The 95686-nt window shown below is 64.7% G+C and carries 87 protein-coding genes; 42 read left to right on the top strand and 45 right to left on the bottom strand.

What is annotated here, in order from left to right:
• The first annotated feature begins 96 nt into the window (after nucleotides 1-96).
• Both FXB38_RS07175 and FXB38_RS07170 read left to right on the top strand, forming a co-directional pair.
• Nucleotides 97-378 carry a hypothetical protein gene (locus tag FXB38_RS07175; protein ID WP_148750131.1) on the top strand — a complete coding sequence of 94 codons (282 nt, stop codon included), beginning with the start codon at nucleotides 97-99 and terminating at the stop codon, nucleotides 376-378.
• A gap of 123 nt (nucleotides 379-501) precedes the next feature.
• Nucleotides 502-948, top strand: coding sequence for a methyltransferase family protein (locus FXB38_RS07170; RefSeq protein WP_148750129.1), 447 nt, complete (start codon nucleotides 502-504; stop codon nucleotides 946-948).
• Between the two features lie 183 nt (nucleotides 949-1131).
• Here FXB38_RS07170 and FXB38_RS07165 read toward each other — a convergent pair whose 3' ends face one another.
• Genes FXB38_RS07165 through FXB38_RS07155 form a run of 3 tightly spaced genes read right to left on the bottom strand, consistent with a single transcriptional unit; the run spans nucleotide 1132 to nucleotide 2039 of the window.
• Nucleotides 1132-1356: a GDCCVxC domain-containing (seleno)protein gene (locus FXB38_RS07165; RefSeq protein WP_148750127.1), complete on the bottom strand. Its 225-nt coding sequence runs from the start codon at nucleotides 1354-1356 to the stop codon at nucleotides 1132-1134.
• Between the two features lie 4 nt (nucleotides 1357-1360).
• Entirely contained in the window at nucleotides 1361-1645 is a 285-nt protein-coding gene (gene merP, locus FXB38_RS07160; RefSeq protein WP_148750125.1) for a mercury resistance system periplasmic binding protein MerP, read from the bottom strand.
• 13 nt (nucleotides 1646-1658) lie between these two features.
• Nucleotides 1659-2039, bottom strand: coding sequence for a mercuric transporter MerT family protein (locus tag FXB38_RS07155; protein ID WP_148750123.1), 381 nt, complete (start codon nucleotides 2037-2039; stop codon nucleotides 1659-1661).
• Nucleotides 2040-2090: 51 nt separating this feature from the next.
• Here FXB38_RS07155 and FXB38_RS07150 point away from each other — a divergent pair, with 51 nt between their 5' ends.
• The gene (locus FXB38_RS07150; RefSeq protein WP_148750121.1) at nucleotides 2091-2525 is read left to right on the top strand and encodes a MerR family transcriptional regulator; all 435 of its coding nucleotides are present in this window, start codon (nucleotides 2091-2093) and stop codon (nucleotides 2523-2525) included.
• 194 nt (nucleotides 2526-2719) lie between these two features.
• Here the strand turns inward: FXB38_RS07150 and FXB38_RS07145 are convergent, their stop codons facing one another.
• Nucleotides 2720-4510: an adenylate/guanylate cyclase domain-containing protein gene (locus FXB38_RS07145; protein ID WP_148750119.1), complete on the bottom strand. Its 1791-nt coding sequence runs from the start codon at nucleotides 4508-4510 to the stop codon at nucleotides 2720-2722.
• 299 nt (nucleotides 4511-4809) lie between these two features.
• Here FXB38_RS07145 and FXB38_RS07140 point away from each other — a divergent pair, with 299 nt between their 5' ends.
• Both FXB38_RS07140 and FXB38_RS07135 read left to right on the top strand, forming a co-directional pair.
• The gene (locus FXB38_RS07140; protein ID WP_148750116.1) at nucleotides 4810-5340 is read left to right on the top strand and encodes a DUF2380 domain-containing protein; all 531 of its coding nucleotides are present in this window, start codon (nucleotides 4810-4812) and stop codon (nucleotides 5338-5340) included.
• A gap of 235 nt (nucleotides 5341-5575) precedes the next feature.
• A complete protein-coding gene (locus FXB38_RS07135) occupies nucleotides 5576-6553 on the top strand; it encodes an ABC transporter substrate-binding protein (protein ID WP_148750114.1) in 978 nt (325 codons plus the stop codon).
• Between the two features lie 131 nt (nucleotides 6554-6684).
• On the opposite strand, the gene FXB38_RS07130 is transcribed toward FXB38_RS07135, so the two are convergent.
• The 6 genes from FXB38_RS07130 to FXB38_RS07105 form a co-directional block, all read right to left on the bottom strand.
• Entirely contained in the window at nucleotides 6685-6906 is a 222-nt protein-coding gene (locus FXB38_RS07130; RefSeq protein ID WP_148750112.1) for a YodC family protein, read from the bottom strand.
• Between the two features lie 313 nt (nucleotides 6907-7219).
• Entirely contained in the window at nucleotides 7220-7966 is a 747-nt protein-coding gene (locus tag FXB38_RS07125) for an HAD family hydrolase (protein WP_430640160.1), read from the bottom strand.
• Entirely contained in the window at nucleotides 7963-8862 is a 900-nt protein-coding gene (gene hemF / locus FXB38_RS07120) for an oxygen-dependent coproporphyrinogen oxidase (RefSeq protein WP_187434716.1), read from the bottom strand. Before hemF ends, FXB38_RS07125 begins: the two co-directional genes overlap by 4 nt.
• 4 nt (nucleotides 8863-8866) lie before the next feature.
• Entirely contained in the window at nucleotides 8867-9232 is a 366-nt protein-coding gene (locus tag FXB38_RS07115; RefSeq protein WP_148750108.1) for a 6-pyruvoyl trahydropterin synthase family protein, read from the bottom strand.
• Nucleotides 9233-9249: 17 nt separating this feature from the next.
• Nucleotides 9250-9882 carry a 7-carboxy-7-deazaguanine synthase gene (queE, locus tag FXB38_RS07110; protein ID WP_148750106.1) on the bottom strand — a complete coding sequence of 211 codons (633 nt, stop codon included), beginning with the start codon at nucleotides 9880-9882 and terminating at the stop codon, nucleotides 9250-9252.
• Between the two features lie 18 nt (nucleotides 9883-9900).
• Nucleotides 9901-10359 (bottom strand): tRNA (cytidine(34)-2'-O)-methyltransferase, encoded by a 459-nt coding sequence (locus FXB38_RS07105; RefSeq protein ID WP_148750104.1) that lies wholly within the window; start codon nucleotides 10357-10359, stop codon nucleotides 9901-9903.
• A gap of 278 nt (nucleotides 10360-10637) precedes the next feature.
• Here FXB38_RS07105 and petA point away from each other — a divergent pair, with 278 nt between their 5' ends.
• From petA to FXB38_RS07080, 5 genes are all read left to right on the top strand, one after another.
• Nucleotides 10638-11168 (top strand): ubiquinol-cytochrome c reductase iron-sulfur subunit, encoded by a 531-nt coding sequence (gene petA / locus FXB38_RS07100; RefSeq protein ID WP_148750101.1) that lies wholly within the window; start codon nucleotides 10638-10640, stop codon nucleotides 11166-11168.
• Between the two features lie 62 nt (nucleotides 11169-11230).
• The gene (fbcH, locus tag FXB38_RS07095; RefSeq protein ID WP_148750099.1) at nucleotides 11231-13294 is read left to right on the top strand and encodes a cytochrome b/c1; all 2064 of its coding nucleotides are present in this window, start codon (nucleotides 11231-11233) and stop codon (nucleotides 13292-13294) included.
• Between the two features lie 146 nt (nucleotides 13295-13440).
• A complete protein-coding gene (locus FXB38_RS07090) occupies nucleotides 13441-14115 on the top strand; it encodes a dienelactone hydrolase family protein (RefSeq protein WP_007607077.1) in 675 nt (224 codons plus the stop codon).
• Between the two features lie 469 nt (nucleotides 14116-14584).
• Nucleotides 14585-16750 carry an anthranilate synthase component I gene (locus tag FXB38_RS07085; protein ID WP_148750097.1) on the top strand — a complete coding sequence of 722 codons (2166 nt, stop codon included), beginning with the start codon at nucleotides 14585-14587 and terminating at the stop codon, nucleotides 16748-16750.
• 9 nt (nucleotides 16751-16759) lie between these two features.
• Nucleotides 16760-17299, top strand: a complete 540-nt coding sequence (locus tag FXB38_RS07080; RefSeq protein ID WP_027529190.1) for an adenine phosphoribosyltransferase — start codon at nucleotides 16760-16762, stop codon at nucleotides 17297-17299.
• Nucleotides 17300-17315: 16 nt separating this feature from the next.
• Here the strand turns inward: FXB38_RS07080 and FXB38_RS07075 are convergent, their stop codons facing one another.
• The 9 genes from FXB38_RS07075 to FXB38_RS07035 all read right to left on the bottom strand — a co-directional run bounded on the left by FXB38_RS07075 (nucleotide 17316) and on the right by FXB38_RS07035 (nucleotide 27392).
• Complete coding sequence (locus FXB38_RS07075; RefSeq protein WP_148750095.1) at nucleotides 17316-17648, bottom strand: GIY-YIG nuclease family protein; 333 nt, start codon at nucleotides 17646-17648, stop codon at nucleotides 17316-17318.
• A gap of 90 nt (nucleotides 17649-17738) precedes the next feature.
• Complete coding sequence (locus tag FXB38_RS07070) at nucleotides 17739-18407, bottom strand: P-loop NTPase family protein (protein ID WP_187434715.1); 669 nt, start codon at nucleotides 18405-18407, stop codon at nucleotides 17739-17741.
• Nucleotides 18408-18469: 62 nt separating this feature from the next.
• The gene (locus tag FXB38_RS07065) at nucleotides 18470-19222 is read right to left on the bottom strand and encodes a P-loop NTPase family protein (protein WP_148750091.1); all 753 of its coding nucleotides are present in this window, start codon (nucleotides 19220-19222) and stop codon (nucleotides 18470-18472) included.
• A gap of 207 nt (nucleotides 19223-19429) precedes the next feature.
• Nucleotides 19430-20647, bottom strand: coding sequence for a M48 family metallopeptidase (locus tag FXB38_RS07060; RefSeq protein WP_148750089.1), 1218 nt, complete (start codon nucleotides 20645-20647; stop codon nucleotides 19430-19432).
• A 32-nt stretch (nucleotides 20648-20679) separates the two neighbouring features.
• The gene (locus FXB38_RS07055) at nucleotides 20680-21240 is read right to left on the bottom strand and encodes a LemA family protein (RefSeq protein ID WP_148750088.1); all 561 of its coding nucleotides are present in this window, start codon (nucleotides 21238-21240) and stop codon (nucleotides 20680-20682) included.
• Between the two features lie 135 nt (nucleotides 21241-21375).
• Entirely contained in the window at nucleotides 21376-22353 is a 978-nt protein-coding gene (locus tag FXB38_RS07050) for a small ribosomal subunit Rsm22 family protein (protein ID WP_148750086.1), read from the bottom strand.
• A gap of 58 nt (nucleotides 22354-22411) precedes the next feature.
• Complete coding sequence (gene smc, locus FXB38_RS07045; RefSeq protein WP_148750084.1) at nucleotides 22412-25876, bottom strand: chromosome segregation protein SMC; 3465 nt, start codon at nucleotides 25874-25876, stop codon at nucleotides 22412-22414.
• Nucleotides 25877-26092: 216 nt separating this feature from the next.
• A complete protein-coding gene (locus FXB38_RS07040) occupies nucleotides 26093-26764 on the bottom strand; it encodes a DsbA family protein (RefSeq protein WP_148750082.1) in 672 nt (223 codons plus the stop codon).
• Nucleotides 26765-26900: 136 nt separating this feature from the next.
• The gene (locus FXB38_RS07035) at nucleotides 26901-27392 is read right to left on the bottom strand and encodes a DUF721 domain-containing protein (protein WP_148750081.1); all 492 of its coding nucleotides are present in this window, start codon (nucleotides 27390-27392) and stop codon (nucleotides 26901-26903) included.
• A 122-nt stretch (nucleotides 27393-27514) separates the two neighbouring features.
• Between FXB38_RS07035 and mutY the strand changes: the two genes are divergently transcribed.
• Together mutY and FXB38_RS07025 are read left to right on the top strand one after the other, a co-directional pair.
• Complete coding sequence (mutY, locus tag FXB38_RS07030; RefSeq protein ID WP_187434714.1) at nucleotides 27515-28612, top strand: A/G-specific adenine glycosylase; 1098 nt, start codon at nucleotides 27515-27517, stop codon at nucleotides 28610-28612.
• 75 nt (nucleotides 28613-28687) lie between these two features.
• Complete coding sequence (locus FXB38_RS07025; RefSeq protein ID WP_148750077.1) at nucleotides 28688-29116, top strand: PaaI family thioesterase; 429 nt, start codon at nucleotides 28688-28690, stop codon at nucleotides 29114-29116.
• A 203-nt stretch (nucleotides 29117-29319) separates the two neighbouring features.
• Here the strand turns inward: FXB38_RS07025 and FXB38_RS07020 are convergent, their stop codons facing one another.
• Nucleotides 29320-30600 carry a flavin-dependent oxidoreductase gene (locus tag FXB38_RS07020; RefSeq protein ID WP_148750075.1) on the bottom strand — a complete coding sequence of 427 codons (1281 nt, stop codon included), beginning with the start codon at nucleotides 30598-30600 and terminating at the stop codon, nucleotides 29320-29322.
• Between the two features lie 127 nt (nucleotides 30601-30727).
• On the opposite strand from FXB38_RS07020, the gene FXB38_RS07015 reads away from it, so the two are divergent.
• Nucleotides 30728-31348 (top strand): glutathione S-transferase family protein, encoded by a 621-nt coding sequence (locus FXB38_RS07015; RefSeq protein ID WP_148750073.1) that lies wholly within the window; start codon nucleotides 30728-30730, stop codon nucleotides 31346-31348.
• 55 nt (nucleotides 31349-31403) lie between these two features.
• Here FXB38_RS07015 and FXB38_RS07010 read toward each other — a convergent pair whose 3' ends face one another.
• Together FXB38_RS07010 and FXB38_RS07005 are read right to left on the bottom strand one after the other, a co-directional pair.
• Nucleotides 31404-32030, bottom strand: a complete 627-nt coding sequence (locus tag FXB38_RS07010) for an FkbM family methyltransferase (protein WP_283812723.1) — start codon at nucleotides 32028-32030, stop codon at nucleotides 31404-31406.
• Nucleotides 32031-32193: 163 nt separating this feature from the next.
• On the bottom strand, nucleotides 32194-33108 hold the full coding sequence (locus FXB38_RS07005) for a LysR family transcriptional regulator (protein ID WP_148750069.1): 915 nt from the start codon (nucleotides 33106-33108) through the stop codon (nucleotides 32194-32196).
• Nucleotides 33109-33199: 91 nt separating this feature from the next.
• Here FXB38_RS07005 and FXB38_RS07000 point away from each other — a divergent pair, with 91 nt between their 5' ends.
• Both FXB38_RS07000 and FXB38_RS06995 read left to right on the top strand, forming a co-directional pair.
• Nucleotides 33200-33643: a nuclear transport factor 2 family protein gene (locus FXB38_RS07000; protein ID WP_187434712.1), complete on the top strand. Its 444-nt coding sequence runs from the start codon at nucleotides 33200-33202 to the stop codon at nucleotides 33641-33643.
• 296 nt (nucleotides 33644-33939) lie between these two features.
• A complete protein-coding gene (locus FXB38_RS06995) occupies nucleotides 33940-35949 on the top strand; it encodes a methyl-accepting chemotaxis protein (RefSeq protein ID WP_187434711.1) in 2010 nt (669 codons plus the stop codon).
• Between the two features lie 51 nt (nucleotides 35950-36000).
• Here FXB38_RS06995 and FXB38_RS06990 read toward each other — a convergent pair whose 3' ends face one another.
• Both FXB38_RS06990 and FXB38_RS06985 read right to left on the bottom strand, forming a co-directional pair.
• On the bottom strand, nucleotides 36001-36681 hold the full coding sequence (locus tag FXB38_RS06990) for a glutathione S-transferase family protein (RefSeq protein WP_148750065.1): 681 nt from the start codon (nucleotides 36679-36681) through the stop codon (nucleotides 36001-36003).
• Between the two features lie 323 nt (nucleotides 36682-37004).
• Entirely contained in the window at nucleotides 37005-38135 is a 1131-nt protein-coding gene (locus FXB38_RS06985; RefSeq protein ID WP_148750064.1) for a site-specific DNA-methyltransferase, read from the bottom strand.
• Nucleotides 38136-38550: 415 nt separating this feature from the next.
• Here FXB38_RS06985 and ypfJ point away from each other — a divergent pair, with 415 nt between their 5' ends.
• Nucleotides 38551-39498 (top strand): KPN_02809 family neutral zinc metallopeptidase, encoded by a 948-nt coding sequence (ypfJ, locus tag FXB38_RS06980; protein WP_148750062.1) that lies wholly within the window; start codon nucleotides 38551-38553, stop codon nucleotides 39496-39498.
• A 161-nt stretch (nucleotides 39499-39659) separates the two neighbouring features.
• Complete coding sequence (moaB, locus tag FXB38_RS06975; protein WP_148750060.1) at nucleotides 39660-40223, top strand: molybdenum cofactor biosynthesis protein B; 564 nt, start codon at nucleotides 39660-39662, stop codon at nucleotides 40221-40223.
• A gap of 208 nt (nucleotides 40224-40431) precedes the next feature.
• On the opposite strand, the gene FXB38_RS06970 is transcribed toward moaB, so the two are convergent.
• On the bottom strand, nucleotides 40432-41361 hold the full coding sequence (locus tag FXB38_RS06970) for a bifunctional helix-turn-helix transcriptional regulator/GNAT family N-acetyltransferase (RefSeq protein ID WP_148750058.1): 930 nt from the start codon (nucleotides 41359-41361) through the stop codon (nucleotides 40432-40434).
• Between the two features lie 61 nt (nucleotides 41362-41422).
• Entirely contained in the window at nucleotides 41423-41998 is a 576-nt protein-coding gene (locus FXB38_RS06965) for a glycosyltransferase family protein (RefSeq protein WP_148750056.1), read from the bottom strand.
• A 304-nt stretch (nucleotides 41999-42302) separates the two neighbouring features.
• On the opposite strand from FXB38_RS06965, the gene FXB38_RS06960 reads away from it, so the two are divergent.
• On the top strand, nucleotides 42303-43142 hold the full coding sequence (locus tag FXB38_RS06960) for an RMD1 family protein (RefSeq protein ID WP_148750054.1): 840 nt from the start codon (nucleotides 42303-42305) through the stop codon (nucleotides 43140-43142).
• A 23-nt stretch (nucleotides 43143-43165) separates the two neighbouring features.
• Here FXB38_RS06960 and FXB38_RS06955 read toward each other — a convergent pair whose 3' ends face one another.
• From FXB38_RS06955 to FXB38_RS06945, 3 genes are all read right to left on the bottom strand, one after another.
• Nucleotides 43166-43498: a GIY-YIG nuclease family protein gene (locus FXB38_RS06955; protein ID WP_148750052.1), complete on the bottom strand. Its 333-nt coding sequence runs from the start codon at nucleotides 43496-43498 to the stop codon at nucleotides 43166-43168.
• 213 nt (nucleotides 43499-43711) lie between these two features.
• Nucleotides 43712-44908: an acetate/propionate family kinase gene (locus FXB38_RS06950; RefSeq protein WP_148750050.1), complete on the bottom strand. Its 1197-nt coding sequence runs from the start codon at nucleotides 44906-44908 to the stop codon at nucleotides 43712-43714.
• A 4-nt stretch (nucleotides 44909-44912) separates the two neighbouring features.
• Nucleotides 44913-47300, bottom strand: coding sequence for a phosphoketolase family protein (locus FXB38_RS06945; RefSeq protein ID WP_187434709.1), 2388 nt, complete (start codon nucleotides 47298-47300; stop codon nucleotides 44913-44915).
• 210 nt (nucleotides 47301-47510) lie between these two features.
• Between FXB38_RS06945 and FXB38_RS06940 the strand changes: the two genes are divergently transcribed.
• The 3 genes from FXB38_RS06940 (at nucleotide 47511) to FXB38_RS06930 (ending at nucleotide 51154) form a co-directional block, all read left to right on the top strand.
• Nucleotides 47511-48674 carry a PA0069 family radical SAM protein gene (locus FXB38_RS06940; protein ID WP_148750046.1) on the top strand — a complete coding sequence of 388 codons (1164 nt, stop codon included), beginning with the start codon at nucleotides 47511-47513 and terminating at the stop codon, nucleotides 48672-48674.
• Nucleotides 48675-48760: 86 nt separating this feature from the next.
• Nucleotides 48761-49546: a ribonuclease HII gene (gene rnhB, locus FXB38_RS06935; protein WP_148750044.1), complete on the top strand. Its 786-nt coding sequence runs from the start codon at nucleotides 48761-48763 to the stop codon at nucleotides 49544-49546.
• Nucleotides 49547-49645: 99 nt separating this feature from the next.
• Nucleotides 49646-51154: a glycosyltransferase family 39 protein gene (locus tag FXB38_RS06930; RefSeq protein WP_148750042.1), complete on the top strand. Its 1509-nt coding sequence runs from the start codon at nucleotides 49646-49648 to the stop codon at nucleotides 51152-51154.
• A 36-nt stretch (nucleotides 51155-51190) separates the two neighbouring features.
• On the opposite strand, the gene FXB38_RS06925 is transcribed toward FXB38_RS06930, so the two are convergent.
• Nucleotides 51191-51997, bottom strand: coding sequence for a uracil-DNA glycosylase (locus FXB38_RS06925; RefSeq protein WP_148750040.1), 807 nt, complete (start codon nucleotides 51995-51997; stop codon nucleotides 51191-51193).
• Nucleotides 51998-52156: 159 nt separating this feature from the next.
• Between FXB38_RS06925 and FXB38_RS06920 the strand changes: the two genes are divergently transcribed.
• The 3 genes from FXB38_RS06920 (at nucleotide 52157) to FXB38_RS06910 (ending at nucleotide 56892) form a co-directional block, all read left to right on the top strand.
• A complete protein-coding gene (locus FXB38_RS06920) occupies nucleotides 52157-53818 on the top strand; it encodes an electron transfer flavoprotein-ubiquinone oxidoreductase (protein ID WP_148750038.1) in 1662 nt (553 codons plus the stop codon).
• A gap of 306 nt (nucleotides 53819-54124) precedes the next feature.
• A complete protein-coding gene (locus FXB38_RS06915) occupies nucleotides 54125-55921 on the top strand; it encodes a tetratricopeptide repeat protein (RefSeq protein WP_148750036.1) in 1797 nt (598 codons plus the stop codon).
• Between the two features lie 86 nt (nucleotides 55922-56007).
• Nucleotides 56008-56892: a 4-(cytidine 5'-diphospho)-2-C-methyl-D-erythritol kinase gene (locus tag FXB38_RS06910; RefSeq protein ID WP_148750034.1), complete on the top strand. Its 885-nt coding sequence runs from the start codon at nucleotides 56008-56010 to the stop codon at nucleotides 56890-56892.
• Between the two features lie 92 nt (nucleotides 56893-56984).
• On the opposite strand, the gene FXB38_RS06905 is transcribed toward FXB38_RS06910, so the two are convergent.
• From FXB38_RS06905 to FXB38_RS06885, 5 genes are all read right to left on the bottom strand, one after another.
• The gene (locus FXB38_RS06905; protein ID WP_148750032.1) at nucleotides 56985-57854 is read right to left on the bottom strand and encodes an alpha/beta fold hydrolase; all 870 of its coding nucleotides are present in this window, start codon (nucleotides 57852-57854) and stop codon (nucleotides 56985-56987) included.
• 6 nt (nucleotides 57855-57860) lie between these two features.
• Entirely contained in the window at nucleotides 57861-58493 is a 633-nt protein-coding gene (locus FXB38_RS06900; RefSeq protein WP_148750031.1) for a LysE family translocator, read from the bottom strand.
• A gap of 43 nt (nucleotides 58494-58536) precedes the next feature.
• Nucleotides 58537-59799, bottom strand: coding sequence for a beta-ketoacyl-ACP synthase II (gene fabF / locus FXB38_RS06895; RefSeq protein WP_148750029.1), 1263 nt, complete (start codon nucleotides 59797-59799; stop codon nucleotides 58537-58539).
• Between the two features lies 1 nt (nucleotide 59800).
• Nucleotides 59801-60316: a winged helix-turn-helix transcriptional regulator gene (locus FXB38_RS06890; RefSeq protein WP_148750028.1), complete on the bottom strand. Its 516-nt coding sequence runs from the start codon at nucleotides 60314-60316 to the stop codon at nucleotides 59801-59803.
• A gap of 263 nt (nucleotides 60317-60579) precedes the next feature.
• Nucleotides 60580-61587: a polyprenyl synthetase family protein gene (locus tag FXB38_RS06885; protein ID WP_148750027.1), complete on the bottom strand. Its 1008-nt coding sequence runs from the start codon at nucleotides 61585-61587 to the stop codon at nucleotides 60580-60582.
• Between the two features lie 119 nt (nucleotides 61588-61706).
• On the opposite strand from FXB38_RS06885, the gene FXB38_RS06880 reads away from it, so the two are divergent.
• The 6 genes from FXB38_RS06880 to glyS all read left to right on the top strand — a co-directional run bounded on the left by FXB38_RS06880 (nucleotide 61707) and on the right by glyS (nucleotide 67386).
• Nucleotides 61707-61934: a putative signal transducing protein gene (locus FXB38_RS06880; protein WP_027529147.1), complete on the top strand. Its 228-nt coding sequence runs from the start codon at nucleotides 61707-61709 to the stop codon at nucleotides 61932-61934.
• Nucleotides 61927-62694 (top strand): tRNA1(Val) (adenine(37)-N6)-methyltransferase, encoded by a 768-nt coding sequence (locus FXB38_RS06875; RefSeq protein ID WP_148750025.1) that lies wholly within the window; start codon nucleotides 61927-61929, stop codon nucleotides 62692-62694. The genes FXB38_RS06880 and FXB38_RS06875 overlap by 8 nt, the downstream gene beginning before the upstream one ends.
• A gap of 216 nt (nucleotides 62695-62910) precedes the next feature.
• A complete protein-coding gene (locus FXB38_RS06870) occupies nucleotides 62911-63819 on the top strand; it encodes a S49 family peptidase (protein ID WP_148750023.1) in 909 nt (302 codons plus the stop codon).
• Between the two features lie 106 nt (nucleotides 63820-63925).
• A complete protein-coding gene (locus FXB38_RS06865; protein WP_008131462.1) occupies nucleotides 63926-64117 on the top strand; it encodes a hypothetical protein in 192 nt (63 codons plus the stop codon).
• A 222-nt stretch (nucleotides 64118-64339) separates the two neighbouring features.
• Complete coding sequence (locus FXB38_RS06860) at nucleotides 64340-65287, top strand: glycine--tRNA ligase subunit alpha (protein ID WP_148750021.1); 948 nt, start codon at nucleotides 64340-64342, stop codon at nucleotides 65285-65287.
• Nucleotides 65287-67386, top strand: a complete 2100-nt coding sequence (gene glyS / locus FXB38_RS06855) for a glycine--tRNA ligase subunit beta (protein ID WP_148750020.1) — start codon at nucleotides 65287-65289, stop codon at nucleotides 67384-67386. The genes FXB38_RS06860 and glyS overlap by 1 nt, the downstream gene beginning before the upstream one ends.
• 232 nt (nucleotides 67387-67618) lie before the next feature.
• Here the strand turns inward: glyS and FXB38_RS06850 are convergent, their stop codons facing one another.
• On the bottom strand, nucleotides 67619-67972 hold the full coding sequence (locus FXB38_RS06850) for a DUF1236 domain-containing protein (RefSeq protein ID WP_148750018.1): 354 nt from the start codon (nucleotides 67970-67972) through the stop codon (nucleotides 67619-67621).
• A gap of 221 nt (nucleotides 67973-68193) precedes the next feature.
• Here FXB38_RS06850 and FXB38_RS06845 point away from each other — a divergent pair, with 221 nt between their 5' ends.
• From FXB38_RS06845 to FXB38_RS06835, 3 genes are all read left to right on the top strand, one after another.
• A complete protein-coding gene (locus tag FXB38_RS06845) occupies nucleotides 68194-68349 on the top strand; it encodes a DUF3096 domain-containing protein (protein WP_084291949.1) in 156 nt (51 codons plus the stop codon).
• A 96-nt stretch (nucleotides 68350-68445) separates the two neighbouring features.
• Nucleotides 68446-71355 carry a pyruvate, phosphate dikinase gene (ppdK, locus tag FXB38_RS06840; RefSeq protein WP_187434708.1) on the top strand — a complete coding sequence of 970 codons (2910 nt, stop codon included), beginning with the start codon at nucleotides 68446-68448 and terminating at the stop codon, nucleotides 71353-71355.
• A 515-nt stretch (nucleotides 71356-71870) separates the two neighbouring features.
• On the top strand, nucleotides 71871-73331 hold the full coding sequence (locus FXB38_RS06835) for a cell wall hydrolase (protein ID WP_187434707.1): 1461 nt from the start codon (nucleotides 71871-71873) through the stop codon (nucleotides 73329-73331).
• Between the two features lie 4 nt (nucleotides 73332-73335).
• Here FXB38_RS06835 and nadC read toward each other — a convergent pair whose 3' ends face one another.
• Genes nadC through nadA form a run of 3 tightly spaced genes read right to left on the bottom strand, consistent with a single transcriptional unit; the run spans nucleotide 73336 to nucleotide 76946 of the window.
• The gene (gene nadC / locus FXB38_RS06830) at nucleotides 73336-74214 is read right to left on the bottom strand and encodes a carboxylating nicotinate-nucleotide diphosphorylase (protein ID WP_148750012.1); all 879 of its coding nucleotides are present in this window, start codon (nucleotides 74212-74214) and stop codon (nucleotides 73336-73338) included.
• Between the two features lie 11 nt (nucleotides 74215-74225).
• Nucleotides 74226-75833 (bottom strand): L-aspartate oxidase, encoded by a 1608-nt coding sequence (locus FXB38_RS06825; protein WP_148750011.1) that lies wholly within the window; start codon nucleotides 75831-75833, stop codon nucleotides 74226-74228.
• Nucleotides 75834-75842: 9 nt separating this feature from the next.
• Complete coding sequence (gene nadA / locus FXB38_RS06820; protein WP_148750010.1) at nucleotides 75843-76946, bottom strand: quinolinate synthase NadA; 1104 nt, start codon at nucleotides 76944-76946, stop codon at nucleotides 75843-75845.
• A 339-nt stretch (nucleotides 76947-77285) separates the two neighbouring features.
• Here nadA and FXB38_RS06815 point away from each other — a divergent pair, with 339 nt between their 5' ends.
• The 7 genes from FXB38_RS06815 to FXB38_RS06785 all read left to right on the top strand — a co-directional run bounded on the left by FXB38_RS06815 (nucleotide 77286) and on the right by FXB38_RS06785 (nucleotide 86800).
• Entirely contained in the window at nucleotides 77286-78539 is a 1254-nt protein-coding gene (locus FXB38_RS06815) for an MFS transporter (protein ID WP_148750009.1), read from the top strand.
• 40 nt (nucleotides 78540-78579) lie between these two features.
• Complete coding sequence (gene acuI, locus FXB38_RS06810) at nucleotides 78580-79566, top strand: acrylyl-CoA reductase (NADPH) (protein ID WP_148750008.1); 987 nt, start codon at nucleotides 78580-78582, stop codon at nucleotides 79564-79566.
• A 113-nt stretch (nucleotides 79567-79679) separates the two neighbouring features.
• Nucleotides 79680-80282 (top strand): hypothetical protein, encoded by a 603-nt coding sequence (locus FXB38_RS06805; RefSeq protein ID WP_148750007.1) that lies wholly within the window; start codon nucleotides 79680-79682, stop codon nucleotides 80280-80282.
• A gap of 167 nt (nucleotides 80283-80449) precedes the next feature.
• Complete coding sequence (locus FXB38_RS06800; RefSeq protein ID WP_148750006.1) at nucleotides 80450-80716, top strand: DUF6894 family protein; 267 nt, start codon at nucleotides 80450-80452, stop codon at nucleotides 80714-80716.
• 200 nt (nucleotides 80717-80916) lie between these two features.
• Entirely contained in the window at nucleotides 80917-82659 is a 1743-nt protein-coding gene (locus FXB38_RS06795) for a methyl-accepting chemotaxis protein (protein WP_148750005.1), read from the top strand.
• A gap of 200 nt (nucleotides 82660-82859) precedes the next feature.
• Nucleotides 82860-84830, top strand: a complete 1971-nt coding sequence (locus tag FXB38_RS06790) for a methyl-accepting chemotaxis protein (RefSeq protein WP_148750004.1) — start codon at nucleotides 82860-82862, stop codon at nucleotides 84828-84830.
• Nucleotides 84831-85111: 281 nt separating this feature from the next.
• Nucleotides 85112-86800, top strand: a complete 1689-nt coding sequence (locus FXB38_RS06785) for a methyl-accepting chemotaxis protein (RefSeq protein ID WP_187434706.1) — start codon at nucleotides 85112-85114, stop codon at nucleotides 86798-86800.
• Nucleotides 86801-86803: 3 nt separating this feature from the next.
• Here FXB38_RS06785 and FXB38_RS06780 read toward each other — a convergent pair whose 3' ends face one another.
• From FXB38_RS06780 to ygfZ, 6 genes are all read right to left on the bottom strand, one after another.
• Nucleotides 86804-89491, bottom strand: coding sequence for a DUF2339 domain-containing protein (locus tag FXB38_RS06780; RefSeq protein WP_148750002.1), 2688 nt, complete (start codon nucleotides 89489-89491; stop codon nucleotides 86804-86806).
• 49 nt (nucleotides 89492-89540) lie between these two features.
• Complete coding sequence (locus tag FXB38_RS06775; protein ID WP_148750001.1) at nucleotides 89541-90503, bottom strand: NUDIX hydrolase; 963 nt, start codon at nucleotides 90501-90503, stop codon at nucleotides 89541-89543.
• A gap of 19 nt (nucleotides 90504-90522) precedes the next feature.
• Nucleotides 90523-91029, bottom strand: a complete 507-nt coding sequence (locus FXB38_RS06770; RefSeq protein WP_148750000.1) for a tyrosine phosphatase family protein — start codon at nucleotides 91027-91029, stop codon at nucleotides 90523-90525.
• A 234-nt stretch (nucleotides 91030-91263) separates the two neighbouring features.
• Complete coding sequence (locus FXB38_RS06765; protein ID WP_148749999.1) at nucleotides 91264-91878, bottom strand: YfbR-like 5'-deoxynucleotidase; 615 nt, start codon at nucleotides 91876-91878, stop codon at nucleotides 91264-91266.
• Complete coding sequence (locus FXB38_RS06760) at nucleotides 91875-92501, bottom strand: DNA-3-methyladenine glycosylase I (protein WP_148749998.1); 627 nt, start codon at nucleotides 92499-92501, stop codon at nucleotides 91875-91877. The genes FXB38_RS06765 and FXB38_RS06760 overlap by 4 nt, the downstream gene beginning before the upstream one ends.
• Nucleotides 92498-93379 carry a CAF17-like 4Fe-4S cluster assembly/insertion protein YgfZ gene (gene ygfZ / locus FXB38_RS06755; RefSeq protein WP_148749997.1) on the bottom strand — a complete coding sequence of 294 codons (882 nt, stop codon included), beginning with the start codon at nucleotides 93377-93379 and terminating at the stop codon, nucleotides 92498-92500. Before ygfZ ends, FXB38_RS06760 begins: the two co-directional genes overlap by 4 nt.
• Nucleotides 93380-93480: 101 nt before the next feature.
• Here ygfZ and FXB38_RS06750 point away from each other — a divergent pair, with 101 nt between their 5' ends.
• Complete coding sequence (locus FXB38_RS06750; RefSeq protein WP_148749996.1) at nucleotides 93481-94815, top strand: dihydroorotase; 1335 nt, start codon at nucleotides 93481-93483, stop codon at nucleotides 94813-94815.
• A 163-nt stretch (nucleotides 94816-94978) separates the two neighbouring features.
• A partial coding sequence (locus FXB38_RS06745; protein ID WP_148749995.1) for a sulfurtransferase occupies nucleotides 94979-95686 on the top strand: 708 nt, incomplete at its 3' end.

Here is a 95686-nt window from a genome sequence, read left to right as displayed (position 1 = left end):
CTAATGGGTGTCACCGTAATAGCGGCCAAGCCGGCGCGAATGACCCGAAGCGGAAACCGCGGCCCCTGCGAGGCTAAGTGAGCGACTGAAGCAATTTTGAACGTTCTTGGTAGTGAGAAGAACGGCAAATCTGGTATTGTCGTGGCCCATCAGCGAGGCAATACGCTCATGTTCAAGGTGCTGGACTGGTTTAGATCGCACCCCGTACTGATCGGCCCCGCTCTGCTGCTGACGTCAATCGCGGCGGTTCTGTATTTGTTTATTGACCCCATGACCGCCCTGTTTGTCGCGGTCGTTTCTCTTGCCGCTGGTTTCGCCGCGCTGGTTGACCCAAAGACATACTCCCGTAAGCCGCCAACCGGAACGCACCAGCGTTGAGTGATCTCGGAAGTCGGCTTCTGGCAGCGCCGCGACCTTGGAGTGATTGGAATTACGGTGCACCGTGATAGCCCTTGTGGTGAATGAGATATTGTCGGACCGTCCGGTTCAGGTGGCTCAATCATGCTCAAGCTCGCTCCGCCAGTTTGGACGTTGATCTTCATCCTGCTCTGCGTCGCGCTGAGCTGGTTACTGCACTGGCCAGTAGTTCCCGGCCTGCCGTTGCCAGCGCTGGGACTGGCGTTGGTGGGACTTGCGTTCATCCCGCCCGTCCTGGCTTTCCTCCTGTTCCGGAGCGAGGATACCGAAATCAATCCGGTGTCGCCGACCAACCGCAAACTCGTCACGCGTGGTCCCTACCGGTTCACCCGCAACCCGATGTATTTGGGCCTCGTCACTCTCGCTCTCGGCATTGCAATATGGATCGGCGCCTGGCCGATGTTCATGGCGCCCGTTGCCGTCTTCGCGACCGTCAATTGGGTCCACATCCCGTTCGAGGAGGCCAAGATGCGCCGCCAGTTCGGCACGGCCTATGATGACTATGTCGGGCGGGTGCGGCGCTGGCTGTGAGACGCCGGCATGGCCGTGCGTGCGCGGTGAGCGGATAACCTCAGGCCGGAATTGCGGTGCAGTCCAGCACTGACACCGTAATCGTGTCACCGTAATCCTAGGCATCCACCACGCGAGCAAGCTGGTGTGCACGCTGCCGAGCCAGTCGCGAGTGGTTTGGGTCGGCGCGTTGGTCATCGCCTGTTATGCACAGCAGGAGGCCGCATCCGGTCCACCGGAGCGTACCGCCTGGATCGGCGGACACGGCACCGAGCCGTAGGAGCAGAACACGCAGCAATCGCCCGACTTCGGCTTTAGCTTTGTGCCGCAGCCGGTGCATTCATAGAAGAACTGGCAGGCATCGGTCGGCATGGTCTCCGATTTCGCGGCGGCGCATTGCGGACAGGTGATGGTCGATTGAAGCAGCATCGGATCAGCTCCGGGGCGCGGACGGATAACCCGCCTTCGTGGTCGCCGATGTCAGTTGGTCCACATCGGCTTTGGCGTCGTCATAGATGACTGTTGCCGTCCTGTCCTTGAACGACACCGCAACCTTGGCAACGCCGGGCACGGCTTCCAGGCTACCTTTGACGATGGAGGGGCAGGCCGCGCAATCCATATTGTTCACGGCCAAGGTGATCGTCTTGTCGGCGGCCATCGCTGCTGGCGAGGCGATGATGGTGGCGGCACAGGCCGCGAGGGCGAGGATCTTGTTCATTGGGAATCTCCGGTTACGAATTGAGAAAGAGCGGTGCGATGAAGTCGAGGGCCAGCGCGGCGACGACGAGAATGGTTGCGAGGATGAGGCCCGCTTTGACGAGACGATTTGGCAGCGGGCGCGCGCAGGCCTCGCCATCGGCGCAGGCGCGCGTTGAGGATCGGTAGACCAGCCAATAGCCGTACCCGAGGAACGCGAGTGTCGCGGTGAGGAAGTACGGCTGGTACGGGGCAAGCCGAGTGAAGTTCCCGATCCATGCTCCGCTCACCCCAAGACCGAACAGGGCGAGGGGCAAGATGCAACACGACGAAGCCGCGAGGGCCCCAACAAGGCCGCCGGCCGCCATGAGGGTTTGCCGCCGATTATCGGCGATGTGATCAGCTTGCTTGATCATGATGGGCTAAACCATGCATCCTGTAGCGACTACAGGATCAAGGACTATTTCATGCGCACCATCACGCCTTCGGGAGCCGAAAGCATCTCAATTGGTGAGCTGTCCAGGGATAGCGGCGTGAACATTGAGACCATCCGCTATTACGAGCGGATCAAAATGTTGCCGGCGCCGCCCCGAACCGCAAGCGGTCGACGGGCATACGGACCAGCCGAAAAACGCACATTGGCTTTCATCCGGCGTTCCCGCGACCTCGGATTCACTCTCGAGGAGATTCGCGCCTTGCTGGTCTTAGGAGGGCCGGAGCGCGCTTCGTGTGCCGATGTGCACAAGATTGCCAGTACGCATCTGGCGAACGTTCGCAATAAACTCTCGGATCTTGTCAAGCTTGAAGCCATCTTGGCGGAAACGGTCGCGCAATGCTCCGACGGTGCTACGCCCGACTGCCCGGTGCTCGACATTCTGGATGCCGGCAGGCACAGCGACTAGACTTGGCCGATGTTGAGGCGCGTCGGCCCGCGCAAGTCCGATGGCCCATCAGCGAAGTAGCGGCGCACCTTGTTGAGGTCCGCTTGTTGAGGCATGGCGGACTAGATTTGCTCACGTTGAGTTCTTCGCATTTTGACCCAAAGCGGGCGTAGGGCAGGAACGCGCTGAAGTCGGCTTCTGACCGGAAGCGCCCATCACCCTTCCGGCACGCCAGCGAGGCGAAAGCCTTCACACGTGCGCTTGAGCCCGGCAAGAAAAGCCGGGTTGTCACTTTGTTGAGCAGCGACAAAACGACGGATGGTGAAACCTGAGTTGAGCGCAAGTCCCGTTCTCGCAGCAGTTCGCGCCTCATCGAGCGCGTCGGTCAGGCCCAACGCTGCGGCGAGCGACAAATGAGCGAGAGGAAAGTTGCGGTTCGCCTCAGTGCTTTGTCGTAGCCAATTGACGGCTTCGACGTCCAAAACAAGCTGTAGCTTCGCCACGCCCACAAAACACGTCCACTGGTAGGCTTCAACGTCGCGAGGGGAGAGACGTAAAGCCTCGCGTATATGGCCTTCGGTCTCGGCAGCGCGACCCAAATAGAATTTGGCAAAACCAAGGGCGGCATGAGAGTTGGCCCTATTCGAGTCCAGCGCCAACGCATGCTCGAATTCACGGATGCCTTGGGCGGCCCGGTTCGTAAAGATCTGGACCCAACCCCGCGCCGAGTGGGCTGAAGTATAGTTCGGCCTGATCGACAATGCCTTATTCACCATCGCCTCAGCCGCTGCAAACCGCGCAGGCCCATCATCCGTGGTAAAGCTGGACCCAATTGCCGTATCAACAGTCGCCAGGCCAATCATTGCTTCGACGTTGCCGGGGTCGAACTCCAGAGCGCGTTCGAAGAAACTCCGCGCCTGCGTTACGTCTTCAGGGCTAAACCCCTTCATCAACCAGGCCCGGCCCTGGAAGTACAAGTCCATCGCATCGGGATGCAGCGTACGCTCGGCTCGTCGCGCCTCAGCCACGATGAGCTGCGCACCTAATGTATTGGCGAGCCTCGATACGATTTCGTCCTGCATGTCGAACAGGTTGACGACAGGTTTCTCGAAGCGCTCGGCCCAAAGATGCTGGCCGCTCCTGGCATCGATCAACTGCACGTTCATCCGAAGCCGCTTGCCACTGCGTTGCACTGAACCTTCGAATACGTAGCGAACGTTTAATTCGCGGCCGACTTGCCGTACATCGACTGGTCTACCCTTGTATGAGACGGCACTGTCCCCTGCGATTACAAATGAACCACTGATGCGCGACAAGTCCGTGGTCAAACTCTCGGTTACACCATCGACAAAGTAATCCTGCTCGGGGTCACCACTGAGGTTGACGAAAGGCAGCACGACGATTGAAAGACGCGGCGTTGAAAGCGGGCCCTGGCTTGCGCGTTCAACCTGTGTCGCGGAGCTTGGCCCATCCCGGACCACTGCATAAGTCCGGACCGGAAGGGCGATGTTTTTGAGGTTCTGCTCGCCCAAATCAGCGAACTCAACGCCGATTTTACCTCTGACGTGATCATGCACGGAAGACGAGATGCAGATACCACCTGGCTCTGCGATGCTTTCAAGCCGCGCCGCAATGTTCACACCGTCCCCAAAAATGTCATGCGGCTCAACTATTACGTCGCCTATATTGATCCCCGCCCGAAAGGCAATGCGATCGTCTTTGGCCTCGTCGATCGTAAGTTCGTGAGTCCGGGTCTGGAACTGCATCGCAGCTCTAACCGCCTCTACCGCGCTGGCGAACTCCGCCAAAAACCCATCGCCTGTGTTCTTCACGACGCGGCCACCGTGCTCGGCGATTGCTGGGTATACAGCCTCCATTAGGAGCGTCATTAGTTTGGCATGCGTACCCTCCTCGTCATGGTGCATGAGCCGCGAATAGCCCGCCACGTCGGCGGCCAAAATCGCCGACAATCTGCGCTCGACCCGCGACGGCCGCTCTTGCGCCATGAATACAGACCTTTCGACCTGCACGTTCTACGACAAATCCGGCTGCCGCGCCACGACCACTCAATCGAGTTCCCGAAGAAGGCAATAGTAGCGGCTTGATCAATCGGAATGGCCTCCAATCGGTTGCCCGTTCAGCCCAAAATCCGGGCGCGCGCCTAAGAAAAGCTTTGCCCATTGCTCGCCGTCGCAGACCGCCGCGCTGCCATGGACGGCCGCGTAGCGTTACCAAGGATTAATTTCTTCGACAGGAGACGGAAAGAAACGATCTGCTAAGATGGATTCGGCGGAGGAGCATCGCTATGCGCCGCAGCTCAATCCTGCACGCTGTTTCCGCAGCCGCTCTGTTCCTGGGATCCAGCCTCATCTCGGAAGCATCCGCCGAGACCCCCGGCCACGCCCTGGCTGTCTCCGTCGACGATTTCAAATATAAAGACACGTCGAACGAGCCAACCGATCAGACGGCCGTGCATGAAAAGCGATTGCGGGCCTTCATGACCGCGCTGCGGGACGATGTCACGGCGGACCACCGTTTTGAGCTTGTGCCGTCCTCCTGCGCTTCAAATTGTCCGACCGATGGACCGACGTTGCGCGATCGGCTGCGCGCGGCGTCACAGGACGGCGCACAGATCCTGATCATCGGCGGCTTTCATAAGATGAGCACGCTGGTGCAGTTTGCGCAGACCGTTGCTATCGATACAAAATCCCAGCGCATCCTGTTTAGGAAATACTTCCAGTTCCGCGGCGACAACGACGAGGCATGGCAGCGGGTGGAGCGCTTTGTATCGGAGGAGGTTCGCGACCGGCTGCTTGAAAGCACATCGCAGCAATAGACTGTGCATGGCACCGTTAGTCCGCTTCTGGCCCATCAGCGAAGTAGCGGCGCACCTCGTCGAGGTCCGCTGAGTGAGGCATGGCGGACTAGATTTGCGCAGGTCGAGTATTTCGCATTTTTGACCCATTCGGACATCGGACCCTGTCAGCGCCTGAGCTGAGAGCCATGGATGGTTGCCCCAGCACCTGGGCTGCGATAGGCGTTTCGCGAGGCCTTTATTCCGCGGGGTTAACATGAGACGACGCGATTTCGTAGCCGGCCTTGGCGCCGCAGCGTTGCCTTTGCCGGCGCGCGCTCAATCGAAGAACGATCATATCGCCCGCGTCGCATACTTAGGTGTTGGGAGCCCGGGCGCCTTCGATCCTCGGCAGATCGCAGGGTTCAAACAAGGTCTGCTCGAGAATGGCCTTGTAGAGGGCAGAACGATTGAGGTTGATTACCTGTGGGGCGAAGGCGATCCAAACCGCGTCAAAGAGCTGGCAGCAGCTCTCGGACAGCGCGATCTCGACGTCATCATCACTGCCGGCTCAGAGGCGACACTTGCGCTCATGGCCACTGGAACCAAGACGCCCATCGTATTTGCAATCATCAGTGATCCGATTGGGACGGGAGTCGTTCAGAGCCTCAGCCGACCGGGCGGCAATGTCACCGGTTTGGCGATGTCTGGCACAGATTTGGAAGCCAAACGGGTGGAAGTGCTGAAGGAGGCTGTACCAGCAGCTACAAGGATCATGGTGCTGCACGACCCGAAGGTAGGGCAGGCCGGAGTGGCTGAAGTACAGGCGACTGCGCGTGCACTCAAGCTTGAACCACTGATTGTACAGGCCGCTGATCCCCGCGAATTTGACGGTGCATTCGCGCACGCGAAGGAACAAGGCGCGGACGCGCTTGTAACTATGGCATCTCCGTTCCTGAACTATAATCGCAAGCGACTGATCGAGTTGGCAGGACGCTATCGATTGGCATCGATTTGGTATGGCGCTGCCTTCGTCAGAGAGGGAGGGCTGCTATCGTACGGTCCGAGCTTTCCGGATATGTACCGCCGGTCGGCCGGCTACGTGGCAAAAATTATCGGGGGCGCAAAGCCCGCCGACATCCCGGTTGAACAACCTGTAAAGTTTGAGATGGTCATAAATCTCAAGACCTCAAAGGCGCTCGGGCTCGAAATTCCAGCGGTGCTGATCGCTCGCGCCGACGAGGTGATCGAATAGCAGGCCATATCAGCAGATGCCCTTCCGCGATATCCAGCGATGTCCGCTACCGCGCCGTTGTTGGCGGAGAAGCGGACATCGGGGCGGGAGCGAAGCGCTCCGATCTAACGAGGATGCGGTCCTAGGCGCGGCTACTCGTCGTCCTCGTCGTCCTCGTCGTCTTCTTCCTCGTCTTCGTCGTCCTCGTCGTCGATTTCCAGGCGCTCGAGCGTGGCCAGCGGCAGCGTCTCGCGGAACAGATCGCCCTCCGAGCCCATCCAGAGGCAGACGATGTCGTCGCCCTTCACCTCTGCGACGGTCAGCGGCTGGCCGCCGGATTTCAGCATTACGACGTCGCCGGTTTTCAGTTCCATGAATGGTCCTTTCGGGTTGATCGACGGGAGCGGAGCCTAGCAAGCCGTGATGACACGCCGATCACGGGCTATGGACCCGTGAAGTGCGCCGGCTTGCGTGGACTGCGAAACGTCGATGGCAGAGTTCGCGTGGGAGATCGCTCGATATTCGCTTCAGGATTATTCCGTCCCAGGCGCGGCGATGGTGGCATCATGCGCCTGTTTTGCCCGACGCGTCAACTGATTTCGTAAAATCAGCAGTCATGTTCTGTTTGGCGGCAAGCTGTTGAATTCGCGGTCACGTCCTACTGTGCATGGGGTTGTTTTCGAGATTTCAGCCCGGCACCAGCTCGCTCAGCGAGCGGATGATGCGGTCGGGCCTGACGGTCGAGCCTGCGGGCAGACCGTCGCCGTGCACGTCGATCCAGATCGCATAGATGCCGAGCCGCTGCGGCGTCACGACCTCCCATTCCAGATTGTCGCCGATCATCCAGGTGTCCTCGGCGGCGACGCCGAGCGCCTCCATCGCGTGCAGATAGGCGCGCTCCTCCGGCTTGCCGAAGCCGTGCTCGCCCTCGATCTGGATGTGATCGAAGCGATGGGTCAGCTCGAAGCGCTCGACCTTGGCGCGCTGCATGTCGGCGGCGCCGTTGGTGACCAGCGCGAGCTTGACGCCGTGCGCCTTCAACGCGTCGATCGCATCATGCGCGCCCGGGAAAACGAAGATCGCTTCCTCGCGATAGGTGGTGAAGCGGTCGGCGAGGCGCGCGGCGAGATCGTCGGAGAGGGCGCGATGGCCGTTAGCGGCGAGCGCGGCGAAGCCGCCGCGCACCGTGAGCCGCCGCGCCTCGCCGAGCTTCATCCGCCACGCAGCTTCCGCGCTCGACCAGAACTGCCGCGCATAGGCCAGCACGGCCGTCGCGACCTCTCGGGGCGGCAGCGGCGCGAGCTCGTCGGCGAATTCTTCCGCGATCGTGTTCCAGGCGATCTCGGGCCGGCCATAGGCCGACAGGATGGTGTCGTCCATGTCGATCAGCATGGCGCGGGGCAGCGGCTTGAGTGCGGGCTTGATCGTCGTCATGGCCATTTCACCTCCGGCGGCAGCGACGACAGGATCGAATCCACATTGCCGCCGGTCTTGAGGCCGAAGATGGTGCCGCGGTCGTAGAGCAGGTTGAACTCGACATAGCGTCCGCGGCGGATCAGCTGCTCCTCGCGATCCTCGGTGGTCCAGGTGCTAGCGAAATTGCGCCTGACGATGTCGGGATAGATCTTCAGGAATGCGCGGCCGACGTCTTGCGTGAAGGCGAGGTCGGCGTCCCAGTCGCCGCTGTCGTGCCAGTCGTAGAAGATGCCGCCGACGCCGCGCGCCTCTTTCCGGTGCGGCAGATAAAAATACTCGTCGCACCACTTCTTGTACTTGTCGTAATCGGCAACGCCGCTGGGCTGGTCGCAGGCCTGCTTCATCGCGGCGTGGAAGGCGATTGTGTCCGCGTCCTCCTGCGTGCGTCGGCGATCGAGCACCGGCGTGAGATCGGCGCCGCCGCCGAACCACGCCTTGGTGGTGACGACGAAGCGCGTGTTCATGTGCACCGCCGGTACGTGCGGATTGCGCATGTGCGCGATCAGCGAGATGCCGGAGGCCCAGAAGCGCGGGTCTTCAGCCGCGCCCGGAATCTGCGCGCGAAACTCGGGCGCGAACTCGCCATGCACGGTCGAGCAATGCACGCCGACCTTCTCGAACAGGCGGCCCGACATCACCGACATCACGCCGCCGCCGCCGGCCGCCCCGCTGTGATCGGTGCGCTGCCAGGGCGTGCGCGCAAAGCGGCCGGCCTCGCCGGGATAGAGGTTTTGCGGCGCGTCGTCCTCGAGCCGCTCGAAGTTTTCGCAGATGTCGTCGCGCAGGCGCTCGAACCAGATGCGGGCGCGGGCCTTGCGGTGTTCGATCAAGCTCGGGTCCAATGTGGATGTCATGCCGTCAGCCCTGCGGACCGTAATAGGTGCAGCTCTCGTTGCAACTGTCGCGATGGATGCTGACGCGGCTGAGCTTGCCGACATGAGCGAGCCGCTCCCAGACGAAGCGCGAGAGATTTTCCAGCGTCGGGGTGCCGAGCGCCTCGATCTTGTTGAGGAACTTGTGGTCGAGCGTTAGCCGCACCTCCTCGATGGCGCGCTGGAGCAGGCCGAGATCGACCACCATGCCGGTCGCAGGGTCGGGCGTGCCGCGCACCGTCACCTCGGCGCGGAAGGAGTGGCCGTGGATCTCTTCGCTCGCAGCACCAAAGGTCGTTCCCGGCAGCGAATGCGCCGCCTCGAAGCGGAACGATTTCGTCAATTCCCACATCTGTCCGTCAACCCATCCTATCTGATGCCAAGCGATTTATGCGTCTGCACGCTCAGCCGCCATTGCGGATGGCGCAGGCAATAGTCGATCGCGCGCGCGGTGTTCTCTGCGATTTCGGGCCCGTCCATCGGCTGCAGCGAGAAGCGCTCGAAGGCGAGGCTCTCGAAACTCTCGGGTGCGGCGAGGGCCTGCGGATAGACCAGCTTCAGCTCGTGCCCCTGGCGCAGCAGTAGCTCGCTGCCGCCCTTGGGGCTGACGCAGATCCAGTCGAGTCCCTCCGGCGGCGCGACCGTGCCGTTGGTCTCGACGCCGATCTCGAAGCCGCGGGCATGGAGCGCCGCGACTAGCGCGTCATCGACCTGCAGCAGGGGCTCACCGCCGGTCAGCACCACGTAGCGGTTGGAGGCCGCTCCGGTCCATTGCGCCGCGATGGTGTCGGCGAGTTCCATGGCCGAGCCGTAACGGCCGCCGAGCGTGCCGTCGGTGCCGACGAAATCCGTGTCGCAGAACTGACATGTGGCCTCGCCGCGGTCGGCCTCGCGGCCGCTCCAGAGGTTGCAGCCGGCAAAACGGCAGAACACGGACGCGCGCCCGGCATGGGCGCCTTCGCCTTGCAGGGTCAGGAAGATTTCCTTGACCGCGTAACTCACTGGTCTCTCCTTGTCATATCAATCGAACGGGTTCCGGACCTGCCGCAGCGCTTCGCCGGCGGCCATCGCCGCGCTCATGGCGACATTGAGCGACCGCAGCCCGGGCGTGATCGGGATCACCAGCCGCGCGTCCGCGGCCTCGACCACCGCATCGGTGACACCGGCGCTCTCGCGCCCGAATAGCAGGATGTCAGACATCTGGTAACGGAAATCGCGGTAGTCGGTGGCACCTTTGGTGGTGAACAGCAGCAGGCGGTTGCCTTGGCCCACGCGCCACTCCTCGAATTTCGACCAGGAATCGTGCCTGACGATGCTGACATGGTCGAGGTAGTCCATTCCCGCCCGGCGGAAATGCCGGTCGGAAACCGGGAAGCCGGCCGGCTCGATGATGTGGGCGGCGATGCCCAGACAGGCGCACAGGCGCAGAATCGTGCCGGTGTTCTGGGGGATGTCGGGTTGGAAAAGTGCGATCTGCATGAGCAGCGGTCGGTCGGTTGTGGGTCGGAAATGTTTCAATAAAACATCGCCAGCCGCGGAATTCGTGCATTGCACGCTCCTGCGCGGTTAGCGGGCTTGCGCTCGTCCTGCAAGGGTGCCAATAGAACGATTCTGGACTGCTGTTTTCGCCTTGTTTTGGTGGGGACTAGCCAAGTTCTGCCGCCGCGGGGGGCCGCGGGCGCCGGCAGGCTGTTCCGGGGACCTTGGGGGCTCCCGGAGCGGTTCCGTCGGCAGCATAAGAAGAAAGGGTTGGAATCGTGACGACAGCGTCTTCGGCGGACCATCCGACACGCCGTGATTTCTTATTCGTTGCAACGGGGGCAGCTGCAGCAGTAGGGGGCGCGGCCGCGCTCTGGCCCTTTATCTCCCAAATGAATCCGGACGCCTCGACCATCGCCGCCGGTGCGCCGATCGAGGTCGATCTGAGCCCGGTCGCCGAGGGGCAGGACATCAAGGTGTTCTGGCGCGGCAAGCCGATCTACATCAGCCACCGCACCAAGAAGCAGATCGACGAGGCGCGCGCCGTTCCGGTGGCGAGCCTGCCCGACCCGCAGTCCGACGAGGCCCGGGTCAAGTCCGGCCATGACCAGTGGCTGGTCGTGATCGGCATCTGCACCCATCTCGGCTGCATTCCGATCGCTCATGAAGGCAATTACGACGGGTTCTTCTGCCCCTGCCATGGTTCGCAGTACGATTCGTCCGGCCGCATCCGCCAGGGGCCCGCGCCTGCGAACCTGCCGGTGCCGCCGTACCAGTTCGTTTCCGACACCAAAATCCAGATCGGCTGAGCTTCGGACCCGCGTCCGAAGCCTCGAACCGTCTTGTCGTATTATTTCCTCAGGATCGCATCATGAGCGGACCATCCGACTACCAGCCGAGCAATCCGGCCCTGCAATGGATCGAGCGGCGCCTGCCGATCCTGGGTCTCGTCCATTCCTCCTTCGTCGTCTATCCCACCCCGCGCAACCTGAACTACTGGTGGACCTTCGGCGCCATCCTCTCCTTCATGCTCGGGATTCAGATCCTGACCGGCGTGATCCTGGCGATGCACTACACGCCGCACGCCGATTTCGCCTTCAAGTCGGTCGAGCTGATCGTCCGTGACGTCAATTACGGCTGGCTGCTCCGCAACATGCACGCGGTCGGCGCATCGATGTTCTTTGTCGCGGTCTACGTCCATATGTTCCGTGGCATCTATTACGGCTCCTACAAGGAGCCGCGTGAGGTGCTCTGGATCCTCGGCGTCATCATCTACCTCCTGATGATGGCGACAGGCTTCATGGGCTACGTGCTGCCGTGGGGTCAGATGAGCTTCTGGGGCGCCACCGTCATCACCAATTTGTTCTCCGCCATTCCCTATGTCGGCGAGAGCATCGTGACGCTGCTGTGGGGCGGCTATTCGGTCGGCAACCCGACGCTGAACCGCTTCTTCTCGCTGCACTACCTGCTGCCGTTCCTGATCGCGGGCGTTGTCGTGCTCCACGTCTGGGCGCTGCACGTGGCCGGCCAGAACAATCCTGACGGCGTCGAGCCGAAGACGGAAAAGGACACTGTGCCGTTCACGCCGCATGCGACCATCAAGGACGGCTTCGGCGTTGCCTGCTTCCTGCTGCTCTACGCCTGGTTCATCTTCTACATGCCGAATTATCTCGGCGACGCCGACAATTACATTCCGGCGAACCCGGGCGTGACGCCGCCGCACATCGTGCCGGAATGGTATTATCTGCCGTTCTACGCGATCCTGCGCTCGATCCCGAACAAGCTCGCGGGCGTGATCGCGATGTTCTCGGCGATCATCATCCTGTGCTTCCTGCCCTGGCTCGATGCCGCCAAGACCCGGTCGTCGAAGTACCGTCCGCTGGCCAAGCAGTTCTTCTGGATCTTCGTTGTGGTCTGCATCCTGCTCGGCTATCTCGGCGCGCAGCCGCCGGAAGGCATCTACGTGATCGCCGGCCGGGTCCTGACGGTCTGCTACTTTGCCTACTTCCTGATCGTGCTGCCGCTGCTCGCGCGCATCGAGACGCCGCGGCCGGTGCCGAACTCAATCTCGGAGGCGATCCTCGCCAAGAGCGGCAAGGCCGTGGCCTCTATCATGGTCGCGCTCGTCGCTGCCGGCGCGCTGTTCGTCGGCACCTTGCAGGATGTCCGCGCAGAGGAAGGCGGCACCAAGCCGCCGGGCAACAAGTGGTCGTTCGCAGGCCCTTTTGGCACCTATGACCGCGGTGCGCTCCAGCGCGGCCTGAAGGTTTACAAGGAGGTCTGCTCCAACTGTCACGGCCTGTCCTACATCGCCTTCCGCAACCTCGCGGAAGCCGGTGGCCCTGGCTATTCGGTGGCGCAGGCGGCAGCGTTTGCCTCCGACTACAAGATCAAGGACGGTCCGAACGACCAGGGCGAAATGTTCGAGCGTCCGGGCCGGCCGGCCGACTACTTTCCCTCGCCGTTCCCGAACGAGCAGGCAGCCCGCGCGGCGAACGGCGGCGCAGCGCCGCCTGATTTGTCGCTGATCACCAAGGCGCGCTCCTATGGCCGCGGCTTCCCGATGTTCATCATCGACTTCTTCAGCCAGTACCAGGAGCAGGGTCCGGACTATGTCGCGGCGGTGCTCCAGGGCTTCGAGGACAAGGCGCCGGAAGGCGTGACCATCCCGGAAGGCTCCTACTACAACAAGTACTTCTCGGGCCACGCCATCAAGATGCCGAAGCCGCTGAGCGACGGCCAGGTGACCTATGACGACGGCTCGCCGGCAACGGTTGCGCAGTATGCCAAGGACGTCACCACGTTCCTGATGTGGACCGCCGAGCCGCACATGGAAGCGCGCAAGCGCCTCGGCCTCCAGGTGTTCGTGTTCCTGATCATCTTCGCGTTCCTGATGTACTTCACCAAGAAGAAGGTCTGGGCCGACTCGCACTGAGCCGCGCACGCGAGACGAGAATGAAAAGGCCCCCGAAAAGGGGGCCTTTTTGTTGGACACGAGCGTGTGTTGTTGGCGCGATTGCCTATCGCGCTTCCAGCGGCCAAAATACCCCAACATTCCCCAGAAACTCGTCGGAGGACACCATGGGAACCGCGATCACCTTCAAGCGCCCGGACGGCAAGGACGCATCGGGCTATCTCGCCAATGCCGCACGCGGCAATGCGCCGGGCGTGGTGGTGATCCAGGAATGGTGGGGACTGTCGGACCAGATCAAGGGCCTGTGCGACCGCTTTGCGCTCGCGGGCTTCGATGCGCTGGCGCCCGATCTCTACAAGGGCAAGGTCGTGCCGTATCACGACACTGACGCGGCCGGCAAAGAGATGAACTCGCTCGACTTCATGGACGCCACCACGCAGACGGTGCGCGGCGCCACGCAATATCTGTCGCGCAATGGCGCCAAGGTCGGGCTAACAGGCTTCTGCCTCGGCGGCGCCGTCACCATCATCGGCTCGGTGCACGTGCCGGAGCTCGCCGCCGGCGTCGTGTTCTACGGCATCCCGCCGGAGCAGGCGGCCAAGCCCGCCGACGTCAAGATCCCGCTGCAGGCCCATTTCGCCAACAAGGACGATTGGTGCACGCCGGAGCTGGTCAACGGCTTCGAGAAGGCCATGAAGGCCGCCGGCAAGTCGCTGGAGCTGTTCCGCTATGACGCCGAGCACGCCTTCGTCAACGAGCAGCGCCAGGCCGTGCACGACCGCGAAGCCGCCGAGCTCGCCTGGGGCAGGGCGACGGAGTTTTTCCGGAAGCATCTGGGGTAAGGGCGGTGCCAGACCGATCCGAAGAGGAAAGGGGCCACGAGCGAGAGGTCTTCAAGGTCCCGGCTGAGCATCGGGCCGCGATTGTTGAAGGCCTTGAGCAAGCCGAACGCGGCGAGTTCGCCAGCGAGGCTGAAATGGCAGCCCTTTGGAAGCGGTGCGGCCTCTGAGTTGTAGCCCGGACGGAGCGCAGCGTAATCCGGGGCGCTCTCATCGCGGTGCGAATCCCGGATTGCGTTGCACTCCATCCGGGCTGCCGCTCCGGCCCCACCCTTGACGCCGTCCCCGCGCCATGGTGAGTATCGGCGCATGAGCACCGCAGCCCGCCCATCCCGTCGTTGGTGGCGCACCTCCTAAGAGGTGGCCGGTGCGATTTCTTTTCCCAAAATCGTCGAAGGTCGCCAGCACAGCGCGGCGGCCTGATCGTTTGTCCTGTGTGGCGTTCCCTCGGCAAGTTTCGTAAGAGGACCCCATGAACAGGACCGTCTTTGCCCTCCCGGCCAGAAGCGACTATGTGACCCGTGCAGGTCTCGCGATCACGCGCGTGGCGGAGCAGTTTACCGGCGGCGCCAACCGGCTCGACGATCTCGTCAGCCTGCTCGACCGCCGCCGCGGCGTGGTGCTGTCGTCGGGCACGACCGTGCCCGGCCGCTACGAGAGCTTCGACCTCGGCTTTTCCGATCCGCCGCTCAAGCTCGAAACCACTGGCGTCAATTTCAAGCTCGAAGCGCTCAACGCACGTGGCGAGGTGCTGATCGCCTTCCTCGCTGACGTCCTGCGCGAGCCCTGCGTCGTGGTCTCCGAGAAGACCGCTTCGCGCCTTGCCGGCCACATCATCCGCGGCGATGCGCCGATCGAGGAGGACCAGCGCACGCGGCGCGCCAGCGTCATGTCGCTGATACGCGATCTCGTCGCAGGCTTCTCCGCCAATGACGACGGGCTGCTCGGCCTGTTCGGCGCCTTCGCCTACGATCTCGTCTTCCAGATCGAGGACCTCGTCCAGAAGCGCGCGCGCGAAAAAGACCAGCGCGACATCGTGCTCTACGTCCCGGATCGTCTGCTTGCCTATGACCGCGCCACTGGCCGCGGCGTCGTGATCAGTTACGATTTTGCGTGGAAGGGCAAATCCACCGAGGGCCTGCCGCACGAGACTGCCGAGAGCCCGTATCAGAAGACGCCGCGCCAGGGTTTTGCCGATCACGCGCCCGGCGAATATCAGGCCACGGTGGAAACGGCCCGCGCTGCCTTTGCGCGCGGCGATCTGTTCGAGGCGGTGCCGGGCCAGCTCTTCGCCGAGCCCTGCGACCGCTCGCCGGCGGAAGTGTTCCAGCGCCTCTGCGTCATCAACCCGTCGCCCTACGGCGCGCTGATGAATCTCGGCGACGGAGAATTTCTGGTGTCGGCCTCGCCGGAAATGTTCGTGCGCTCCGACGGCCGCCGCGTCGAGACCTGCCCGATTTCCGGCACCATCGCGCGCGGCACCGATGCGATCGGCGATGCCGAGCAGATCCGCCAGCTCCTGAACTCGGAGAAGGACGAGTTCGAGCTCAACATGTGCACCGATGTCGATCGCAACGACAAGGCGCGCGTCTGCGTCCCCGGCACGATCAAGGTCTTGGCGCGCCGGCAGATCGAGACGTACTCAAAGCTGTTCCACACCGTCGATCATGTCGAGGGCATGCTGCGTCCCGGATTCGATGCGCTCGACGCCTTCCTCACCCATGCCTGGGCTGTCACCGTGACCGGTGCGCCAAAGCTATGGGCGATGCAGTTCGTCGAGGATCACGAGCGTTCGCCGCGGCGTTGGTATGCCGGCGCGATCGGCGCGGTGAATTTTGATGGCAGCATCAACACCGGTCTCACCATCCGCACCATCCGCATGAAGGATGGTCTCGCCGAGGTGCGCGTCGGCGCCACCTGTCTGTTCGACTCTGATCCCGCCGCGGAAGACCGTGAATGCCAGGTCAAGGCCGCAGCTCTGTTCCAGGCGCTGCGCGGCGATCCGCCGAAGCCGCTGTCGGCGTTTGCGCCCGATGCCACCGGTTCGGGCAAGCGGGTGCTGCTAATTGATCACGACGACAGCTTCGTGCACATGCTCGCCGACTATTTCCGCCAGGTCGGCGCCAGCGTCACCGTGGTCCGCTATGTGCATGCGCTCGACATGCTCAAGCAGAAGAGGTGGGATTTGCTGGTGCTGTCGCCCGGCCCGGGCCGACCCGAGGATTTCGGGATCAAGAAGACGATCGCAGCGGCGCTGGAAGACAAGCTGCCGGTGTTCGGCGTCTGCCTTGGCGTCCAGGCGATCGGCGAATATTTCGGCGGCGAGCTCGGCCAGCTCACCCATCCCGCGCATGGCCGGCCCTCGCGTGTGCAGGTGCGCGGCGGGCGCTTGATGCGCAATCTGCCGAATGAGATCGTGATCGGCCGCTATCATTCGCTCTTCGTCGAGCGCGACAGCATGCCGGAAGTTCTGAGCATCACCGCCAGCACCGAGGACGGCGTCGCCATGGCGCTGGAGCACAAGACCCTGCCGGTCGCCGGCGTGCAATTTCACCCGGAATCGCTGATGTCGCTCGGCAACGAGGTGGGATTACGTATTGTCGAGAATGCGTTCCGGCTGGATGCGCCGGTCAATTGAGAGGCACCAATGACCTTTGACCACGATCTGAAGGCGAGCGTCCGCACCATTCCCGACTATCCCAAGCCGGGGATCATGTTCCGCGACATCACGACCTTGCTCGCGGATGCGCGGGCCTTCCGCCGTGCGGTCGACGAGCTCGTCAACCCCTGGGCGGGCAACAAGATCGACAAGGTCGCCGGCATGGAGGCGCGCGGCTTCATCATCGGCGGCGCGGTTGCGCATCAGCTCTCGGCCGGCTTCGTGCCGATCCGCAAGAAGGGCAAGCTGCCGCACACCACCGTGCGGATCGCGTACTCGCTGGAATACGGCATCGACGAGATGGAGATGCATGTCGACGCCATCTCGCCCGGCGAGCGCGTCATCCTCGTCGACGACCTCATCGCCACCGGCGGCACCGCGGAAGGCGCGGTGAAGCTGCTGCGCCAGATCGGCGCCAACGTCGTCGCCGCCTGCTTCATCATCGACCTGCCCGAGCTCGGCGGCGCCGCCAAGCTCCGCGCCATGGACGTTCCGGTGCGCACGCTGATGACGTTCGAGGGGCACTGAGCGATCGCTGCGATCGTCAGATCGCCTCCGCCTTCAGCTCGGCCCGCCAGTGCGTCCCGCGCTCCTTCAGCAGTGCGTCCCTGACATAGGCGGTCTCTTCGTCCTCCAGACGCTCGCATTCGTCGAACGTCAGGCCGGCCTCACCGTGCGCGTTCCAGGCGGCCTGGAGGCTCCGGCAGGGGTGGCCGCCCTGGCGCAGTGAGAACCAGATGTGGTTCCGGATCGTCTCCAGGTTTGGGGCCTGGCCGACCCAGGCCTCGCCCGAAGCCGCACAGCGGATCACGTAGATGCCCGCAATGGTCTTCCGCTCCTTGTAGGCGGCGATGGCTGCTTTCCGGTCGATGCTCACGGCTGCGCTCTGGATGAAGGGGACGTTGATAATCGCCTCACTAAGCCCAACGCGGCCGGCAGTCAATATTATCCGGGTATAATTTGTAACCTAAGATCGCTGCAGGATCAGGCTGAGCTCGAGCTCGCGGAAGGCGAGGTAATTGCGCCGGGTCCACTGGTGCAGCTCGGTCGAGGAGTCCTTCTCCTGGCGCAAATAGCCGGTGAAGGAGAAGTTCAGCCGGTCGATATAGGTCTTGAGGAAGCCGGGCAGCGCCGGCAGCCGGAATAGCCGGCCGCCAGCCATCGCGGGCGGCAGCTCGCCGCGGAGGATGAACTCGTTGTCGACGGTGATCAGGTTCATCCGCGGGATCTGCAGGCGCAGCATCTCATGGGCGCGGGCGGAGACGCGGTCGGTGTCGGCGACGAACAGGATCTGTGGTGCGACATGCCGGCGCGCCGCTTCCTTGAGCAGGCCGATCTCGTCGGCCATCTTGAAGAATTCGTCGAAGGCGTGGAAGCCGAGGTCGATGACCTTGGCGAGCCCGTCATCGACGATGACGCGGTCCATCAGCTGCATCTTGCCGTAAGTGTCGATCACGTCGGCGGTCTCGGTCACCTTCGGCAGGTAATCGAGCAGCGACGGCTCCTTCAGATTGACGTCGAAGGCCGCGACATTGCCGTTCTTGAGCAGCAAGAATTCGGCGAGCAGCCGCGCCAGCAAGGTCTTGCCGACCTGCGGGCGGGGCGAGCAGATGATGTAAAGGGGCGTCGCGGGCATCACGAGCTATTATCTGAGCGAACTCACCGCCCAATCCAGCCGTATCCACCCATACTCTGCAACTATTTTTCGCTGCTGCGGCCGCCCGGCTTGGAGCCGACGATGTCGGTCAGGCGGATCCGGTCGAACTCGCTCCAGACGTTCGCCAGCCAGTGCCGGACATAACCGCGCAGCACGAACGAATAGTTCGCGGCATCGTCGTTGATGCCCTTGTTGGCGACAAATTTCAGGAACGGGACAGAGGAGACCTCGACCTGCTCATAGGCCATTTCGTTGAGCTTGGGGATGGTCAGCTCGGTCGCATCCTTGATGCGGTGGAAGTAGGAATTGTAGGTCGACTGGTCCCACTGGAAGAACTGGGTGTCGTTGATGAAGTTCTTCACTAGGAAATACTTGGCGCCGGTCATGAAACCGGCCGTTTCGGCGATCTCGTCCAGCGAGGCGATCGAGGGTCCCAGGATGTGGAACACCGCGAAGGTGATCTGGCCGGCCTTGGCGGCGTCGAGGAAACCGATATCGCGCAGCGAGGCCAGAGCCGGCGAGAGCAGGCCGGCGCGAACGTCGATCACGGTGACCGATGGGCTGGTCGCATTGAGCGTATCGAAGATCTTCATCTGATCGGCCGTCGTCGTCATGTCGACGATTTCGGTGATGTCAGGATGGAAGCGCTTCAGCGTGCCGCGCGGGGATTCCGTGTCGAAGGCGCGGGTCGGCACGTTGTTGGCGGAAAAATAATCGAGCAAGGTGCGCGACACCGTGGTCTTGCCAACCCCGCCCTTGTCCGCGCCCACCACAACCACTGCCGGCTTTGCCATTGCTGTCCCCTAACGCGCGCCCCCGATCGCGAGGTCGCAATCGGCCGGGCCCCAAATCGATGTCCCAAGGATGTCCCAAGTCTGCTGTTGGGCGCGAACATGGCAGAAACAAGGGAGAATTCAAATCCGCAGGCCGCCGTTGCGGCAATTCCCGAGGTTTTTCCCAATCGCTGTGAAACCCGCCGCAAGTTGCGGCAAATCATGTGTTCAATGACGGCCCCAAGGACCCATGGGATTCCCGATCGGATTGCCGGCTGCGGTTCCGGAGGGGCCGGGCGCAGGCACGGGCGGCGGACTGGTCCGGCTGCCTGCATCGTTCCAGGGGCCTTGCGGCAGCGGCGGCGGGGCGTCTTGCCGGTCGGCTTGCGCCTCCGGCTCTTCCGTCTCGTCGGCGGGCGGCGGCAGCGGACCGGGATCGTGGCCGCCGGCAAACTTCACCAGCGCATCGACCCGGGACTGCACCGACGGGTGGGTCGCGAACAAATCGGCAAAGCCCTCGCGCGGATTGTCGAGGCACAGCTCCATCACCGCCGAGGTCGCACCCGGCAACTCGCCGCGGTTCTCGATCTTGCGCAGCGCCGAGATCATGGCGTCAGGGTTTTTCGTCAGCTCGACCGAGCCGGCGTCGGCCAGATATTCGCGCGAGCGCGACAGTGCGAGCTTGACCACCTGCGACACCAGCCAGGCCACCACGATCAGCACGACCGCGATGATGATGACCACGATTGCGCCGCCGCCGGAGCTCTTGCTGTCGCTCGACGACGAGGACGATCGCGACGAGGAGGAGGAACCCGACGACCACGAGCCGCCGGAGCTCCAGCTCAGATTCGTGAACAGCCGGAAGAACAATTCGCCGAAGAAGCCGACCACGCCGGCAATGATCACGGCGACGACCATCAGCTGCACATCGCCGTTCTTGATGTGGGTGAGCTCGTGGCCCAGCACCGCCTCGATCTCCCGGTCGTTCAGCGCCTTCAGCAGACCGGTGGTGACGGTAACAGCATATTGCCGCGGGTTGAGGCCGGTCGCGAACGCGTTGAGCGCCGGGCTCTCCATGATTTTCAGCTTCGGCATGGTGATGCCACGCGAGATGCAGAGATTTTCCAGCAGATTGTAGAGTCGCGGCTCCTCCTGCCGGGTGACGTCATGGCCGCCGGTGACGGCATCGATCATCGATTGATGAAAGAAATAGGCGATAATGATCCAGGCAATTGCCGCGACGGTCGCGAAGGGCGCGGCCTTGAGCAGGTCGGCGAAGGCCCGGTTCAGATAATAGGCGACGGTCTCATTGCCGTTGATGACGACTTCGGCGACCAGCGCGCCGGCATAGACCAGCACATAGACCAGCGCGAACAGGCCGGCGAGCAGCAGCATCGAACGAAACTTGTTCGAGGCGATGTGCGTGTAGAGACCATACGCGGCCATGACGCGTTGCCCTGCCGGCCTGTCGGCTCAGATCAGAACTTCACCTGAGGCGCCGCCTCGACCTCGGTGCGGCTGGCGCCGAGATCGAAGAAGTCCTTCTTGGTGAAGCCGAACATGCCGGCGAACAGAGCGGCGGGCATCTGCTGGATGCCGGTGTTGTATTCCTGGACCGCGTTGTTGAAGAAGCGGCGGCTCGCCGCGATCTTGTTCTCGAGGTCGGAGAGCTCGCTGGCGAACTGCTGGAAGTTGGTATTGGCCTTGAGGTCCGGATAGGCCTCCGACAACGCGATCAGCCGGCCGAGCGCGCCGGAGAGCTGGTTCTCGGCGGCGGACACCTGCGCCGGCCCCTGCGCCGACATCGCCGAATTGCGCGCCTTGATGACGTCGTCGAGTGTGCCGCGCTCATGCGAGGCATAGCCCTTCACGGTCTCGACCAGGTTCGGGACCAGATCGTGGCGCTGCTTGAGCTGCACGTCGATATCGGCAAAGGCCTGGCTGACGCGCTGTCCGAGCGCCACCAGCCGGTTGTAGGCGCTGAAGGCGAACAGCACGAGGACGACGATGACGCCGAGAACGATCCAGCCGGTCGACATGGAAAACTCCTGAAGGGAATTGAGGCGGGCAGCGTAAACCAAAATGGCGCCGGGGGGAGAGCCCCGCGCGGAGGGAAGGTAAGACTTGGTCGGACCGGGAACCATCCGAGTTCAAGGCAAAAGCGCCGAACGGGGTTAACTTTCGGACAGAACGGCATCACCCCAGCGCCAGCGGCGGGCGCCCGCATAAGCAGCCTTGTCCCGCCGCGGCACCTTGGCGAGTGCGACGCCGTCCTCAGTGCAGAGCTTGGCCGTGATCTCGGCCTTGCCGACATCCGGCGGCGCCAGCACGCGCGGGCCGCGGGCCGCGGGCGGCGCGCGGGTCAGGGCGACGTAGATGAAGCGCTCGTCCTCGAACGGCACCTCCGCGCCCTTGATCTGGCGGTGCGCTTGCGAGCGCGGCAGGCGCTGGTTGAAATGGCACCAGTCGGGCGCGATGAGCGGGCAGGGCTTTTCGTGCGGGCAGGGCGCGGCGACAAAGGCGCCGGCCGCAGTCAGTTGCTGGCGCAGCGCGAGGATGCGGGCATAGCCGGCGGGGGTGCCGGGCTCGATCACGACTAGCGCGTGGCGCGCTTTGGCCCACATTGTCTCGGCAAGCTTGCGCTGATCGCTCTCGCCGAGCTCGCCGATGACATAGCTCGCGACGACAAGATCGGCTTGCGAGACTTCGGCGAGGTTGGCGGCGGCATCGCCCGGCAGATAGCGGCAACCCGAGAGGCGCGAGCTGTCGCGCGCCAGCTCGAGCGCGAGCCGGCTCAGCGTGGCGTTGGCGTCGAGCAGCGTAAAATCCTGCAACGACGAAAAGGCCTCGGCGGCCGCCCAACTCGCGGTGCCCGGGCCTGCGCCGACGTCGAGTAATGTCTCGGGAGCGAGGTCCGGCGCGATCTCGATGAGCGCGCTCAGGCTTGCCGCGACGGCAGCGTAGGTCGCCGGCATGCGCGCGAGCGCATAGGCGAGCGCATCGGCCTCGGACTTGATCGTGCCGGAGCCGCCGCCGGCGCGATAGGTGGTCGAGATCTTCTGCGACCGCTGTGCAGCGTCGGTGCGGGAGAAGCCCTGCAGCCTGGCGTCGAGGGCGGCTTTGAGTTCAGCGGGGAAGGTGGGTGAGATCATGGTTGCCTACCGTCATTCCGGGTTCTCGCTCCGCGAGCCCGGAAGGACGGCAGAGATATCACGCCACGTTCTGGTCGAGAATGTCCACGGCCTCTTGCAGGTTCACCGAGACGAGCTGGGAGACGCCGCGCTCGGCCATGGTGACGCCGAACAGGCGGTTCATCCGTGCCATCGTGATCGGATTGTGCGTGATGATGACGAAGCGCGTGTCGGTCGAGGCGGTCATCTCGTGCAGCAGGTTGCAGTACCGTTCGACGTTGTGGTCGTCGAGCGGCGCGTCGACTTCGTCCAGCACGCAGATCGGCGAGGGGTTGGTCAGGAACACCGCGAAGATCAGCGCCATCGCGGTCAGCGCCTGCTCGCCGCCCGAGAGCAGCGACAGCGTCTGCGGCTTCTTGCCCGGCGGCTTGGCGATGATTTCGAGACCAGCTTCCAGCGGGTCGTCGCTCTCGATCAGGTGCAGCGCGGCTTCGCCGCCGCCGAACAGCTCGACGAACAGGCGCTTGAAGTGGTTGTTGACGACCTCGAACGAGGTCAGGAGGCGCTCGCGTGCTTCCTTGTTGAGGCTCTGGATGCCCTGGCGCAGCCGCTTGATGGCTTCGACGAGGTCGTCGCGCTCGGTGACGAGACCCGTGTGCTGGGTCTCGACCTCGCGCAGCTCTTCCTCGGCGCGCAGGTTGACCGCGCCCAGGCGCTCGCGGTCGCGGCGCATCTTTTCGAGATCTTCCTCGATGTCGTGCAGCGGCGGCAGCTCGGCGCCGGGCTCGAGCTCGGCGAGGCCGGCGACAGCCTGCGGCTCCACTTCGAGCATGTCGCGGATCTCGCGCTCGATGTCCTCGAGCCGGCGCCTCGAACCTTCCATGCGCTCCTCGGCGCGGGCGGTGGCCTCGCGCGAGCTGGAGAGCGCCTCGAGCGTCAGCTTGGCGACGCGATCGGTCTCGGCCATCGCGGTCTCCGCGGCGGCGAGCGCATCGGCGGCCAGGCGGCGGTCGTTCTCGGCATATTCGATCTCGGTGATCAGCGCGCTGCGCTTCTCGGCGAACACGGCGGGCGCGTTTTCGAGATCGCTGCGCTCGATCGTGAGTTCGGCAATACGAGCCTGAATGGTGTCGATATGGGAGGCCGCGCTCTCTTTGCGGTTCTGCCATTCGGTGCGCTCGGCGAGGATCGCCTGGACGCGGCGGTCGGCCAGCTCGGCCTCGCGCGCCAGTGCCTGCGCCTCGGCGCGGACCTGCGCGGCCATGCGGCGATGGCCTTCGATGTCGCTGCGGACGGCGGCGAGACGGGTCTCGGTGTCCTCGCTCGACGGCAACTCGCTGATGCCTGCCTCGGCGTATTCGTACGCGGCTTCGGCCTCGGCGCGGTCGGCGGCGAGACGGCTGTGCGCTTCCGACAGCGTCGCCTTGCGCGCGGCGTGGCGGCTGATCTCGCGCTCGGCTGCGCCGTGGCGCTCGCGCGCGACGTTCAGCTCGCGCTGCGCGGCACGCCAGGCCTCGCGGCTGGCACCTTCGGTACTGGCCGCCATCTGCAGCTCGGACTCGGCGTTCTCCAGCGCCTGACGCTTGATCTGCGCGTCGATGCGGGCCTGCTCCAGCTCGTTCTCGATATCGACGAGGCGGGCGCGCTCGGCAAGGCGCCGCGCAGCGCCGGTCGGGGCGTGAGCGGCGGCGACAAAGCCGTCCCAGCGCCAGACGTCGCCTTCGGGCGAGACCAGCCGTTGGCCGGTCTTGAGCTGCGACACCAGCTCGGCACCGCGCTCGCGCGGCACCACGCCGATCTGCGCCAGGCGGCGCGTCAGCTCGGCCGGCGCCTGAACGTGGTTGGCAAGCGGGGTGACGCCTTCGGGCAGCTCCGGATCGCCGTCGGTGACGCCGGCATTGGTCCAGCGCATCGGCGCCGAGGGATCGACCGGCGCATCGAGATCGTCGCCGAGCGCGGCGCCGATCGCCTTTTCAAAGCCCTTATCGACAGTGATGCCGTCGATGATCGGCGGCCACAGATTCTTGGTTTCGCCGTTGACGATTTTCGAGATCGTGCGCGCCTCGGTATCGAGCCGCTGCACGCGCTTGTCGGCCTCATTGAGCGGCGAGCGCGAGGATTCCAGCGTCTGGCGCGCGGCGACATGTGCGGCCTCGCTCGCTTGCGCGGCGGCTTCCGAAGCGGCCAGCGTCTGCTCGGCGGTTTCGACCGTTGCGGTCAGCTCGTCGAGATCGCCGAAGCCGCCGGTTTCGGCGGCAAGCTTCTGCTCTTCGGCGGCGACATTCGCGATCTCCTGGTCGAGACGGGCGAGCTTGTCGCGGTGGGTGCGGACGTTGGCCTCTAACTGGTTGCGCTTGGCGGTGAGGTCGGCGAGCGCGGTGGTGAGCTCGGCGAACTGCTGCTCGGTTTCGGTCAGCACCGCCTCGGCTTCGCCGACGCGCTCGTCGACGCCGGAGCGCTTCTCGACGCGCGACTTGATCTCTTCCTTCAGCTCGGCATCTTCGGTGTCGAGCCGCTGCAGCGCGATCTCGGCATCCATGGTCTGCTGCTGGGCGCGGGAGATGTCGCCCTCGAACTGGGCGAGGCGGCGCTCGAGCTCGGCGACGCGCTCCTTGGCACGCTCCTCCTCGCGGTCGAGCAGCTCGCGGGCATTGGTCAGGCGCTGAAGGCCGGCCGCGGCGCGGGCTTCGGCATCGCGCAGCGCCGGCATTTCGGCGGCACGGATCGCCTGGATGCGGGCGGCTTCGGCCTGGTGCTGGGTGCGCTCGGCCATCTCGCGCACGGCGAGATCGTGGGTGTGGCCGGATTCGTTGACGTCGGCGTGGGCGCCGATCCAGCGCAGATGGAACAGGGTGGCTTCGGCCTTGCGGACCTTGGCTGCGACTTCGCGATAGCGCACGGCCTGGCGGGCCTGCTTCTTCAGGCCTTCCATTTGCCCTGCGAGCTGGCCGATCACGTCCTCGACGCGGGTGAGGTTGGTTTCGGCCGCCTTCAGCCGCAGCTCGGCCTCGTGGCGGCGGGCGTGCAGGCCGGCGACACCGGCGGCGTCTTCCAGCACGCGGCGGCGCTGCTCGGGCTTGGCCTGAATGATTTCGCCGATCTTGCCCTGGTGGACGAGGGCCGGCGAACGCGCGCCGGTGGCGGCATCCGCAAACAGGATCTGCACGTCGCGGGCGCGGACGTCGCGGCCGTTGATCCGATAGACCGAGCCGGCCTCGCGCTCGATGCGGCGGGAGATTTCGAGCAGCTGGCTGTCGTTCATCGCCGCCGGCGCGGTGCGATCGGCATTGTCGATCGTCATCGTCACTTCGGCGTGGTTGCGCGCGGGACGGTTGCCGGAGCCGGCGAAGATCACCGCGTCCATGTCGGCAGCGCGCAGCGACTTGTACGAGGTCTCGCCCATCGCCCAGCGCAGCGCCTCGACGAGATTCGACTTGCCGCAGCCATTCGGTCCGACCACGCCGGTCAGGCCGGGCTCGATGACGAAGTCCGTGGGCTCAACGAAGGACTTGAATCCGTGTAGGCGCAGGCGGGTGATCTTCATAAGCACGCATCTCTGTTGGCAGGCGCGAATCCCCCTGCCCGGACAATAGCATGGAAGGCAATGTCGCTGTCTGGGCGAGTCGCGCGGGGCGCCTCATGCGGCGGACAATGGCCGCGGTGTGCCGCGAGGGCAACCTGCGAAAGCCGCTTTTCCCAAGGGATTTATGCCGGGAAAGATACGGCTTTTGAGATGCGGATCAGGATCTTGACGAGCGAATCAGCTCTTCAGCAGCGGATTGATCTTCTTGGCGAATTCCTCGAACGAGGTCTCGCCCTTGATCTTCTCGCCGTTGATGAAGAAGGTCGGCGTCGAATCGACCTTCAGAACGTCGCTGGCATATTTCTGGTCGGCGGCGATCTTGTCGAGCAGCGCCTGGTCCTTCAGGCAGGCTTCCACCTGCTGCTGGGTGAGGCCGGCTTGCTTGCCGATCCGCGTCAGCGTCTCCGTGGTGTTCTTCGTCACCCAGTCGTTCTGCTGGCGGAACAGCATGTCGGTGACCGCGAAGTATTTCGGCGCGTCGCCATTAGCGATGCAGCGCGACAGCATCGAGCCGGCGGCGGCTTTGATGTCGAGCGGGAACTCGCGGAAGATGTAACGGATCTTGCCGGTGTCGATGTATTCCGACTTGATCTTGGGGAACACCTGCTCGTTGAAGGCCGCGCAATGCGGGCAGGTCATCGAGGCGTATTCGGTGATGGTGACGGGGGCGTCCTTCGGGCCGAGCGCCATGTCGGGCAGCGACACCGGCTTGGCGACATCGCCGGCGGCCTGAGCCATGGCTTCAGGGATCATGGCTTCAGAGATCAACCGCAGCGGCGAGAGCCCGGCGAGCGCGGCAAGCCCGGTCAGCGACAGCATCGTGGTGAAGGCGCGGCGGGTGATGATCACGGTCGGGCTCCCGAATTGGCATGGTCTCGCCCGAGGCTCATACGAAGGTTCCCGGGCGGCCTGTCGCTAGCTTGAAACGTGGCTTGAGGCAATGGCGAGCAGCAGGGACGGGTCCAGATTGGCCGCGAAATGGGGCTCAATTTCGCTTGATGGCGGCCCCGAGCCGCGCCAGCGCAGTCTTCAATTCTTCGTCTTCGATATCTCCCAGGCTCTCCGCCACCTTGGCAACGTCCTTGGGGTCCGGCGGGGCGGGCCGCACCGGGCGCCGTGGGCGCGACAGGGGGGCCTGGCGGAAGGCGAGCTTGCCGACGGCGCTCCAGCCGAAGAAGCGGTTCACCCGCTCCAGGATCACGTCGGCCGAGTGCTGGATCTCCAGCGCCATCGGGCCCTCAACCCGCAGCACCAGCGTCGCCGGTTCCTGCGGCTGGCCCTCGACCGGCCGCGGCCATTGCATCTTGAGCGGCTCGGCATGGGCGGCGATCTCAGGCCCGGCAATCTGCGCCCACCGCGTCACCAGCTCGCGCGCCGCAAAGCCCTGCTTGGCATAAGCCTCGGCAAAGACGTCGTTGAGCAGGATCCCGAGCGGCTTGGCGCTGATGGGGCCGGGTCTGGGAGGGAATTTGGACATGGGGCCTTATAGCACTTCGGCGCGCGAGCCGCAGACTCCTCGCAGCGAAGAAAGACGTGGATGCCTGCGACGAGCGCGGGCATGACGTGGAGAGGCCGGTGCATTGTCGTTACAGTAAGGACATGAGCCCCAAATCCGCCCTGAAGGCGAAATCGGAACCCAGACAGCCGGAGACCGTGTCGCGCCCGGTCGCGCTGCTCGCCTGGTACGACCGCCACCGCCGCAGGCTGCCCTGGCGCGCCGCGCCCGGCGAGACCTCGGATCCCTACCGCGTCTGGCTGTCGGAGATCATGCTTCAGCAGACCACGGTGAAGGCGGTCGGACCCTATTTCGAGAAGTTCGTCGCGCGCTGGCCTGATGTCACGGCGTTGGGAAACGCTTCGCAGGATGACGTGCTGCGGATGTGGGCCGGGCTTGGCTATTATTCGCGCGCACGCAATCTCTATGCCTGTGCGGTGGCGGTCGCGCGCGAGCATGGCGGCGCCTTTCCGGACACCGAGGAGGGGTTGCGAACTCTTCCGGGCATTGGCCCCTACACGGCGGCTGCGATTGCGGCGATCGCATTCGATCGCCACACCATGCCGGTCGACGGCAATATCGAGCGGGTGGTGTCGCGCCTGTTTGCGGTCGAGGAGGAGCTGCCGCAGGCGAAGCCGCTGATCCAGCAACTGGCAGCGACGCTGCTGGCCAACTCCCGCGCCGGCGATAGTGCCCAGGCGCTGATGGATCTCGGCGCCTCGATCTGCACGCCGAAAAAGCCGGCCTGCTCGCTGTGCCCGTTGAATGAGGCTTGCACGGCGCGTGCGCTTGGAACGCAGGAGACGTTTCCGCGCAAGGCGCCGAAGAAGAGCGGAACGCTGCGGCGTGGTGCCGCCTTCGTCGTCACGCGCGGTGATGATCTGCTCGTCCGCAGCCGACCTGAAAAGGGCCTGCTCGGCGGCATGACCGAGGTGCCGGGCTCCGACTGGCGCGCCGGACAGGAGGACGCGACGGCAAAACAGCAGGCGCCGGAATTAAAAGGGCTGTCGCGCTGGCAGCGCAAGGTCGGCGTGGTCACCCACGTCTTCACGCATTTTCCGCTGGAGCTCGTGGTCTACACCGCGAAGGCAGAGGCTCGCACGCGCGCGCCCGAAGGCATGCGCTGGGTTCCGATCGCGACGCTGGCCGACGAGGCGCTGCCCAACGTCATGCGCAAGGTGATTGCGCACGCGCTGGACTGAGGCTGAGGCGGCGCGCCTGCTGCCATGAGGGTGTCAGCAGGTCTACGCTAGGTCTTGACGCTCACGGAGGTTCGCATGGTCAAGACCGCGCTCGACAACTTCAAGAGGCCGCCCTGCGCCGAGCTGTTGGGATGGCGCCTGCTCGATGCTCGTCCCGCGGACGGCTGGATCAAGCTCGGCTTCGAGGGCAAGCCTGAGTTCTGCAATCCTGCCGGCTTCATCCAGGGCGGCCTGCTCTCCGCCATGCTCGACGACACCATGGGCCCGGCGGTCCTCGTGATGAGCGAAGGTCGGCTCTACACCACCACGATCAGCATGACCGTGAATTTTCTGAGTCCCGCAAAGCCCGGGCCGATCATTGCCGAGGCAACGGTGACGCAGCTCGGCAAGACGATAGCGTTCGTCGAGGCCAAGCTGATGGCGGAGGATGGCACGGTGCTGGCGACGGCGAGCGCAAGCGAGCGGTTGCTGGAGGCGGCGAGGGTCGTCGGAAAAATAGTCTGACGGCATGCGATACCCCTTCTCCCCTTGTGGGAGAAGGTGGCGCAAAGCGCCGGATGAGGGGTATCTATCCGCGAATTCTATTGTGTGAAGTGAACGCGTGGAGAGATACCCCTCACCCAAGTGAGTCCGCGTCTACCGGCGTCGCGGCCCTCTCCCACAAGGGGTGAGGGCGCATCAATGCGCATCTCGCTTAGTGCGAAAATTCATATCGTCGCCCGAGCGTCTCCGCTCACGATCGGCGGCGTCGCGTTCAGCGCCTCGACCTGAAAGCCCGCAACGCGCTTGTAGTTCGCGGCGATGTCTTCCAGCTCCTTTTGCGACAGCACGTCCGTGACAACCTTGTAGCCATCCGGCGCGCGTTCCTCGACGAGCTGCATCACCTGCTCGGGGCCATTCTTGCGGTTGAGCAGCACGAGGTCGGTGGTCGCAGGCCGCCGCTCGGCTTCATAGGCGAGCAGCGCGGCTTGCGTCGGGCCATGGGCCAAAATCTCGCGGGTGATGGTGCGGGCATCGAGGATCGCCTGCGAGGCGCCGTTCGAGCCGATCGGGTACATCGGGTGTGCGGCATCGCCCATCAGCGTGACCTTGCCGAAAGTCCATTGCGACACGGGATCGCGATCCACCAGCGGATATTCGTAGGCGTGCGGGCAGTTTTTAATCAAGCCGGGCACGTCGAGCCAGTCGAACTGCCAGCTTTCGAACCATGGCAAGAACTCTTCCAGCCGCGCGGTGCGGTTATAGTCTTCGCGCCGCCACTGATAGGTCGGCGGCATATGGCGCTCGGCGACCCAGTTGATCAGATGATTGCCCGCCGCATCCGGTTCTTTCGAGATCGGATAGCAGACGAATTTCAGGATCTCGTGGCCGGCCATGATCATGGTGCGGCCGGTCAAGAAGGCCTTTGATGCCGTCACGCCGCGCCAGAGAATGCGGCCGTTCCAGATCGGCGCGCCTTCATGCGGATAGAGCTTTTCTCGCGCGGCGGAATGGATCCCGTCGGCGGCGATCATGATGGCGCCTTCGTAAGTCCCGGCCGGTTTGCCGGTAGCTCTGTCGATGAACTCGGCGCGGACGCCGTTGGCGGCCGTCTCGGTCCAGCCCGCCAGATGATGGCTGGTCAAAATGTTGTCGCGGCCGAGCCGCGCGATTGCGGTGTCGAGCAGGAGTTGCTGGAGGGGACCGCGATGGATCGAGAACTGCGGCCATTTGTAGCCGGCTTCCAGCCCGCGCGGTTCGCTCCAGATCGGCTTGCCGTGCTTGGAGAAATAAGCGAGCTCGCGAGTGCGCACGCCGCTGGCATCGAGCTTGTCCATCAGCCCGAGCTCGATCAGCTCGCGCACCGCATGCGGCAGCACGTTGATGCCGACGCCGAGCGGCTTCAGTTCCGCGACGCTCTCGAACACTTTCACGGGAACGCCGATTCCGTGCAGGCTGAGCGCAAGCGTCAGCCCGCCGATGCCGCCACCGGCGATGAGTACCGTCATGACAAACCCCTCCAGGTGCGGGCGTCTTGGCACAGGCGGGCGGATGTGGGCAACTGCGAAGAGAATGTCGTGCTATAGACCTGAGGGACGACAGCCGCTAGTTTCCAAATCTCCCATGAGGTCCGACATGCTCAAGCTCTACTACGCCACCGGCACCTGCGCGCTCGCCACCTACATGAGCCTGGAGGAGGCCGGCGCCGACTACACGGCTGAACGGCTGAGCTTCAAGGATAATCAGCAGAACAGCCCGGATTATCTCGCGATCAACCCGAAGGGCCGCGTGCCGGCGCTGGTGACCGATCGCGGCGTCCTCACCGAGACGCCTGCGATGCTGGCCTACATCGCGCAGACCTTCCCCAAGGCGAAGCTCGCACCGCTCGACGATCCCTTCGACTTCGCCCAGGTACAGTCGTTCAACTCCTATCTCTGCTCGACCGCGCACATCAACCATGCCCACAAGATGCGCGGTGCGCGCTGGGCGACGCAGGAAAGCTCGTTCGCCGACATGAAGGCGATGGTCCCGAAGACCATGGGAGCCTGCTTCGCCCTGATCGAGCAGAAGATGTTCAAAGGCCCCTGGGTGATGGGCGACCAGTTCACGATCTGCGATCCCTACCTCCACACGCTCTCGCACTGGCTGGAGGGTGACAGCGTCGACATCGATGCCACGCCAAAGATCGCCGATCACTTCAAGCGCATGTCGGACCGCCCCGCCGTGCGCAAGGTGATGGACGCGCAGAAGGCCTGAGGTCTCGAGGGTCACAGGCTTGGGGATCGCAGGGCGGCTGACCGGCCTTACGAGGCTAGGTCGGAGTGGCCCATAGTTCACGCTCTCCGGCCGGCTCGATCCGATAACCATGCTGTTTCAAAATGGACGGCGCCTGTTCGAAGGCGCCGTCGTGCAGGGCGAGGAAGATCGTGCTCTTGTGCTCGGACAAGAGCCGCGCCGCACCCGTGAGAGCCAGCGTCTCGGCGCCCTCGATGTCCATCTTGATCAGGTCCGGGGTCGGAAAGTCGTCGAGGCGGACCGTCCTGACCGGCGTTCCGGCTTCTGAAATCTTCCCCATGTAGCCGTATTTGCCGACATCATCGTTGCTATGGAAAAACGTCTCGCCGTCTCGGTCAGTTACGGCCGCCTCGATCACCTCGACATTCCCGACGTCGTTGAGATGCAGATGTTTGCGGAGCTTTGCCGCGTTGGCGGCGTTCGCTTCGAACGCAAGAACACGGCCTTGCGGTCCAACGCGCCTGGATAGCATCAAGGTGTAATATCCGGCGTGTGCGCCGACATCGAAAACCGTCATGCCTGGTTTCACGCGGGCGGCGATCGCCTTGGCATGATCGCTTTCATATGTTCCGAGCCAGCAACTCTGGTTACCGGCCCCGACGACCCATTTCAGGCCTCGGTTCGGCCCGGTGAGCACCCGCATGACGGAAGACGGCGAAACCAGCTTGAACGGAAGACGGATCAACCATCCAAGTGGTTGGTGCGGGCCCAGCATGCTGTCGATCCCCTTCGGTTCCTATGGCTGGCTCATTAAAGGCCCTGAGGGTTTGTTTCAAGTCGAGCGCCTTGCGACGCCGCCGTGGTGCTCAGCGTTTGTGTCGCTCCAACTCCCGTCCGGTCTCCAGCATCAGCCGCCGCAGCCAGATCGAGCCCGGATCCATCTGCGCCCGCGTCGGATAGAACATGAACTGCTCGTCGATTCCGGGATCGAGCGGCGGCGTCACCGTGACGAGAGCGAGCTGTTTTGACAGCGCCGCGATCAGCCGGCGCGGCACGAACGCGACGAGGTCGGTGCGCGCGGCCACGTGCAGCGCTTCGAGATAGCCCGACACCACCAGCGAGATGTGCCGCTCGATGCCCTTGGTGCGGAGCCAGGTGTCGATCAGATCCTCGCTGTTGCCGCGGATGATCACGCCGACGTGGCGTGCGGCGAGGAACGTCTCGCGCCGCTTCAGCTTTGCGGCCATGGGATGGCCGCGGCGCACCGCCAGCGCGTCGCTGTCGGTGTAGAGCAATTGGCGGTGAAAACCCTTGAAGGCGTTGCCGATCGAGATCACGAGATCGATGGTGCGGGCGAACTCGGCGTGGAAGATCGCCGGACCCCGCCACGGCACGACGTCGATGCGGACGTTGGGCGCAAGGCGCGTCACCTTCTCCATCAGGGGCGGCATCAGCAGCTCGACCGCGAGGTCCGGCATCATCAGGCGGAATGGCCGCTCGCTGCGCGCCGCGTCGAATTCATCCGGCACGAACAGCCCGCGCACCTGGTCCAGCGCCTGCACAAGCGGCGCGCGCAGCGCTTGTGCTCGCGGCGTCAGCTCCATCCGCGCGCCGGTGCGCACCAGCAGCGGGTCGCCAAAGATATCGCGCAGGCGTTGCAGCGCGTGGCTGGTGGCCGGCTGCGACAGGCCGATGCGCATGGCTGCCCGGCTGACATTGGCCTCGCGCAGCAGCGCGTCGAGCGCGGTCAATAGATTGAGGTCGAGCGAATTCAAATTCATGAGGTGAATAGATATCATATTCACTATCGATTTGAAGAATTGCCGTCGGGCAGCGATGCTCTCCCTGTTGTCACCAAACGGAGATGCCGCCATGAGCGCGAGCGCCAACAAGAAACTGATGCAGGATATTTTCGCCGCCGCCGCCAACCCCGATCCGGCGGTGCGCGACCGCGCGCTATTCGCCGCAAGCCTTGCCGACGACGCCAAATGGATCGTCACCGGCCAGTATTCCTGGTCGCGCACTTTCTCTGGCAAGGATGCGATCATGAATGATTTGCATGGCTATGTGCGGACCCGCCTGCGTGACCGGACGCGCACGGTCGCCGAGCGCTTCATCGCCGATGGCGACATCGTCGCGGTGGAGGCCAAGGGCGACAATGTCACGCCCGAGGGCGTGCGCTACGACAATGATTATTGCCTGGTGTTTCGGCTCGAGGGCGGCAAGATCAAGGAGATCCGGGAGTACTGTGACTCGGTCCTGACCGAGAAGGCGTTGGGCCCGTTTCCGCAAACGGGTGCGAGGGCCGCGAGCTGATTGCAGCAGGCGACGGCCTGACAAACGTCCGTCGCCGCGCCCTTTGCAGCGATCTGCATACGCTTGCGGGCCGTGCGCCAAAACCTTGCGCAGATGCCGCTAATATCAGCAGGTTTTGTGCGGGGCTTTGGCGAGATGCGCGAAAAATTAGAAGGTTCAATTAAGAAGTGTCCCGCATTGTGTCGCGGTGCAGCGCGAGTCGCCGATGAGGTGACGCGCGGCTGCTGGGGTGGCCGTGACGATCGCCGGAGTTGTGCGTCCGCCTGAATTCACATGCTTCCGGGTGGACACTGGGAATGCCGAGCTTTCGTTTGCGGATCAGGGGCCGTCTCTATGCCGGCTTCATGGCGCTGGTCGTGGTTGGTCTCGTGATGGCGGTGGTGGCCATCTGGAATTTGCGGTCGGTGCAGGACCAGGTCGCAAAGGCCTCGGCATTTTCGGACAGCACGGCGCGGGTCCTGGAGATATCGACCCATCTCCAGGCGATCCAGCGCGCCAATCTGCGCTACATCTACGACGCCAATGAGACCGCGATGCGGGAGGCGTCCGAGCGGGAGACCGCGGCGACCGAGTTGCTTCAGGTCGGCGCCAAGGGCACGGCCTCCGGGGAGCGGCGCAAGCTCTACAACGATCTGATCGCCGATATCGCGAAGATGAAAAGCCTGCGCGACAATCTCGGCGACGCCGTCAACGAGGCGCGGACCGGCAAGGCGACGCTGCTGCCGAGTGGCGACGAGCTGACCGTCAAGATGAACAAGCTGGTCGACGTGGCGCGCGCGGCCGTCGATGAGGACACCGCCTCGCTCGTCGCAGACCTCGAGTCCCGGCTGCTGCTGGTTCAGATCGCAAACTGGCGCTTCCTGGCGCTGCGTGACACCAAAGGGCCCGCCAATTTCAGAACCAATGTGGACAGGGCGTCGCAACGGCTCGCCGCGCTCGAAAAGAGCCCGCAGGCGAGCGAATTGCGCGCCACGCTCGCGCCGGTGAAGTCCTCGCTCGGAATCTACAAATCCGCATTCGAGACCACGTCGGCCGCGATGCTCCAGGCCGACGAGATCTACCACAAGAGCCTCGCGCCCCTCATCGTCGACAGCATCGCCAAGCTCAAGGTCGCCGAGACTGCCCTCAAGAAGGACTACAAGGACTCGCGCAGCCAAGCCGAAGCCGTGATCGACGGCACGACATCCGTGCAGGCGATCGCGGGCGGTATTGCCACTCTCCTTGGCTTGATCGTCGCCGTCCTGATCGCCCGCAGCATCGTCGGGCCGCTGACCGCGATGACGCGGGCGATGGGCGCGTTGGCGGGCGGCGATCTCGCGGTCGAGATCCCCTCGCGCGGCAAGGCCGACGAGATCGGCGACATGGCCAAGGCGATCCAGGTGTTCAAGGACAACATGATCGACACCGAGCGCATGCGCCACGAGCAGACCGAGACCGAGGCGCGGCAGGCCGAGGATCGCAAGAAGGACATGGTCCGGCTCGCCGACCGGTTCGAGCAGGCCGTCGGCGAGATCGTCGATACCGTGTCGTCGGCCTCGAGCGAGCTCGAGGCCTCCGCCGGCACGCTGACGGCGACCGCGACCCGCGCCCAGGATCTGTCGACGGAAGTCGCCTCCGCCTCGCAGGAAGCCAGCGCCAACGTCCAGGCCGTCGCGTCCGCCACCGAAGAGCTGTCCTCCTCGGTTTCCGAGATCGCGCGCCAGGTCCAGGAATCCGCCCGCATCGCCAGCGAGGCCGTGGGGCAGGCGACCAGGACCAACGCCCGCGTCAGCGAGCTCTCCAGGGCGGCGGCCCGCATTGGCGACGTGGTCGAGCTGATCAGCACCATTGCCGGCCAGACCAATCTGCTGGCGTTGAACGCCACCATCGAGGCGGCGCGCGCGGGCGAAGCCGGCCGCGGCTTTGCCGTGGTCGCTTCCGAGGTCAAGGCGCTGGCCGAGCAGACCGCAAAAGCCACCGGCGAGATCGCCCAGCAGGTCTCAGGCATCCAGGCCGCGACCGAAGAATCGGCTGGCTCCATCCGGGAGATCAGCGGCACCATCGAGCGGCTGTCGGAAATCTCTTCGACGGTTGCCGCCGCCGTGGAACAGCAGGGCGCGGCGACGCAAGAGATCTCCCGCAACGTCCAGCAGGCCGCGCACGGCACCCAGCGCGTCTCGACCAATATCGGCGATGTCCAGCGCGGCGCCTCCGACACCGGCTCGGCGTCCTCGCAGGTGCTCTCGGCGGCGCGCTCGCTGTCGGCCGACAGCAACCGGCTGAAGCAGGAAGTCGCCAGGTTCCTGGGCTCGGTCCACGCCGCCTGAAAGCAAAGGGCCACGCGCATGCGCGTGGCCCTTGATCGTGGCAAGATCTGATCAGGCCACTTTCGTCGTCATGTGCCCGAACATGTTGCGGCGGGCCTCGTCGTCCATCTCGGCCTTGAAGGTGAACTTGTCCTTCAGCGCGATCGCGCGCGCCGCCGCCGGGCGCGCCGCGATCTCGTCGATCAGTCGCTTCACGTTCGGGTAGCGCGCGAAGGCGTCGTCGCCGAGCTTGAACGGCACCATCCGCGCCCAGCCCCACAGCGCCATGTCGACGATCGAATAATCGTCGCCGACCATATAGCGGCGGCCTTTGAGGTGGCCGTCGAGAATCCTGTAGTGGCGATCGGTCTCGTACTGGTAGCGGTTGTGGGCGTAGTCGTGGTTCTGGTCCTTCGGCGCAAAATGCTTGAAGTGCACGGCCTGACCCGAATACGGCCCGACGCCGGTGGCCACGAACATCAGCCAGGACAGCAATTCGGCGCGGTTCGCGGGCAGGAATTGTCCGGTCTTCTCGGCGAGATAGAGCAGGATGGCGTTCGAGTCGAACACGATCGTGCCGTTGTCGTCGATCGCCGGCACCTTGGCGTTCGGATTGATCTTCAGATAGTCCTGCGTGAACTGCTCGCCCGTGCGGGTATCGATCTTCACGGGCTCGTAGGCCAGGCCAGTCTCTTCGAGGAACAGCGCGACCTTGGTCGGGTTCGGCGATCCGTTGAAATAGAATTTGAGCATCGGGCGTCTCCCAAGGGGTGGTGCAAGTGTTGGCGGCCGAGAGTGGACGCAGCATCATTGCCGCGCGGCGGCTTTCTCTTGCCTGAAGTGAAGCTGGTCGCACAAGGGATGAGATTGACAGGTGGTGCCTGCGCTCCGCGCAGACCGGCCAGCGTAACAAAGGCTGTTCGCGGCCGTAAGGGCTGCGGCCGCCCCGACAACCGCGGCCGTCATTCCGGGGCGCGCCTCTTGGCGCGAGCCCGGAATCCATCACGCGGCTTGTGACGTGGTTCGATGGATTCCGGGTTCTCGCTTCGCGAGCCCCGGAATGACCAAGAGCGCGGCTATTCCGCCGCCATGCCGGCGCGGATCTCGGCGCGGAGCTCGTCGATCAGCTTGAGACCCTTCTTGGTCTCGACGTGCCAGAAGGTCCAGCCGTTGCAGGCCTGCGCGCCCTGTGCCACCGCGCCCATGCGGTGGATCGAGCCGACCTTGTCGCCGAACATGATGGCGCCGTCGGCACGGACCAGCGCGCCAAGCCTCTTCTTGGCGTCGAACAGTTTTGTGCCGGGCATGATCATGCCGCGCTCGATCAGCTCGGAGAACGCCACGCGCGGCGCTTCGCGCGCGGTCATGAACGGGGCGAGGCTCTCTCCCGGCAGCGGCTCGACCGCGGCGATCCGCGCGGCAGCAGCCTTCGCGTAGGTCTTGTCGCGCTCGAAGCCGATATAGGAGCGGCCGAGGCGCTTGGCGACGGCGCCGGTGGTGCCGGTGCCGTTGAAGGGATCGATCACGAGATCGCCGGGCTTCGACGACGACAGCAGCACGCGCGCGAGCAGGCCTTCCGGCTTCTGCGTCGGATGCACTTTCTTGCCGTCGGCGCCCTTGAGGCGCTCCTCGCCGGTGCAGAGCGGGATCAGCCAGTCGGAACGTGCCTGGACGTCCTCGTTGGCGGCCTTCAGTGTTTCGTAGTTGAAGGTATAGCCCTTGGCCTTCTCATCGCGCGCGGCCCAGATCATGGTCTCGTGCGCATTGGTGAAGCGGCGGCCGCGGAAATTCGGCATCGGGTTGGTCTTGCGCCAGACGATGTCGTTCAGGAGCCAGAAGCCGAGGTCCTGCATGATCGCGCCGACGCGGAAGATGTTGTGATAGGAGCCGATCACCCAGATCGTCGCCGACGGCTTCATCGCGCGGCGCGCGGCCAGCAGCCAGGCGCGGGTGAAATCGTCATAGGCGGAGAATGAATCGAACTTGTCCCAGTCGTCATTGACGGCATCGACATGGGATTCGTCGGGGCGCTTGAGATCGCCCTTGAGCTGCAGATTGTAGGGCGGATCGGCGAACACGAGGTCGACCGAACCAGCCTGAAGCTTCGACATCTCGGCGACGCAATCGCCGAGGACGATGCTGTGCGAGGCGGACTCAAAATTTGTGCGGGGCGCCCTTGCAGACGCCCCGCGACGCGACACTACCATGACTCAAGAACTCTGACTCAGGCGACGCTGTCGGCGACGCGGGACCAAACAACCGACTGACCGTTACAATGAAGCGGCAAAGTAAAAATCGACTTAACCCGCCGCTTTCGTGAGCAGACCCCGCATCGCGCGTCGCGCGCGAGTCGTTGCGTATATTTGCCATGTTTTGCAGTGTGTTTCGCGTTTCTTCGCGTTGCGGGAGTGGCTGAAGCTGCAAAAGACTCCAAATTTCTCTCGGAAAAAAATGCTTGGCCCTCGGAAAAAATTGCTGGCGTCACACGCTGTCGCACTAGGCAATAATTGCCGAGCGGGATATTGATTAACGCAATGGAAATTCTACGTCTGTGGCGCGGTGAGGGTTTCGCGTTTCCCGCGTGCCCACGCCCTGCAATCGCCGACCTGAGGGAAGCCCGCCATGCGCTACGATGATTTCCGCCGCAGCGACGACGTCGAGGATCGTCGCGACGATGGTGGTGGAGGATTTGGCGGCGGTGGAGGAGGCGGCGGATTCGGCCTGCCGATGGGCGGTGGCGGCCTCGGCATCGGCACCATCATCGTGCTTGGCCTGGTCGGCTATGCCTTCGGCATCGATCCGCGCATCCTGATCGGCGGCGCCGAGATCCTCACCGGTGGCGGCCAGGCGCCGAGCTACCAGAGCGACCGTCCCTCGAGTCAGGCCAAGCGCGGCGCGCCGACCGACGAGATGGGCAGCATGATCTCCGGCATCCTCGGCGAGATCGACGATCGCTGGAGCGAGATCTTCCAGGCCAGCGGCCAGTCCTACACCGGCCCGAAGGTCGTGCTGTTCCGCAACGCCACCAATGGCGGCCGCTGCGGCCGGGCGGAGTCGGCGATGGGCCCGTTCTACTGCCCGCCGGACCGCACCATCTTCCTCGACACCGGCTTCTTCCGCGAGGTCGAGACGCGCTTCCGCGGCTGCTCCGGCAAATCCGCGTGCAATTTCACTACCGCCTATATCATCGCGCACGAAGCCGGCCATCACATCCAGAACCTGCTCGGCATCATTCCGAAGGTGACGCGACTGCAGCAACAGGCCGGCAGCAAGGCCGAGGCCAATGCGCTCCAGGTGAAGGTCGAATTGCAGGCCGACTGTCTGTCCGGCGTCTGGGTCAATCGCGAGGCGAAGAAGCGCCCGAACTTCCTCGAATCCGGCGACATCGACGCCGCGCTGACCACGGCGAGCGCGATCGGCGACGATACGCTGCAGCGTCAGGCCACCGGGCGCGTCGTGCCTGATTCCTTCACCCACGGCTCGGCCGCGCAGCGCAAGCAGTGGTTCATGACCGGCTATCAGCAGGGCTCACTGCAGGCCTGCAACACGTTCGGCGGCGGCGGGCCGTAGCCACGCGTACCCCGTGCCCCGGACGCAGCGCAGCGCTTCTTCAGCGGTGCGCTGCAGAGCCGGGGCCCAAATTGCCGGTTACTCAAGTCTCAAAATGGGTCCCGGCTCTGCGCAGCAGCGTTTCACGCCGCAGCGCGTCCGGGACACGAGAGGAATGAGCAATGGCCTCCATCGACGAAACCAAACAGTTCATCCCGCTCAACATCGCGGTGCTCACCGTCTCCGACACGCGGGCGCTCGCCGATGACAAGTCCGGCCAGACGCTTGTCGACCGTCTCACCGCAGCCGGCCATCATCTCGCCGCGCGCGAGATCGTGACCGATGACGTCGAGGCCATCCGCGCCGTGATCCGGCGCTGGGTCGCAGACGCCGGCGTCGACGTCGTCATCACCACCGGCGGCACAGGTTTTACCGGGCGCGACGTCACGCCGGAGGCGATCGAGCCGCTGCTCGAGAAGCGCATGGATGGTTTCTCGATCGCCTTTCACATGCTGAGCCACGCCAAGATCGGCGCGTCGACGATCCAGAGCCGCGCCACCGCGGGCGTAACAGGTGCGACCTACATCTTCTGCCTGCCAGGCTCGCCCGGCGCCTGCCGCGACGGCTGGGACGGCATCCTCGCTGCTCAACTCGACTATCGCACGCGCCCCTGCAATTTCGTCGAGATCATGCCGCGGCTGGACGAGCACCTGCGCAGGCCAAAGGCGCAGGGCGCGACTGCGTAGGCGGGGACAGTATCGTAGGGTGGGCAAAGCGAAGCGTGCCCACCACTTCTATCGCGATGCTGGATCGGTGGGCACGGCGCTAACGCGCCTTTGCCCACCCTACGATTCCAGACTCGCGGAGAGATACCCCCAAGTGGGCCTGTGTCCGCCGGCGTCGCTGCCCTCTCCCACAACAAGGGGCGAGGGCGCATTCATGCGCATCGCGCAGCTACAGATCCCGTTCCCAGGTCTCGCCGACCAGATCGGCACCGAAGCTATGGTGCTTCTCTTCCTTCACGAGCTTGAAGCCGGTGCTCTGATAGATGCTGCGTGCGGCGACCAGAATGCTTTGCGTCCACAGCGTCATCCGGCTGTAGCCCCGCTCGCGCGCGCCCTGGATGCATTGCTCCACAAGCGCATGGCCGACGCCGAGCCCACGGGCTTTCTTCTCCACCTGCAACAGGCGGAGCTTGGCGATCTCGTCCGTGGCCTTGACCAGAAAGATCGAGCCGACCGGCTCGCCATCGACTTCCGCGATCCAGCAATGCTCGCGCGCGGCGTCGTAATTCTTGATGAACTGAGCGCAGATCTCGGCGACCAGCGCCTCGTAGCTGATGTCCCAGTTGTAGTCCGCGGCATAAGCGGCGGCTTGCTTGGAGATGACCCAGCCCATGTCACCGACGCGGTGGCTGCGCAGCACGACGGAAGCGGGCTGGCTTTGACGTTGCTCCAGCACGGCCTGAATGGTCGCCATCGCCTGCGTTAGCCGCGTTGCATCGCCGGCCGAAAGCTGCGCCAGCATTGCGGCAACCTCGTTTTGCGAGCTCAGGTTCAGCTTGGCGAAGCTCTGGCGGCCCTTGGCGGTGAGGCAGAGCTGGTATTGTCGGCGATCTGCCGGCAGGGGCTTCCGCGTGATCAGCCCCTTTTCGTCAAAGCTCTGGACGATGCGGCTGAGGTAGCCGGCGTCAAGGCCGAGCTCGTTTCCGATCTCTTTTGCCGCGAGGTCGTCGCGATGCGCGAGCTCATAGAGCACGCGAGCCTCGCTGAGCGAGAACGGGCTATTTCCCAGGTGCTGGTCGAGCACGCCGAGCTTGCGGGTATAGAAGCGGTTGAAGGCGCGAACCGCTGCGATCTGGTCGTCGGTACCGTTAATTGGCATGGGACACCTCAATAATTGCCATTGTCAAATAATTAATTGACTTTGGCAAGTATCGGGTGCCTCAAGCGACCATGACGATCCGGCTGCGCAACATTGTCCGGGAGGAGCGGCCGAGCCGCCGCAGTAGCCGCGCCTCGGACCGGCGGGCCTGGGGCGGATAGCCGCCGATCCGGTCGTAATGATCTCGCGCGATCAAAAGCCCCTGATCGCCGAGGGGGCCGACCACCTTGCGAGCGACGGACCACAGGACGTCGCGGAAGCCGGTATCGGCGTAAGGCGAACGGGCGTAGCGGAACACGGCCGCACGATCCCGGCCACTGGCCGCGACGGCCTGGATGAATTGGGTGGTCTCCTCGATCCAGCCGGTGTCCAGCACCGCGCCGGCAGGGAGGAACATCAGCCAGGGCGAACGGGCCTGGAGCGCGCCGGCGGCCAGTGCTGCGCCTTGCGAAGATCCCTCGCAGCCGACGAAGCGGCAGCCGGCGACGTCGGCAACGCGCTCGATGACGCCGTTGCTTGTGCCGTCGACCAGCAGGACTTCCTTGATGATGCCTGCCGCGGCACCGGGGACCAGCGCGGCCAGTGTTGCGACCGCGGTCTGCTCGACGCCTTCGGTCGGAATGATGACGCTCAGCATGATTGAGACTTCGATGTCCGCAATTCGGGAGAAGCGCAACGCGTTATGATGTTGTCATAAACATGCTGCGCTGCCGAGTGCAACTTTTCGCAAGCCGTTCGGCGTGCGATGGTAAACCGGCGTGCGCCCGTCCCGGCCGAATATGTCGTGCACGGGTGGTCAAATTGCCGAATGTTTCGGCGATTTTCGGTCTCGTGACCTTCAAACGAGGCTTTTCTCCGCCGATATCGTCGGGGAAACGGCGCTGTTCCCGTGCCGACGGGAAAAACGAGCAATCGCCATTGCGCAAAGCGAGATGTGTCCAATGAACGCCGATCAACTTCCCATTGGCGCGACGCCGCCATTGCCGAAGCCGGAGGCCGCGCCGACCTTGCGGATCCGCGCCGTGATGCTGGGCGAACGCATCAATCCGTCGGGCCTCGAGATCGGCACGCTGGTATCCTCGACGCCGGCTGCCTTCCGGGTCCATGGCGGCCTGGCCGTGATCTTCCGCTACGGCGTTGTGGTGCTGATCGGGCTGTTGCCATCGGAGGAGAAGGTCCTCATCGACAGTCTCAAGTCGCGCGTGACCGGCGAGCTCAGCCCCTATGAGGAGGAGACCGCGCAGGCTCAGCTCTGTCACGACGAAAACGCCGAGGCGATCCAGCCCGGCGGGCCGATCTGCCTCTCGAAATTTTCCGACGAGCGGCTGCTGCTGATCGCGGACGCACTCGCCAAGAGCACGTCGCTGGCGCGCGACGAGCGTCGCGTCGCTGCGGTTTTCGACGTCATCGAGCCTTTTGCACGCGAGCTCGCCGAGAAAGGCCGTACGTCGCGACGGCGCAAGGGCATCCTGCAGCTCATCGGCAACGCGCTGCTGGTCCAGCAGCGCGTCGCCGGCCGCGTCGCGGTTGCCGAAAAACCCGACGCGCTCTGGGAAAAGCCGCAGCTCGACCGGCTCTATGCGCGTCTCGAAGACGAGTACGAGCTGAAGGAGCGTCTCGACACGCTCGAGCGCAAGCTCACGGTCGTCGCGGAGACGGCCGATGCGCTGACCGACATCATCGACACCCAGCGCTCGCTGCGCCTCGAGATCGCGGTGGTGGTGCTGATCGTGATCGAGGTCGCGATCGGGTGTTTCCAGATCTATACCGGGGTTCATTGAGCTGAAAGCCGCAAGTTCAGCCCTCATCCTGGGGAGCCCGCAATAGGCGGGCGTCTCGAAGGATGATGAGGTCCGCGCTTCGCCAATTCATGGAGCTCAGCAAAGTCGCCGCGCATGAAAGCTTCCTTCTTGGCGCGACTCCATTTCTTGAGTTTGCGTTCGCATTCGATCGCGTCGGTCACCCTGTCGAACCATTGCGAGAAGACGAGGGTCACGGGTCTGCGCGACCTTGTGTAGCCGGCGAACGTGCCGGCGTTGTGCTGCGCAATCCGGAGCTCAAGCTCGGTTCGCGTCGTCCCGATGTAGTAGCTGCCATCGGCACATTTGAGAATGTAGAGGTATGCGCCTTCTGTCATCGTGCCCGCCCCATCCTTCGAGACGCGCGCAAGGGCGCGCTCCTCAGGATGAGGCTAACCGGCATGCGTGTTTTGGTGCAAGTGCCGAAAAGACTCTTGGCTATCGGACGACTGTCCATCGATTAAAACCTGTTGGTGCCACATACTCGACCTCATCCTGAGGAGCCCGCCAAGCGGGCGTCTCGAAGGATGGCCACAACCTCCCATGCTTTCTCAAGGGAGGCAGCCCCGCTGCAGCACCGCGGCGCAGTGCCGTGCGATCGTCAGTTCCTCGTTGGTCGGGATGACGAGCACATCCACGGCGCTGTCGTCGGCATTGATGCGCTCGCGCGCGGCATCATTCGCCGCGGCATCGATGCGCACGCCGAGCCAGGCGAGCCGCTCGCCAATGGCGCTGCGGATTTGCTTGGCGTGCTCGCCGATGCCGCCGGTGAAAACGAGGCACTCCAGTCCTTCAAGCGTGTTCGCCATCACCGTCACCTCCTGTGCCGCACGGAAGGCGAAGAGATCGACCGCCTCGCGCGCCGAAGCCTCGCCGCTCGTCAGCAGCGTCCGCATATCCGCGGAGATGCCGGAAACGCCGAGCAGGCCGGACTCGTGATAGAGCAGGTGCTGCAAATCCTCGACCGTCATCGTTTCCTGCTGCAACATGTAGAGCAGCACGCCGGGATCGATGGTGCCGCAGCGCGTGCCCATGACCAGGCCGTCGAGCGGCGTCAGCCCCATCGTGGTGTCGACGCTGCGGCCGTCGCGCAAGGCGCAGAGGCTCGCGCCATTGCCGAGATGAGCGATGACGGTGCGTCTGGCTGCAAGCTCGGGCGCGATCACGGCGAGCCGCCCCGCGATATATTCGAATGAGAGACCGTGAAAGCCGTAGCGCCGGAGACCCTGTGCCTCGTAGCGTCTCGGAATGGCGAAGCGGCTCGCTGGCGGCGTCAGGCCGTGATGGAAGGCGGTGTCGAAGCAGGCGATCTGCGTCAGTGCGGGACGGAGCGCCCCGATGGCGCGGACCGGTGCCAGGCAACGGGGCTGATGCAGCGGCGCTAGTGGTGTGAGTGCTTCCAGCTTCGCATAGACGTCGTCCGTCAGCGCGATCGGGCCGGAATAATCCGGACCGCCATGGACGATCCGGTGACCCACGGCGTGCAGGCGGCCCTGGCCAAAACGGTCCTCGATGAAGCCGAGCACATCGGCGAACAGATGGCCGCCATCCGCGTCCGACGTCTCCCTCTGCGTCTCGAACAGCGTCTCGCCCGATGGGCTCTTTGCCACAAGCCTGGGCTTGGCCTCGTGCTCGTCGAGCAGGCCCTTGCAGAGCAGGGCTGGTTCGCTGCCCGAGATCTCGAACAGGCCGAACTTGATGCTCGACGAGCCTGCGTTGAGGACGAGGACCGCGTTGGAGGCCGCCATGATGTCAGCCCGACTTGCCCGGCCAGACCCAATCGCGGATCTCCGGCATGTCCTCGCCGTGCTCGCGCACGTAACGCGAATGCTCGATCAACTTGTCGCGGAACTGTTGCTTCACCTGCGCAGCCTTGGTCGCAAGTCCCGGCACACGCTCGATCGCCTCGATCGCGAGGTGGTAGCGGTCGAGCCCGTTGAGCACGACCATGTCGAACGGCGTCGTCGTGGTGCCTTCCTCGGCAAAGCCGCGCACATGTAAGCCGTCATGGTTGGTGCGGTTATAGGTCAGCCGGTGGATCAGATAAGGATAGCCGTGATAGGCGAAGATGACAGGCTTGTCGTGCGTGAACAGGCTGTCGAAGTCGCGATCGGACAGGCCATGCGGATGCTGCTCTTTCGGTTGCAGCGTCATCAGGTCGACGACGTTGACGACACGGATCTTGATGTCCGGCAGCGCCTTGCGCAGGAGATCGACGGCCGCGAGCGTCTCCAAGGTCGGCACGTCACCGGCGCAGGCCATCACCACATCGGGCTCGCCAACCGCGTCCTCGTTGCCGGCCCACGTCCAGATGCCAATGCCGGCGTCGCAATGGTTAGCGGCATCCTGCATCGAGAGCCATTGCGGCGCCGGCTGCTTGCCGGCGACAATCACGTTGATGCGATTGTAAGTGCGCAGGCAGTGGTCGGCGATCCACAGCAGGGTGTTGGCGTCCGGCGGGAAATAGATGCGGACGATGTCGGCCTTCTTGTTGGCGACGAGGTCGACGAAGCCGGGATCCTGATGGCTGAAGCCGTTATGGTCCTGCCGCCAGACATGCGAGGTCAGAAGATAATTGAGCGAGGCGATCGGACGCCGCCACGGCAGATGTCGCGTCACCTTCAGCCATTTGGCGTGCTGGTTGAACATGGAATCCACGATGTGGATGAAGGCCTCGTAGCAGGAGAAGAAGCCGTGGCGTCCGGTGAGCAGGTAGCCCTCGAGCCAGCCTTGGCAGAGATGCTCGCTCAGCACCTCCATCACGCGGCCGTCCTGCGCGAGATGCACGTCGTAGGATTCGACCGGCTCCATCCAGACCCGTTCGGTGGCGTCGAATACGGCATCGAGACGGTTTGATGCGGTCTCGTCCGGACCCATGAGGCGGAAGTTGCGCTCTTGCGCGTTGTGGCGGATGACGTCGCGCAAAAACTTGCCAAGCTCACGCGTCGCTTCGCCCGTGACGCCGCCGGGCTGCGGCACGTCGACGCCAAAACTGCGGAAGTCCGGCAGCTTCAGCTCCTTCTTCACCAGCCCGCCATTGGCGTGCGGATTGGCTCCCATGCGCCTGTTACCTTCGGGCGCCAGCGACTGAAGCTCGGGAATGAGCGCGCCGCTGGCGTCGAACAGCTTTTCCGGCTGGTAGCTGCGCATCCAGTCATCGAGAATCTTCAAATGCGCAGGGTTCTCGCGACAGCTAGCAACGGGCACCTGATGCGCACGCCAAAATCCTTCGACCTTCTTGCCGTCGACCTCCTTCGGGCCTGTCCAGCCCTTCGGGCTGCGCAGCACGATCATCGGCCAGCGCGGCCGTTCGACGCTTGTGCGCCCATCGCGCGCGTGCTGCTGGATAGAACGGATGCTGGCGAGCGCGACGTCGAGCGCGTCCGCCATGGCCCGGTGCATCAATTTGGGATCGTTGCCCTCGACGAACAGCGGCTCGTGGCCGAATCCGCGGAAAAGATCGCGGATCTCGCTGTCAGGCATGCGGCCGAGCACGGTCGGATTGGCGATCTTGTAGCCGTTGAGATGCAGGATCGGCAGCACCGCGCCGTCGTGGGCGGGATTCAGGAACTTGTTGGAGTGCCAGGACGTGGCAAGCGGGCCGGTCTCGGCTTCGCCGTCGCCGACGACGCAGGCGACGATGAGGTCGGGATTGTCGAATGCCGCGCCATAGGCGTGCACCAGCGCATAACCGAGCTCGCCACCTTCGTGGATCGAGCCCGGCGTTTCCGGCGCGGCGTGGCTCGGAATGCCGCCGGGGAAGGAGAACTGCCTGAAAAGTTTTCGCAATCCGTCCGCATCGCGCGGGATGTCTGGATAGATCTCGCTGTAGCTGCCTTCCAGATAGGTGTTGGCGACCATGCCCGGGCCGCCATGACCGGGACCGCAGACATAGATCATATCGAGGTCCTGCGCGCGGATGACGCGGTTGAGGTGGGCGTAGATGAAGTTCAGCCCCGGCGTCGTGCCCCAATGGCCGAGCAGGCGCGGCTTGATGTGCTCGGGCCGCAACGGCTCGCGAAGGAGCGGATTGTCGAGGAGATAAATCTGCCCGACCGAGAGGTAGTTCGCGGCGCGCCAGTAGCGATCGAGGAGATCGAGGTCGCTGCTCGCCGCGGCCGATTGTCGTTGATTTGTCATGTTCCTGCCGACTTTCACCCGGGACCGTCACCAACCGAGTTCCGGCAAGATCGATCCTTCAGCCGCATCAAGCGGGATCGAGGTCACGCGTTGTTGCGTGAGGCCAACAGTCAGCGCGCGAGGTTTGGGCAGCTCTACTGTGCATGGGGTTGTTTTCGCGTTTTTCATTTGTGTTCTTGATTTGTTCCTGTGGCGTGCTATCTTGGCTTCATGAGTCCAGCTTCTTCTTCTGCTCTCAAGCACCCGCCGGTCACGGCGCCCTCCGAGCCGGCGGGTGCGCCTTCTGATTTCCCCGAGCTTGGCGTCGCCATCGACCGTGCGCGCAAGCGAGGGCGGGGCGCGCAATCCAACGCCAGCGGCCGCTACGAGGCCGAGGCACGCGTCGCCTTCGACGACGGCTGGCAGAGCCTGGAAGAGCTGCCGCCGTTCAAGACCACGGTCGGTGTCGACACCTCGCGCAAGGTGATTACCCGCAACGATTCCCCCGACATCGGCTTCGATCGGTCGATCAATCCCTACCGCGGCTGCGAGCATGGCTGCGTCTATTGCTTCGCGCGGCCGACGCATGCCTATCTCGGCCTGTCGCCGGGCCTCGACTTCGAGTCAAAGCTGTTCGTGAAGCCCGAGGCGCCGGCGCTGCTCGAGAAGGAGCTCGCGGCCGCCGGCTACGAGCCGCGGATGATCGCGATCGGCACCAACACCGATCCCTATCAGCCGATCGAGCGCGAGCGCAAAATCATGCGCGGCATTCTGGAGGTGCTGGAGCGCGCCGGCCATCCCGTCGGCATCGTCACCAAGTCGGCGCTGGTGGTGCGCGACATCGACATTCTCGCCCGCATGGCCAAGCGCAACCTCGCCAAGGTCGCGATATCGGTGACCTCGCTCGACCCAAAACTCGCGCGCACCATGGAGCCGCGCGCCTCGACGCCGCCGAAGCGGCTTGAGGCGCTGAAGCAGCTCTCGGACGCCGGCATTCCGACCACGGTGATGGTCGCGCCCGTGATCCCCGCGCTCAACGATTCCGAGATCGAGCGCATTCTCGATGCCGCGGCGCACGCCGGCGTCAAGGAAGCCTCCTACGTGCTGCTGCGGCTGCCGCTCGAGGTCCGCGATCTCTTCCGCGAATGGCTGATGGCGAACTATCCGGACCGCTATCGCCACGTCTTCACGCTGATCCGCGACATGCGCGGCGGCCGCGACTACGACGCCAAATGGGGCGAGCGGATGAAGGGCACCGGCCCGATGGCCTGGACCATCGGCCGTCGCTTCGAGATCGCCTGCGACCGGCTCGGGCTGAACAAGCGCCGCGCGAAACTGACCACGGATCATTTTGCCCGGCCAAAGCAGAACGGCGAGCAGCTCAGCCTGTTCTGAGGCGCGGAGCAACAACCTGTCTGAATAACGGGAATTGTTGGGGTTCCCTGTTGCGCAGGCCGGATCGCTTGCGCACGATCCCGGCCATGATTCGGGACAAGTCCACCAAGACACCAGCCAAAGAGGCGTCAAAGAACGACGCTGCCAGGAATGCCGCGCCAGCGAAAGCGAGCTTCCGTCGTGAGCGCGCGCTGATCAAGCGCGGCATCTGGCCGGTGGCTGGCTGCGACGAGGCCGGTCGCGGGCCGCTCGCCGGCCCCGTGGTGGCGGCTGCGGTGATTCTCGACCCCGACCGCATTCCGCGCGGCATCGACGATTCCAAGCGGCTGACGGCGGAGGAGCGCGAGAAGCTTTTCGACAAGATCTGTGCCACCGCCCAGGTCTCGGTCGCGGTCGCCTCGCGCTTCCGCATCGACCGCGACAACATCCTGCGCGCCTCGCTCTGGGCGTTGAAGCGCGCGGTGATCGCGCTGCCGGAGACGCCGAAGCACGTCTTCGTCGACGGCCGCGACCGGCTCGATACTGCATGCGACTGCGAGGCCGTGATCGGCGGCGACGGCATCGTGCTGTCGATTGCGGCCGCCTCGATCGTCGCCAAGGTGACGCGCGACCGGCTGATGTGCGCGCTGGCGCAGGACTGCCCGGGCTACGGTTTCGAGCAGCACAAGGGCTACGCCGTCCCCGAGCATCTCGACGCGCTCGACCGTCTCGGCCCCACCGCGCACCACCGCAGCTTCTTCGCCCCGGTCGCCGCCGCCCGCGCCAAGCACATGCCCTGGACCGTCGAGCCGGTGCGGGATCTGTTTGCGGTCACCGAGGTCGAGGTGCAGGTTGAGACCACAGTTGAAATCGATGCTTCGGCAGGCCTCTAGCGTAGACTGTCGTTGCCACGACGCGCAGCGCCCTTTATCAAAACAGGCGTGAGCGAATAGGGCCGGCTGGACGGGTTGGCTGCATCTTGCGGGCGTTGCATGCGGTTTACCTCCCTGGTCATCGAGCTCATTCGCGCCCGGCCGCGGCTGATCGTCTGGATCGCCGTGCTGTTGCAGGCCGCGATGTGGCTGCTGGTGGCGCTCTTGTTCTATCGCACTCCGCCCGGCAGCCTCGCGACCCTGCTGGCCTTCGGTCGCGAGTACCAGGTCGGCACTGATCTCGGCCCGCCGCTGTCGGTCTGGCTCGCCGATATCGCCTATCGCGCCGTCGGCGGACATATGTTCGGCGTTTACGTCCTGGCCGAGCTCTGCGAGATCGCGACCTTCATCACGCTCTATCATCTGGCGCGCGCCGTGGTCGGCACGCAGCAGGCGGTGCTCGCTGTGCTCCTGACCATGACGGTGCTGGCTTTCTCCTCGTCCGCGCTCGACTTCGGTCCCCTGGTTCTCGCGCGGCCGATCTGGGCGCTGTTGCTGCTGCATTCCTGGCAGATCATCGGCCAGCGCCGCGGCAATGCCTGGTTCGCCTGGTCGATCGAGGCCGGCCTGCTGCTCCTGACCACGCCGGCCGCGATCTTCCTGCTCGCATTGCTCGTCGTCTTCGCGCTGTCGACCGCCGCAGGCCGCCGGACATTGCGCGCGCTCGATCCGCTGTTCGCGCTCGTCGTCGTCGCCGTGCTGGCGCTGCCCTATGCGGTCTGGCTGATGCGCGCCGAGACCCTTGTGCTGCCGGCCCTGCCGCAAATTGCCGACCTCGGCGCCCGCGCGATCCACGCCGTCTGGCTGCTCGGCGGGCTCGTGCTCGGCGCAGCGGCGATCCCTGTGCTGACCTTCCTCAACTCACCCCTGTTCGCCGGCAAGACCGAGGAGGTGCCGATCATCTACCGGCCGCCCGTCGAGCCGCTCGCGCGCAACTTCGTCCATTTCTTCACGCTGGCGCCCGCGCTCGGTGCGGTCCTGATCTCCGGCCTGTTCGGGCTCGATGCTGTCGTCGGCGGTGCCGGCGTGGTGCTGGTTGTGTCGGGCCTCGCCATGGTCGTCGTGGCCGGCGATCTCATTGCGATGCGCCGCGCCCGGATGCTGCGCACGGTGTGGATAGCGGCCATCGTGGCGCCCGCGGCCGGCGTCGTGCTGGCCGTGCTGTTCCTGCCCTGGAGCGGCACCGGTGAGATCGCGACATCGATGCCGGCGCGCGCGATCTCGGACTTCTTCGACGACAGCTTTGCCCGCCGCACCAACCATCGCCTGCGCGCGGTCGCAGGTGAAACCGAGCTTGCGAGCTTGATTGCGATGCACTCCGGCCGGCCGCATCTGTTCATCGAAGGCGCGCCCGTGCGTACGCCCTGGATGTCACAGGCAAAATTCAGCGAGACCGGCGGCGTCGTGGTCTGGCGCGCCTCAGATACTGCCGGCACTCCGCCGCCCGAAATCCTCGCGCGCTTTCCCGGCATCGTGCCGGAAGTGCCACGCGCCTTCGAATGGCTGGTGACCGGCCGCCAGCAGTTGCTGCGGATCGGCTGGGCCATCGTGCGGCCGAAGGGGACGTAAGGCTCTCGCAATGACGGGGAGGGAGTGTCCCGTCCCTCACGCGCCCGCCAGCAACTTCGCGATCGCGCGCAGATCCTGCCAGGCAAGCCGCTTGTAGGACGGCGAGCGCAAGAGGTAGGCCGGGTGAAAGGTCGGCAGCGCGCGGATGGTGCGGCTACCCGTGTCGTAGTCGAACCAGCGGCCGCGCGTCCGCATGATGCCCTCGCGGGTCGAGAGCAGCGTCTGCGTCGAGGGATTGCCGAGCGTCACCAGCACATCTGGGTTCACCAGCTCGATATGACGCTGGATGAAGGGCAGGCAGATCTGCGTCTCCTGCGGCGTCGGCGTACGGTTGCCGGGTGGCCGCCAGGGAATGACGTTGGTGATGTAGGCCGTGGTGCGGTTGAGCCCGATCGCGCCGATCATGAGGTCGAGCAGCTTGCCGCTGCGTCCCACAAACGGAAGTCCCTCGATATCCTCGTCGCGGCCCGGCGCCTCGCCGACGAACATGATGCGCGCCTGCGGATTGCCGTCGGCGAACACCAGCCGCGTCGCAGTGTGCTTGAGCGCGCAGCCCTCGAAGTTTTGCATGAGCTCTCGCAGCGCCTCGAGTGTTGGCGCAGTGCGCGCGGCCTCGCGGGCCGAGGCGATAGCGACGTCGGGCGCCAGTGCGGCCTCGCCGCGCATCACCGCAGGCGCGGCGACAGGCCGCGGTGCTTCGACCGGCACCGCGCGCGGGGCCGGCGGCGGGGCGTCCAATTCCGCCAGGCGGTCGACCGGTTCCTCGGCGAGCGCACAATCGACACCGGCCTCCAGATAGAAGGCGAGAAGCTCTCGGACGGTAGGTGCGGGCTCGGGGATCATTTGGAAAGTCAGACTATTAGTTCATCTAAAGTCAGACTATTAGTTCATCTTAAGGCGCCTTGCATCCCAACGGAACGCATTTCCGTGGTTGTCCTACCCGGAAAAATCGGAAACAAGGGAGCGCAAATGACGAGGAACCGTCTCAAGGGCTGAGATCAGATGAGCACCGAAGAACTTCCCCCGCGGGAATCCATGGAATTCGACGTCGTCATCGTCGGCGCCGGCCCCTCGGGCCTGGCTGCGGCGATCCGGCTGAAGCAGATCAATGCCGATCTCAACGTCGTCGTGGTGGAGAAGGGCTCCGAGGTCGGTGCGCACATTCTCTCCGGCGCCGTGATCGATCCGGCCGGGCTCGACAAGCTGACCCCGGACTGGCGCGAGGATTCCGACTGCCCGCTGAAGACCCAGGTGAAGGACGACCGCTTCTACTGGATGACGGCCGGAGGCGCGATCAAGCTGCCGAACTTCATGATGCCGCCGCTGATGGACAACCATCACTGCTATATCGGCTCGCTCGGCAATGTCTGCCGCTGGCTGGCGCGCAAGGCCGAGGCGCTCGGCGTCGAGATCTACCCGGGCTTTGCCGCCGCCGAAGTGCTCTATGACGAGCAGGGCGCGGTGAGGGGCATCGCCACTGGCGACATGGGCATCGGCCGCGACGGCAAGCCGAAAGACTCCTTCACCCGCGGCATGGAGTTGCTCGGCAAGTACACGCTGTTCGCCGAAGGCGCGCGCGGCAGCCTGACCAAGCAGCTGATCGCAAAATTCGCGCTCGATTCCAACAGCGAGCCGGCGAAGTTCGGCATCGGCCTCAAGGAGGTCTGGCAGATCGATCCCGCCAAGCACCAGAAGGGCATGATCCAGCATTCGTTCGGCTGGCCACTCGACCTCAAGACCGGCGGTGGGTCGTTCCTCTATCACTACGACGATAATCTCGTCGCGGTCGGCTTCGTCGTGCATCTGAACTACGACGATCCGTATCTATCGCCGTTCGACGAGTTCCAGCGCTTCAAGACTCATCCGTCGATCCGCGGCACCTTCGAAGGTGCCAAGCGCCTTGCCTATGGTGCGCGTGCCATCACCGAAGGCGGCTACCAGTCGGTGCCAAAGCTGACTTTCCCCGGCGGCGCGCTGGTCGGCTGTGCGGCCGGCTTCGTCAACGTGCCGCGCATCAAGGGCGTGCACAATGCGATGGGCACCGGCATGCTTGCCGCTGAGCATGTTGCAGCCGCGCTCGCGGCCGATCGCGCCAACGACGAGATCGTCGACTACGAGAACGCGTGGCGGTCCTCGTCGGTCGGAAAGGATCTGTTCCTGGTCCGCAACGTCAAGCCACTGTGGTCGAAGTTCGGCACCGTGCTTGGCGTCGCGCTCGGCGGCTTCGACATGTGGTTCAACACGCTGTTCGGCACCTCGCTGTTCGGCACGCAGTCCCATGCCAAGCCCGATCGCGCGACGCTCGATCCGGCCAAGCAACACGCGCCGAAGAACTATCCGAAGCCGGACGGCAAGATCTCCTTCGACAAGCTGTCCTCGGTGTTCCTGTCCAACACCAATCACGAGGAGGATCAGCCGGTCCACCTCCTGGTGGCCGACATGAACCTGCAGAAGACTTCCGAGCACGACGTGTTCGCCGGTCCGTCGAATCGCTATTGCCCGGCCGGCGTCTATGAGTGGATCGAGGAAGGTTCGGGCCCGCGCTTCCAGATCAACGCCCAGAACTGCGTCCACTGCAAAACCTGCGACGTGAAGGACCCCAACGGCAACATCACCTGGGTTCCTCCGGAGGGAGGCGGCGGTCCGAACTACGAGGCGATGTAACGGTGCGCCAGGCGACCAAATAGGTCCGAAGGGTGATGTAACGCACGTTCGCGTGAGAACGGGAGCACCACGGGTGCCCCCGGCCACGATAAGGCCATAGTGACAGCGTCTTGGGGCGCTCTTGACCGTCACTTGGCCGATTTGGGGCGTGCGGAAGGGATCGCCCGGCCCGAATCCTTGCGGTGAAGCGCCAAAAGCGGCATTGTCCGGCCCAGACGGTTCCGGGTCCCGTGTCGCCGGCGGCGTTCGCGTGCGAGACGGCCATTTGCTTCAAACCCAGGCACTACAAACTCAAGGCGAGCCCTGATGTTTTCAAATCGTTTCAACCGCTGGACTGCTGCTGCCATCGCCCTTGCCGGCTCTGCGATCGTGGCGGTCCCTGGCGGGGTGCTGGCGCAGACGCCGGATCATCCGGCCGACACGGCGGCGCAGTTTCCGACCCGAAACGATCTGAAGTCGCTCACCACCGCCGGCAGCTATCTCGCCGCCCGTCACGCCAGCGTCGAGCGCGACGCGACCTCGGCCGCCGCCTTTTACCGCTCCGCGCTGCGGACCGACCCCAAGAACAACGAGCTGCTCGACCGCGCTTTCATTTCCTCGCTCGGCGATGGCGACATCGAGGAAGCGGTGAAGCTCGCCGAGCGCATCCTGGCCATCGACAAGACCAATCGCGTCGCGCGCCTCGTGGTCGGCGTGCATGATTTGAAGCTGAAGAAGTATCCGAGCGCGCAGAGCAACATCAACCAGTCGGTTCGCGGGCCGATCACCGATCTCGTCGCAACGCTGTTGTCCGGCTGGGCCGCCTATGGTGCGGGCGATGCCAAGGGCGCGGTCGCGACCATCGATAAGCTGGCGGGCCCGGAATGGTATCCGCTGTTCAAGGACCTGCACGCCGGCATGATTCTCGAGAACGCCGGCAAGGAGAAGGACGCAGGCGCCCGCTTCGAGCGCGCCTACAAACTCGACGATTCCATGCTGCGCGTCAGCGAGGCCTATGCGCGCTGGCTGTCGCGCAACAAGGACGCGGCCTCGGCGACCGCGATCTATGAAGCCTTCGACAAGAAGCTCGCCCGCCATCCGCTGATCGTGGAAGGCCTGCGCGAGACCAAGGCCGGCAAGAAGATGCCGTCGCTGGTCGATTCCGCGCAGGCTGGTGCTGCCGAGGCGCTCTACGGCATCGGCGCCACGTTGACTCGTCGCGGCGGCGAAGATCTCGCGCTGGTCTATCTCCAGCTCGCACTCTATCTCCAGCCCAGTCATCCGCTGGCCCTGCTCTCGCTCGCCGACCTCTATGAATCGGTGAAGCGGCCGCAGATGGCGATCAAGATCTATGAGCGGGTCCCGTCGAGCTCGCCCTTGAAGCGTAACGCGCAGATCCAGCTCGCCATCGATCTGGATTCGGCCGACCGCACCGACGAGGCGATCAAGATCCTCAAGGGTGTGACCGCCGAGGACTCCAAGGATATTGAGGCCGTTATGGCGCTCGGCAATATCGAGCGCGGCCGCAAGAAGTTCGGCGACTGCGGCGCGACCTATTCGCGCGGCATCGACGCGCTGCCGGCCGGCAACGACAAGGCCAACAGCGTCTGGTACTACTATCGCGGCATTTGCGAGGAACGCACCAAGGAGTGGGGCAAGGCCGAAGCCGACATGAAGAAGGCGCTCGAGCTGCAGCCCGATCAGCCGCATGTCCTCAACTATCTCGGCTATTCCTGGATCGACCAGGGCGTGAACCTCGACGAAGGCATGAAGATGATCAAGCGTGCCGTCGAGCAGCGGCCCGACGACGGCTACATCGTCGATTCCCTCGGCTGGGCCTATTACCGCATCGGCAACTACGAAGAGGCGGTGAAGAACCTCGAGCGCGCGATCGACCTCAAGCCCGAGGATCCCACGATCAACGACCATCTCGGCGACGCCTATTGGCGCGTCGGCCGCACGCTGGAGGCAAAATTCCAGTGGGCGCATGCTCGCGATCTCAAGCCCGAGCCGGACGATCTGCCGAAGATCGAGGCCAAGATCGCCAATGGCATGACGGATGAGAATTCGAACTCTTCGGCCGCGCAGGCGGACAAGAAGAAAGACGACGGCAAGGGCGGTTGAGGCTGCGCATGATCCGGAAAAGTGTGCAGCGGTTTTCCGACCAGATCATGCGCAAAGCAAAATAAGCAACTGGGGGCGTACCGCCGATGCCGGCGTTGGTTGAAGAAGGGCGCGCGAAGGTCAATCTGAGCCTTCGTGTGGTGGGCCGTCGTGCTGACGGCTATCATGACCTCGAGAGCGTGGTTGCGTTTGCCGATTGTGCCGACCGGCTCACGCTGGAGCCGGGTGGCGGGCTCAGGCTTGCGACCACGGGGCCGCTTGCCGCGGCCTGCGGCGAGACATCAGACAATCTCGTGTTCAAGGCCGCAAAACTGTTGGCCGACGCGGTGCCGAACTTGAAGCTCGGCGCCTTCGCGCTCGACAAGGTCTTGCCGGTTGCAGCCGGGATCGGCGGCGGTTCGGCCGATGCGGCGGCGGCGCTGCGCCTGCTCGCGCGCCTCAACAATTTGCCGCTCGATGATGCCCGCCTGCAAGAGGTCGCACTTGCGACCGGCGCCGACGTGCCGGTGTGCCTGTTCTCGCGCGCCTGCGACATGACCGGCGTCGGTGAGCAGTTGCTGCCGCTGGCGTTGCCGAGCATGCCCTGCGTGATGGTCAATCCGCGCGTGCCGGTTGCGACAAAGGACGTGTTCCAGGAGTTGGGCCTGCGCAACGGCGAACTGCTGGTCGGCGCGACCTCCGTCCTCGACGCCACGGCTTGGCCCGACGAGGGCGCCTCCATCGCGGACTGGGTCGATGTTCTCGAGACCGTCCCCAACGATCTCGAAGCGCCTGCGCTGCGCATCGAGCCGGTGATCGGCGACGTGCTGGAGGCGCTGCGCGACTCCGCGGGCGTCAAGCTTGCGCGAATGTCCGGTTCGGGCGCGACCTGCTTTGCGATCTATGGCGCGCCGGCTGAGGCGCATGCCGCCGCCGAGAAGATCCGCAGGGATCACCCCGGCTGGTGGGTGCATGCGGGGACGTTGAGCTAAGGCGAAAGTGTCGTAGGGGGCAAAGCGCAGCGTGCCCACCACTTCTATCGTACGATCTGGATGCATGGTGGGCACGCTTCGCTTTGCCCACCCTACGATAGCTCGCCGAGCCCAAGAAATTGCCGGATCTCAGCCAGCACTTCCGCCGGCTTGTCATGCTGCAGCCAGTGCCCGGCGCCGGCGATGATCTCGATGCGCGCCTGCTGGAAATAGCGCTCAAGGCCTGCGGCCCTGGCGCCGGCGAGAAAGCTTTCGCCGGCATTCAGCAACAGCGTGGGGCAGGCGATGCGCGACCACAGCGCGACGTGGTCGTCCGGCCAGAGCCGGTGCGGCGCGGAGGCGCGCTGGTATGGGTCGAACTTCCAGCTATAAGTGCCATCCTCGTTCTGCCGTGCGCCATGTGTTGCCAGATGAAGCGCGAGGTCGCGGGACAGCCGCTTGTTGTGAAGCACCATCTGCGCGGCCGCGTCCTCAAGGGTCGCATAGCGGCGCGGGGTGCGGCCGTGCAGCCTGTCGAGCTGTCCGACCCATTTTCCGATGCGCTCATGGGTCGGCGGCTTGGGTGAATCCGGCAGCATCGTCACGCCGTCGAGAACGACGAGCTTGGTGACCTGCTCGGGGAATGAGCCTGAAAAGATCAGGCTCACCATGCCGCCCATCGAATGGCCGATGAGGGTCACTTGAGGCGCTGCGGTGTGACGGACAAGCTGGGCAAGATCGTAGACATACTCCGTCAGCGCGTAGCTGCCGCCCTTGGTCCAGTCGGAATCGCCGTGGCCGCGCAGGTCGGGCGCGATCACATGAAAATGCGGTTGCAGCGAGCGTGCGATGGCGTCCCAGCTGCGGCAATGATCGCGGCCGCCATGGACCAGGATGAGTGGCGGTGCGTCCTCGTTGCCCCAGTCCGCATAATGCAGCCGCAGGCCGTGGGACTCGTAGGTGCGACTTTGCGGGGCGAGCATCGCGGGCTACCCGTTCACCGGACGCCGCGCCAGCGCGAGCGACAGGCCGAGGCCGGCAATGAAGACGCCGGAGCCTTGGGTGAGGCGGCGCATCAGACGCGGCCGTCCGATCAGCTGTGTACGCGTCGCGGACGCCATCAGCACCACGACGACATCGGCGAGCGTGTTCAGTGTCACCGAGATGGCGCCGAGCGCGACGAATTGCAGTGGGGGGCTCGCTCCTGCGGGATCGAGGAATTGGGGAATGAAGGCGAGGAAGAACACCGCGGTCTTCGGATTCAACGCCTCGACCAGCACGCCGTCGCGGAACGCGCGCTTGTCGCCGACAGGCTCGCTCGCGAGCGACAGAGCCCGGCCGGCGCTGCGAAACGTCTTGATGCCGAGCCAGACCAGATACAGCGCGCCGATGAATTTCACGATGGCAAAAAGCTCGGCGCTGGCCAGTATGATCGCGGAGATGCCGAGGCCGCCGGCGACCACGTGAACCAGGCCGCCCAGCGCCGTGCCGGCGGTCGAGGCAAAGCCGCTGGCGCGCCCTTCCGACAAGGTTCGCGCTGCGACGTAGAAGATGCCGGGGCCGGGAATGGCGGCAATGACGAGGGCGGCGGCGAGGAACAGCCAGAAATTCGTTTCAATCATTCCATTTTCGTAGCGCAGCGTGCCGCGATTGCAAGGCCTGTCGTTAGACCATGCGGCGGAAGATCGCGCTGGCATTCACGCCGCCGAAGCCAAAGCCGTTGGAGATGGCGTTGAGCATCGGCATCGGCCGCGCGCGGCCCGCAACAATGTCGATACCATCGGCGTTTGCGTCGGGGGTTTCAAAATTGAGTGTCGGCGGCGCGATCTGGTCACGCAAGGCGAGCACGGTGAAAATCGCCTCCAGGCCGCCGGCGGCACCGAGCAGATGGCCGGTGGCCGATTTGGTCGCGCTCACCGCGATGGCGTTGTTGCGGCCGAACAGCGCAGCGATCGCGCCGAGCTCGCCTTCGTCGCCGGCCGGCGTCGAGGTCGCATGTGCGTTGAGATGCTGCAGATCGGCGGGCGCAAGGTTCGCCTGCCGCAGTGCGATCTCCATGGCACGGCGGGCGCCATCGCCGTCGGGTGGGCCCGACGTCATGTGATAGGCATCCGCGGTGGTGCCATATCCGAGAATTTCGGCGACCGGCGTGGCGCCGCGCGCGAGCGCATGTTCCAGTTCCTCGATCACCAGAATGCCGGCGCCTTCGCCCATGACAAAACCGTCGCGGTCGCGATCGAACGGGCGCGAGGCGCGCGCGGGCTCGTCGTTGAAGGAGCTCGACAGCGCGCGTGCTGCTGCAAAGCCGCCGAGGCTGACGATATCGATGCAGGCCTCGGCGCCGCCGCAGATCGCGACATCGGCCTCGCCTGCGCGGATCATCCGCGCGGCATCGCCGATCGCCTGTACGCCGGCGGCACACGCCGTGACCGGCGTGCCCAGCGCGCCCTTGTAGCCGTATCTGATCGAGACGTGACCGGCGGCGAGATTGGCGAGAAACGAGGGGATCGTGAATGGTGACAGACGGCGCGGGCCGCGCTGCTCGGTGATGCGCACCGCCTCCGCCATCGCAGGGAAGCCGCCGACGCCGGAAGCGATGATGGTCGCGGTCCGCTCCAGTGACGCTGCATCCTGCGGCGCCCATTTGGCCTGTGCGACCGCCTCTGCAGTGGCGAGCAGCGCAAACAGGATGAAGCGGTCCATCTTGCGCTGATCTTTTGGTGCGGCCGCCTCCGCCGGATCGAAACCGCCATCGGCATCGTCGGCCTTGTCGGGCACGAGACCGGCAATGCGCGCGGGCAGCGCCTGCGACCATTGGGGCAGCGGGCGCAACCCGCTTTGACCGGCGAGCAGCCGACGCCAGGACAATTCGACACCACAGCCGAGCGGCGACACCGCGCCCATTCCCGTCACGACGATACGACGCATGTCAGTCTCCAGCCGGCGCGACGGCCGGGTTCATGGCTTTGAGCGTAGTGAGCCGCCGCCGCATCAGGCGGCTCGCGCCGGGGCCTGCGATCACCACCGCATTGGCGAGCGTGATTGGCTGCATGCCGGCGGCGTCGACCACGACTGGATCGAGCGGCCGGCGATCGCCCCGGTTCGCCAGCAGGATGGATTCGCCCTTCGGCGCGAGATGCTTGTTGCCCCAGGCGAGCAGTGTGGCGATCACGGGGAAGAAATCCCGCGCCTTGTCCGTCAGCAGATATTCGTAACGCGGCGGCCGCTCGTGATAGCGGCGGCGGACGAACATGCCGGTCTTGGTGAGATGGGCGAGACGCCGCGACAGGATGTTCGGCGCGATGCCGAGATTGCGCTCGAACTCGTCAAACCGCGTCGAGCCCTGAAACGCATCCCGCAGGATCAGGATGCTCCACCACTCGCCAACCGTCTCCACGGCGCGGCCGACCGGGCATTCCAGGATCGAGGGGGACTTTGGCTGCATGACGGGAGGGTAGGTGAGTAGCTTGCAAAATGCAAGTCACTGCGGGTAGTGGCAGATCTGGTGGACGGAGCCGAGGAGACCGCGAAGCTGTAGCCGTTGAGCTGTCGCTGCGATTTGAAGTGCACGTTGGCGAGCGATGGCCGTGCGCCATACTCCGTCATTGCGAGCGCAGCGAAGCAATCCAGAGTCTGTCCGCGGAGGCAGACTGGATTGCTTCGCTGCGCTCGCAATGACGAAATTGAAAGAGAGGCGGACCGTCGCGCTTAATGCGACCGTGCCAGACAGAACGCCACCACCTGCTCCAGCGCGCTCTTCATCGGCGAGGACGGGAACAGCGCCAGCGCATCGACCGCCATGGCGCCGTAATGCTGGGCGCGGACGAGCGTGTCCTCGAGCGCGCGGTGCTTGTTCATCAACCCGATCGCGTGGTCGAGATCGCTGTCGCCGATCTCGCCGCGCTCGAGCGCCTTGATCCAGAAGGCGCGCTCGGTGTCGTTGCCGCGGCGGAAGGCCAGCACGACGGGTAGTGTGATCTTGCCCTCGCGAAAGTCGTCGCCGGTGTTCTTGCCGAGTTTTGCACTCTTGCCGCCATAGTCGAGCACGTCGTCGACGAGCTGGAAGGCGATGCCGAGATTCATGCCGACCGAACGGCAGGCGGTCTGCTCGGCCTTCGGGCGGTTGGCGATCACGGGGCCGACCTCGCAGGCGGCTGCGAACAGCTCGGCGGTCTTGCCGCGGATCACGGCGAGATATTCGTCCTCGGTGGTCGCGGTGTTCTTGGCGGCGGCGAGCTGCATGACCTCGCCCTCGGCGATGGTGGCGGCAGCCGCTGACAGGATGTCGAGCGCGCGCAGCGAGCCAACCTCGACCATCATGCGGAAGGCCTGGCCGAGCAGGAAGTCGCCGACCAGCACGCTGGCCTCATTGCCCCAGAGCATGCGCGCGGAGAGCTTGCCGCGGCGCATCTCGCTCTCGTCTACGACATCGTCGTGGAGCAGGGTCGCGGTGTGCATGAACTCGACGGAGGCAGCCAACTTGATGTGGCCGTCGCCGGCGTAGCCGGCCAGATTGGCCATGGCGAGCGTCAGCATCGGCCGCAGGCGCTTACCGCCGGAGGAGATCAGATGGTTGGCGACCTCCGGGATCATCGTCACGTCCGAGCCGGTCCGTGACAGGATCGTGGCGTTGACGCGCTCCATATCAGGGGCGACAAGGGCAACCAGCTCTTCGATCGACGCGCCGGGAGTTTCGAAAGGTACGATGACGGCCACGCCGGTCTCCAATATTTGCCCCGGAGGGGCTATTCTGATGGAAGGACAATAGAAACTGGACGGGGATGCGGCAAGGCCTGTGGAACAATTGACATTTGCCTTTCAGGCAGGAGGCTCGTTTGCGTGAACTGGTTCGGACCAACGATATCGTGCTGGTGTCGGCGATCGGCGCGCTGCTCGACGGCGCCAACATCCATCATCTGGTGCTGGACCAGAACATGAGCATCATCGAGGGCTCGCTCGGCGTCCTGCCTCGGCGGATACTGGTCCATGAGGACGACGCCATCGAGGCCCGGCAACTGCTGACCGAGGCCGGCCTCAGCCACGAACTGCGCGGCGATGATTGACGTCGTCACAGATCTCACCGAGGACGCCTTTCTCGGCGGGCAGCTGCTGTTGAGGCAGAAGCGATCCGGCCATCGCGCCGGACACGATGCCATATTGCTTGCAGCCGCGACCGAGGCCCGCGCTGGCGATCGTGTGGTCGATCTCGGCGCCGGCGTCGGCACGGCCGGGCTGGCGCTGGCCCGGCGCGTGGCCGGGGTCGATCTTTGCCTCGTCGAGATCGATCCGGAACTGGCCGGGCTCGCGCGCGCCAATGCGGCCGCGAATGCGATTGCCGCGGAAGTGATTGTGCTCGACGTCACGGCCGATGCGCAGGCTTTTGCGGCACACGGGCTCATGCCCGACCGCGCCGACTGCGTGTTGATGAACCCGCCCTTCAACGATTCCACCCGGCACCGCGGCTCGCCGGACCAGGCGCGCCACACCGCGCATGTCGCGACCGGGGAGACGCTAAATGCGTGGGTGCATGCAGCGCGGCGCATCCTTCGATCGAACGGCGTGCTGACCCTGATCTGGCGTGCGGACGGAATCGCGGACGTTTTGGCAGCGCTGTCACGCGGCTTCGGCAGCGTGTCGATCCTGCCGGTTCATGGCGAAGCGGGAAGGCCTGCAATCCGTGTGCTGGTCCGCGCGGTCAAAAGCGGCCGGGCCCCGCTGCGATTACTGCCGGGCCTCATGCTTAACAATGAGTCACGCGTGCCTAAAAAAGAGGTGAGGAATATTCTGGAGGGGAGAGCGGTCTTGCCGCTGGCGGAGCCGTGACGGCTTACTGGGGAAGCGATTCCGACTGCTGGTCCTGCGGGGCCGTAAAGCGAATCGCCGTGAAAAGAGCACCGATCAGCATCAACAGCAGATAGATCTTCATGACGTTTCCTCCGCTGCTTCATTGCAGCTTGCCAACGGGCAAACTGCAAAACACGTTCCAGGCAACTTCAATGACAGTCGCGTGATAAGAAATGATTAACCAGAGGTAACGGCATGGCCGAACAATTGAACGATCGCGAAAATTCCGGCCTGGCCGATAAGCTCATGCAATATCTGCCGGCGCGCTTCCGCCCGGGCACGGCGGTGGTGCCGGTGGTGCGGCTGTCCGGAGTCATCGGCGCGGTGACGCCGCTGCGTCCGGGCATGACGCTGGCGGGCCTCGCGCGGGTGCTGGAGCGGGCGTTTTCGGTCCGCAACGCCAAGGCGGTGGCGCTGGTGATCAACTCGCCCGGCGGCTCGCCGGTGCAGTCACGCCAGATCTACCTGCGCATCAAGCAGCTTGCTGCGGAGAAGAAGCTGAAGGTTTTGGTGTTCGTCGAGGACGTCGCGGCTTCCGGCGGCTACATGATAGCTTGCGCCGGCGACGAGATTTTTTGCGATCCATCCTCGATCCTCGGCTCGATCGGCGTGGTCGGCGGCAGTTTTGGTTTCCAGGAGGCGATCAGGCGGCTCGGCATTGAGCGGCGCCTTTACACGGCCGGCGCGCACAAGGCGATGCTCGATCCGTTCCTGCCCGAAAATCCCGACGACGTCGCCAAGCTGAAGGCGCTCCAGCGCGAGATCCACCAGATCTTCATCGCGCTGGTGAGGGAAAGCCGTGGCGCGCGGCTCAAGGGCGCCGACGACACCCTGTTCACCGGCGAATACTGGGCCGGCGAGAGCTCGATCGCGCTGGGACTGGCCGACGGCATCGGCGATCTCCGCTCAACTCTTCGTGCCCGCTACGGCGAGAAGGTTCTCACCCCTGTGATCGCGCAGCCGAGCGGCTTGCTGTCGGGCCTGTTGGGGCGGAAATCGCCCGGCGCGGGCCAGCTTTCAGCCATGGAATCAATGGCTGGGCTGCCGGACGAGTTGATCTCTGCGATTGAGACCCGCGCGATCTGGGCGAAATTCGGGTTCTAGGCCGAGCTCTGCCGCGCCATTTGGCCCGGGCTGAGCCAATTGCGGCGCAGCCCGGTCTGCGCAAGAATGCGCGTGGGGGCTGAGCATTGTGAACAAGGAACGACCGATGCCGCCGTTCGTCGCTTTCGCGGGCGTCCTGGGCGGGCTTGCCGTGGTCCGCTGGGCCTACAAGACCGCTGTCCGGATCAACCAGGAGCTGGAGGAGATGCGCCTGTCGCGCGTCGCCGAGGCCGCCCATATGGGGAATATCCAGACGCTGAAGCGTGACCCCGTGACCGGAGCTTACCGGCCGGGTTAGCTGGTGCGGTAGGGTGGGCAAAGGCGTTCTTACGCCGTGCCCACCATCCCGTCCGCAATCGTGGTGACGATGGTGGGCACGCTTCCGCTTTGCCCACCCTACCGCACCTTCCGGGATGAGGGACTGATCGTCCCGAATCCGCCCCCTTTGCCTTGATTCCCACCCCCGCCGTCGATACGGTCCCGCGCGATTCAAAACCCCCCGCGAGAGCCTGATCTGACGATGGACGCCTCATTGCCCGCCCATATGCGCCCGGAACGCTCGTTCCAGGGCTTCATCCTCGCGCTCCAGCGGTTCTGGGCCGAGCAGGGCTGCGTGATCCTGCAGCCCTACGACATGGAGATGGGCGCGGGTACCTTCCATCCGGCGACCACTTTGCGCGCGCTCGGCCCAAAGCCCTGGAACGCGGCCTATGTGCAGCCCTCGCGCCGGCCCAAGGACGGCCGCTATGGCGAGAATCCGAACCGGATGCAGCACTACTACCAATTCCAGGTGATCATGAAGCCGTCGCCGCCGAACCTTCAGGAGCTGTACCTGAAGTCGCTCGCAGCGATCGGCATCGATTCCGCCGTGCACGACATCCGCTTCGTCGAGGACGATTGGGAGAGCCCGACGCTGGGCGCCTGGGGCCTGGGGTGGGAGTGCTGGTGCGATGGCATGGAGGTCAGCCAGTTCACCTATTTCCAGCAGGTCGCGGGTTTTGAATGCGCGCCGGTCGCGGGCGAGCTCACCTACGGGCTCGAGCGCCTCGCGATGTACGTGCAGGGCGTCGACCGCGTCTACGACCTCAACTTCAACGGCCGCGAAGGCGATGCCAAGGTCACCTATGGCGACGTCTTCCTGCAGGCCGAGCGGGAATATTCGAAGCACAATTTCGAAGTCGCCGACACCGCGATGCTGTTCGAGCAGTTCAAGATGGCGGAAGCGGCCTGCCGGAAATATCTCGACGCAGGCTGGCAAAAAAACTCTGAGTCCGGCAAGCGCAAGGCGCATCTGATGGCGCTGCCGGCCTATGACCAGTGCATCAAGGCGAGCCATGTCTTCAACCTGCTCGACGCGCGTGGCGTGATCTCCGTCACCGAGCGGCAGAGCTACATTCTTCGCGTGCGCGAGCTGGCCAAGGCCTGCGGCGAGGCCTGGATCCACACTGAAGCGGGCGGAGCGGCCTGATGCCCGATCTTTTGCTTGAACTGTTCTCGGAAGAAATCCCCGCGCGCATGCAGGCCAAGGCGGCCGACGATCTGCGCCGCCTGGTCACCGACAAGCTCGTCGCCGAAGGCCTCGTCTACGAGGGCGCAAAGGCGTTCGCGACGCCGCGCCGCCTCGCGCTCACCGTGCACGGCATCCCCGCGCGTCAGCCTGATCTGAAGACCGAACGCCGCGGACCGAAAGTCGGTGGGGCCGATGCGGCCGTGCAGGGCTTTCTGAAAGCGACGGGTTTGAAGTCGCTGGACGAGGCCAAGATCCAGCGCGACCCCAAGGGCGATTTTTACATCGCGCTGATCGAGAAGGCCGGGCGCGACGCGATCGACGTGCTCGCGGAAATCCTGCCCGTCATCATCCGCACCTTCCCCTGGCCGAAATCGATGCGCTGGGGCGCGCGCTCGGGCAAGCCCGGCTCGCTGAGTTGGGTGCGTCCGCTGCATTCAATCATCGCGACCTTTGGGCCCGAGACGGAAGAGCCGGATGTCGTGAAATTCTCGGTCGACGGCATCGAGACCGGCCAGACCACCTACGGCCATCGCTTCATGGCGCCGGCGGCGATCAATGTGCGCCGGTTCGAGGACTACGAAGCGAAGCTGAAGGCTGCAAAAGTCATTCTCGATCCGCAGGCGCGCAAGGACATCATCTTTGCCGACGCCAAAGAGCTGACGTTTGCGCGGGGCTTCGAACTGGTCGAAGACCAGGTGCTGCTGGACGAGGTCTCGGGCCTTGTCGAATGGCCCGTCGTCATGCTGGGATCGTTCGAGGCGGAATATCTCGCGATCCCGGACGAGGTGATCCGCGCCACCATCCGCAACAACCAGAAGTGTTTTGTCGTCAAGGATCCCAAGACCGGGAAGCTGACCAACAAGTTCGTCCTCACCGCCAATATCGAGGCGACCGACGGCGGCAAGACCATCGTGGCCGGCAACGAGCGCGTGATCCGTCCGCGTCTGTCGGATGCGAAGTTCTTTTATGAGACCGACCTGAAGACGAAGCTCGAGGACCGGCTGCCGAAGTTCGAGCAGATCGTGTTTCACGAGAAGCTCGGCACGCAGGCGGATCGCATCAAGCGGATCGAGCGGTTGGCCGCCGAGATCGCGCGCTTGATCGGCGCCGATGTTGCCAAGGCGACGCGTGCTGCACATCTGGCGAAGGCGGATTTGCTTACCGAGGTCGTCGGCGAATTCCCTGAGGTGCAGGGCTTGATGGGCAAGTATTATGCGCTGGCCCAGGGCGAAGATGCTTCCGTCGCGGCCGCGTGCGAGGAACATTACAAGCCGCAAGGGCCCGGGGATCGCGTGCCGACCGATCCGGTCAGCGTCGCGGTGGCGCTTGCCGACAAGATCGACACGCTTGTTGGCTTCTGGGCGATCGACGAGAAGCCGACGGGATCGAAGGATCCGTATGCGCTGCGTCGCGCGGCGCTGGGCGTGATCAGGCTGATTGCCGAGAACGCGCTTCGGCTGTCGCTGATGAAGGTGGCTGCGTCCGCACTCGCCGGCTTGTCGGTGAACCCTACGGATGCGCAGAAGCTCCCGAGCGATCTCCTCGCCTTCTTCGCCGACCGCCTGAAAGTCCAGCTTCGCGAGCAGGGTGCGCGTCACGATCTCGTCGATGCCGTGTTCGCGCTCGGCGGTCAGGACGATCTCCTGATGATCGTCCGGCGCGTCGAGGCGCTCGGCAAATTCCTCGAGAGCGACGACGGCAAGAATCTGCTCGCCGGCATCAAGCGCGCCAGCAACATCCTTGGTATCGAGGAGAAGAAGGACAAGCGCACGTTCGACGGCGCGCCGGAAGCTGCGCTCTACAGCCTTGCCGAAGAGAAGGCGCTGGCCAGGGCGATCGGCGAGGTGAAGGCGGAGGCCAGTGCTGCTGTCGCCAAGGAAGACTTTGCCGCCGCGATGAGTGCGATGGCAAAGCTGCGTCCGCCGGTCGATGCGTTCTTCGACAAGGTCCGCGTCAATGACGACGATGCCAAGGTGCGCGAGAACCGCCTGAAGCTGCTGAACGAGATCCGTAGCGCCACGCGCGCGGTGGCGGATTTCTCGAGGATCCAGGATTAGGCTCTCGTGCCCCGGACGCAGCGCAGCGCTTCTTGGCGGTGCGCTGCAGAGCCGGGGCCCATGCCTGCCGTCTGCTCGTAGCTTCTTGGTCCCGGGTCGCGCTTCGCTTGCCCGGGACACGAGAGAAAAAGCCCCACCCGGCGGGGGGAAGACCGGGCGGGGCCTGATGTCCGCCTACGCGATGCGCGTCAGCCTGATTGATGTGACGCGCCGGACATCGAGTTGAACTGCGCTAGTCCAGCACCTCGACGATGCGCCGCGAGCGCGGCTCGACCAGCACGGTCTCGCCGTTCACGACGGTGTAGCGATAGGTCGTCGCGCCGAAACGTTGCGGTACGTCATAATACGTAACGCCGGTGTCAGGTAAGGTGGCACCGACCACCACGCGATCGGGAATGCTGAAGGCCGGCACACGTTGTTCGACGACATAATCGCGGAAGGCCGGCCGCTGTTCGACCGGGATGGTCGGGCCGCTGTCGACCACGGCGGGCGCGCGGCCAACGGTGACACTGGATTGCGCGGACGCCGCGATCGGCGAGCCGAGCGCGACGCCAAGCGCTGCGAGGGCGAGAATCCTGTTCCGCATGGGCAACTCCTTCGAATTGATTTCAGCCGGCGCCAGTGGCGCGACTGGTTGCCAATGCTGCGGCGCGCGTGATGTTCCGGAAAAGGCCTGCCGCATACGCGGCAATTTCAGGCAGTTTTCGCGAAGCGGGGAACCCATTGCGGCCTCGCGCGTCTCTTCCCGCGGAACCCGATCCGGTATGATCCGCCCGCGATTCGCCTCACGCCACAGGAACACTCTTCATGCATCTCACCATCGCCCACATCTCGCCGATCCTGTCGCTGATCGCGGGTGTGCTCATTTTGATCATGCCGCGCCTTCTCAACCTGATCGTCGCGATCTTTCTCATCATCAACGGTGCGATTGGGCTCGGATTGTTGAAGTGGCTCCATCTCTAGGCCTTCATTTTCCGGAACTCTTCGACTTGCGCGGGCCTGCCCAAAGTGGTGTAAGGCGCGCGATTTCCCATTCCTCTCGCAGGTTGTGTGCAAGCTATGGCCAAAGCCGCCTCGAAGCCTAAGAAACTCCCAGCGAAATCAAAGCCTTCCACCAAGGTGAAGACCGTTCCAGCGGCCCGAAAGGCGCTGCCGAAGACGGCCCCGAAGCCAGTCGCCAAGGCCCAGGCAAAGGCCGCAGCCAAACCGGCGGCGAAGCCCGCTGCGAAGGCTGTGACCAAGCCGGCCGCGCCGAAGGCTGCCGCCAAGGCGGCGCCGGCTGCGGCCAAGGCCGGCAAGTGGGTCTACACGTTCGGCGACGGCAAGGCCGAGGGCCGCTCGGAGATGCGCGATCTGCTCGGCGGCAAGGGCGCCAACCTCGCCGAGATGGCCAATCTCGGTCTGCCGGTGCCTCCGGGCTTCACCATCCCGGCCTCGGTCTGCACCTATTTCTACGCCCACGGCAAATCCTATCCGAAGGAGCTGCAGTCGCAGGTTGAGAAGGCGCTCGACTATGTCGGCAAATTGACCGGCAAGGTGTTCGGCGACACCAAGAACCCGCTGCTCGTCTCCGTGCGCTCCGGCGCGCGCGCCTCGATGCCGGGCATGATGGACACCGTGCTCAATCTCGGCCTCAACGACGAGACCGTGGAAGCGCTGTCGGAGCTCTCGGGCGATCGTCGTTTTGCCTATGACAGCTATCGCCGCTTCATCACCATGTATTCCGACGTGGTGCTCGGCTTCGAGCATCATCACTTCGAGGAGATCCTCGACACCTTCAAGGACGGCCAGGGCTATACGCTCGACACCGACCTCACCGCAGATGACTGGGTCGATCTGGTCGGTAAGTACAAGGACGCGGTCGCGCGCGAAACCGGCAAGGATTTCCCGCAGGATCCGCATGACCAGCTCTGGGGCGCGCTCGGCGCGGTATTTTCATCCTGGATGAATGCGCGCGCGGTGACTTACCGCAAGCTGCACGACATTCCGGAATCCTGGGGCACCGCGGTCAACGTGCAGGCCATGGTGTTCGGCAACATGGGCGAGACCTCGGCGACCGGCGTTGCGTTCACCCGCAACCCCTCGACCGGCGAGAGCAAGCTCTACGGCGAGTTCCTGATCAACGCGCAGGGCGAGGACGTGGTGGCGGGCATCCGCACGCCGCAGGACATCACCGAAGAGGCACGTAAGGAATCAGGCTCCGACAAGGCGTCGATGGAAGCGGCGATGCCGGAGGCCTTCAAGGAGCTGACGCGGATCTATACGCTGCTCGAAAAGCACTACCGCGACATGCAGGACATGGAGTTCACGGTCGAGCAGGGCAAGCTGTGGATGCTGCAGACCCGCGGCGGCAAGCGCACCGCGAAGGCGGCGCTGCGCATCGCGGTCGAGCTCGCCAATGAAGGCCTGATCACCAAGAAGGAAGCGGTGATGCGGATCGATCCCGCCTCGCTCGACCAGCTCCTGCATCCGACCATCGACCCCAACGCCAAGCGCGACGTGATCGCGACCGGCCTGCCGGCGTCGCCCGGTGCGGCCTCCGGCGAGATCGTGTTCTCCTCGGACGAGGCGGCCAAGCTCCAGGGCGACGGACGCAAGGTCGTTCTGGTCCGTATCGAGACCAGCCCCGAGGACATCCACGGCATGCACGCCGCCGAAGGCATCTTGACCACCCGTGGCGGCATGACCTCGCACGCCGCCGTGGTCGCGCGCGGCATGGGCAAGCCCTGCGTCTCCGGCTGCGGCACCATCCGCGTCGATTACGGCCGCGGCACCATGAGCATCGGTTCGCGCACCTTCAAGGCCGGCGACGTCATCACAATCGACGGCTCGCTCGGCCAGGTGCTGGCCGGCCGCATGCCGATGATCGAGCCGGAACTCTCCGGCGAGTTCGGCACGCTGATGAAATGGGCCGACCAGGTCCGCAAGATCGGCGTCCGCGTCAATGGCGATACGCCGGAGGACGCCCGCACTGCGATCAAGTTCGGCGCCGAAGGCATCGGCCTCTGCCGCACCGAGCACATGTTCTTCGAGGAGACGCGCATCCGCACGGTGCGCGAGATGATTCTCTCCGAGGACGAGCAGTCGCGCCGTGCCGCGCTTGCAAAACTGTTGCCGATGCAGCGCGCCGACTTCGTCGAGCTGTTCGAGATCATGAAGGGCCTGCCCGTCACGATCCGGCTTTTGGATCCTCCCCTCCATGAATTCCTGCCGCACACCCATGCCGAGGTCGAGGAAGTGGCGCGTGCCATGAACACCGACCCGCGGCGTCTGGCCGATCGCGCGCGCGAGCTGTCGGAGTTCAATCCGATGCTCGGCTTCCGCGGCTGCCGCATCGCGATCGCCTACCCCGAGATCGCCGAGATGCAGGCACGCGCGATCTTCGAAGCGGCGGTCGAAGCCGAGAAGCGTACCGGCAAGGCCGTCGGCCTCGAGGTGATGGTGCCGCTGATCGCCACCAAGATGGAGCTCGATCTCGTCAAGGCCCGCATCGACTCCACCGCGAAAGCCGTGATGCGCGACACCAACACCAAGCTCACCTACCAGGTCGGCACCATGATCGAGCTGCCGCGCGCCTGCCTGCTTGCGGGTGAGATCGCGGAGAGTGCCGAGTTCTTCTCGTTCGGCACCAACGACCTGACGCAGACGACCTACGGCATCAGCCGTGACGACGCGGCGAGCTTCCTCGGTCCCTACGTGAGCAAGGGCATCCTCGCGGTCGACCCCTTCGTCGCCCTCGACCAGGAAGGCGTCGGTGAGCTCGTCAAGATCGGCGTCGCGCGCGGCCGCAAGACGCGTCCGAAGCTCAAGGTCGGTATTTGCGGCGAGCACGGCGGCGATCCCGCCTCCGTCGCCTTCTGCCACAATATCGGCCTCGACTACGTCTCCTGCTCGCCCTACCGCGTGCCGATCGCGCGGCTTGCCGCCGCGCAGGCTGCGCTTGGCAAGGCGGTTGCGAGCCAGGCGTAAGTCGAAGACTGAATATGAGATGCGAAAGAGGCGGGGCCAAACACCGCCTCTTTCATTTAAGGCCATACTCCATCCACTCGTCATTGCGAGCATAGCAAGCAATTCACATCACACACTCGCTGTCATCGCCCGCGAAAGGCGGGCGATCCAGTACACCGAGGCAATCGTGATTGAGCGGAGAGGCCGCGGCGTACTGGATGCCCGCCTTCGCGGGCATGACAGCGGTGGTGCGGAAAGGCTTCTTGCAACAACGGGACCGCGCGTCCCGTAATGATACGCACACGCAAGAGTTCCTTCACCATTCGCGTTGACCGGATGTTTACCGCTTCAAGTGGGCCCGCATTTACCACGCACGCAATCGCCCCGCGAAAACGCCTGACATTGCTTGAGTGTGTCGGTCGCGCAACGTCGATTAACGCCCCGGCAACCTAAATTAGATACTCACGATAAAGATCGAATTGCACGGATGTACTGCGGCTCGATCTCTCTAGTGTAAGGGTAGCGTGAGCGTATCGATGTCAGTGTTGCGTAACCATCCGAAGGGTGCGCGGTTCGCATCCTTCGGAATCGGTCTCTGCATCTTCGCATTGATGCCGAGAGAGACCGGCTATCAAGACATTGCATCTCTGCTGGCGCGTCAGCCCGGCGTCGCCGAGCGCTGGCAGAAGCAGGTGTTCTCTGCAGCCTCATCGATTCAGCTCGCCACTTACAGTTTCTCGCGCCCGATCGGAACGTCGGTTCCACAGAGCGCAATGGTTCGCCTCGCGAGCCTCGATGGTCGCGACGTCACCGGCACCATCACGCGCAATCCGGTGCTGCAGGCGCCGCCGCGTTACCAGGCCTCCGATTTCCCCAAGGTCGATCGCGCCCTGAAGGGTGATCGCCTCGCCACCGTGACACCTGCTGCGACTCCGGAGGCGGTCGTACCGTCCGCCGCACCTGCTGAGCAAGATCCCGCGACCTCCAACAGCTCGGTGATTGGCGCCAAGACGGTTCAGTTGCCGGCCGCGTTGCCGCAAGCGATGTCGCCGGAGTCCGCTGCCGCGCTCGATCCCGAGCTCCAGGAGGCGATGCGCGCGCCGCCCTTGCCGCAATATGCCAATCCACCGAAGGCCGGCGACAACGCGCTGTCCTTTGCGGCGCAGCCGCTCGCCGCGTTGAAGCAGGCGACGGTCGCTGCCCCGCCGCGCGATCCCTTCAGCGTGAAGACCTCGAACCTGTTTTTCGGCAGCTCCTCGCTCGGCGGCAATGTCGAGAGCATCGAGAGCTGGCAGCCCGGCGCCGAGCCGCTGATCGTGATGCCCGACCCCGATATGAAGCTGGCCTCGCTATCGCCGCCGAACGACGACGTCGCAAACGCGATCGAGAGCGGCGAGAGTGTCGCGCCGAAGGGCGAAGTCAACGCGGACAACCAGCGCGCCAAATCGCCGGCGGAGCGGCTCGCGCTTGACGACAAGTCACGCGCGAAATCGGAAAAGTGTCTCGCCGAAGCCGTCTATTTCGAGTCCCGCGGCGAAGCCGTGCGCGGCCAGATCGCGGTCGCTCAAGTGGTGATGAACCGCGTGTTCTCCGGCAAATATCCGGACACTGTGTGCGGCGTGGTCTACCAGAACAAGTACCGGCACTTCGCCTGCCAGTTCACCTTCGCCTGCGACAACAATCCCGACGTGATCCGCGAGCCCGAGATGTGGGAGCGCGCCCGGAAAATTTCCAAGGCGATGCTCGACGGCCAGATCTGGCTGCCCGAGGTCGGCAAGTCGACGCACTACCACGCTTATTGGGTGCGTCCGTCCTGGGTCGCCGAGATGAAGAAGATGTACAAATTCGGCGTGCACACCTTCTATCGGCCGCGCAACTGGGGCGACGGCAGCGAGGAGCCGAGCTGGGGTACCCCGGCACAGACCGCGGCACTCTCGGCTGAGCTCGCGCAGGAAGCCAAGAGCTCCGCCGAGATGGGCGAAGTCGTGCGGCGGTAACCGCTCACATTTCGATATCCAGTGCGCAGTCGAAATTCGGCGCTGAATGCGTCAACGCGCCGGATGACGCGTAATCGACGCCGGTCGCAGCGATTGCCGCGATCGAGTCCGGCGTGACGCCGCCGGATGCCTCCAGCTTCAGGCGACCTTCCGTCGTCCGCACCGCCTCGCGCAGCGTCGCAAGATCCATGTTGTCGAGCAGCACGGCGTCGGCAAGGCCGGTGTTGAGCACCTCGCGCAATTGCGCCAGCGTATCGACCTCGATCTCGATCTTGACGAGATGGCCGGCATGCGCGCGGGCGCGCTCCAGCACAGGACGGATGCCGCCGGCGACCGCAATGTGATTGTCCTTGATCAGGATCGCATCGTCGAGCCCGAAGCGGTGGTTGAAGCCGCCGCCGCAGCGCACCGCATACTTCTCCAGTGCCCGCAATCCCGGCGTAGTCTTTCGCGTGCAGCAGATGCGCATTTTGGTACCTTCGGTGCGCGCGACGTAGTCGGCCGTGAGCGTCGCTATGCCCGACAGCCGGCCGACGAAATTTAGCGCGGTCCGCTCTGCGGTGAGAATGGCGCGGGCCGGGCCGGAGATCGTCAGCACCTGCTGGCCGCGGGCGACGCGCGCGGCGTCGCGGACATGCGCGCGCACCTCGAGGTCGGGCGAGAGCTTTTGCAGCGTCGCCAGCGCGAGCGGCAGACCGGCGACGACGCCGGATTGCCGCGCGACGAGGATTGCCTGCGCCTTGGTCGCCTCCGGGATCGTCGCGAGCGAGGTGACGTCGCCGGCGCGGCCAAGGTCCTCGTCGAGCGCGCGATGCACGGCCGCGTCGATGGCGAGCGGAGAGAGAAACGCGTCGGGATAGAGCAGGGAGGTTGGGGCGATCATGACTAACTCCGTCAGGCGATCATGGATTGCGCGATGCGCGGCGTTGAATGCTCGGTGAGGCCGTCCGCGATCTCGCGCACCGCGGTGAGCGTGGTCATCGTTCTCTGGGCCAGCGCGGGCACTTCTGAAGGATGGTCGGAGCGGAAATGCGCGCCGCGGCTCTCGCGACGGCTCCAGGCTGCGGCGGCTACGAGCAGGGCCGCTGTCGCCATGTTGCGGACAGCGATGCTCGTGGCCGTTTGCTCGAGCGCAGCAAAACTGCGCACGGCGTCCGCAAGTCCGTTGCGCTCGCGGATCACACCGACATGCGTGCTCATCGTCGTGCGCAACTGCTTCACGCGAGCCTCATCCGGCGCACCGCCGCGCGGCGTCACCAGCGCCTCGGGGAGGCTGGCGGGTGAAGGGATTGCGTGACCGGTGATGTCGTCGGCAATGCGTGCGGCATAGACCACGGCCTCGAGCAACGAATTCGAGGCAAGCCGGTTGGCGCCATGCGCACCGGTGGACGACACCTCGCCGCCAGCCCACAGCCCGTCGATCGAGCTGCGGCCGCGTGCGTCGACTGCAATGCCGCCCATGTGATAGTGCACGGCCGGCGCGATCGGGATGGCTTGCGTCGCCGGATCGATCCCGGCGGCGATGCAGCTCGCATGCACGGTCGGGAATTTGTCGGCGAAGCGCTCGCCCAGTGCTTCTCGCGCATCGAGGAAGGCGCCGCGACCGCCTGCGATCTCGGCGAACACACCGCGGGCCACGATGTCGCGTGGGGCGAGCTCAGCGAGCGGATGAAGTGCCGCCATAAAGCGTTCGCCCTGGCCGTTGATCAGCGTCGCGCCTTCACCGCGCAGCGCCTCGGTCGCAAGCGGCGCGGGATCGCGGCCGACCATGATGGCGGTTGGATGGAACTGCACGAACTCAGGATCGGCGATGTCAGCGCCGGCGCGTGCGGCAATCGCAAGGCCCGATCCGTTGGCCTCGGCCGGATTGGTGGTGACAGCATAGAGATGGCCGATGCCGCCGGTCGCCAGCACGATCGTGCGCGAGGCGATCATCATGGGCCTCGCTGCGAAATTGCCCGCCTCGCGCAACTGAAGACCGGTGACGGCGCCGTCCTCGGTGAGCAGGGCTTCGGCGACAAAGCCTTCGATCAGGCGGATCGACGGCGTGCGGCGCACGGCCTCGCTCAGCGCCGCGATGATCGCCGCACCGGCCGCGTCGCCGCGGAAGTGGACGATTCGCCGCGCCGAATGCGCTGCTTCCCGTCCCACGGCAAGCCGGCCCTCGAGATCGCGATCGAACGGCACGCCATAGGCGAGCAGATCATGAATCCGCGGTGCAGCCTCGCGCGCGATGCCGAGCGCGACCGCCTCATCGACGATGCCGCCGCCGACCGCGATCGTGTCCGCCGCATGCGCTTCGGGGCTGTCGCCTTCCGCCACGGCAGCTGCGATGCCGCCTTGCGCCCATGCGGATGACGCCCCCTGTCCAAGCGGCGCCGCCGAGATCAATGTTACCGGCCGCGGCGCGAGCTTGAGCGCGCAGAACAGGCCGGCGAGACCGCCGCCGACGATGACGACGTCGTCGGTGGAGCGGGTGAGGTTGTGGATATTGTTTGTCATGTCACGCCTTCAATTCTTCAGATTGATCATCCGCTCGACCGACCGCCGGGCGCGTACGGCCAGCGCCGGATCGATCGTGACTTCCTCGCCGAGCGTCAGCAGGCTCTCCAGGATGTTGGACAGCGTGATGCGCTTCATGTGCGGGCAGAGATTGCAGGGGCGCAGCATTTCCACATCGGGCAGCTCGGCGCGGATATTGTCGGCCATCGAGCATTCCGTGATCATCACCAGCCGCTTCGGGCGCCTTGCGCGCACCCAATTGATCATGTGTGCGGTCGAGCCGGTAAAGTCGGCCTCCGCCAGCACGTCCGGCGGGCATTCGGGATGGGCGATGATCTGCACGGACGGATCGGCGTCGCGGAGGGCGCGCAGCTCGTCGCCGGTGAAGCGTTCATGCACTTCACACGCGCCCTTCCAGGCGATGATCTTCACGTCGGTCTTCGAGGCGACATAGGTCGCGAGATAACGGTCGGGCAGGAAGATCACGCTTGGCGCGTTGAGGCTCTCCACCACCTGCACCGCGTTCGACGAGGTGCAGCAGATATCGACCTCGGCCTTCACCTCGGCGGAGGTGTTGACATAGGCGACGACCGGTACCCCGGGAAATCTCTCGCGGAGCAGCCGCACGTCGGCGCCGGTGATGCTGGCGGCGAGCGAGCAGCCGGCGCGGGAGTCCGGGATCAGCACGGTCTTGTCCGGATTGAGCAGCTTTGATGTCTCCGCCATGAAGTGCACGCCGCATTGGACGATGACATCGGCCTTCACCTTGGTGGCCTCGACGGCGAGCTGAAGCGAATCGCCGCCGATGTCGGCGACGCCATGAAAGATCTCCGGCGCCTGGTAGTTGTGGGCGAGGATCACCGCGTTGCGCGCACGCTTTAGTTCATTGATTGCGTGGATCGTCGGCGCCATCAGCGGCCATTCGATCGGCGGGATCACATGCTTGACGCGCTCGTAGATCGGCGCGGTGGCGCGTTCGATCTCGCTCGTCCATTCCAGCGAGGGCCGCGGCAGCGCAGGGCCGGTTCGCGCCGGCGCGAGCCGGGCGGAGATGGCTTGGCCTTGCGGCCGATTGGCGAAATCGTCGGGGCCGTAAATTCCAGTGATCGGCATCGAAGCCTCCCGTGCATGTCAATTATGCTCATTGAGAGTATATATGGAGCCTGAGAAATCCGGCCGAGAGGGCCGGTGGGTCTCGCCAAAGCTAACATATACTCAATTTGAGTAGATCATAGATAGCACGTCGATCCGGGGATCGCTAGGTCCCGCCGCACACATTCTCGTCAAGTCCAGTCTCGTCGCGCCCGGCAAGGCCGCGATGAAATGCAATGCTCCCGAACCAGCCCCTCGTGGAACGCAATCACTTTTGGCTTTGGGTTTTCATGCATTTGCATTAAACGCCTTGGTCGCGGCTGCCGATTTGCAGATCCGCCAATGGCGAGGAAGAAAACCATGGCGACACAAGCTGGCGAGCTCGGTTCGACCTCACGCTCCTCCAACTGGCGCACCCCGGCCGTCATCATCCTCTGCGGCTGTGCGATCGGCATGCTCGGCTTCGGACCGCGCTCGGCGCTGGGCTTCTTCGTGCAGCCGATGAGCCATGAATTCGCCTGGGGCCGCGACGTGTTCGGCCTCGCCATCGCCTTCCAGAATTTGCTGTGGGGATTGGGCCAGCCGCTCGCAGGCGCAATTGGCGATCGCTTCGGCCTGTTCCGGGTGATGTGCGTCGGCGCGCTGCTCTATGCCGGCGGCCTTCTGCTGATGCGCTATTCCTCGACGCCGATGTCGCTCAACATCGGCGCGGGCGTGATGGTCGGCTTCGGTCTCGCCGGCTGCTCGTTCAACCTGGTGCTGTCGGCCTTCACAAAATTGCTGCCGGCCGAGAAGCGCGGCCTTGCGCTCGGCGCCGGCACTGCGGCGGGCTCGCTCGGCCAGTTCCTGTTCGCGCCCATTGGTGTCGCGTTGATCGACAATTTCGGCTGGCAGCAGGCGCTCACCGTGTTCGGCTTCCTGATGCTGCTGATCATCCCGCTGGCGCTGGCGATCTCGACGCCGCCGGTCGCAGCTACGGCCAATGCGGCGCCTGCGGATGAGCAAACCATTACCAAGGCGCTCGCGGAGGCCTTCGGCCATCGCTCTTACGTGCTGCTGGTGCTCGGCTTCTTCACCTGCGGCTTCCAGCTCGCCTTCATCACCGTGCATCTGCCGGCATTCCTGGTCGACCGCGGCATCTCGACGCAAACCGGCGGCTGGGTGATCGCGGCGATCGGCCTGTTCAACATCATGGGCTCGCTCAGCGTCGGCTATCTCCAGAATTCACTGCCGAAGCGCTACATCCTCTCGGCGATCTATTTCACCCGTGCACTCGCGACGCTCGCCTTCATCTCGTTCCCGATCACGCCGTTCTCGGCGATCGCGTTCGGCGCGGTCTCCGGCCTGACCTGGCTGTCGACGGTGCCGCCGACCTCGGCGCTGGTGGCGCTGATGTTCGGCACGCGCTGGCTCGCCACGCTCTATGGCTTTGCGTTTGTCAGCCATCAGGTCGGCGGCTTCCTCGGCGTCTGGCTCGGTGGCATCGTGTTCGAGCGGTTCGGTTCCTACACGCCGATCTGGTGGCTCTCGATCCTGTTCGGCGTACTCTCGGCACTGATCAATCTTCCGATCGTGGAGAAGCCGGTCGCACGAGCGGTTGCACAGCCCGCCTGATCGGCTAAACATCCCGGTCAAACAAGTCAGGGAGTTTGCTGTGGCCACTTTCAAGGCGATCCGGATCGACAAGGCCGACAAGGGCACCACTGCCGCACTTACCCAGTTCGACGAAGCCGAGCTGATGGACGGCGACGTCACCGTCCGCGTGGAATGGTCGACGCTGAACTACAAGGACGGCCTCGCGCTGACGGGCAAGGCGCCGGTTGTGCGCCGCTTCCCGATGATCGCCGGCATAGACTTTGCCGGCACCGTCGAAGCCTCATCGCATCCGCAATGGAAGGCGGGCGACAAGGTCGTCTGCACCGGCTGGGGCATGGGCGAGACTCATCTCGGCGCCTACGCCGAGAAGGCGCGGGTGAAGGGCGACTGGCTGGTCGCTCTGCCGCAGGGCCTCTCTGCCCGCGACGCCATGGCGATCGGCACCGCAGGCTTCACCGCGATGCTCTCCGTGCTCGCGCTGGAGAAGCACGGCGTCTCGCCCAAGAGCGGTCCGGTGGTGGTCACCGGCGCGGCCGGCGGTGTCGGCTCGGTCGCGACCGCCGTGCTGTCCTGGCTCGGCTACCACGTCATCGCCTCGACCGGCCGTGCCTCGGAGGCCGATTACCTGAAGAGCCTCGGCGCCGCCGAGGTGATCGACCGCAATGAATTGTCGGCACCGCCAAAGCCCCTGGCCAAGGAGCGCTGGGCGGGTGGCGTCGATAGCGTCGGTTCGACCACGCTCGCGAATCTTCTGTCGATGACCAGGTACGGCGGCGCCATCGCCGCCTGCGGACTTGCCGCCGGCATGGACCTGCCGTCTTCTGTCGCACCCTTCATTTTGCGCGGAGTGTGCCTTCTCGGCATCGATTCCGTGATGTGTCCGATCGACCCCCGAAAAGCCGCCTGGCAGCGCCTCGCCTCCGATCTGGATCGGTCGAAACTGTCTGAAATCACAACGGAAATTCCGCTTGCCGAAGTTCCGGAATGGGGCGCGAAGATCCTGGCCGGCCAAGTCCGCGGTCGCATCGTGGTAAAAATTGTCTAACGACGTTCAGACTTTACCAACCAAGCTGCTTCAATGTCGCCATGGTTGGTATGGTAAGCAGCGGGTAAAGAGATAAGGCATCGCCCGCTGCGGGGGTTAGTTCGGAGTTGAGCATGCTTGCGCGTATTGTGTTGGGGGCTGTCACGGCAGTCGTGACGTTTGCGCCGGCCATCGCCTTGGCCGGGAGTATGAACGCGGATGAGGCGCGCCGCTTCGTCGCCGGCAAGGTGTTCGCCTTCACCTGTTTCGACGGCACCCGCGGTGCAGGCCGTATCCTCGACGATCTCGGCGCCGCCGGCGCGGTGCAGTTTTCGGGCTCAGGCCCGGTCAAGCATCTCCGCCTGCCCGGCAACACGCTCCAGATCCGCGGCCAGAACGTTTGCGCCTCGATCAAGGGCATTCCGTTCGAGCCTTGCTTCAACCTCGAAAAGACCGACGACCGCAGCTTCCGCGGCTCGGTCTCGGGCATGGGCTTTGCCTATTGCGACTTCCACCACCAGGGCGGCAACCAGATGCTGATGGCGCGCGCCGTCGCGCGGCCGCGCTCGCTGCGTGCACCGGAGCAGACCGGTTCGGTCAACACATCGAGCACCGAGGTTGCTGCGCGCGTCGAGACTCCGCGGGTCGAGAGCAGCCGGATCGAGCCGGTGAAGTCCGAGCCCAAGTCGGATTCGAAGAACGAAGGTCCGCTGGAACTGCGCCGCTCGACCGAGTGACCTCTAGCGCGAAACTGCGAGCGCAATTCACCCGCCTTTGACGAATGCATCGGATACGAAGCCGCCGCGCCGTAGTCATACGGCCCGCGGTTTTTATGCCTTGGTAGCGACTGGCGCCCCAGCCTGCGTGACGGCCGGGGCGCGGCCCTAACCAAGGGTTCAAAAAAATGTCGCTGTATTTCTTCCGCATCAGCACCGGACGTTATTCCGGCGCCGCCGATCAGCCGTACGAATTCGAGGATTCCACCGCCGCCTGGACCGAGATGACCGAGGTCTGTGCCAATCTGCTCGGCAGCATCTCGCGAAATCTGAAGCCGAATGCAAAGTGGAGCATGGAGCTGCTCGACGAGAACAAGGAGCCGGTGTTCCGTATCAGCCTGGTCGGCGAGGCCTTGTGCCGCGCCGACACGCGCGCAAATGCGGGCGGACGTTAACGAACGCGGCCTCTGCGATTTCGCGAAATGGCAATTGCTTGCACGTGAAAGCTGTGCAGATTCGGTAACTTGAGCAGTATTTCCGTACTTCTACCCACGCGGCGAGCGCCCGCGCTTAACGTTAATGAGCAACCTGCCGGTTAGCCTTCCTGGCTGTTTACACGCTTCGCTGCGGCAATGCGCACCCCGGGGATATTGCAATGATGTTCATTCAGAACCTGCGAATTGGCACCAAGCTCGCCGTCACCTCGGTGCTGACCATCGGCCTTGTGGCGCTGATGATCGTCCTCCAGATGAGCGGAGGTGCCGAGGTCCGGAAGCTCGGCAATGAAGCATCCGGACAGCAGACGATCGCGCAAAATGCCGCCGAGGCGAAGGCCTCGGTGCGCGGGATGCAGATTGGAATTCGCGACATCCTGACGTCGAGCTCGCCGGCCGAGATGCAGAAGGCCGTCACCTATTTCAACGATCGCCAGACGTCCGCCCTCAAATTCGCAGGCGAGATGGCCAAGCTCTCGCGCTCGCCCGAAAATCGCAACCGGATTGATCGCCTGACGATGCTGGTCGGCCGGTTCGGCCAAGGACAGCAGCAGATCGAATCGATCCGCAACCAGCAGCTCGCGATCGACGGGAAGAAGGACGGCGAAGCGGCGGCGCAATTCGCCAAGCTGACCGCCGACGTCGACCGCGTCCGCAGGGAAACGCTGGCGCCGATCAACGAAGAGATCTCCGTGCTGGCCGACCAGATCACCAATTTTGCCAAGCAGAGGGCCACCGAAACTCGCGCGGAAGCAGAAGCGGAAGCCGCGTCCGTCGCGCGGACGTCGTTCATCACGGGCGTGCTGGTCGCGCTGCTCCTGATCGCTGCGTGCATCTTCTCGGTCTTCAGCATCGCGCGTCCCATGCGGGCACTGACGGTTGCGATGGAAAAGCTCGCCGACGGCGACTTCTCTGTCGTGCTGCCGGGACTTGGCCGCAAGGACGAGGTCGGCGAGGTCGCCGGCGCCGTCGAGAAATTCAAGATCGTGTCCGAGCAGAAGGCGCGCGCGGAAGTGGAAGCCAAGATGCGGCAGGATCAGATCGCGACCGAGCAGCGCAAGCTGGAGATGCGCAGGCTCGCTGACAGCTTCGAAGGCGCCGTCGGCGAAATTGTCGGCACTGTATCGTCGGCTTCGACCGAGCTCGAAGCGTCCGCCACGACGCTGACCTCGACCGCGGAGCGCACGCAACAGCTCACCACCGTCGTTGCGGCGGCCTCGGAGGAAGCCTCCACTAATGTGCAGTCGGTCGCGTCGGCGACCGAGGAACTATCGTCCTCGATCACCGAGATCAGCCGTCAGGTGCAGGAATCCGCGCGCGTGGCGAGCGAGGCCGTAGGTCAGGCCCGCAACACGACCGAGCGCGTCGGCGAGTTGTCCAAGGCGGCAGCGCGGATCGGCGACGTGGTCGAGTTGATCAACACGATTGCGGGCCAGACCAATCTCCTGGCGCTCAACGCCACGATCGAGGCGGCGCGCGCCGGTGAAGCCGGACGCGGCTTTGCCGTGGTCGCCTCCGAGGTCAAGGCACTGGCCGAGCAGACGGCGAAAGCGACCGGCGAGATCGGGCAGCAGATCGCCGGCATCCAGGCCGCGACCGAGCAATCGGTTAGTGCCATCAAGGACATCAGCGACACCATCGAAAGACTGTCCGAGATTTCCTCGACCATTGCCGCGGCCGTCGAGGAGCAGGGCGCGGCCACGCAGGAGATTTCCCGCAACGTGGCGCAGGCGGCTCAGGGTACCCAGCAGGTGTCGTCCAATATCACCGAAGTACAGCGTGGGGCGAGCGAGACGGGCTCGGCGTCGTCACAGGTGCTATCGGCTGCGCAGATGCTGTCCGGCGACAGCACCCGTCTCAAGGTCGAGGTCAGCAAGTTCCTGGGCACCGTTCGCGCAGCCTGACGGCGCTATCTCCTCAACAGACTCAAGCTTGCAACCGCCGCGCGCAATTGCGTGGCGTTTGCTCGCGCGCATGTTGCGGCGCTGCGACGAATGAGATGCAGGGTTAACCTTCCAGAAAAGCGACGCAGGCATGATACCCGCAATATTCCGGGCGTTGAGTCGCCCTTCTGTATTACGTCTTAGCGCTTTGGAGCACATTCATGAGCGGCCTTTCCATCCGCCTGACCCATAAGGTGATGGCGATCGGACTCTTCGGCCTCGTCGGTCTCGTCGCCTTCGGTGCGATCTATGAAATCGGCAGCCTCTCCCAGGACGCCTCCCGCGAAATTGCCAACCGCGCCCGCGCGATCGCCGACCTCAACAAGCAGCTCTCGATCGAGATGCTGGAGGCTCGCCGCAACGAGAAGAATTTTCAGCAGCGCCGCAACGAGAGCTATGCCAAGTCGCATGCCGAGCTTATCGGCCCGATCAACCGCGATTTCGACGAGGTCGAACGGCTGATGTCGGCAGGCGGTATGGGCGCCCTGTCCGAGAAGACGAAGCAGGCCCAGGAGGGCTTCAAGCGCTACACTGCGGATTTCAACGCGCTGGTCGCTGCCGAAACCAGGCTCGGGTTGAACGAGACGCTCGGCCTGTCCGGTTCGCTACGCGCCGCGGTGCATGACATCGAGGCGAAGCTGAAGGAGATCGACGATCCCAGGACGACGAGCTGGATGCTGATGATGCGCCGGCACGAGAAGGACTTCATGTTGCGGCGCGACCCAAAATACATTGCCGAGGTGAAGAAGGCCGCCGTTGAATTCTCCAAGGCGATCGAGGTCGTCGCAGTCCCGACGACGGTGATGAACGACGTCACGGCCAAGCTCCAGAAATACCTGTCCGAGTTCGCGGCCTGGGCCGAGACCGCGCAGCAGAGTGCGGCCCTGGATGCCAGCATGATGCAGACGTTCCGCGAGCTCGAGCCCGGGATGCGGGAGGTGCGAGCCACGGTCGAGCGCCTCGACAAGCAGGCCGACGTCGCCGAAGCGGCGACCCGCGACGCAGTGCGCATGTGGATGATGATCGCGTTCCTCGTCACCGTTGCGGTGCTGACCGTGGTCGGCTTCCTGCTCGGACGCTCGATCTCGAAGACATTGTCCGGCATGGTCGACGCGATGACGCGGCTTGCGCGCGGCGAACTCTCGGTTGCCGTACCCGGCGTCGGACGCCAGGACGAGATCGGCGAGATGGCCGGTGCGGTCGAGGTGTTCCGAACCAACATGACGGAAGCCGAGCGGCTGCGCGCCGAGCAGGCGGAAGCCGACACGCGACGGCGAGCGCAGCGCAAGGCGGACATGAAGCGGCTCGCCGATGATTTCGAAGGCGCAGTCGGCGAGATCATCGAGACCGTCTCATCGGCGGCAACCGAGCTCGAAGCCTCTTCCAATACGCTGACGCGCGCGGCAGAGCGCTCCAACGGGCTTGCCACCTCGGTAGCATCGGCCTCGGAGGAAGCGTCCGCGAATGTGCAGTCGGTGTCGTCAGCGAGCGAGGAGATGACGTCGTCGATCTCCGAGATCAGCCGTCAGGTGCAGGAATCGGCGCGCGTCGCCGACGTCGCTGTCGAGCAGGCGCAGCGCACCAATGCGCGGGTCGGCGAGTTGACCAAGGCCGCGGGGCGCATTGGTGACGTGGTCGATCTGATCAACACTATTGCCGGCCAGACCAATCTGCTGGCTCTCAACGCCACGATCGAGGCGGCGCGCGCCGGTGAGGCGGGCCGGGGGTTTGCCGTGGTGGCGAGCGAGGTGAAGGCGCTGGCCGAGCAGACCGCGAAAGCAACCGGCGAAATCGGCCAGCACATCGGCGCGATCCAGACCGCGACGGAGGACTCCGTCAGCGCGATCAAGGAGATCGGCGACACCATCGCGCGGATGTCGGAAATCTCCTCGACCATTGCCGCCGCTGTCGAGGAGCAGGGCGCCGCCACGCAGGAGATCTCTCGCAACATCCAGCATGCCGCGCAGGGTACCTCGGACGTATCGGCCAATATCGGCGAAGTCCAGCGCGGCGCGGGCGAGACCGGGGCTGCGTCGGCCCAGGTCCATTCGGCGGCGCAATCGCTGTCGCAGGAGAGCAGCCGGCTGAAGAGCGAGGTCGCGCGCTTCCTGGATTCGGTGCGGGCGGCCTGACGGCGCAGGTCGTCACATCCCAATGCTGTATTGCACCGGTGCGGGGGTGTGGCGTGACGGGGTATCGGTGCGGCCGCAACAAATGATTGCAGTCGGGCTAAGTGTCGGAAATCGGCAAATCAGTGGTTCCCCTAGGTTCTTGTTAACGCCTGTTTGCAACTATGAGCGCAATCCTACCGGATAAGAACCAGCCAGCATCGTTGGAATGACCACCGCCCCGTCCGCCGCGACGGTCGCGGCGCGGGCGACTTGTGCGTTTACGTATCATCGGGATTGTCGTGATGTCGAAGTTGTCGATCGTCTTCAAGCTTCTGACCGTGTTGTCGGTCCTCGTGCTCTCGCTCGCCGGCGTCGGCGTCGTGGCGATCGGCACCATGCAGAACATCAATTCCCACACCGTCGAGATCGCGCAAAGCTGGCTGCCGAGCGTCCGTGCGCTGGGCTCGATCCGCGCTGATGTCAATGAGCTGCGCGTCGCGCTCCGTCTGCACCTGATGCAGGACACCGCCGAGGGCAAGGAAGCGGCCGAAAAGCGCCTCGCCTCGCTGCGCGAACGCATCGAGCAGACCCGCAAGACCTACGAGGCGCTCATCACGACCGCCGAGGAGCGCTCCATCTACGGACAATGGACGACGGCTTGGGGCGAGTATCTGAACGGTGTGCAGGACGTGATGGCGCTATCGCGCAAGAGCCCCGGCAAGTTCCCGGCCGACGCCAACGAGCTGCTGCAGACCAAGGTCGCGAAGATGGCCCAGGCCGCCGATCCGTTGTTGACGAAGGACATCGAGCTCAACAACCGCGGCGCCGAATTGGAGACCAAGCAGGCGGCCGACAGCTACGCCACGATCTTCCGCGTGCTGGTCGGCATCATCATCGCTTCCGTCGCGATCGCGATCGGCGCGGCCTATTATCTCGTCCGCGACGTCTCGCGCGGCATTGCCTCGATCATCAAGCCGATGCAGTCGCTCGGCGAGGGCGACCTCTCGGCCGAGGTGCCGCACCGTGGCGACAAGACCGAGATCGGTTCGATGGCGGATGCGCTCCAGATCTTCAAGGAAGCGCTGATCGCCAAGAGGGCCGCCGACGAGGCGGCCGCGCGCGATGCCGAGGCCAAGATCGAACGCGGCCGCCGCGTCGATGCCATCACCCGCAAGTTCGAGGCCATGATCGGCGAAGTCGTCGGCACCGTCTCTTCGGCCTCGACCGAGCTCGAGGCGTCCGCAACGACGTTGACCAATACCGCGCAGCGCGGTCAGGAGCTCGCGACGGCGGTCGCCGCGGCGTCCGAGGAAGCATCGACCAACGTGCAGTCGGTTGCGTCAGCCTCGGAAGAGCTGTCGTCCTCCGTCACCGAGATCAGCCGTCGCGTACAGGATTCGGCGCGCATGGCCGCGGAAGCGGTCGACCAGGCGGCGCGCACCAATGCGCGCGTCAACGAGCTGTCGCAGGCGGCTTCCCGCATCGGTGACGTCGTCGAGCTCATCAACACCATCGCTGGCCAGACCAATCTGCTGGCGCTGAACGCCACCATCGAAGCGGCGCGCGCAGGCGAAGCCGGCCGCGGCTTCGCCGTCGTCGCCTCCGAGGTCAAGGCGCTGGCGGAGCAGACCGCGAAGGCGACCGGCGAGATCGGGGCGCAGGTCGCAGGCATCCAGGCGGCGACGCAAGAATCGGTCAGCGCGATCCAGGAGATCGGCGGTACCATCGAGCGGCTGTCGGAAGTATCCTCCGCGATCGCCGCCGCGGTCGAGGAGCAGGGCGCGGCCACGCAGGAAATCTCGCGCAACGTGCAGCAGGCCTCGCTCGGCACGCAGGAAGTCTCGATGAACATCACCGACGTGCAGCGCGGCGCGATCGAGACCGGCTCGGCCTCGACGCAGGTGCTGTCGGCGGCGAAATCGCTCGCGACCGACAGTACGCGCCTCAAGGTCGAGGTCGCGCAGTTCCTTGAATCGGTCCGCGCGGCCTGATCCTCAACTGCCTGTTTGTTGAACCGGCGGAGCCTGCCGCCGGAACAGGATGCGCTGGTACAGCCAGCCGATCGCGACCAGCACGATGCCGAGGCACATGAACGACAGCGCGCGGTAGACGCCGGTCAGCGTCGACATGTCGATCACGAAGGCCTTCAGGATCGTCAGCGCGATGACGGCGGCCGACGCCAGCCGCGCCCGCTCGGAGTTCACTGTTAGGCCAATGCCGAGCAGCACGACGCCGAAGGCGAGCCAGCCGATCGAATAGCTGTATTGCTCAGCCCCCGTGGTCTCGCCGCTGGTGAGCAACGGGCCGTGATAGAAGCGGCGGATCTCCAGCGTCGGGTACGACAGCGCAAATACGAGGGCAGCGCCCGCGATGGTGTTCGCATAGACTTTGCCGCGCGCACCGGCGACCGCATAGGCGAGCAGCAGCATCAGCACCGCCGGTAGCGCGTAGCAAAGCAGTAGCAGGTTGAGCACGGCGCCGCCGACATCGATGCGCCACAGCAGCGGGTTCTCTAGGAACAGCAAGCCGAACACGCTGATGAAGCCGGCGATTGCCGTGAGCACGACCGCGCCGACATTGTGCACGATGCTGTGGCTGCGCAGCCGCAATCGCTCCAGCCCGATCGCCATGGCCAATGACACGCAGACCTGGAGGCCTGCTTCGAGCAGTGACGGCGCTGCGATCATGTCGCCGCTGGTTGCGAGATGGCGAACCTCCATGAAGGCGAGCAGCGCGGTGAACAGGATCGCGGCCGCCTCCACCATGCGCAGCGGCGCGTCGTCACCGCGTCGTCGCAGGAACATGCTCGCCGCCCAGAACGAGGCGGCCGGCAGGCCATAGCCCCACAGCAGCCAGTTGAAGATCGGCGTGGTGCCGACGGCATCGCCGACGATGCGGGGGTCGTAAAGGATGCGCGCGGTGACGATGCTGGCGAAGATGGCGGCGAGCCAGCGCAGGAACGGGATCGGTCGCTGCATCGCAATCCAGGCGGTGCCGAGCGACATTAGCGCCAGCGCGATGGTGAGCCAGCCCTTCTCCAGCGCGAAGGTCAGCGCCAGCGCCAGTGCGCCGAGCGTGCCGGTCGCAAACAGTGCAGTGGAGATCGCAACGCCCGGCCGGGTCTCGCGGCGCGTGAGCGTTTCGGTCGCCGCCGCGAAGGCAGCAGCGAGCAGCACCGCGAGGATCGCAAACGGGATCGAGCGGTCGAGATGGGCGATGCGGGCATAGAGCGCGACCAGGATCGCGATCGGCGTGGCGACACCCGCCGCCGACCACACTACGGGAATGATCGCTGAGCTCGAGCGCCCCTGTGCGAAGAAGCCCGCGATGCCGAAGCCGGCGGCGAAGATCGCGGCCATCACGAGGTGCAGCGTCACTGCGCTGTCGGTGGCGGTCGGCGTGATGCCGGGCATGGGGCCGCCCGGCAGCACCAACATGTCGGGATTGGCGCGCACGGCCCATTCGGCGAACACGATGAACACGGTCGCAGCGGCTGCACCCAGCGCGCCGACGGCAGCCTCGGCCCGCCAGGCGACGAACAGCGTCGCCGCAACGAGCAGCGTGAAGGCGATCAGCGCGAGATCGGCATGCGCGCTCGACAGCACGATCAACATCGCGCCGAACAGATAGGCGCCGAGAGCACTCGACGAGACCGGCTCGATCTGTCCGTCCTCGATGGTTGGGCCGAACATGAAGCCGCAGACGACGAGCAACACGGCGAGCACGAAGCCAGCGATCACATGGAACGCATGCGGCGCGACCTGCAAATCGCTCGCTTCGAGTCCCGGGAATATCCAGAGCACGGCGAAGACAATGGTGGTGACCGCGAGCCAGCGCCACAGCCTGATACGGGCGAGGCCAAAGCTCGCGGCGGTGACGATGGCCAGATAGATGTAGAGCGCCCAATAGTCCGGCTTGCCGCTGGAGACGAGCACCGGCGTCACGAAGGCGCCGACCACGCCGAGGCCCGCGAGCGCCGGCCCGTGCAGCAGTGCTGCCGCGAGCGTGCCGAGCGCGACGAGGCCGAGCAGCACGAAGGCCGTGGCGGGCACCAGGAAGTCATAGAGCGCGTAGGCCGCATACACCGTTGCGAACGCGACCGCAGTTCCGGCCGCGGTGAGGATCGCGGGGATGTTGGCGATCGGCAACGCCGCGATGGTGGAGATGCTCTCCCTGCGCCGCGTCCATTCGCCGGCGCCCAGCAAGGCGAGTGCGAACAGGCCGCCGAGGAACACGCGCACGCCGGGGCCGACCAGGCCGGCCTCGATCGAATAGCGCACCATGAAGAAGCCGCCGAGTGCGAGCGCAAGTCCGCCGATCCACACCACCCAGCGGGTGCCGAGCCGTTCTTCGAAGCCGGGTTCTGCGGCGGGCACGGGAGGCGGCGCGACATTGTCGGTGCTCGCCTCGAGCGGAGGCGGCGAAACTTGTTCGGTGACCGGCGGCGCCAGCTCGGTTTCGGGCGCGAGCGGCGGTGGCTCCGCGGCAATTGTCGCGGGCGCTTCGGGCGCCGGCGTGGGCATCAGCGGTGGCGGCTGCACCTGCCGTTGCGCGTACAGCATTGCCTCGAGCGAGTTCATCCGCCGGCGCAGTTCAGTCGCCTGGCTGGTGGCCTTGATCGCGATCAGGAAGGCGACGATCGCAATGAGAATCGCAAGGTCGTCGAACGGGGCGTCGAACATTAAGGCCTCCAGGCAATCGGCGGGCGGGGGCCGATCGCAAATCTTGGATCTAGCGCCGGGAGCGCACGCGCAAGCCGGGCGCCGGCCGCTCCTGGAGTACGTCGCGGCGGAAGCGATAGAGCGCCGCCGGTCTCCCGCCGGTCTGTGTCGACATCACGCCGGTCGGTTCGACCAGGGCTTCGGTTTCAACCAGACGGCGGAAATTCTGCTTGTGCAGGTGCCGGCCGGAGATCGCCTCCACCGTATACTGCAACTCAGTGAGTGTGAACTCGGCGGGCAAAAGTTCAAATACCACAGGACGATACTTCAACTTCGCGCGCAGCCGCGCAATTCCCGTGGCGAGGATTCTGCGGTGGTCGAACCGCATGGAGGTGCCGAGCGGGGGCAGCGTCCTGCGCGCCAATGCCGCCGGCCGGCCGTCGCGCCGCGCCTCCTCGACCAAGCCTGCCTCGTACAGGAGTTCATAGCGATCGAGCACGCGCTCCTCGTCCCAAGAAGCACCCTCGAGGCCGAAATAGAACCGCACGCGATCTTTTCGCGGCAGCGCGCGCGTGGTTTCCGGCGTTTCTTCCTCGGCCCATGCGGTCAGCGCCGGGATGATGTCGCGGGCAATGATCGCAGGCGGCGCCTCGCGCCAGTCTTCCCAGGGGAAGAAACGATACCAGGGCTCGAAGCTCGCCGCGTTCGCAGTGCCCTCGGCGGCGCGCGTCAGCGCGAGATAGCCGATCGACACCATATGCGCGCCGGTGTCGCCGGCTTCCGCATGGCGGCCGCGATCGCCAAAGGTGTAGAGCTGCTCGACATAGCCGAGCCGCAAGCCCGCCTGTTCCTCGACCCAGGCGCGCAGGCCGATCTCGAAGGTGCGATGGCTCGGCGCATCGAACGGACCGAACGGCAGTCCGGTCAAGCCGTCGCCGCCGCGCGCGGTCAGCACCAGCGGCTCATGCTCCTCGATCGCGACGATCGCGGCGGTCAGGCCGATCTCGATCGGCGTCAGCAGCTTGTCGCTCATTCGGTGACGATCGCTGATGTCATTCGAGCTCGATCACGAAGGGGTGGCCCTCGACCATCATGGCGCCCGGGCCCATCTCGTCGAGCGCGCGCAACATGCGGCCGTTGCGCCCCAGCGCGCGGTCAGCCAGGCTGACGATGCGCCGGTTCGGCGAGGCGATCGGGGAGGCCGCGCGGATTTTCTTGGCGATCTCGATCTCGTCGCGATTCGGATTGAGCGCGCACGCCGTGGCGAACGCGCTTGCGGTGGAGCGGCTGATGCCGGCATAGCAATGCACCACCAGCGGTGCGCTGCGATCCCAGCCGCGAACGAAATTCAGCACCTGCTCGACATGCGTTTCCGAGGGCGCGACGAAACCGTCCATCTCCTCGGTGATGTCGTCCATCGACACCTTGAGATGGTTGGCAGGGAGCACCGACACCGGCCGCGCCACCTGCTCGACATTCGCCATCACCGTCAGCACATGGCTGGCCCCGGTGCGGCGGACGGTTTCGGGAAGTGCGGCGAGCGAACAGACGTGGATCATGGGGGGACCTTTTTCTTGATTATAGCCGCGACCGTAGAGTGGGCAAAGCCTCACCGTCGTCCCGGACAAACGCAGCGAAGCGGAGTGCAGATCCGGGACCCATAACCACAGGATCGGGTTTTGCGAAGACTCGTGGTTGTCAGTTTCGCACCGCAACTTCTCCCTTGGGTTATGGGTCCCGGCCTTCGCCGGGACGACGACGGAATTAGTAGCGCCATCGACCCATGACAGCACTTACGCAAACACGGCGCCAAACCGCTCCAGAAACTGCTTCTCGGCCCGCGCCGCCGTCCAGGGCGTCAGATAGTCGCGTCGGACGTTGTCGGAGAGGCCCGGATCCCTCCCGAACAGGCGCTTCGCCTCGCTCTCGCTGAAGCCGGCGAGCTCGGTCGCCTCCAGATAGGCCGCGCCGCGATCGGCGGCCTTGATCGCCAGCGTGATCTCGTCCGCGAGAACGGGCGGCAGGCCGAAGCGGACGTGGATGGCGCCGAGCAGGCGCTTCTCCACGGCCTTGTAATGGCCGTCGAGCACCGCCTTGAACGGCGAGATCATGTCGCCGATCACGTACTCGGGCGCGTCGTGCAGCAGCGCGGCGAGGCGCATGCGCTGATCGACGCCCGGCATCTCGTGCCGCAGCACGGTTTCCACCAGCAGCGTGTGCTGCGCCACCGAGAAGATATGTGCGCCAATGGTCTGCCCGTTCCAGCGGGCGACGCGCGCGAGCCCATGCGCGATGTCGCCGATCTCGACATCGAGCGGAGAGGGATCGAGCAGATCGAGCCGCCGGCCCGACAGCATGCGCTGCCAGGCGCGGGAAGCCACGTCGCGTGAAGTCTTCCCGGCCGTCATTTGGCCTTGAGGCGCGGCTTGCGCTGCATCTTGCTGCAGGTCGCGTGGCAGTGGCAGTCGACGAGATGGTCGTTGACCATGCCTGTCGCCTCCATGAAGGCATAGACGATGGTCGGCCCGACGAACTTGAAGCCGCGCGAGGACAGCTCCTTGGAGACCTGCACCGACAAAGGTGTCGAGGCCGGCACGCTTGCCGTGGTCTTGAAATTGTTGACCTTGGGCCGGCCGTCCATGAAATCCCACAACAGCTTCGAAAAGCCGGGACCCTTCTCCATGATGTCGAGATAGGATTTTGCGCTGAGGATCGCGCCGTCGATCTTGGCGCGGTTGCGCACGATGCCGACGTCGTTCATCAACGCGTGCACCTTCTTGTCGTTGTAGCGCGCGATCTTCTCCGGCTTGAAATCGTCGAACGCTTTGCGGAAATTGTCGCGCTTGCGCAAAATCGTGATCCAGGAGAGGCCGGCCTGAAAGCCGTCGAGGATCAGCTTTTCATAGAGCGCGCGGTCGTCATACTCGGGCACGCCCCATTCGATGTCGTGATAGGCGACATAGAGCGGATCTTCGCCGGGCCATGGGCAGCGGGTCTTTCCGTCGGGATGCAGGCGGGGAGCACGGCTCATGCGGTGGGCTGCTTTGCGGGAATGCGGACGACGTCAGGTTCTGCCAGCTTCAACGCGAGACCGCCAGCGGTCAGCGGCTGGCCGGCATCGAGCGCGTCCGCAACGCGGTCGATGCGCACCAGCGCGATGCCCTTGCCTTGCGCCGACGAGCCCATGGTGCCGACGGACTTGTCGCCGGCCATGACACTGACACCAGCCTCGGGCGAGGAGCCTTCGAGCAGTACCTTCACGCTGCGGGTGCGCGCGGTGCCGCGATGCTGCATGCGCGAGACGACCTCCTGGCCGACATAGCAGCCCTTGTCGAAATCGACACCGGCGAGGCGGTCCATATTGGTCTCGTGCGGGAACGCATCGCTGTACATGAAATCGAGCCCGCCGCGCGGCACGCCGAGTGCGATGCGATGCGCCTCGTAGTCGGCGGCATCGACCAGCTCGGCGCCGATCAGGTCGGAGAGTTTTTGCTTGAGATCCCCGGGGATCAGGATGCGAGTGCCGAGATGCTCATTGCGTGGATCGGCAAAGGAGAGATCCGGCTGAGCCGCTGGCTGGCCGTCCCAGGCCGCGAGCACGCCGAGATCGTCGGAGAGGTTGTCCACCGTCACCTTGGCGCGCAGCTTGTAGAATTTCAGCTTGGTGGCGAGGCCGTCGGCCAGCGGTTTCGGGCAGTCGATCAGGAACCCGCCGCCATGGCCGGCGGGGACTTCCGTGATCAGGAAGTCCACGATGATCTTGCCCTGCGGCGTCAGCAGCGCACCGAATCGCCCCAGGCCCGGCTTGAGCTTGTCGATATCGGTCGTGATGAGGCCGTTGAGGAAGTTGCGCGCATCCTCGCCCGCGATCTTGATCACGCCCCGGTCCGGAAGAAACGCTGATTTCATGCGAAAATCTCTTGCGACATGGTGCTCCGGAACGTAAGCCCGCAAGGCATAAACGACAAGACCTCGAGCCCTGCGCTTGGGGATGAGAGAGGTCTCCAGCCATGACCCAGCGTTTCGATGTGATCCTCAAGGGCGGCACCGTCGTCAACCAGGACGGCGAGGCTGTTCGCGATATCGGCATCGCAGGCGGTCGCATCGCCGAGCTTGGCCCGCTGCCGCAAGGCTCCGCCGCCGAGGTGATCGACTGCAAGGGCCTGCACATCCTGCCCGGCGTGATGGACACGCAGGTGCATTTCCGCGAGCCCGGGCTGGAGCAGAAGGAAGACCTCGAGACCGGCTCGCGCAGCGCTGTGATGGGCGGCGTCACCGCAGTGTTCGAGATGCCGAACACCTCGCCGCTTACTGTGACGGAGGCGACTTTCAGCGATAAGGTGAAGCGCGCCCATCACCGCATGCATTGCGATTTCGCCTTCTTCATCGGCGGCACCCGCGAGAACGTGCAGGATCTGCCTGTGCTCGAGCGCGCGCCCGGCTGTGCCGGCGTGAAAGTGTTCATCGGCTCCTCGACCGGCGCGCTGCTGGTGGAGGACGACGAGAGCCTGCGCCGCATCTTTCAGGTGATCCGCCGCCGCGCGGCGTTCCATGCCGAGGACGAGTATCGCCTCAACGATCGCAAGGCGCTCCGCATCGAGGGCGATCCGCGTTCGCATCCGGTCTGGCGCGACGAGACCGCGGCGCTGATGGCGACGCAGCGCCTCGTCAAGCTCGCGCACGAGACCGGCAAACGCATCCACGTGCTGCACATCTCGACCAAGGAAGAGATCGAATATTTGCGCGACCACAAGGATGTCGCCTCCTGCGAGGCGACGCCGCATCATCTCACGCTGGTTGCACCCGAATGCTACGAGCGGCTCGGCACGCTAGCGCAGATGAACCCGCCGGTGCGCGGCGCCGATCACCGCGCCGGCATCTGGCGCGGCATCGAGCAGGGCATCATCGACGTGCTCGGCTCCGACCACGCCCCGCATACGCTGGAAGAGAAGCAGAAGACCTATCCGGCGTCGCCCTCCGGCATGACCGGCGTGCAGACGCTGGTGCCGCTGATGCTCGACCATGTCAACGCCGGCCGGCTGTCGCTCGCAAGGTTCGTCGATCTCACCAGCGCCGGTCCCGCGCGCCTCTACAACATGGCCTGCAAGGGCCGCATCGCCGCCGGTTACGATGCCGACTTCACGATTGTCGATCTAAAGCGCAACGAGACCATCACCAACAAATGGGTGGCATCCAAGGCCGGCTGGACACCCTATGATGGCGTCCGCGTCACGGGTTGGCCCGTCGGCACCTTCATCCGCGGCCGCCGCGTGATGTGGCAGGGCGAGCTGGTGACGGCCTCGCAGGGCGAGCCGGTGCGATTCCTGGAGACGCTGAAGCAGTAGGGGCTTCTCGCTCCGCTGTCATGCCACGGCTTGACCGGGGCATCCAGTACGCCGCGGCGAGAGTTGGTTGATACGACTGCAGCCTCTGGAATACTGGATTGCCCGCTTTCGCGGGCAATGACAGTGTGCCTCGAAGCGCAAGCTCAAATTGGGAGAGCACACAATGTCCCAGCCAACCGCCCTCATCACCACCGAGCAGCTCGCCGTCATTCTCAGCGATCCGAACCTCCGCCTCTACGACTGCACGACCTACAACGAACCTGTCCCACCCGGCAGCGACGTGCCGTATCGCGCCGTCGCCGGTGACAAGACGTTCGCGGCCGGCCACATCCCGGGCGCCGATTTCCTCGACCTGCAGGGCGAGTTCTCAGACACCTCCGCGCAACAATTCTTCATGATGCCTGGCGTGGCCCAGCTCGAAGCTGCGTTCGGTCGCCACGGCGCGGATGCAAGCAAGACCATCGTGCTCTACAGCATCGGCACCGTGATGTGGTCGACGCGGTTCTGGTGGATGCTGCGCTCGCTCGGCGTCGACGCACAGGTGCTCGACGGCGGCTTCGACAAATGGAAGGACGAGGGGCGGCCTGTCGTGACAGGCGCACCGAAGGGCTATCCGGCGACAACCTTCAAGGCCGCGCCGCGCGCCGGCTTCTTCGTCGACAGGACGACCGTGAAAGCGCGTATCGGCGATCCTTCGGCCGTCACCGTCAATGCGCTCGGACCGCAGTTTCATAAAGGTCTTGAGCCGAGCCGCTACGGCCGGCCCGGCCGCGTGCCCGGCAGCGTTAACGTGTCGGCTGCAACGCTCGTGAATGCTGACAAGACCCTGACGACGCTCGCCGATGCCGAGCGTATTGCCGCATCCAGAATG

Origin of the sequence: Bradyrhizobium cytisi, from assembly GCF_008123515.1 — a bacterium.
Lineage (GTDB): Bacteria > Pseudomonadota > Alphaproteobacteria > Rhizobiales > Xanthobacteraceae > Bradyrhizobium > Bradyrhizobium cytisi.
Note: the sequence above shows the minus strand (reverse complement) of the source record. Positions and strands in the feature narration are given on the sequence as shown.

What these genes read in the sequence shown, in the direction of transcription:
- FXB38_RS07170 (WP_148750129.1), top strand. Translation starts at nt 502, where the DNA reads ATGCTCAAGCTCGCTCCGCCAGTTTGGACGTTGATCTTCATCCTGCTC.
- FXB38_RS07165 (WP_148750127.1), bottom strand. Translation starts at nt 1,356, where the DNA reads ATGCTGCTTCAATCGACCATCACCTGTCCGCAATGCGCCGCCGCGAAA.
- merP (WP_148750125.1), bottom strand. Translation starts at nt 1,645, where the DNA reads ATGAACAAGATCCTCGCCCTCGCGGCCTGTGCCGCCACCATCATCGCC.
- FXB38_RS07155 (WP_148750123.1), bottom strand. Translation starts at nt 2,039, where the DNA reads ATGATCAAGCAAGCTGATCACATCGCCGATAATCGGCGGCAAACCCTC.
- FXB38_RS07150 (WP_148750121.1), top strand. Translation starts at nt 2,091, where the DNA reads ATGCGCACCATCACGCCTTCGGGAGCCGAAAGCATCTCAATTGGTGAG.
- FXB38_RS07145 (WP_148750119.1), bottom strand. Translation starts at nt 4,510, where the DNA reads ATGGCGCAAGAGCGGCCGTCGCGGGTCGAGCGCAGATTGTCGGCGATT.
- FXB38_RS07140 (WP_148750116.1), top strand. Translation starts at nt 4,810, where the DNA reads ATGCGCCGCAGCTCAATCCTGCACGCTGTTTCCGCAGCCGCTCTGTTC.
- FXB38_RS07135 (WP_148750114.1), top strand. Translation starts at nt 5,576, where the DNA reads ATGAGACGACGCGATTTCGTAGCCGGCCTTGGCGCCGCAGCGTTGCCT.
- FXB38_RS07130 (WP_148750112.1), bottom strand. Translation starts at nt 6,906, where the DNA reads ATGGAACTGAAAACCGGCGACGTCGTAATGCTGAAATCCGGCGGCCAG.
- FXB38_RS07125 (WP_430640160.1), bottom strand. Translation starts at nt 7,966, where the DNA reads ATGACGACGATCAAGCCCGCACTCAAGCCGCTGCCCCGCGCCATGCTG.
- hemF (WP_187434716.1), bottom strand. Translation starts at nt 8,862, where the DNA reads ATGACATCCACATTGGACCCGAGCTTGATCGAACACCGCAAGGCCCGC.
- FXB38_RS07115 (WP_148750108.1), bottom strand. Translation starts at nt 9,232, where the DNA reads ATGTGGGAATTGACGAAATCGTTCCGCTTCGAGGCGGCGCATTCGCTG.
- FXB38_RS07105 (WP_148750104.1), bottom strand. Translation starts at nt 10,359, where the DNA reads ATGCAGATCGCACTTTTCCAACCCGACATCCCCCAGAACACCGGCACG.
- fbcH (WP_148750099.1), top strand. Translation starts at nt 11,231, where the DNA reads ATGAGCGGACCATCCGACTACCAGCCGAGCAATCCGGCCCTGCAATGG.
- FXB38_RS07090 (WP_007607077.1), top strand. Translation starts at nt 13,441, where the DNA reads ATGGGAACCGCGATCACCTTCAAGCGCCCGGACGGCAAGGACGCATCG.
- FXB38_RS07085 (WP_148750097.1), top strand. Translation starts at nt 14,585, where the DNA reads ATGAACAGGACCGTCTTTGCCCTCCCGGCCAGAAGCGACTATGTGACC.
- FXB38_RS07080 (WP_027529190.1), top strand. Translation starts at nt 16,760, where the DNA reads ATGACCTTTGACCACGATCTGAAGGCGAGCGTCCGCACCATTCCCGAC.
- FXB38_RS07070 (WP_187434715.1), bottom strand. Translation starts at nt 18,407, where the DNA reads ATGCCCGCGACGCCCCTTTACATCATCTGCTCGCCCCGCCCGCAGGTC.
- FXB38_RS07065 (WP_148750091.1), bottom strand. Translation starts at nt 19,222, where the DNA reads ATGGCAAAGCCGGCAGTGGTTGTGGTGGGCGCGGACAAGGGCGGGGTT.
- FXB38_RS07060 (WP_148750089.1), bottom strand. Translation starts at nt 20,647, where the DNA reads ATGGCCGCGTATGGTCTCTACACGCACATCGCCTCGAACAAGTTTCGT.
- FXB38_RS07055 (WP_148750088.1), bottom strand. Translation starts at nt 21,240, where the DNA reads ATGTCGACCGGCTGGATCGTTCTCGGCGTCATCGTCGTCCTCGTGCTG.
- FXB38_RS07050 (WP_148750086.1), bottom strand. Translation starts at nt 22,353, where the DNA reads ATGATCTCACCCACCTTCCCCGCTGAACTCAAAGCCGCCCTCGACGCC.
- smc (WP_148750084.1), bottom strand. Translation starts at nt 25,876, where the DNA reads ATGAAGATCACCCGCCTGCGCCTACACGGATTCAAGTCCTTCGTTGAG.
- FXB38_RS07035 (WP_148750081.1), bottom strand. Translation starts at nt 27,392, where the DNA reads ATGTCCAAATTCCCTCCCAGACCCGGCCCCATCAGCGCCAAGCCGCTC.
- mutY (WP_187434714.1), top strand. Translation starts at nt 27,515, where the DNA reads ATGAGCCCCAAATCCGCCCTGAAGGCGAAATCGGAACCCAGACAGCCG.
- FXB38_RS07025 (WP_148750077.1), top strand. Translation starts at nt 28,688, where the DNA reads ATGGTCAAGACCGCGCTCGACAACTTCAAGAGGCCGCCCTGCGCCGAG.
- FXB38_RS07020 (WP_148750075.1), bottom strand. Translation starts at nt 30,600, where the DNA reads ATGACGGTACTCATCGCCGGTGGCGGCATCGGCGGGCTGACGCTTGCG.
- FXB38_RS07015 (WP_148750073.1), top strand. Translation starts at nt 30,728, where the DNA reads ATGCTCAAGCTCTACTACGCCACCGGCACCTGCGCGCTCGCCACCTAC.
- FXB38_RS07010 (WP_283812723.1), bottom strand. Translation starts at nt 32,030, where the DNA reads ATGCGGGTGCTCACCGGGCCGAACCGAGGCCTGAAATGGGTCGTCGGG.
- FXB38_RS07005 (WP_148750069.1), bottom strand. Translation starts at nt 33,108, where the DNA reads ATGAATTTGAATTCGCTCGACCTCAATCTATTGACCGCGCTCGACGCG.
- FXB38_RS07000 (WP_187434712.1), top strand. Translation starts at nt 33,200, where the DNA reads ATGAGCGCGAGCGCCAACAAGAAACTGATGCAGGATATTTTCGCCGCC.
- FXB38_RS06995 (WP_187434711.1), top strand. Translation starts at nt 33,940, where the DNA reads ATGCCGAGCTTTCGTTTGCGGATCAGGGGCCGTCTCTATGCCGGCTTC.
- FXB38_RS06990 (WP_148750065.1), bottom strand. Translation starts at nt 36,681, where the DNA reads ATGCTCAAATTCTATTTCAACGGATCGCCGAACCCGACCAAGGTCGCG.
- FXB38_RS06985 (WP_148750064.1), bottom strand. Translation starts at nt 38,135, where the DNA reads ATGGTAGTGTCGCGTCGCGGGGCGTCTGCAAGGGCGCCCCGCACAAAT.
- ypfJ (WP_148750062.1), top strand. Translation starts at nt 38,551, where the DNA reads ATGCGCTACGATGATTTCCGCCGCAGCGACGACGTCGAGGATCGTCGC.
- moaB (WP_148750060.1), top strand. Translation starts at nt 39,660, where the DNA reads ATGGCCTCCATCGACGAAACCAAACAGTTCATCCCGCTCAACATCGCG.
- FXB38_RS06970 (WP_148750058.1), bottom strand. Translation starts at nt 41,361, where the DNA reads ATGCCAATTAACGGTACCGACGACCAGATCGCAGCGGTTCGCGCCTTC.
- FXB38_RS06965 (WP_148750056.1), bottom strand. Translation starts at nt 41,998, where the DNA reads ATGCTGAGCGTCATCATTCCGACCGAAGGCGTCGAGCAGACCGCGGTC.
- FXB38_RS06960 (WP_148750054.1), top strand. Translation starts at nt 42,303, where the DNA reads ATGAACGCCGATCAACTTCCCATTGGCGCGACGCCGCCATTGCCGAAG.
- FXB38_RS06955 (WP_148750052.1), bottom strand. Translation starts at nt 43,498, where the DNA reads ATGACAGAAGGCGCATACCTCTACATTCTCAAATGTGCCGATGGCAGC.
- FXB38_RS06950 (WP_148750050.1), bottom strand. Translation starts at nt 44,908, where the DNA reads ATGGCGGCCTCCAACGCGGTCCTCGTCCTCAACGCAGGCTCGTCGAGC.
- FXB38_RS06945 (WP_187434709.1), bottom strand. Translation starts at nt 47,300, where the DNA reads ATGACAAATCAACGACAATCGGCCGCGGCGAGCAGCGACCTCGATCTC.
- FXB38_RS06940 (WP_148750046.1), top strand. Translation starts at nt 47,511, where the DNA reads ATGAGTCCAGCTTCTTCTTCTGCTCTCAAGCACCCGCCGGTCACGGCG.
- rnhB (WP_148750044.1), top strand. Translation starts at nt 48,761, where the DNA reads ATGATTCGGGACAAGTCCACCAAGACACCAGCCAAAGAGGCGTCAAAG.
- FXB38_RS06930 (WP_148750042.1), top strand. Translation starts at nt 49,646, where the DNA reads ATGCGGTTTACCTCCCTGGTCATCGAGCTCATTCGCGCCCGGCCGCGG.
- FXB38_RS06925 (WP_148750040.1), bottom strand. Translation starts at nt 51,997, where the DNA reads ATGATCCCCGAGCCCGCACCTACCGTCCGAGAGCTTCTCGCCTTCTAT.
- FXB38_RS06920 (WP_148750038.1), top strand. Translation starts at nt 52,157, where the DNA reads ATGAGCACCGAAGAACTTCCCCCGCGGGAATCCATGGAATTCGACGTC.
- FXB38_RS06915 (WP_148750036.1), top strand. Translation starts at nt 54,125, where the DNA reads ATGTTTTCAAATCGTTTCAACCGCTGGACTGCTGCTGCCATCGCCCTT.
- FXB38_RS06910 (WP_148750034.1), top strand. Translation starts at nt 56,008, where the DNA reads ATGCCGGCGTTGGTTGAAGAAGGGCGCGCGAAGGTCAATCTGAGCCTT.
- FXB38_RS06905 (WP_148750032.1), bottom strand. Translation starts at nt 57,854, where the DNA reads ATGCTCGCCCCGCAAAGTCGCACCTACGAGTCCCACGGCCTGCGGCTG.
- FXB38_RS06900 (WP_148750031.1), bottom strand. Translation starts at nt 58,493, where the DNA reads ATGATTGAAACGAATTTCTGGCTGTTCCTCGCCGCCGCCCTCGTCATT.
- fabF (WP_148750029.1), bottom strand. Translation starts at nt 59,799, where the DNA reads ATGCGTCGTATCGTCGTGACGGGAATGGGCGCGGTGTCGCCGCTCGGC.
- FXB38_RS06890 (WP_148750028.1), bottom strand. Translation starts at nt 60,316, where the DNA reads ATGCAGCCAAAGTCCCCCTCGATCCTGGAATGCCCGGTCGGCCGCGCC.
- FXB38_RS06875 (WP_148750025.1), top strand. Translation starts at nt 61,927, where the DNA reads ATGATTGACGTCGTCACAGATCTCACCGAGGACGCCTTTCTCGGCGGG.
- FXB38_RS06870 (WP_148750023.1), top strand. Translation starts at nt 62,911, where the DNA reads ATGGCCGAACAATTGAACGATCGCGAAAATTCCGGCCTGGCCGATAAG.
- FXB38_RS06865 (WP_008131462.1), top strand. Translation starts at nt 63,926, where the DNA reads ATGCCGCCGTTCGTCGCTTTCGCGGGCGTCCTGGGCGGGCTTGCCGTG.
- FXB38_RS06860 (WP_148750021.1), top strand. Translation starts at nt 64,340, where the DNA reads ATGGACGCCTCATTGCCCGCCCATATGCGCCCGGAACGCTCGTTCCAG.
- glyS (WP_148750020.1), top strand. Translation starts at nt 65,287, where the DNA reads ATGCCCGATCTTTTGCTTGAACTGTTCTCGGAAGAAATCCCCGCGCGC.
- FXB38_RS06850 (WP_148750018.1), bottom strand. Translation starts at nt 67,972, where the DNA reads ATGCGGAACAGGATTCTCGCCCTCGCAGCGCTTGGCGTCGCGCTCGGC.
- FXB38_RS06845 (WP_084291949.1), top strand. Translation starts at nt 68,194, where the DNA reads ATGCATCTCACCATCGCCCACATCTCGCCGATCCTGTCGCTGATCGCG.
- ppdK (WP_187434708.1), top strand. Translation starts at nt 68,446, where the DNA reads ATGGCCAAAGCCGCCTCGAAGCCTAAGAAACTCCCAGCGAAATCAAAG.
- FXB38_RS06835 (WP_187434707.1), top strand. Translation starts at nt 71,871, where the DNA reads ATGTCAGTGTTGCGTAACCATCCGAAGGGTGCGCGGTTCGCATCCTTC.
- nadC (WP_148750012.1), bottom strand. Translation starts at nt 74,214, where the DNA reads ATGATCGCCCCAACCTCCCTGCTCTATCCCGACGCGTTTCTCTCTCCG.
- FXB38_RS06825 (WP_148750011.1), bottom strand. Translation starts at nt 75,833, where the DNA reads ATGACAAACAATATCCACAACCTCACCCGCTCCACCGACGACGTCGTC.
- nadA (WP_148750010.1), bottom strand. Translation starts at nt 76,946, where the DNA reads ATGCCGATCACTGGAATTTACGGCCCCGACGATTTCGCCAATCGGCCG.
- FXB38_RS06815 (WP_148750009.1), top strand. Translation starts at nt 77,286, where the DNA reads ATGGCGACACAAGCTGGCGAGCTCGGTTCGACCTCACGCTCCTCCAAC.
- FXB38_RS06805 (WP_148750007.1), top strand. Translation starts at nt 79,680, where the DNA reads ATGCTTGCGCGTATTGTGTTGGGGGCTGTCACGGCAGTCGTGACGTTT.
- FXB38_RS06800 (WP_148750006.1), top strand. Translation starts at nt 80,450, where the DNA reads ATGTCGCTGTATTTCTTCCGCATCAGCACCGGACGTTATTCCGGCGCC.
- FXB38_RS06795 (WP_148750005.1), top strand. Translation starts at nt 80,917, where the DNA reads ATGATGTTCATTCAGAACCTGCGAATTGGCACCAAGCTCGCCGTCACC.
- FXB38_RS06790 (WP_148750004.1), top strand. Translation starts at nt 82,860, where the DNA reads ATGAGCGGCCTTTCCATCCGCCTGACCCATAAGGTGATGGCGATCGGA.
- FXB38_RS06785 (WP_187434706.1), top strand. Translation starts at nt 85,112, where the DNA reads ATGTCGAAGTTGTCGATCGTCTTCAAGCTTCTGACCGTGTTGTCGGTC.
- FXB38_RS06780 (WP_148750002.1), bottom strand. Translation starts at nt 89,491, where the DNA reads ATGTTCGACGCCCCGTTCGACGACCTTGCGATTCTCATTGCGATCGTC.
- FXB38_RS06775 (WP_148750001.1), bottom strand. Translation starts at nt 90,503, where the DNA reads ATGAGCGACAAGCTGCTGACGCCGATCGAGATCGGCCTGACCGCCGCG.
- FXB38_RS06770 (WP_148750000.1), bottom strand. Translation starts at nt 91,029, where the DNA reads ATGATCCACGTCTGTTCGCTCGCCGCACTTCCCGAAACCGTCCGCCGC.
- FXB38_RS06765 (WP_148749999.1), bottom strand. Translation starts at nt 91,878, where the DNA reads ATGACGGCCGGGAAGACTTCACGCGACGTGGCTTCCCGCGCCTGGCAG.
- FXB38_RS06760 (WP_148749998.1), bottom strand. Translation starts at nt 92,501, where the DNA reads ATGAGCCGTGCTCCCCGCCTGCATCCCGACGGAAAGACCCGCTGCCCA.
- ygfZ (WP_148749997.1), bottom strand. Translation starts at nt 93,379, where the DNA reads ATGAAATCAGCGTTTCTTCCGGACCGGGGCGTGATCAAGATCGCGGGC.
- FXB38_RS06750 (WP_148749996.1), top strand. Translation starts at nt 93,481, where the DNA reads ATGACCCAGCGTTTCGATGTGATCCTCAAGGGCGGCACCGTCGTCAAC.